The sequence below is a fragment of the Acinetobacter sp. XS-4 genome, assembly GCF_023920705.1.
Taxonomy (GTDB): Bacteria; Pseudomonadota; Gammaproteobacteria; order Pseudomonadales; family Moraxellaceae; genus Acinetobacter.
This window is the reverse complement of record NZ_CP094657.1, coordinates 2,133,268-2,248,610: the sequence shown is the minus strand read 5'-3', so window position 1 is coordinate 2,248,610 and position 115,343 is coordinate 2,133,268. Positions and strand designations below refer to the sequence as shown.

The following is a 115,343-nucleotide window of genomic DNA, read 5'->3' as shown; positions in this document are numbered from 1 at the left end:
TGTAGATTGCTTCATTATCAACATCGACATCAAAATCACGTAAAAGTTTTCGCTGTTTAAAACCTGTATAAATACGGGTAACTGGATCTCGAAAAACTTCAATGTCATTGGTTCGACCTTGGGTCGGAGAATGCTCAGCCATGCCACCGACGACTAACTTAACTTGGCCTAGCGTTGCTGAATGCTGTAAGTTAAGCCCATAGGACTGAAAACTATTGTATGTTGTTTGTCCGCTATATGTTCCTGTTGCAACTCCGTCTTTCTTGTCTGTTTTTATGTTATAGCTTGGGTTTTGCTCTGTCGTATTGTCTCGATAATATAAAGTAATTTGACTTTGTTGCTGATCATTCCAGTCATGGCTAAGCTGGGAAGATAGTCGAGTTGCATCTACTTCACGATAGGTAAATGTCTGATAGCTATAGCCAGGGCGTTGACTATAATCTTCAGCATTTAAACTACCTGTCATATCTGCATATAAGTGGTTATAACTAAAAATGTTTTTCAGTTTAGTTGTGTCTGAAATCTGCCAATCATGACGTAAGGTAACGCTTTGTTTATCTGATTCGGCATGATCTTGCCAGCTATCACCGCGATCACTGGCATAGGCAGAAATTCTTAAACCATGTGTTCCGTTGTTTGTATCAAAAGTATCAGATGCCCCCACATCTACACGGCGATAACCTTCGCTACTCGCACTCAGGCCAATATCAGCTGTTGGTGTTGTACTTGGCGCCTTTGTTAAAAAATTAATAGTTCCGCCAATGGCATTGCTCCCATAAACACTACTCGCAGGTCCACGCAAAATTTCAATATTGTCCACGCCAGCCATATTCATTTCGTATAGGGCATTGTGGTTAAACACGCCTACAGGACGAATTGAAAGACCATCTTCTAAATATTGATATACAGCTGCGGTTGTTATGGGTTGGCGTATAGACATCATGTGCTGCTCATTACCAAGGTCATTCATTAAAACCCCTGGTGTCTGATTCACAAGTTGTCCAATAAATGTGGCATGTTTATTTTCAATTTGGTCATTATTAATTTGGCTAATCGCTGCTGGTGTTTTATTGAGTGTTTCACCTTCACGGCTTGCTGTGACTACAATCGTTGTTAATGTTTTTGTGTCACTATTTGCTGGTGTTAAATCTTCAGCAAAAATAATAGGGCTGGCTGAGGCAGAAAAGCACGCCGCACTTAAAACAGATAAGCGGAATTTGAGGGATAACATATTTTGACCCTATAAAAAGCAATAAGTTTTGAGTCCTTGAAAATCAAGGATGGTAAAAGTTGCGTTCTTACAGAGCAGCAGGTGGGGCGTGTTTAATCGGTAAAATATAGAAGGTAGGGGGAAGTTCTAGCTGTATTGTCCACGTATGGCACAGGCATCGTACACGGGTAAACCAACGTAAAATTAAAACAAAAATCAAAGCAATTAAAGGAATTAAAATTGCTGCATCTAGACCATGCGTACAAAGCGGACAATGCTTCATGATTTGAGTAGCTAGAGCAAAGACTTCTTGAGCATGCGAACTATGAAATTTATCTTGAACAGATTCCATATGGTGATGGGCATGTGAAGAGTGATGCTGCTGAGTATTGAAATTTTGTTGGTGAAATGAATGCTCTAGCGTGACTGGCTGACAGTGACTAGGCATGGTGTATAACTCAGGTACGATGCCAATTTGCACTAAAGTAGGCAAAAAAATGTGCCATAGTAAACACAGCAAAGTGATAGCACTTAAAAGCGTGCGCCACTTCAGCAAATGTTGACGGAAACTCAGCACCATATTCTAGGCGGTCGTAGTGGAAAAGCTCGCCGAAGTATAATCAAAAAAGAAAAGTCATCATAGCTAAATTCCGACAAAGAAAAATAAAAAAAGCCCTCAAAAATGAGGGCTTAATTGATCTTCTTAAAAAGATGAATTAACGATTTGGTAAAACGTCTTTTAAAGATTCATGCATTTCAAGTAATGTTTTTTCAGTAGTTTCCCAGTCAATACAACCATCAGTTACTGATTTACCATATTCGAGATCACAAAGATTTTCAGGAATATCTTGGCGGCCGCCTTTTAAATGACTTTCAACCATAAGACCAACAATTGACTTATTACCATCTAATATTTGTTCAGTAATATTTTTAAGAACAAGAGGCTGTAAGTACGGGTCTTTATTTGAGTTCGCGTGGCTCGCATCAATCATGATTTTATTGCTAACTTTTGCTTTCGCTAAAGCATTTTCTGCTTCTTCAACAGAACCAGCATCATAGTTTGGCTTACCATTACCACCACGTAATACTACGTGTGCGTAAGGGTTACCGCTCGTATTAATAATCGAAACTTGTCCGTCTTCGTTAAGACCTAAGAAGCTATGACCATATTTAACAGACTGCATCGCATTGGTTGCAACAGTTAAACCGCCATCTGTACCATTTTTAAAACCTACTGGTGATGATAGACCAGAAGACATTTCGCGGTGAGTTTGACTTTCGGTTGTACGGGCACCAATTGCAGACCAAGAAATTAAGTCTTGGTAGTATTGCGGAGAGTTTGGGTCAAGTGCTTCAGTTGCACAAGGTAAACCTTTTTCATTTAATTCAAGTAAAAGCTTACGACCAATACGTAAACCTTTTTCAATATTAAAAGAATCGTTCATGTCCGGGTCATTGATTAGACCTTTCCAACCAATTGTTGTACGTGGTTTTTCAAAATAAACACGCATAACTAAATACAATGAATCTTTAACCTTTTCACTTAATGCTTTTAAACGCTCGGCATATTCGTGAGCAGCTTTAGGGTCATGAATAGAGCAAGGACCAATAACGACAAACAAACGCTTATCTGAACCATCTAAAATATTACGAATGGTGTCGCGGCCTTTTAGAACAGTTTGTGAAGCAACATCAGATAAAGGAAGTTCTGACTTAAGCTCAGCTGGTGTTACAAGAGTTTGAATGCTTTTAATATTAACGTCGTCGATATCTGGCTTTGAAACGGAATTTGAATGTGTAGTCATTGCTGTCACTGGTTCGATCATACTAAAGGTTGTTTTGTATACTGAATATACCATGAAATAATTATGAAAATCCTACATCTCATGGTATTTCAGTTTGGAAAAATCTTATTGATTTTGCTATCTTTCAGTTGAGTTGCTTGTTTTTTCGGCAACTACGACTTGTTGTTGTACCACAGGTGCTTTCGGTTTTGCTTTGACTGGGTTAACCATAAAGTTAACACCAAGGGCAAATAGGGTGATTCCTAAAATTTTTCGGATTAAACGTTCAGGCATGCGAGAACTAATTAGAGTGCCTACAATAATCGCTGGAATTGAACCCACCAATAACCACATAAGAAGCGTAAAGTCGACGTTACCAGCACTCATGTGTCCAAGGCCAGCCACTAAGGTAAGCAATACCGCATGTACCACATCTGAACCAATAATTCGAATCATTGGCAAGTTTGGGAACATGATTACAAGTGCCATAATACCAAATGCACCAGCACCCACAGATGAAAGGGTTACGAATACACCTAAGATGATACCCATAACTACGATAAAGCTACGTTTTTTATGGATAGCTAAATGTTCATTTTCAGTTTGAGTTACATCTTTACTTCTAAAACGATTAAAGAATTTTTCAATACGCGAGCGGAAAATGATAGAAACACCAGTCAAAGTCAGCATAAAGCCTAACACCATAGTTAACACAGACTTATAGTGTGTTGACTGACTTAAATAATGCTCAAGTACCCATGTGGTAGCGAAAGATGCAGGAATACTGCCTACTGCTAACCATAAAACAATTGGCCAGACAATATTGAGTTTTCTAGCGTGGACCATTGATCCACAGAACTTTGAAATTGCGGCATAAAGTAAATCGGTACCAATTGCGATATGCGGTTCAATTCTAAAAAGACTAATTAAAATTGGTGTCATTAATGAACCACCACCAACTCCTGTAATCCCTACACAGAAACCAACTAACATACCCGCTAAGATAAATTCAAAAGCACCAGACATCTTTATCGCCACATATCACGAAACGTCCATATCTTATTCCTTTTAGAGATAAACAGTTGTCATGAATAATGATTTACTTATGCAAAAAAAAGCTAAGCGATCATAATTTTGCTTAGCTTGAGCTATTTTTCATCAAATTATTAGGGGCTAATATTATTTAGATGATTTTAAAGGGTTAAGTAGAAGGATGAGACCAAAAGTTAACGGTGTTGCAAAGATCCACCAACTGACAAAACCAATTGAAAATTTATAGTGTTTAATCAGAATAAATGCACATAAAACAAATAATATGAATGCAGCTATTTTAAAGTGTCGGTAGTACTTTTGAGCTAATGATTTGAAATAGCCAGCTGACTTCGGCGATCGATATTTCTCGCTCGCCATAAATAACAAATACATTCCAAATAAAATGAAGATGAAAGCTATAAAGATCATGAGTTCACCTCAACCTTTAATTTATTCAGCTTTTTTTGAATCTTTTCTACAGCCTTATGCTGAATAGGTTGAATTTTGCAGAATATGAAAATTGCTAAAGCTGCAAATATCCATAAAAATACATCTACACGTGCAAACGTCCAATAATCTCTGAGACTTTGAACATAATCATATTTAAGCAAATAACTTAGATTTAAGATTGGAAGTGCGCTACATAGCATGATAAAAACGCAAAGTTGAGTTCGCCACAAATACTGTTTTTTAGTGATTAGTGCAATGATTAAGCTGATGAGCCAGACTAAGAAAAAGCTATAAATTTCATAATTGATTGTGGTTGGCGTAACTGTAAATAATCGATTCGCGCTTAAATAGGCGACAGTCGCACATGGCAGGCCAACAAATGCTGCAACATTTAAACGGTCAACTAAATAGTGTCCAAAGTGAAACTTACTATTCTTACTTTGAATTTGGCGTTTAAGGCTCCAGAGTAACAAACCGGAAGCAATCATTACACAACCTAGAATGCCTGAGAAAAAGAATCCTAAACGGAGTAAAGGTTGAGCAAATGTCGCCATATGTAGGCCATATACACCCGCATTTAAGGTTGCAATAGGACTATTATTACGTGTATCTGCCAAGACTTTGCCAGTTGATGCATTTAATGTAATTTGAGCCTGATTACGAGTGATAGACTGGTCTTCTTTTTGAATAAAAGTAATTTGAGCTTGATTGGTATTTGGATTTTTTACACTAATTGTTGATAAAGATTGATTCCCCCAACTTTGTTGAACTTGGCTTAATAACTTTTCGATTGATAGGTTCTGAGCTGGCTGAATCGATTGGTTCTCAGGCACAGTCTTTGTACGTATTTCGGTAAAATATTGATAAGGATTTTCAGGATAGAGCTTTTGCATTCCCCAAGGCAGATATAAATAGAAGAAAATGGCTAAACCTGTAAATGTAATGGTTAAAAAGAAAGGCAGGGCAATCACCGAAGAAATATTGTGAAAATCTAGCCATGAACGCTGAGACTTAAATGTACGCAAAGTAAAAAAGTCGGTGAATATTTTTTTATGGGTAATAATGCCTGAAACCAAAGCAATCATCATAATAAATGCGGCAAAACACACGACTAATCGCCCAACTATTATTGGAATGCCAAAAAGTTGGTAGTGGAAACGGTAAAAAAAATCGCCGCCTAGAGTTGCCGAAAGTTGAAGTTCTTTTCCCGTGTTAGCATCAAGTGTGGCATTGCCATAACCGCCGTCAGCTTTTTCCCAATACATAGTGTTGACTGGACTTTCAGGTGTAGCCACATTTAAATACCAAGATTTGGCATCTGGCGCGTTTTCTTGTAAATATTGATATGCTGTTTTAATCGCAATGTCTTGCTTTACTTCATACTGCGCAAGGGCAGGTTGCATCCATAAATTAATTTCGTGGCGGTAATAAGATAGGCTACCCATTAAGAAAATGGCAAATACGAGCCATCCAAATATTAAGCCAGTCCATGAGTGTAGCCATGCCATAGATTGACGTATACCCTTATGCATAACCCACCATACGCGCTGCAAAAAAGAAAAGGGCGCACAAAACAATTGATAGCCCAGTGAGTTTCAAAAGTGATTGAACGCAGAAACCTACGATCACAAAGATTACGTAAAATAGAATTGCTATAAATGCAGCGAGATATATAGCTTCAGCTTTGTCGAGGGTCAAAAGAAAAATTCCAATGAGTCCAAGACTTAAATATGCCATACAGGCAAAGCCCATACCGAAAACTAGCAAGAATCGATAGAAAACTTTTATACGATATGACACAGGGAGATTTACGGTTTTGGACATCTTTATTGACACATACACAAAGAATAATAAGTAAAGCCAATCCCTCATTGAGATTGGCTACGATATTAATATTTAAACTTTACAGCAACTGTATAGTTGGCAGAAGGGCCGTAAAAAGCTTGGCCATCTGGAAAACTATTTAAATATTTCTTGTCAAAAATATTATTACCATTTGCTTGAAGCGTAATATGATCGTTGACTTCATAGCTTGCCATTAAATTAACTAAAGCATATGCATCTTGTTTAATCGTACTGTTAACATTTGAATCATATAACTTTATCCCATCTTGCCATTGCAAGCCTGCGCCAACTTTTAGCTTCGGTAAAACTGGTGGTGTGTAGGTGGTTAGCACGTTAAGTGTCTGGTTTGGATTATAAGTTCTTGCCTCGCCGCCATTCTTAATATCTTTAATACTAAATTGAGCATAGCCGAAAGATAGATTCACATTATTTGTGATTTGACCTGATAAGCCGACTTCTACACCTTGTGACTCTAAATCACTGGTTGGTACTTTTCGATTAAGTGGATTTCCATCCGAGCTGCGTAAAGGGTAATTATTTTGCTCAGTTTTAAATACTGAAAGTGTTCCTGTTAAGCGATCATTTAGCCATGAACTTTTTACGCCCATTTCATAGCTTTTACCATCAATAGGTTTTAAAGCTTGATTGGTATCTTTATCAATACCAGTTTGAGGACGGAAAATTGAGGTGTAACTCATATAACCTGTATATTCAGGTGTAAAGTTATAAGTTAGTCCAACATATGGTGATACTTTACTTTCACTATATGACATTGGGGAGCCATAACTTTCACCTTTACTTTCAGCTTGGACATAGTTTGCACCAAGTAAAAGTTTTAAATCTTCATTAAGATGTAAGCGTGTCGCAGCATAGATGGAATTAATATTCTGTTTATAGTTTGCAGCTTCTGTGAAATCTGACCAAGTTACAGATTGTGGAGTCCAACTTGCCCAATTTGTCGTGAGCTGACGTAAATATCCCTGCGAGTAATCATTCAAAATATTAGCATCGTTAATAAAACCTGAAGATTGCTTATCTTGCTGATGACTACGTACATAGTTATAACCTAAAGTTGCTTCATGTTCTCGGTTGAAAAGCCTATAGGTTCCTTCGAGATTAAAATCGACAGCATGTTTTTCTTGATGTTCTTGTCCTCCCCAAGCGGTTAAAGCAACATCAGAACCATCAGCTTTTGGATAACCATAATAATAAAGAAGACGACTATTATGCTGGGTATCAAGATAGTTGTAGGTCAGCTTAGCGGTCCATTGATCATTAATTTTTTGCTTTAATTCAACAAAAGCATTTTGTGTTTCGTTATCCCAGTGTGCCCAGTCCGGATTTGGATTATATGAGCGCTCATATGAAATTTGTTTTCCATTGGCATCTAACAAAGGCAGAGCACCCCAGTTGTTTGCATTAGGTTTATTTTGTTCTTGGCTATAACCTGCGGTAAGTAAAGTACTATCTGTCAAATCAGCTTCAATAATACCTGCGAAACCATTTCTCTCTGACGAATATCGATCAAGGTAAGAATCACCAGTTTGCTCATAGCCCATAATACGGCCACGTACTTTTCCACTCGGTATGATTGCGCCAGAGACATCAGCTTCATAACGCTGAGTATCCCAAGAACCATAACTTACACCGCCACTTGCTTGGAATTCTTGAGTCGGGCGTTTTCTAATATTATTGATTGTTGCGCTCGGGTCACCGAAGGCGTTAGTTAAAGAATCAGCACCTTTAACGACTTCTACACGATCATAAAAATAAGTATCCGGATTCGTATTGTTGTAGTTATAACCTGAGAGGGGAAAACCCACGCCGTCAATCAATATATTTGAAATTTCAAAGCCGCGAGCCATATAAGTGGTTCGCTCAGTTTCTTGATTAGATACGGTTACACCTGGGGTATTTTTTAAAACATCTCGTGTACTGGTAAGTCCGAAATCTTCAATTTGCTGACGAGTAACGACATTAATGGTTTGAGGAGTTTCTTTAGCTTCAATATTAAGCTTAGTTGCACTACTGGAGTTTTTAACATTATATGCTTTGGTCTGTTCAGAAGACTGCTCAGCACTTGTGGCTTTAACTTGAATCGTCTGTAAAGCTTGTACCTCTGATTCTTGAGCATAAGAGAGGTTCGCATAACAAATCGCGCAGGCGATTACGGTAAGCTTAAATGGTCGAGGTGGGATATTCATAAGATTAAAGATAATGTAAATAATTCTCATTTATTTTATTGTTTGTAAATGTAAGCTACAATTCAAATTGCATTGTTAATTTAGATTAAAAGATAGTGAATGAATGTAATTTTAGATAGCTTGTGCTGTGGTTGCTTTGAATAAGTACGTATCGATCAAGTTCAAGATTGATAAACCTCTATGCTAGAATGCATTATTTCAAATTCTTGGGTAAATCGCCTTGGCAAACCGAAAACTTAAAATAGGCATTGTAGTTGGGGAAGTTTCTGGAGATACGCTTGGTGTGAAACTTATGCGTAGTTTTCGAGAACAAGGAATCGATGCCGAATTTGAGGGAATCGGTGGTCCTCAAATGATTGCGGAAGGTTTTAACAGTTATTATCCAATGGAAACTCTATCTGTAATGGGGATTGTTGAGGTCTTAAAAGACTTAAAAAAACTATTTGCCGTGCGGGATGATCTAATCAATCAATGGACTCAAAATCCAGTTGATATTTTTATTGGTATTGATGCACCAGACTTTAACCTCAGACTTTCGAAAAGTATTAAAGAAAAAAATCTTCCAATAAAAACAGTTCAATATGTCAGTCCTTCAGTCTGGGCGTGGCGCCAAGGACGTGTTCATGGCATTAAACAAAGTATAGATTTAGTTCTTTGCTTATTTCCTTTTGAAAAAGTTTTTTATGAACAATATGAAGTTCCAGCAGCATTTGTCGGTCACCCATTAGCTAAACAATTGCCACTTGAAAATCCAATTCAAATTGCCAAACAGCAATTAGGTCTTGATGAAGATCAAAAACATATTGCTTTGTTGCCAGGTAGTCGAAAAGGTGAGGTAGAGCGACTTTTACCTATGTTGCTTGGAACTGCCAATATTCTGCATAAGAAATATCCAGGCATTCAATTTTTAATTCCCGCGATTAACGATGCGCGTAAACAGCAGATTGAGCAGGGTGTTGAACAATTAGCACCTCATTTAAAAGCTGTAATTCATATTTTAGAAAATACAGATAGCGAGTCTAAAGTTGGTCGTATGGTCATGAATGCAAGCGACATCATCGCTTTAGCTTCTGGGACGGCAACATTAGAAGCAATGTTAATGCATAGACCAATGGTCACTTTTTATAAGTTGCATTGGTTAACTTATATAATTGCTAAGCTTTTGGTGAAAATTCCTTATTATTCTTTGCCGAATATTATTGCAGGTAAGAAAGTCATTGAAGAGCTGATTCAGGCAGATGCTACACCAGAAAATTTAGCCGCTGAAATAGAAAAACTAATGAATGTTGAGACAGCTCAAATTCAAGTGATGCAACATTTAACCATGCATAAACAACTTATTTCTGGAAATACAGAAGATCCAGTGCAGGCAATTTTGCAATGTTTAAATAGCTAATTTTTAAGATTTGCTTCGCTAATTGCTTTTAAGCCAGCTAATGAAAATTTCTTAAAATGCTCAACTAAATCATGTAATGGCATCTGGGCAATATTTTTAAGAGGCTCGGGTGCCTGAGCATTTGGTCCTGCAATAATGAGCATCATGCAAGGTGTCATCACGCTTAAAATACAAGGTAAAACAGCCGGATCATTTTCATCTAAACCAGCAACTTGACTAATGAGCTTACGAATAAGAAAAAATTTTCTCATACCTGCAAGCTCAATAAAATTTAGTAAATGCTCAGAAGGTGAAAACAGTTCACGAATAAAGACATTGCCATGCCAGACATCTTTTTCAGTTAATTTATGCAGCAACGTCTCAAGTAATAAGCTTAATTTATCTTCTGGTGAGTGGGTGCTTTCAACAAGTTCCAATAAATATTTTTCATCTAGATAGTGAGCGTGAGCTTCTATTAAGACTGCTTGATATAGCCCATCTCGACCATCAAAGTGATAATTAATCGCAGCTAAATCGACACTTGCAGCGTTGGCAATCGTTTTGTTCGCTATATTTGCAAAACCATATTGGGCAATTAAAGGTCCTGCTGCCTCAATAATTTTAGACTTGGTTAAGTCACCATCACTTCGCCTAGATCTGGACATGTTTAACCCTAACTTTCATTCACCATAAAAAGTATATCTTTTATTCAAAGATTGGAGTAATTTAAATTTAATTTAAATTTAAACTAAGAAAATTTGAATTTAATAAGAAGGCCAATAAGATGAATAAAAAAGTGATTGCCAGTGTTTTAGTTATTATAGCCGTAGCTTTAATTGGCTTTTTTGCGTGGAAATATCATAATAAAAAACAATCAGATAGTTTTTTAACTTTATATGGGAATGTTGATATTCGCCAAGTTTCACTTGCGTTTGAACAGTCTGGGCGTATTCAAAAACTTTTGGTTCAAGAGGGAGATAAAGTCCAAGCCGGCCAATTACTGGCTACGCTTAATACCAATTCATTACAGATTCAGGCAAAACAGGCACAAGCACAACTTAAAGCTCAACAAGAGGCAATTGTTAAACAAGAAGTGGGAGCTCGCCCCGAAGAAATTACCCAAGCAAAAGCACAACTTGCTTCTGCTCAAGCAGAGTTAGATAAAACAGATAAAAACTTACAGCGTTTACAAATATTAGTGAGTAGTACTGATGGTAGGGCAATTAGCCAACAAGAGCTAGACTATGCCAAAAGTAATAAAGATAGTGCTGAGGCAGCAGTTCGAGAAAGGCTAGCCAATTTAGAATTAATAATTAAGGGTGCTAGACAAGAAGATCGTGAAGCGACCAAGGCACAGTATGAAGTAACTAAGGCTAATTTAGATTTGATTAACTATAACCTCACTCAAGCTGAATTAAAGTCTCCTGTAAATGCAGTGGTACGAGCTCGGTTACAAGAAGTTGGTGATATGACAACAGCGCAAAAGGCTGTTTATACATTGGCTTTGACCGATCCAAAATGGGTTCGTGTGTATGTAAACGAACAAGATTTAAGCTCTATTAAAATGGGTGGCACGGCCCAAGTCATTCGTGATTCTTATCCGAATCAGCCTATTAATGGAAAAATTGGCTATATATCTTCAGTAGCTGAGTTCACGCCGAAAACCGTACAGACCGAAGAGATTAGAACAACACTGGTTTATGAGGTTAGGGTGTATGTAAACGATCCAAATGATCAATTGAAAATGGGTCAACCCGTGACTCTAAAAGTGCCACTTGCTTCGGGTGAGAATGCACATGACCAATGAAAATATGGTGGTTTATGTCCATGATTTAGTCATGAACTTTAAAGCTGAAAGTAAAAAGGCAGCAGATATTACTGCAATTGATCATTTGAACATGCAAATCAACAAAGGAGAACTTACTGCTTTAGTTGGTCCAGATGGCTCGGGGAAAACAACTTTATTAAGATTAATTGCAGGACTATATAAAGCCACCTCGGGTTCATTAAATGTACTCGGAATTGACGTGAGTAAAAATCCGCAAGCTGTACAAGACCGCATTAGCTATATGCCACAACGTTTTGGACTCTATGAAGATTTAAGCGTGCAAGAAAATTTAGATTTATATGCCGATTTACACGGTGTTCCAAAAAATATACGGAGTCAAAGATTTAAACGGTTATTGGAAATAACGGACCTTACTCAATTTACGCAACGTTTAGCTGGTCAACTTTCTGGTGGAATGAAACAAAAGTTAGGGCTAGCATGTACTTTAGTTCGCTCTCCAGAGTTACTACTACTTGATGAGCCTAGTGTTGGGGTAGACCCTTTATCAAGACGAGATTTATGGATCATTATTGAACAGTTTGTTCAGGAAGAAAACTTAAGTGTAATTATAAGTACTGCTTATATGGATGAAGCAGAAAAATGCGCTTATGTGTATGTCATGCATGAAGGCAAAATTTTAAAACAAGGTTCTCCAGAGCAGTTAAAAGAAATAGCACGTGGTCAAACATGGCTAGTAAAACCTCCTGAAAATATTAAGTCGCGGATTGTACAAGCCCAATTACTCAATAACCATGTAGAGATTATTGATGCTGTTCCCAAAGGCGAACAAGTACGTTTTATTAGTCGTCAAAAAGAATTATCTGCCAAAGTTTTGCCTCAGGGGTTAATAGCAAGTATACGAGAACCTGAGCTTGAAGATGCTTTTATGATGTTGTTACAGCAGGCTCAAAAGCAGCTAGAGCATGTATTAACTTCTAAGCAAACTTTTAATTCACTTAAAAATTATGAGTTGGAATCAGATCAACCTGTCATTGTAGTCAAAGATTTAGTCCGAACATTTGGAGATTTTACTGCCGTTGCCAATACATCATTTGATGTGCAGCGTGGTGAAATCTTTGGATTACTTGGGCCAAATGGCGCGGGTAAAACTACGACATTTCGAATGTTATGTGGATTACTACCAGCAAGTAGCGGGTATTTGGAAGTTGCCGGCAAAAATTTACGCACAGCTCGTGCTGAGGCAAGGGCTAAAGTGGGTTACGTCTCTCAGAAATTTGCACTTTATAGTAATTTAACTGTTTTAGAAAACTTGAAGTTTTTTGGGGGAGCCTATGGTTTATCGGGCGAAAAGCTAAAACAACAAATTGATAAAGCCTTACAGCAATACGATTTAAAGCCCCACGTTAAAAGCGGTGATTTACCGGGTGGTTATAAACAACGGTTATCTATGGCTGCTGCATTGTTACATGAACCAGAAATTTTATTTTTAGATGAGCCTACAAGCGGAATTGACCCGCTTGCACGGCGATCATTTTGGTACAGCATTGGCGAGCTGGCAAATCAGGGTATTACCATCATTATTACTACCCATTTTATGGAGGAAGCAGAATATTGTGACCGCATTGCCATACAAGATGCCGGAAAACTATTAGCCTTAGGGTCTCCCCAACAAGTCCGTAAACTGGCAAGTAAAGATAAACATGTTGGTGACATGAATGAGGCTTTTATAGCGATTGTGGAACAAGCACGTGTGCTAAGGCACGCTGTTTAGGAGGTCTACAATGAGCTTTGGATTTTGGAATCGATTGACAGCATTAGTTCGTAAAGAAACTAAGCAGCTCATACGTGATAAAAGTAGCCTCGGGATTGGTCTGGTTTTGCCTGTTATTTTAATTTTGCTATTTGGTTATGGACTTTCCTTTGACTTAAATCAGGCCCGAGTCGGCGTTGTCGTTGATCAGTCTTCACCGCAGATTAATCAGGCTTTAGCTGGTTTAAAGGGCTCACGATATTTAACAAGTCAAGATTTTCATAATTTGCCTGAAGCAGAGCAGGCCATTCGAGATGGAGAAATTGATGCCATTTTGCATTTTCCTTCAGATTTTGCCAGTCAGGCACAGCAAGGTAATGCCAAGGTTCAACTATTATTAAATGGTACATCCACTACCATAGCAACAGCCTTAGAAGGTTATGTTGCAGGTGCTTTGGCTACCGCACCGTCTATACAGTTTGACCGTAGTCCAATATTAGCAACGTCAAGCACCGTTAATATTGAACAAAGAATATGGTTTAACGAATCTGGTAACAGTACTTGGTTTTTAGTCCCTGGCTTAATGGTACTCATTTTAACTTTAATTGGCGCATTTTTAACTGGTTTACTTATTGCGCGTGAACGCGAACGGGGAACTCTAGAAGCTTTATTTGTTACACCTGTACGGCCATTTGAAATTGTATTAGCAAAACTCATTCCCTATGTAGTGGTTGGCATGATTGATATTGTGATCTGTATTGTTGCTGCATATTTTATTTTTGAAGTGCCCATGCGCGGTTCATTATTCTCAATTTTATCGGCTTCATTTTTATATTTAATCGTCTCGTTATTACTTGGTCTAACTATATCTGGCTTTGCTCAAAGTCAGTTTCAGGCAAGTCAAATTGCTTTATTGGCAAGCTTTATGCCCGCACTTATGCTTTCAGGATTTGTTTTCGATACACGTAACTTACCTTGGGTTGTGCAAATTATTAGTCAGTTACTTCCAGCTACACATTTTATGATTTTAATTAAAACCTTATTTATGGGAGGCGATGATTGGAAGTTATGGTTTAAAGAATGCGGTTTTTTATTAGGATATATCGTTGTTTTGATATGTGCTGTGAACTTTTCACTGAAAAAACGGTTGAGATAAAGTTATGTGGAGGCAACTAATCGTTTGGCTAAAACATTTAAGTTTTTTAGTCAAAAAAGAATTCTTAACCATTTTTAGTGATCCTGCAAATAGAGTCATTCTATTTGTACCAGCCCTCATGCAGGCACTTTTGTTTGGTTATGCTGCTACTTATGACGTTAACCATGTGGATTATGCAATTTTAGACCAGAGCAATGGACAGGTTTCACATGAACTAATCTCAAAACTAGATGGCTCTGGTATTTTTAAGCGTGTTGCATCACTTGAATATACCAATCAAATCAAACAGGTCATTGATAGCCGTCAGGTATTGGTCGTGATTACGATACCGTCAGACTTTGAAAACAAATTAAATAATAACCAAAGCTCTTCTATACAGGTCATTGTTGATGGCAGGAACTCATCAACTGCTGTTGTAGCTGGTTCATATCTAAATAAAATTGTTGGTCAGTTTAATCAGCAAAAATTTAACTTAGCTTTACCCATTAGCCTTGAAACAAGAACATGGTATAACCCAAATCAAGAGTCTCGATGGAGCCTAATGCCTTCATTAATTGCGGCCTTAAGTATGATGCAGACCTTGCTTTTATCTGCTTTATCAGTCGCGCGTGAACGTGAACAAGGTACATTTGATCAGTTATTAGTGACACCGTATACACCATTAAAAATTATGATTGGTAAAGCCTTGCCGCCAATTTTTGTAGGGCTGATGCAATCAACCATTATTTTATTGATCATTTTGTTCTGGTTTAAAATTCCTATGAATGGCTCTATTGGACTGCTTTATTTTGGTTTATTGAGTTTTAATGTGGCTGTAGTCGGTGTGGGTTTATCAATTTCGGCATTATCTTTAAATATGCAACAGGCTATGCTTTTTACGTTTTTATTGATTATGCCTTTGATGTTGCTTTCAGGGTTACTTACGCCTGTAGAAAATATGCCGGAAGCATTACAAATAGCAACATACACAAATCCCTTAAGGTTTGGAATTAACTTAGTACAACGGGTTTATTTAGAGGGGGCAAGCTTTGCACAAGTCAAATACAACTTTATTCCAATGATCATACTTGGACTAGTGACTTTACCTTTGGCAGCTTGGCTATTTAGAAAAAGATTATCTTAATTATATAAATTAAAAAGCCCCACTTTAGGGGCTTTAAAACTTACTTAGGCACGTAAGATGAGTTCGTAACCCGTGTATTTACGGATGTTAATAACACCAATATCAAAAATTAAATATTGGCCCTTAATACCTTGTAATACACCACGAATTTTTGGTGTTTTATCTAGGTTTAAAGACTTAATTTTTTCAGGATATTGTTCTACTGGGTAAACAAACTCACGTGGCAATTCATCTTCTAAGAATTCAACAGTTTCGTTAAATTCAAGATTCTGGCTAAATTCCTCACGAATAGTTTGAATTTTCGGTGCAAACTCTTCGATTAACTGATCACGTTGTTCTGTCAGTTTCAGAGGTTCAGCTTCACCCTTAAGGAGTTTGCGCCAATCAGTTTTGTCAGCAACTAAAGAACCAAACATAGTTTCAAGTTGACCAGATAAACGGCGTGATCCAACTTTTAAAATAGGTAAGGCTTGGGTTGCACCTTGATCTAACCAACGACCTGGCATATGGCTAACACGAGTAATACCCACTTTCAAAGCACTTGAGTTTGCCAAATACACAATATGAGGTTGGAAACACACATTATGGGCGAAGTCATCTTCACGACATGTACCTAAATGATAGTGACATGTTTCAGGTTTCATAATGCATAGGTCACATTCAGCTTTAGTTTTAAAACATTTAAAGCAGTGGCCTTGAGAATAAGACTTCGGTGTTTTAGTGCCACAAGAGGTGCAATAAATATTACCTGTCCATTCGATTTCTAGTTCTTGTCCTAAATTAAAAGGAAGATCAATTTCTGAACGGTCTAATACAAATTTGTATTCAACATTTGCCTTGGTTGTCTGTTGATCAGTTACACTAGCATCTTTTAGGCCTGCATGCATTTTATGGCAAATGCCTTGTAGTTCCATAAAGTTTAAACTCACATCTTTCAATTAAGGGTTGCAGTTATGGCTGAACAAAATGTCATCACTTCTATGCTAGACGATTTATCAAACGAACAGCCCATTCATACTGCACTTTGTATTGGCCAGAAAATTGACCAGAATAACGCAATTCAATGGCACTATTTTACCGTAACTGAGCTTTTAAGTCTGCCTTTTACTCAGCGTTATGACTTGGGTTTTGTATTGTTTGATACAGATGAAATGCAGAACATAACTGAAGTACAAAAATCACAATTATTAGTAAAACTACGTGACTTATTAGCAAAACGAATTGTTGTGGTGAGCAAACGGAGTGATGAACAGTTATTGCGTTCTTTAGGGTTCACCCAACTCATTGATAAGACTTCACATGATAGTGATTTTGCTTTATGGCAATTTAACATCTTGACCTATAAGCATGTTCCCGATTGGTTTAATTCAAAGTTCTGGGCAAACCCAGAGAACTGGAATAAATTCCGCTGGTAAAAGGCTCTAAATCTCTTTCAAAATTTAACAATTTGGCTTTTGCTGTCCTAACAAGAATCCGCGTATGCTCATGTATAAACCATACATAAGAGTTACACATGACAAATTTAAGCAACATTGTTGAAGTTCTGGCTCAGCAGGCTTTAGGTGGAAACCAACAAGCGTCAGGCCAAGGTGGTTTAGGTGGAATTTTAGGTTCAGTACTCGGGCAAATGGGGGGTAATACTTCTTCTGGCGCTCAAGGTGGTCTTGGAGGAGTACTAGGTTCTGTATTAGGTCAAGTGACTGGAAATAATAATGCACCTCAAGCAGGTGGTGGCGTACAAAGTTTATTAATTGCAGTTGTACCTTTAATTTTAGGTTGGGTTCAACAACAAGGTGGTTTGCAGGCTGCTCTTGAAAAGTTGAAAGGTGCGGGTTTAGGAAATCAGGTTCAAAGCTGGGTTGATCCGAATCAAAGCAATGGTGAGGTTCCTACTCAACAATTACAGAGTTTATTTAATCCAGCTGACATTGAGCAAGTTGCTGCGCAAGCTCAAGCTCCAAAAGAGCAAGTTTACGGTGCAATTGCTTCGGTCTTACCTCAAGTCATTGACTCATTAACACCTCAGGGTGACAGTACCGATCATCAAGAAGCAAACCAAGACATTCAAAACGTCATGAATCTTGTAAGTGGTTTCTTAAAGTAAGCTACAAAGTTAAAAAAGCCGATATAAAAATATCGGCTTTTTTAATCTGCAAAATAAAATAAAAGGGCATTAGCCCTTTTATTTTAGATCTGAATCAAAAATAACTAATTAGAAGTTATATTCGATACCAGTACCTACAACAGTTTGCTTGTCATCATCACTTAACCAGTCGCGTTTTTGTTGAGCAACGATACCGTAGAAGCGAGCTTGTTTGTTGATTTGGTAATCAAGACCTAAGCCGTACAAATCAATTTTACGATCTGCTTGACCACTTACTTGTGTTTCAGCAGAAGCATATTCTGCTTTCACTTTAAGTTTAGTGTTAGGAATTTTATAAGCAGCTGTTACTGCATATGCTTCTTCCTCTAAACCACGGTAAGCTTTACCAGCTTTATCGATTGAACCATCTGATTTATATGATTGACCATATGCAGTCAAGTCATCAGTAGGTTCAGCATGTTGCCATAAAGCACCTACAACAAAGCCTGATTTTGCGATGTCATAAGAACCAGTTACACGGTAAGCATCTGTATAAACATCTTTCAGACCGTAAGCAGCATATTTACCTTTAATACCAAAGTCACCAGCGGCAGCTACTGCTAAGCCAAGGTCTTTGTTCTCATAACCAAGCGCAGTAGACACAGAGTCAAAGCTATCATTCTTACTGTCTTTACCAGTTTCACCTTGTTTGCTGTCAGAGGTGCTTTCACCAGTTTGAGCCATGATGTTAAAAGTTAAACCAGCTAATAATTTAGGATCTAATTCAAAACCAACTACGTTATCTAAGCGGTTTTCACCGTACATGATATTAGTAATATCTAAACGTGTATCGTCATTAAAGATGTCTTGGTTACCACCAGCAGCAGTTTTAAAGTAAGAATCGTATTTACCTACTTTTAAAGTACCAACACCTTCAGTTTTTAAACCGATGAAACGGTTACGAGCGCTAAGGTCAGTATCAGAACCTGAACCATCAGTAGAAATTGCCCACTCAGCTAAATAAACAGCAGATAACTTGTCAGTTAATTTCTCTTCGCCTTTTACCCCAATGCGAGAAGAGTTTGAGTTAACTTCGGTAACATCACTTTTACCATCGAAATTTTTATTATCAACTTGGTTAATAGAAACATTTAGTTTGCCATACAAAGTTGGCGCTGCTTGCACCGCGTTTATGCTCAAAGTTGCAACTGCGGCAGCGAGTAGCAATTTCTTCATTGAGATTTCTCCAAAAGGTATTTAAAAATGGCGTATGCCTAGTTAACTATTTATTTTGTAGTTGACTTATGTACAAAAAGTTACAAAAGCTCACCAACTTGCTAAGCAGTATCGGCAAACTTTGTGACAGGGGCGTGAAAAATAAATGACAGTTTTATGACGGTTAAAGTTTAGAAATAAATTAATTATTTTAGTTTTTTATAGTTTTAAGACGAAAAAAAGCGGAGTCAAAACTCCGCTTTAATAGATTAGAAATCAAAGAGCTGCTTTTATTTTCTCAGCTAACGCTTTAATTTTTTCTTGATCTCCTAACTCTACAGCATGGCGTCCAAGTTGATGCACATTTGTAGGAATAAGGTGAAAATGAACATGCGGAACAGTTTGTCCTGCTGCCGCTCCAGAAAGTTGCATCAAGACAATACCTTCTAAATTGAAGGCTTTTTCCATTGCTTTCGCAATTTTCTGAACAATTTGGATGGTATATGCGGCTGCTTCTGGGGGTAAATCAAGCAGCGTTACAGCTGGTGTTTTTGGAATAACTAATGTATGGCCATCGGCTTGAGGCATAATATCCATAAAAGCTAGAACTTGATCATCTTCATAGACTTTTATCGCTGGAAGTTCATTGCGTAAAATTTTTGCGAAGATATTTTGATCATCGTATGCCATGTATTATTCCTTTAAAATTATTTACATTTCAATTCTTTCTGACGCTCTTTAATCGCATCAAGACGTTGTTGCTCTTTGTCAGAAAACTTTGGTTTTGTCGTATGACAGTTTTCATTACCATATTTTTCTTTAGCATCAGGATCTTTAAAACAAAAGCCTTTTGATGCATAAATCAAATTATAATCGTCTTGCAATTTCTGACATTCTTGCTCAGGCGTTGCAGCTTGAACGCTTAAACCAGCAATGCTCACCATGCCAGTAAAGACTGCAACCATAAATTTATTCATGAGCGTTTCCTCAGTTAAAGGTATGAACCTGTACTCAATATAAGGTTTATTACCAATATTTCAATGATTATTAATTACTCAAATGTCATTTTGGGTGATAATTTGTTCACAAAATAAATAAAAACATTAGATATCAATAATTTATAAAAATCAAATAAAAACATAAACTTAAGCGAAATTATATATATTTTTTTAGAATTTGATTCTTTTTAATTCACTTTTAGCTTTTATTAACGATATAAAAATATACTTCTGGTTGGGACGATCAGATATAAAAAATTTTAGTAAAAGGTGAGATCTTATAGTCTTTTCATTTGCTAAATAGACGAGCGAAGTTTGAAATTAGGTCAATGAAAAAGAAATATATCAATGACATTATGAAAATGTAAAGCGTGATAATTATCACACTTTTTATTTCAGGATTAAGTGGAATTCACTGGGCCCATTTTAATTTAGACGGAAATGGGCCTTTTCTTTTGATTTGTAAAATATAAATAAGTCAAGATTAAACTTAGTTTACAATTCAACTGAAAGATGTATTGATTTTACATGTTTTAGCTTCTATCATGTTGTCCTTAATTGCTGCGTTTGATAGTTTTTTGTTTTTGTAGCCCATTTCTAAAATTGAAATGGGTTTTTTTTATTAAAGTTATTTCGAAATATATTTATTCAATCCTATATATTGTGATGTAGTTATCCTTGTATTTAATTTGTGTGGCTGATTTTGCAGCTAACTTTCATGTTTACCGTTGCGGTTACTTTTTACTCTAATCAACTTACATATAGCAATGTTATATACATCATACTTCCTTAAAGGATCTGATTATTCATCGGAGACAAGATTAAAAGGAAATAGGGAATGTCACAGTTTTTACTCGTTGCTGAAAGCGTTTATCAAAAATCTGAAGAAGATAGGTTTTTCTCTAAAGATATTATTGAGCACTTGAATAGCTTGGTCAGTATGATTCGACAAGAGATAAAAGGAACTTCATACAGACTAAAATATAATTTTATTGATTTTGAAGAGTGCTTAAATAAGCCTACAGAAGAATGTACAGTTAAGCTTGATATTAGCTTAATGCCAGCATTTAAGAATAAGGGTGAGTACATTATGTGGTTGGCAAGTTTCATTGAAAAAATAACATTAGGAGGAAGAGAAAATTTTCCTCCACTTGCAAATACTTTGCTACCGAGCTGTATGCTTGCTAATCCTTATTTAAAAAAAATGGAACAGGCTAAGGTTGTGTCTGAAAAAAGCGCATAGATGATTGTAAATTACTTTAAATCACCTGATTACAAAAAAAATATCCAAGTACCGACATAGCATAAATCTTTCTAAAATTTCCCATTTTTAGTTTTTCAGGTTATAGAAAATTTCCGTAGCAATACACTTACTTTAAATAATTGAGTTCTCACGCCATTATTATTCACCTTATTAAAATAAGTATCTTGAATAAGTAGCGAACTAAAAGATTAAATTTACTCTAATGTAATTTTTGTCCATGCTTCATACATTTTAACTGCCGCAGAGAAATCACTATTGTCTTCAGCAGTTAAATGAGCAGCTTGAATTAAACTTTGTGTTAATGACAAAAGTGGGGCTGGAAGCTTAGCTTGATGGACTAAATCCAAAGCAATTCCTGTGTCTTTAGCAAGAAGAGGTAAGCCAAAAGTTACTGGGAATTCGCGACTCAATACACGCTGTGGGAATATAGTCTCTGTTACCAGACTTTTACCACTTGAAGCGTTAATACACTCTAAAGCTTCGTTTAAGCTTACCCCATGCGCTTTTAAAGCACTGAAACCTTCTGCAACAGACCAAAGGTTGACCGCGAGTAGCATATTATTAACGGCTTTTACTGCAAACCCTGCACCAGACTCACCGACATGTTTAATCAACTTTCCTACTGCTTGCAGAGCAGGCAATGCACGTTCAAAAGCTGAGGAATCACCGCCTACCATTACAGTCAAAGTGGCATTTTCAGCTCCTATTGTTTGACCGCTTACAGGTGCGTCCAGAAAATCAACATTTAACTGTTTTAATAAGCTTGCTAATGTGTGGGCAGAGTCAGGAACCCCACTTGTACAATCTATCCAGATTGCTCCAGATTTAATTTGTATACTCTTAATAAGTGCTTCTACATCTGAGCTTGTTGGTAAGCATGAAAAGATAATATCTGCTTGTGCTGCTTGCTCTAATGGGACAGCCTTTGTGCCATATTCTGCTGCATGTTGTTTGGCTTTTTCGAAATTTCGATTCCATACATAGACAGTATCGAAGTGTTTTGGTAAATGCGCTGCCATACGGTAGCCCATTGCACCCAAACCAATAAATGCAACAGATTGACTCATGGCCTTATCCTTAAATTTGTGTTGAACGTTCGGTCAGCCATGCCGCCAGTTTTGGCCAAAACTCCAGAGCACTTGCTTGGCTCGACATTAGGCCTAAATGACCACCGGGGATGAGAGTAAACGTGACATCCTGACTGCTTGTCAATTGACTTAATGGCGAAGCAGCGTCAGCAGTGACCAACTGATCACTACGACCCGCGCCAACTAAGAGGGAACAATCTATATTTTTTAATTCGATTTTCTTATCTTTTAACTGAATAAAGCCACGTTTTAATGGATTTTGTAGCCAGACATTAAACAACATGTCCTGATTAATCCCACCTGGATAATCAATCATGTTATTTAAAAAACTACTCAAGGTTGCATGCTCTTGTACAAACTGCAAATCATCAAGATTTTTTAGCAATTGCAGATGTCCATCAAACCATCCTTTAGGATCGAGAATTTTGAAACCTAACGAATTTAAAATTCCGGGACTGTGGATCAGACGTTTTGGCAATCCAGAATAAATACGTTCCTGAATTTTCTTATTGCGACCAATCAAATGGTTCATTGTCCGATAGAGCTTACCAATATGGCCAGATGCATAACTATCAATTGGACTACCCAGAACAATTAAATTTTTAATATGGTTGGGTTGGTTCAGAGCAGCATATAAAGTAACGAATATGCCAGCCATACTCCATCCATGGAGCGAGATTTGCTCAGTTCCTGCATGTGTTCGGATGAGTTCAATCGCTTTAGGAATAAAATCTTCAATAAATGATAAAAAGTTAAGGTGTCTATCTTTAAATTTTAAATTACCCCAATCGACCAAATAGACATCGAAGCCCGCATTTTGAAAGTATTTAATAAGAGAACGATAAGGATATAAATCATAAATCGCCATATTAATTGCGAGTGGCGCAACAAACACTAAAGGTTCTTTAAACTTTTTTTGTGTTGCTGCGTAATAGCGAATACGGGTTTGATTGAATTCGCCAATTACTTCATAGGGGGTGCTTTGGGATAGTACTAATGTTTTTGAATGAAATAGTCGGGCAGAAAGGTGCTTGATTTGACTTTGTTCAGAGACAAGGGACTTTAAGCGTTTCATCTTGCTTTACCAACTATTTACTAAAGATTGAATAAAGTCTAAGCGATAATTTTAATGTTTACCTTGACCTTAAATACCTTAGACACTCAAAATGATGATAGTTTTTTAGTACATGACCAGTAAAGGCGAACATTTAATGAACCAGTCTGATGATTTAGAATACCAACTTGATACTTTAGCCATTCGTACCGGACATACTCGTAGTTTTGAAGGTGAGCATGGCGAACCGATTTTTTTGACATCATCATTCGTATATGAAAATGCGGCTGAAGCTGCAGCAAAATTTTCTGGTCAGGTTCAAGGAAATATCTATTCTCGTTTTACCAATCCGACTGTATCGATGTTCGAAAAACGCTTAGCAGCTTTAGACGGCGCTGAACGTGCTGTTGCGACAAGCTCTGGAATGGGCGCGATTTTGTCAGTTACTATGGCATATCTCAAAGCGGGTGATCATGTTATTTGCTCAAGAGCAGTTTTTGGTTCAGTTGTTGCCTTGTTTGAAAAATATATTGCCAAGTTTGGTGTAGACATTACATTTGTTGATTTATGTGATTTGGATGCATGGAAAAATGCAGTACGTCCAGAAACTAAACTTTTATTTGTTGAGTCACCGTCTAATCCTCTAGCCGAGATCGCAGATATTCAAGCGCTTGCAGATATTGCTCATGCGCATGGTGCATTACTGGCGGTTGATAACAGTTTCTGTACACCTGTTTTACAGCAACCATTAAAGTTTGGGGCAGACCTCGTCATTTACTCTGCGACTAAATATTTAGATGGACAAGGACGCGCATTAGGCGGTGCTGTAGTCGGTAATGCTAAGTTATTAGAAGAAGTCTTTGGAGTTGTCCGTACACTTGGACCATCAATGAGTCCATTTAATGCATGGGTTTTCTTAAAAGGTTTAGAAACTTTGCGCTTACGTATGAAAGCACACTGTGAAAGTGCTCAGATTCTTGCAGAATGGTTAACTGCCCATGAAAAAGTAGAAAAAGTTTACTATGCTGGTTTACCAACTCAAGAAGGCCATGAACTTGCGGCAAAACAACAAAATGGTTTTGGCGGGATTGTTTCTTTCGTTGTTAAAGGCGAACGTGAAGGTGCTTGGAAGGTTATTGATAATACTAAGTTTATTTCGATTACCGGAAACCTTGGTGATGTGAAGTCAACAATTACCCATCCTGCAACAACTACACATGGCAAACTTTCTGCTGAAGCAAAAGCTACGGCAGGCATTCAAGAAGGTTTAATCCGTGTATCTGTGGGCTTAGAAGATATTAATGACATTATTCGTGATATCTCACGTGGTCTTGATCTGATCTAATCATTCCTATCGAAATAATTCTTTTGGGTTATTTTGTTTATGAAACCATCTCTTTAATCGAGATGGTTTTTATATTGAAATGTTACTCAAATTTCAGAACTACAATAAAAAAACTACATTTTTGTTTAAATGAGTGCTAAGAGCACAAGGTATAAAGACTCTAAATTTAATTAAAAGAAATGTGAGTTTTAAAATGCTTAAGCCTATTGCTATTGTCGTTGTAGTGGGGGTAATCGGGGTCGTTGGGTATAAATTACTGACCAAACCGAGTCAAAACCCAGTGAATGAAACAACTTTATTGATCAACAATGCAGAGAAGTCTGTGCAAGAAGCAGATAAATCTATTCAAGAAGCAAATACCTCCTTTAAGAAAGTTCCCTTAAGTGAATATAAAACAATTGATAAAGGTCTACAGGCATCTCAATAGCGCAATGAGGTTTTATAAGACTTTAATTTAGACCATCTAAGTATTTATGACGTATGCCTAAGTGTGGCGATGTTACTTATGGAGCTATGTGAAATAGAGCAAGAGATACTGATAGAAAACATTAGTCTATTGTGTCAGAATTACGGATTAATTTGAGTTCAATGCACCAGTCTGTATGTATTTTAATCGCATAGGTTGGTTCAATGAGATTAAGTTTTTATAAAGTATTACCAAATAACGAATAATACTTTAAAGATTTGATAGAGATACGGAGTAAAGTTATGAATATCAATATGCTCATGCAGCAAGCGCAGCGCATGCAAAAAGATATGGAAACAAATATAAAAAAGGCGAAAGAAGAGCTTGCCCAAACTGAAGTCCAAGCAGAAGCTGGTGGTGGTTTGGTTAAAGTAACCATGAATGGTCGCTATCTTGTAAAACGTATCGAAATTAACCCTGAGTTACTTCAAGATGAACCAGATATGATTGAAGACTTGATTGCTGCGGCGGTAAACGATGCTGTACGTCAAGCTGAAGTTATTTCAGAAGAAAAAATGCAAAAAGCAAATTCTGGTATGGGCTTGCCACCTGGCTTAGCGGGCATGTTCTAAGGAAATTCTGTGTTTAGCGATAGATTTGAACAACTTGTTCAAGCTTTACGTATATTGCCTAGCGTTGGTCCGAAGTCGGCTCAACGTATGGCATTACATCTTTTGATGAAAAATCGAGAAGGTGCGTTTGCATTAGCCCATGCTTTGCATGAAGCTTCAAGTTATATTCATGAGTGTAGCGTTTGTCATTCTCTAACTGAACATGAAATTTGTGATATTTGCGCCTCAACTGAGCGAGAAGATCAACTATTGTGTGTGGTTGAATCACCAGCTGATGTAATGGCGATTGAGCAAAGCGGAAGTTTTCGTGGTAAATACCATGTTTTAGGCGGACACCTGTCACCCTTAGATGGGATTGGCCCAGAAGAAATTGGTATTCCTTATCTGATTCAGCGTTTAAGTCAAGGCACTATTGAAGAAGTGATTTTGGCAACAAATGCGACGGTAGAGGGCCAGGCAACGGCTCATTATTTGGTAGAAGCGACTAAGCACTTACCTATACAAATGACACGTATTGCTCAAGGTGTACCGCAAGGTGGTGAACTTGAGTATGTAGATAGCCATACCTTAAGTCAGGCAGTTCATAACCGTATGAGAATGAAATAAGCATTTCGATGCTTGTTTCATTAATGCCATATAAAATTGAATTAAATTTATTAATTTGGCTATAAAAGGCAAATATTATTGTGTTTTTAATTACAAAAGATCTTTTAAATAAAATATGAATGCACATAAAAATGAAAAAGATCTTATAGATTTTAAACAATGAATATTTGGAGTTAACTTTAAAAGTATAAATAAAAGATCAAAAAATTATCTATTTTCGAAAAATTGTTCAAAAATAGAGTATTCATAAAGGTTTAAGTGGTAATTTCCTACTTCTATGTTATATATACCAGAGTTCTAAGCACTCTTTGCATTTACTTGAGAAAGCATGTTTCAGTTTATCCAACAGCAAACCGATTTGGTTGATGTTCTTCAAAAAATGGATCAATGTTCGATATATGGACTTGATACAGAATTTATTAAGGTTGACACCCTTTGGCCTAAACTTGGGGTATGCCAAGTCAATGTAAATGGCAATGTCTATCTGTTGGATGGTGTTTCATTAGATCTAAGTCAGTTTTGGAAAAGAATATTTCTCGCACAGCAAAATATTTTTCATGCATGTGGGGAAGACATCGATTTAATCTATCATTACGCTGATCAAGAAGATCTGCTTAATGTGTTTGATACTCAAGTGGGGCTTTCTTTCTTAGGCCATGGACTACAAGTAAGTTACCAAGGTGCTTTAAAGCTTTGTCTAGACATTGACATTGAAAAAGATCAAACAAGATCAGATTGGTTAGCTCGACCTTTATCGCCTCAGCAACTTTGTTATGCGGCAAATGATGTTCTATATATAATGAAGTTAGCTCATCATATTCAAGAACAGCTTAAGCAGAAAGGGCTTTATGACTACGTTCTTGAAGATTGTAGAAGTTTAACTAAAGAAATTATTAGTGAAACACCAACAGAGTTACTCTATAGCGATGTTGGTAATTACCGTCATTCGCGCCGTCAATTGATGCAACTGCAAAATTTAAGTGAATGGCGTGAATACATTGTTAAAGCGACCAATCAGCCACGCAGTTTTATTCTTAGAAACTCAACCATGATTGATATGGTTGAAAAGAATCCACGTAATAGTTTTCAACTCTCGCAAGTTAAAGATATTCGCCCAAATGTAGTTCGTGAATATGGAAAAACTATTTTAGAATTACTTAAAGATTTACCGAATGAAAGTGAATGGCCAACAAAAATTGCCAAACCTTTTAAAGTAACATCTAAAGAAACTCTACATAAAATGGATATGGTGCTTGCCCATGCAATAAGTGAAACTTCTATTCCTAAAGAAGTATTACTTAGAAAGAAATGGCTAAATGCAATTCATCAACATGTTCTTTCTCAAGGGAATGAACAAGACTTGCCTGATTATCTTTTGGGTTGGCGTTATGAGCTATTAACTCAACCACTAATTCAGTTATTTCAAGAAGAAAAACAAAGTCTATCCATTTAAAATGATGTGATCGTTAAAATTTAAAGCTCATCTTCGTGATGGGCTTTTTTAATTAAGAGTAGTGAATAATTTAAATTAAGTAGTTTTTATTCATAAATAATAGATATTGAATATTAATAGTTAATAAAGTAATCATTTATATTCAATAATTAACTTTTTAAAAAGCTAGTAAAGTGATGAATTGAAGCAATTTTAATTTGTAAAAGTGATAATGAATTAAATTAACTGATTTAGTGAGAAAAATTCAATTGATTAAACATACAGGTCTGTATATTCTTGGTTGTAAGAAAAACAATTTCTACATAAATAATATATAACTATAAGTTTGTTTCGGTGCAGAAATAAAAAAGCCAACCCAATTGGGTTGGCTTTTTATTCTATACGAAATGACTTTAAAATGATCAATATCTTAATATTGATGATCTTTTCTTTATGTTATAAATTGAATTGAATGAATAATTAGAGAGATAAATATGCTTAACAACTTTAGTGCTGAACAAGCGCGCCAAAATGCTAAAAATTTTAAAATCAATCAAGAGACCATGCTGGAAAAAATTTTAACTGGTACTGAAACTGAATCTAAAGCAGGGAAAAGAAAAGCAACTTTTCAGTTTCCTATTGATGCTGTAAGCCCTGATCATCTTACGTCAGTAGAAGAGGAACTTAAGGGGAGAGGCTTCAATATTTCAACCAATATTGAACACTCTGGTACTACAATAACGATAGAAATAAGCTTTTAAATATCGATTTTTATTAGGCTGCTCTTTTGTGAGCGGTCTTTTATATAGTGCTAAAGAAATATAAATTTATTTACAATTAAACTTATATTAATCATGATTTTATTTGACAGGTTTTATCATCTTCTGTAGCTTTACTTTTTGAGTGGAATATGGATATGAACTTCCAAAAAATACTTTTATCTTTCAAAAATCAATCTACTGGTACAGATGCATTTAAAGATTTAAAAAATGCTTGTGAACAGTCTCTTAAAGAATCTCAAAATACAAAAGAAAAAGCTGCCGTCTATCTAATTTATGGTTTTGCACGTAGTTACGTGATTTTATATGAAGATGAAGCAGTAACCTCTGAATTTGCCAACACTTCTAAGACTATGCTTATAGATTACATGGAATGTTTAAATGAAGCTCTGTTAAGTCAAAATGATAGCGCTATTTTGAGTGCCTTAAATCAAGTAAGCGATGACTATATAAAGAGCTCTCGAGTTTTCTAAACACCATTAATTTGTCTTTGATGAAAGTACTTCTTTAAACAAAGCTAAAGAAGTACTTAATGTTTGTTTTAGTGAGACTTTTTCTTACCGCCACCATCTTGTTTATTGACAGTAGACCATGCAATTCGTTCGGCTTCTTCTTGAGAGTGACCTCTATCTACTTCACTCTCAACAATATGTTTAGCCTGACGTTTTTGCTTTGCTGTGTAAGCTGTTTTATCACCGCGAGGCATAAGTTCATCCTCCACATCTATAATTAAGATATTTAATATTTAAACATGCTGATAATTTAAACCAGTTAAGTAATGTCTGCCAATGTGTATTAAGTGGTTAGAAGTTTTAGTTAAATGTGAATTTTAAAATGTAATAACTCACTTTAATGTCATAAATTTCATAGTATTAATGTGCGAAAGTATTAAAAATAGATCACAAAAAGTACTCAGTAACGAACATTTTTTCTTTTTTCCTAAAAATTGTTTTTATTTTATTGAAGTTAAAAACTATATTTAATGTTTAAAATCAAATGTTTGTCAATTTACTGTGGTACCCAGCTTTTATCTGGAACAAAGTTATTATCGACCTTAATCAATGTTGTAGGTTAATATTTCCCAAGAATTAAAAAAACGACTGATGCGTAAACAAACCTGCGTGTGTGAGTCGTTTTTTTTCATGTATGCTGTCCTTAGTTCAAGAGTTGATTTGAAATGCACTGTGATATTTATAGATCGAGCAAAAAAGATGAAATGTACATGTATATTGCTCGTCCAAACTATCCTGACGATACGGAACAAGCTGATCCGTTTGAAAATATTCCTGAAGCTGTTGTACAAGCGTTTGGTCGTGCAACGTTTGTCATGCATTTAGAATTAGCTCCAACACGTAAATTGGCGCGTGCTAATGTTTTACATGTTTTAGACTCATTACAAACAAAAGGTTTCTTTATTCAGATGCCGCCAGAAGGGTTAATTAACCCAAATGCGGTTGAACCAGAGGGCTTACGTGGTGCGTGAAGATCAAACTGGAATAATGAATCAATTATTCTCTTTTTTGGATGTTGTTCCTGAAGGTGTTATTGCTTTAACAGCTTATGGAATAGGCGCTATTATTGCTTTATGGTGTTGGTGGCGATTAATGCGTCGCCTTCCTACAACTTTTGGTGCAATTAGTTGGCTTATTGTCTTTGCTATTTTAGTTACACCAACAGTGTCTGAAGGACCGAATGCATCGGTAGCACCGGCTATTTTTGGACTACTATTTGGTGTTTTAACCAAAGATAGCCCTCTAATTTGGTCAAATTTATCTTTAATTCTGTTTGTAGTTGGTCTAGGTTTGGTGATTGGATATTGTTGGTCAAAATATTCAACGAACAAAAGCATGCGTTCCATCTAACCATTGAAATAGAAAAATAAGGTCTTTACATGTCTGCTGATACCCAACATTTTACTGGTACAGATCAATATATCGCGACTGATAGTCTTAAGCTCGCTGTAAAAGCAGCTCGTGCTTTACAAAAGCCTTTACTCATTAAGGGTGAACCTGGCACGGGTAAAACTTTACTTGCTGAACAGGTAGCACAAAGTTTAGGTTTAAAACTGATCACTTGGCATATCAAATCGACAACCAAAGCGCAGCAAGGGTTGTATGAATATGATGCGGTTTCTCGTTTAAGAGACAGCCAGTTAGGTGATGATCGAGTTTACGATATTAAGAACTATATTAAACCCGGTAAATTGTGGGAAGCTTTCACGAGTGAAGAGCGTTGTGTTTTGTTAATTGATGAAATTGACAAAGCCGATATTGAGTTTCCAAATGACTTGCTGCATGAACTCGATAAAATGTCTTTTTATGTTTATGAAACCAATGAAACCATTACGGCAACACAACGCCCAATTGTAATTATTACTTCGAATAATGAAAAAGAATTACCAGATGCTTTCTTGCGTCGTTGTTTCTTTCATTACATTGAGTTTCCAGATGAAACTACAATGCGAGAAATCATTGCGGTTCATTTCCCAAATATTTCTGCAACATTAGTAAACGAAGCTTTACAGGTTTTCTTTAAATTACGTGAAATTCCTAATTTGAAGAAACCACCATCAACCTCAGAGTTAATTGATTGGCTAAGCTTGCTCATGGCAGATGATATGCCAGAAGATGTATTACGCAATCGAGATACATCTAAAGCTATTCCACCTTTATATGGTGCGCTGATCAAAAACGAGCAGGATGTACAACTCCTCGAACGTTTGGCTTTCATGTCTCGACGTTAAAGGAGGGAATAACCCATGTTTGTGCGGTTATTTTACACCTTACGTAAATACGGTGTTCCAGTTACAACTCGTGAGCTTATTGACTTAAACCGTGCAGTAAGTGAAGGTTTAGTTTTTGCCGATCAAGAAGAGTTCTATCAACTTGCTAAAACAATTTTAGTTAAAGATGAGCGCTTTTTTGACAAGTTCGATCGTTCCATGAAAGACTACTTTGACGGCATTGAAACCTTTGATCTGGATGAGTTACTCAAACAAGTTCATAAGTTACCAAAAGACTGGTTTGATTTAGAACTTCTAGAGAAGCATTTAACTCCTGAACAACGAGCAGAACTCCAAAAAGCAGGTTCCTTAGAAGAACTGATGAAAATGTTGGAAGAGCGGTTACGCGAACAGCATAAAAAACATCAGGGTGGTAACCGCATGGTGGGTACTGGAGGCACTTCACCTTTTGGAGCCTTTGGAGATCATCCAGAAGGCGTCAGAATTGGTGGACCAGGGCGTAAACGTTCGGCAGTTAAAGTCTGGGAACAACGTAAATACCAAAATCTGGATGACGACCAAGTCCTTGGTACTCGTCAGATGCAAATTGCTTTGCGCCGTTTGCGAAAATTTGCGCGCCAAGGTGCAGCTGAAGAGTTGGATGTTGACGGTACAATCCGTGAAACAGCCAAGCAAGGTATTTTAGATGTTCAAATGGTACCTGAGCGTCGAAATCGAATAAAAGTACTGATGTTGTTTGATGTGGGTGGTTCGATGGATGCTCACATTGCTCAATGCGAAAAACTGTTTAGTGCTGCTAAAAGTGAGTTTAAGACACTCGAATACTTCTATTTCCATAATTGTCTCTATGATTATGTCTGGAAAGATAACTACCGAAGAACAGCAACCCGCATGAACACATGGGATCTGTTTCACACCTATGGACGCGACTATCGTGTAATTGTAGTGGGTGATGCCAGTATGGCACCGTATGAGCTGAAATCGGTGGGTGGCTCGGTTGAATACATGAATGATGAAACAGGTGAAGTTTGGTTACGTCGCCTACGTCAGCATTTTGATAAAACAGCATGGTTAAACCCTGAAACAGAAGGGTATTGGCATTACACTCAGACCATTGGTTGGATTAAAGAGATTTTTGAAAATCATATGTATCCAATGACGCTAAAAGGCATTGAGGATTTGACGCGTTACCTTTCTCGATAAGCTTAATAACTTTAATAATTTAAAAAAGAGGGATGATATGCAACATCAAATTAACGGTATTGCTTTGCCGAATGAACAAGGATTTTTTGGTGAATATGGTGGACAATTTATTCCTCCACATTTAAAAGAAGCAATGGATGAAATTAATGTTGCTTATGAAGAAATTCGCCATACAGCTGAATTTCAAAATGAATTATCAGACCTCTTTACAAATTATGTAGGCCGTCCAAGTCCTTTATTTTATGCGAAGCGTTTATCTGAACAGTTAGGTGGTGCACAAATTTATTTAAAGCGTGAAGATTTGAACCACACAGGTGCTCACAAAATTAATCACTGTTTAGGTGAAGCTTTACTTGCTAAATATATGGGGAAAAAGAAAGTTATTGCTGAAACAGGTGCTGGTCAGCATGGGGTCGCTTTGGCAACTGCTTGTGCATTAGTGGGAATTCCGTGTGAAATTCACATGGGGCAAGTCGATATTGAAAAAGAACATCCAAATGTAGTCAAAATGAAAATTTTGGGTGCTCATTTGGTGGCGGTAACACGTGGTACAGCAACATTAAAAGATGCTGTAGATAGTGCATTTGAAGAATATTTAAAAGACCCAAAAAACTTTATATATGCCATTGGTTCTGTTGTGGGACCACATCCATTTCCTAAAATGGTTCGCGATTTTCAATCTATTATTGGTAATGAAATTAAAGATCAAACGCATCAACGATTTGGAAAAAGCCCTGATTATGTAGTGGCATGTGTAGGTGGTGGTTCAAATGCAATAGGCGCATTTACTGCATTTTTAAATGATCCAGATGTAAAACTTGTTGGGGTTGAACCGGCTGGACATGGTTTAGACACTAATATGCATTCAGCGACGCTAACTTTAGGTAAGCCAAGTCAAATTCACGGTATGGCGTGTTATGTTCTTGAGAATGAGGCTGGTGAACCTTTACCTGTGCATTCTATTGCTTCAGGGCTAGACTATCCGGGTGTTGGGCCACAACATAGTTTCTTAAAAGATTTAGGACGTGTTGAATATAGCACTGCAACTGACCAAGAGTGTTTAGATGCTTTTATGACACTTTCTCGTGTTGAGGGTATTGTTCCTGCGCTTGAAAGCTCACACGCTGTCGCATGGGCAATTCGTGAAGCTCCCCAATTAGCAAAAGAAACCATGATTGTAGTGAATCTATCAGGTCGTGGAGATAAAGACTCTGATTATGTTGCCGAAAAGCTTAAGCTTTAAAACGAATTAAACTTTAAGAACAGCCCTCCATTTAAGGGCTGTTTTTTGTTTTGAACATCTAAATTAAATTTCATTATTTTATAATTAAAACAAAGTATTCTGATTTTAACGTGTGATTGTTCGAGATAGGCCTGTAAAACTCCGGTTCATAGGGCAAAGCGTTGCTTTGCTGTACCTCACTCAGTAGAATAGTCACTTTGCAAAATTTGCCTTTGGAGACGCCTAAGTGGAGCGACCGACGATTAGCCCTGAAAATTTACAGGAAGCGGCTGAAAATTTATCAACAATTCGAGATTTCATTCGTTTTGGGGTATCAGCATTACGTCAACATGATGCACATTTAGGACAAGGTACTGAAGATTATTTTGCAGAAAGCTCTGCATTAGTTTTACAAACCTTATCTCTTGAATGGTCAGCAGACGCAGAAATTCTAGATGCGAAGTTATTACCAAGTGAGAAAGCAGAATTTTTAAGCTTATTGGAACGTCGTATTAATGACCGTATTCCAACATCTTATTTATTAAACCTTGCTTATTTCTTTAATAAGCCATTCTATGTAGATGAGCGTGTACTCATTCCACGTTCACCAATTGCAGAATTAATTGAGCAACGTTTTGCACCATATTGTTTAGATGAAAATGGGCAAATGCGCGAAGCCCTCAATAATTTGCCAGAAAATGCAAAGCCTAAAACTCCACACCGTATTTTAGATATGTGTACAGGTTCTGGATGTATTGCGGTTGCTTTGGCTTATGCATATCCAGACGCTGAAATAGACGCAACTGACATCTCTAAAGAAGCGTTAGAAGTTGCTTCAATTAATACTGAACACCACAATAAGCAATATCAAGTTGCATTGCTTGAATCAGATCTATTTGCCAAGATTCCAGCTGAAAATCAGTATGATTTGATTGTAAGTAATCCGCCGTACGTTGATGCTGAAGATATGGCTGACTTACCAGAAGAATTTTTACATGAACCTGAACTTGCATTGGCAGCAGGCCAAGATGGTTTAGACTTAGTTCGTAAAATGCTTGCAGAAGCGGCAGATTATTTAACTGAAGATGGCCTAATTGTCATTGAAGTAGGTAATTCTGAATGGTCAATGCGTCAAAACTTTAATACGATTGATTTCAACTGGCTCACTTTCCAAAAAGGCGGTTCAGGTATTTTTGCTTTGACTGCTGAACAATGTCGCCGTTATAGAAAACTATTTGAAGAGCAAATATAAGGAGTTGGGTATATGGCAGGGAACACTATTGGGCAACTCTTTCGTGTAACCACTTGTGGTGAGTCTCATGGCGTTGGCTTAATGGCAATTGTGGATGGTGTGCCACCAGGCCTTGAGCTGTCTGAAGAAGACTTGCAAAAAGATCTTGACCGTCGTAAACCAGGTACTTCTAAGTTTGCGACTCAACGTAAAGAGCCTGATCAAGTTAAAATTATTTCAGGTGTTTTTGAAGGCAAAACGACAGGCACGCCAATTGGTTTATTGATTGAGAATACTGATCAGAAATCAAAAGATTACGGCAATATTGCCCAAACTTTTAGACCTGGCCATGCCGACTATACATATACGCAAAAATACGGTTTTCGTGACTATCGTGGCGGTGGCCGTTCAAGTGCTCGTGAAACTGCTATGCGTGTTGCAGCGGGTGCAATTGCTAAAAAATATTTAGCAGAAAAATTTGGCGTCTTGATTCGTGGACACGTTACTCAAATTGGCAATGAAGTTGCCGAAAAACTGGATTGGAATGAAGTTCCGAATAATCCATTTTTCTGTGGTGACGTAGATGCTGTTTCACGTTTTGAAGCTTTGGTGACTTCTTTACGTGAACAAGGAACAAGCTGCGGTGCTAAGCTAGAAATTGTAGCTGAAAAAGTTCCTGTAGGCTGGGGTGAACCTGTTTTTGATCGTTTAGATGCTGACATTGCTCATGCGATGATGAGCATTAATGCGGTTAAAGGTGTAGAAATTGGTGATGGTTTTGCAGTTGCTGGACAATTTGGTCATGAAACACGTGATGAATTGACCAGTAATGGCTTTTTAGCGAATCATGCTGGTGGGATTTTGGGCGGTATCTCAAGTGGTCAGTCTATTCGAGTTGCTATTGCACTAAAACCAACAGCAAGCATTACGACACCAGGTAAAACAATTAATTTAAATCGCGAAGATACCGATGTGTTGACTAAAGGCCGTCATGATCCATGTGTAGGTGTACGTGCAACACCGATTGCAGAAGCAATGCTAGCGATTGTTTTAATGGATCATTTTTTACGTCATCGTGCTCAAAATGCGGATGTTATTCCGCCATTTGCTCCAATTGAACCTTAATCATATTTTTGATTATAGTACTTAAAACCCCGTATTTAATTTAAATATGGGGTTTTAAGTTTTTATTATACTGAAGTTTGATTAAATTTTAAATTATTGTCTTGTCTTATAATATTTATATAAATATAATATTCTGCGATTTATTTTGAGTATATTCATCTGTAGATATTGGCAATTAAATATTGTTAATTTTACTGCACCCAAATATTTATATTTATCTGTTAAAGGTAATTTTACTCAAATTGCCTTTATATAAGTTTATTACATATTTAATTTTTTATTACTTTAAACAAATAATTTTTAAAGTCATCATTGAAATTGGGGAAATATCAATGAATCAGTGCACATATAGAGTTGGCTGTATGTCAAAGGATAGGCTGTTGCCTAAAAATCTAGAGGCAATGATAAAAGTTATTCATGATTTATCTTTGTCATCTCATCTTTTAGGGAATTGGACATATAGTGATGAAAATCCAGATATACATATTATTGATTTAGATAGCGGTTATACGAACATACTTATTCCTAAAAAAATTAAGATCGTATTAAGTAATAATCCTGAGCTTTTAAAAGGGTATCAGTATGGTTTGAAGAGGCCATTAAGATATCAGGAGCTTCTCAATATTTTACAAGATATTGAGAAGAACGAATATTTCAAAACAAGTCATCAGGAACGTATAATAAGTAACGAGAATAAAGTGTCTAAAGAAAATTTAGAGACAAAAATTATTTATAAGCTTGTTTGTTATCCAGACTTTAAAAATATTCATGCAGAGCAGATTGTTAATGTCACTAGAGTTTGTGCTTTATTGTCTATTGAGTCAAAAACAGCCCAAGAAATTAAGAGATTTTTAAATTTATCTATTGATGAAATCCAAAAAATTATAGAAATAATAAAAAAAGAAGCTTATCCAAATTATGAAACAATACATGAGAATATTGTTTCGATGTTACCATTTTCCGCTGAATCCATTTCTACTGTACCGCAAAGAATAGAACAAAATTCATTATTCTATTTTTTAATTAAATTTTGGAAGAAGCTGAAAGGTGGGTTCTAATAAAGTGGAATTTTTCTATATTATACTGACTAAATCCTGTAATTCTTATTATCTAAAAATAGGATATTAATGTGTGGAAGGTCGCTGAATTTATTAAGTTTATATAAGTTGTTTTTAACGATTGGTTTAAACTTAAATAAAATTGGTCTTTTATACTATTGCTTCTAAATTATATTTTAGCTTTACCACGGATGGAAAAGCTAATTGTATATGTCTATTCATTTTAATTGAAAAAGGAGCTATAAAAAGCTAAGAGAGATAATCGTTGGTCAAAATTCATTTTGAACAGAAGTCTGACTTTTAAGTTAAATCTACAATTTGTTCTTCGTTTACAGCAATCTTATATTGATTACGCCCATTCGTTTTTGCTTTATACAAAGCATGGTCAGCACGCGCTACAAAAGCCGAAATTGAATCGTTTAGACGTGGAATGGTGGTTGCGACTCCAACACTAATGGTGACATGTGGTGAAACATCACTACATGGGTGCTTAATTGCAATTTTATCAATCGCACTCATTAAACGTTCAACTTGGATCAAAGCTTGCTGTGCATTTGTCATTGGGAATAACAATAAAAATTCTTCGCCGCCATAACGAGCCACTAAATCACCACTACGAGCAGCAATAGAAGAAATAGCAATTGCGATTTCTTTTAAGCACTCATCACCTTTTAGATGCCCTAACGTGTCATTGTAAGATTTAAAGTAATCAATATCGACCATCATGATGGTCAGGGGCGTTTCGTGTCGTAAAGCACGTCGCCATTCATTATCTAGTGTTTCATCCAAATAGCGTCGATTGGCTAAGCCTGTAAGTGCATCTTGCTGGGAAAGTAAAGATAATTGCTGTGCTTGCTGCATCAGTTCAATACGATTCAGCTCAATCATACAGTTTTGTAAGTAGTTTTCTCGATGTTGGCGGTCAGTTGCATAGGCAAGGGTCATTCCCAAAAAACTACTGAAGGTATAAGTCCGGTTCAGGAAGGTCCAGTCGATCACTCCATTTAAGTAATTGGTTGCCAAAATTCCAACAAGTCCTCCGACCCATCCAGCAAATATGGCGGTATAAAAACGCATACCTACTGCACCATAGATAATCACAATCGCATACATCATCGCTGCATGAAAAAGAACATTATCTTGGCCATTTTCAATGACGTTAATTAAAATAAAAGTAATCGCCACAGCTAAAGCTGAACCGACACCTACATAATAATCAAAGTACTGATTTAATTTTTTAATAAACGATAAAATCCACGCAAGAAAAATAATTACACCAACCCAAGAATAATAACTAAACCAGGGTAAAACTTGTTCAGTTGGTAAAACTTGATATATACCAAAGCTTAAAAATATATATAATATTAAAATAATAGGCGCTCTATAGCGGAACTCATAGGCAGCACCGTTTTGGTATTGAAAACGATAAATCGTTTCAAGCTGCTTTGGAAACCATACGAAGTTTAATCCTCGTGTGGTTAATAAATCTATTTGTTCCTGTCCCAATATATTGGAACCCTGCAACTTCATAATTAATGCTCTCTATATTGGAAGTTGTCATAAAATGAGACTTATTTTTGGTAAAGTTCCATCTAAAAATACTGATTATATAATGTGTGATTTATTCAAAATAATAATACAGTTTTTTTAAAAAAGTAATGATTTTTATCTGAGTTAAATGTGATAAAAATCACGACATTTCAATGATTAGCGTAACAATTATCTAAAGAGTCACAATCCATCGAAAAAAGTTACAAATGGTCGATTAACGATTGTATCTTTATCATTTTCGGATAGACTTGTAACGTGAAATACAGATGATTGCTGTCATATAAATAGGAAAATTAGCAATGACTGCTCTAAATCAATATGGAATGCATTTAGAAATTACACCGCATAATGGATGGTCACAGCAGTTCTGGGATGATCTGCTACCAGCGAAAGAACGGGTGAGTAAACATCCGTTTTTTTCGGAAATGGCCAATGGGGGATTGAGCCTAAATAGTTTCCGTTATGCTTTACTTAATTTCTATCCATTAGTCGCGCATTTCCCGTCATATATGGCTGGGGCGTTGGGCAAAGCAACGGGTTTTTCTGAACCTGGTGTTACAGAAGCACGAGATTGGTTAATCCAAAATATTAAGGTAGAAGAGCGACACTTAAAATGGTATCGCGATTGGGCAGGAGGTTTTGGTTTAACTGTAGACCAGCTTGATAGCGTGCGGCCGCCAGCTGCGATGAATGCGGTGAACCATTTTTTATGGAATATGAGTCATCGCGGTAATTTGGCAGAATGCCTCGCTGCAACAAATCTGGCAATTGAATGGGCAACGGGAGATTGGTCCATTCAGGTCTATAAAGGTATTCATACTTATACTGATCATCCTGAAGTAATGATCGATAAGCGTTCTTTGGCTTGGTTACGTGCGCATGCTCACTATGATGATCTTCACCCTTATGAAGCCATGGAGCTGATTAAGCGCTTATGTAATGATCGTCCAGATTGGCAGCAAAAAGCATTTCATGCTGCTGAAGAAGGGCTGCGTTATTATGAATTAGCTTTAGACGATTGCTATAAGGTACAGCTTCAAGCCTCTGCTTGATCTCACTTTAGAAAAAGGGAGAATATTGTATAGATATTCTCCCTTTTATTTTATTCGAGTAGTTTTAAAAGTTTAGTTCGATAAGGCGTGTCTTCAGGTAATAATTCAAGCAAACGCTCAACAGCATCTACACGATCTGGTACACGACTGACCACTCGTAATAGTTGATCAACATCTTCAATCTGATAAATCACATGACTCAAGCGAGCATCAAAGCAATCTCTCCATGCACACAAAAATGGACTTTCTGATTTAGCTAAAAAATTTCCCCTATAGAGAGTAAGGGTAGTCGATGTGAAGCCTAGGTTTAATGCTTGCTCTGCCATTAAGAAATCACATTGAATTTCACAGTTAAGTCTATAAGGGCGAGACTCGATGACATCCGGTATTAGGTTTCTGAGTTGAGAAAGTTCCGCTTTTAAAGTTGTGGTACTTACTGGCCGATCGCCATATAAAGCATAGTGAAGCTCTTCAAGGTTAATTCCCTCAGGACAAAGTGTCAGAATGCATAAAATTTCAATCTGACGTTGAGTCAATGTCAGGCTGTGCTGGTTATATTGAACTTTAGGTGTGCCGAAGGCTTTAATATATAAAATATTTTTCTGATGAAGCTGAATTGCTTGCTTCACAATATCAGCACATCTTTCAACAGCTAAAAGACCAAGAGAATTATGCTTTTGATATTTAGTCGATAAATTCATAATCCCATAAAATTGGCCAGTGTGTGAATCGGTAATCGGTGCTGCATAACAGACCCAGTCTCTTACACTATTCATTTGGTTTTCGTGTGAGTAAACGCAGTTAGCTGAATGAGTATTTAATGCTAAACCAATTGCATTTTGTCCCACTGCCTGAGTAGACCACTGACCACCTTCAACAAAGTGGACTTGCTCTGCCGATGAACGCATAGGTGTACTACTCCATGTCCAAAGTAGAGTGCCATGTGGGTCGGTCACACCAATTGCCATATCGGCATCTTCGGCAATATGCATTAGATTCCGATGACACTCGTGAATCGAACGACCAAATAATGAATGTTCCCATTCTTCAGTTAGGTCAAATAACGGAGCCGCATCTAGGTCAACTGGAGGTTTTTTCCCTAATTGTTTCGAGTGAGATGATTTTTCTGGCCGGAATAATGGCGGTGTAGTATCTAAAAAAGGTGATGATAATTGTTTTGACATATCCATATCGAAATTCCTTTATCATTGAAATGGCGTATCCGTAGCCGCTCAACTGTTATAACTTTTTTATTTTGACTATTTCCTCGTTATCTCCTTACCTTAAATACTTTTATGAGTCTTGACCATTAGCCTATTGGATAAGTTTTGTTAATTACATGACCATTAAGATAAGACATCTTGTCGACTAAAAGGCTTGGGTACAGATTCTCCAAAATATTGTCGATCAGCAAAATAGCTAGAACGAACCATAGGTGCACTCCAAATATTTTTAAAACCTAATCGCTTACCATGTCGTGTGTATCTTTCAAATTCTTGTAAACTTACAAAACGATGAATAGGTGCATGTGATTTTGAAGGCTGTAAGTACTGTCCAATGGTAACAAGGTCTACTTGATAATCTTTTAAGTCATTGAGTAGGGCAAGCACTTCCGCTTCAATTTCTCCTAATCCAACCATTAAACCAGACTTGGTTTTGATATCAGGACAATATGCTTTAAAGCGTTTTAGTAACTCTAGTGAGTGTTGATAGTCTGAGCCTGGGCGCATCGCTTTATATAAACGAGGAACCGTCTCAATATTGTGATTAAAAACATCAGGTGGAGATAAGCTCAAAGTTGAAAGAGCTGTTTCTAAACGACCACGAAAATCTGGTACTAAAATCTCAATCAGTGTTTCTGGGCAGCGTTTTCTGATTTCTTCAATACACTTTACAAAATGTGCAGCACCACCATCGTGTAGATCATCACGGTCTACAGAGGTAATCACGACATATCTTAATTTTAGGTTTGCGACTGTTTCTGCCAGATGCGTAGGTTCATCTTCGTCTAGCGGTTTTGGGCGACCATGAGCGACATCACAAAAAGGGCAACGTCTAGTACAGATATCTCCCATAATCATAAATGTTGCCGTACCTCCACCAAAACATTCGGGTAGATTGGGGCATGCTGCCTCTTCACAAACACTATGTAATTTTTGTTGGCGCAGTAAATTTTTTATGCGTTTGATTTCTTCAAAATCGGTTATTTTTGCTCTAATCCAGTCTGGTTTAGTCGGCAACTCTTCTGTTGGTAAAATTTTAATAGGAATACGAGCGACTTTATCCGCTCCCCGTAATTTAATACCAGTTTTCACTTCTCTCTTAAAATCCATATTATTAATTCCATTTTATTTAAAACTTACTTAAAATCCTGTTTTTTTGAATTTTAGATTTATTTAAACCTTTTTAATAAATCAAAATTAATTCAAGCACAAGATGTGGCTAATATTCTAAAATAATAAAGGTTGGTTAAAGGTTTGTTTTGCAAACCAATGAAAATAATAAAATTTTTTTTAATTATTTTTTGCTGGTTAAGTTTTTGAAATTAGTGATTTAATCGGAATTATTTTAAATAAAAACTTTTTAGTCTAATAGATCAAATATTAAATTTGAGTTTAATTAATTATAGCGAATTAGATTTTCGCTTGAAACTTGGTTGAATTTTTAAAATCAAGATAATAAAGGAAAAGGATATGCAATTAACGGAAGAGCAATTACTCGCAGCATATAAAAGCATGCGTGATATTCGTGAATTTGAGGATCGACTTCACGAAGAAAATACCAATGGTGATATTCCAGGTTTTATTCACTTATATAGCGGCGAAGAGGCTGTAGCAGTCGGAATTTGTGAAAACCTAACCGACAAAGACTATATCACTTCAACACACCGTGGACATGGACACTGTATTGCAAAAGGTTGTGACATTCACGGCATGATGCTGGAAATTTTCGGTAAAGATGATGGGCTGTGCCGTGGAAAAGGCGGCTCTATGCATATTGCCGATTTAGATAAAGGCATGCTTGGTGCTAACGGGATTGTAGGTGGTGGGCCTCCTTTAGCAATTGGTGCAGCACTAACAGCAAAAACCTTAAAAACTGGCGGTGTCGGGCTGTCTTTTACAGGTGATGGTGGTTCAAACCAAGGCCTTACTTTTGAAGCAATGAACATGGCGGTTGTGCTTAAACTTCCTGTGATTTTTGTCTTTGAAAATAACGGCTTTGGCGAAGGTACTGGCCATGATTACGCAGTCGGAAGCAAAGATATTGCTGGTCGTGCAGCAGGTTTTGGTTTACCAGCCGTTAAAGTTGACGGTACCGATTTCTTTGCAGTTTATGAAGCGGCTCAAACTGCCATTGAACGTGCACGCCGTGGCGAAGGTCCAAGTGTTATTGAGACGATTACTAACCGTTTTTATGGACATTTTGAAGGTGACCCAGGCCTCATTCGTTCAAAAGAGGAAGTCGATTTCGTTAAAGAAAATAAAGACCCTTTGAAAATTTTCAGAGAAAAAGTTAAAGGCAAAATTGATGAAGCCAAATTAGATGAGATCGATGTTGTATCTAAGGCAAACGTTGATGATGCAGTTGCTAAAGCTCGCGCTGCGGCATATCCAAAACCAGAACAACTCCTTACCGACGTCTATGTCTCTTACTAAAGGAATAGTAAAGATGCCAAATAAAAGTTTTCGTAATGCAATTAAAGAAGCCATTGAATCAGAAATGCGCCGCGACCCAACAGTTTTTGTTGTTGGTGAAGATGTGCGCGGTGGACATGGTGGTAAAAATACCGAAGATAACGAGCTAGAAGGCTTCGGTGGTGTACTTGGTGTGACCAAAGGCTTATGGACTGAATTTGGTTCAGAACGTGTTATTGATACGCCAATTACCGAGTCTGCAATTATTGGTATGGCTGCTGGTGCTGCTGCAACAGGTTTACGTCCTGTTGCTGATTTAATGTTTATGGATTTCTACGGCGTGTGTCATGACATGCTCTATAACCAAGCTGCTAAATTCCGTTATATGTTCGGTGGAAAAGCAAAAGCGCCAATGGTTGTACGTGGAATGATTGGTGCAGGTTTCTCTGCGGCAGCTCAGCATTCGCAGTCGCCATATAACGTATTTGCTGCGGTTCCGGGCTTAAAAGTTGTGGTTCCATCTAGCCCATACGACGTAAAAGGGCTATTAATTCAGGCTATTCGAGATGACGACCCTGTGGTGTTCTGTGAGCATAAAATGCTCTATGACATTAAAGGTGAAGTTCCAGATGATGCCTATACCATTCCTTTTGGTGTAGCAAATTACACGCGTGAAGGGACAGATGTGACCATTATTGCTTTAGGACTAATGGTACATCGCGCTAATGAAGTAGCAGACAAACTGGCAAAAGATGGCATTTCGGTTGAAGTGGTAGACCCTCGAACAATTTCACCTCTTGATGAAGAAGGAATTTTAGAGTCTGTTGCATCGACTGGGCGTGTGGTTATTGTGGATGAATCAGCGGCACGCTGTGGCTTTGGGCATGATGTTGCTGCACTGGTCGCACAAAAAGGTTTCCACTATTTGAAAGCACCGGTTGAACTCGTCACGCCACCACATACGCCTGTTCCATTCTCTCCAGTTTTAGAAAAAGAATGGATTCCAAGTGTAGAGCGTATTGAGCAAGCTGTGCGAAAAACATTGGAGGCTTAGGATGAGCGAAATTAAAACGCTGGAGATCCCAAAATGGGGATTATCCATGGAAGAAGGCACGATTGCCCAATGGCTGATTAAAGAAGGCGATAGCTTTAATAAGGGCGATGAAATTTGTGAAATTGAAACCACAAAAATCGTCAATGTATTAGAAGCGCCTTTTGCTGGAAAGCTCCGTAAAATTTTAGCAAAAGATGGGGATACTTTACCTGTCGGCGGTCTTATTGCGGTATGTGCTGATAGTGAAATTTCTGATGCAGAAATTGAGCAGTTTATTGCCTCACTAGGTGGTTCAGCAGTTAAGGCCCCTGAAGCACCTTTGGAACAAAGCGCAGTGGCGACATCTGCACCTGTTGTTGAAAAAGCAGAACAACCACAGACTGCAGCAGCTAGTGCTCCAGCTCCTGTAAAGGTAGCTAAGGGTGACTATGCTGTACCAGAGTCATTACAAGGCCAAACATCTGATGAATTGTTTACAACACCGCATGCGTTAAAGCTTGCAGAAAAGCACAATGTGAACTTGGCAAAAGTCACAGGTACGGGGCGTGAAGGACGCATTAGTGTTCAAGACATCCAGAAAGCTGTGCAAGCTGCTGGAGGTCAATGGCCAGATATTAAGCAACAAACTCAAGCTAAAGTGGTTAAATCTACGGCTGATGATAGTCGAATTTCAGCGACACCTGTGGCACGCCGTTTAGCAAAACAATGGGGTATTAATCTAAATGACTGCCGTGTTTCAGGTACTCGTGGTCGTGTCTGTAAAGAAGATGTTGAGGCAGTTTACTATCGTAATAATCCTGCATCGGTAAATGAACAATCTGCTCAATGTGCTGCTCGACCACAATCGACAATCACTACTGTCGCAATGAATGGTATGCGTAAAGCGATTGCTTCACGGTTACAGGCTGCAAAACGTAATGCACCGCATTTCCGCTTAGTGGTCGATCTAAACGTAGAGGCTTTGCAAAATTTACGTAAACAGATTAATGAGACTGTTCCACAAGTCAAACTTTCTATTAATGACATGCTAATTAAAGCAGCGGCAGCAGCACTGATTAAAGTACCTGAGGTGAATGTTCAGTTTGATGAGACGACTCAATCAATTTTACAGTTCTCTCAAGCAGATATTTCGGTAGCTGTAGCGATTCCAAACGGCTTAATTACACCCATTGTAAAAGCCGCAAATCAAAAATCGTTAGCGCAGATTTCTGATGACATGCGTGATTTAGCAACCCGTGCCAAGACTGGCAAGTTACAACCTGATGAATTTCAGGGAGGCAGCTTTAGCATTTCAAATTTAGGAATGTTAGGCATTAAACAGTTCGATGCCATTATTAATCCACCGCAAGGCGCAATTATGGCATTAGGTGCTTCTGAATCTCGCGCTGTTGTCGAAAATGGTAATGTCGTGGTTCGTGAGATTGTTACAGCGACGTTGTCATGCGATCACCGAGTCATTGACGGTGCAGTTGGGGCGAAATTCTTGGCCAGCTTTAAGCAGTTTGTTGAAAACCCTGCTTTAATTTTGGTGTAGGAGAACTCGCATGTCAGAAGCTCAATTTGATTTAATTGTGATTGGCGCGGGACCGGGTGGGTATGTGGCTGCAATTCGTGCAGCCCAGCTCGGGTTAAAAACCGCAATTGTTGAAGAGCAACATTTAGGTGGAATTTGCCTAAATTGGGGCTGTATTCCAACTAAAGCTTTGCTTGCAGGGGCAGAGCTTGCAACCCAGTTTAAACATGCTGGACAGTTTGGTTTTCAGGTATCCCAACTCGATTTTGATATTCAAAAGCTTGTGCAGCATAGCCGACAAGTATCAGCTCAGTTAGTACAAGGCATCGATTACTTGCTGAAGAAGAATCAGGTAACTGTGTTTAATGGTCGTGCTCAGCTGACGGCTAAAGAAAAACTTGAAGTGACCGATGCTCAAGGTAACAGTCAGGCTTTGAGTGCGCCCTACATCATTTTGGCAACCGGAGCTAAAGCTCGACATGTTCCTCAGCTTCCTGTCGATGGAGCATATGTGTGGAGCTATAAAGAAGCGCTTGTTCCAGAGCAGTTACCAAAAAGTTTACTGGTTGTAGGCTCAGGTGCAATTGGTAGTGAGTTTGCCAGCCTTTATCAAGACTTGGGGTGTCAGGTCACACTTATTGATTTAGCCAAGCAGATTTTACCAACAGAAGATGCAGAAGTTGCTCAATTTGTCAGGAAACAGTTTGAACAAAGAGGAATGAAAGTCTTAACCGATGCTGTCGTTCAAAGTATTCAAATTGAAAATGGACAAGTTCACTGTGTAATTGAAACGGCAAATAACGTTCAAACGCTTGTTTTTGACCGTGTGCTTTCAGCAATTGGTGTACAGCCTAATACCGCAGGACTAGGACTAGAAGGTTTAGGTGTAGAACTGAATCCACAAGGTTTTGTGGCAATTGATGACTATTGTAAAACCAATGTAGCAGGGCTTTATGCCATTGGGGATGTTGCTGGAGCACCGTGTCTTGCCCATAAAGCAAGCCATGAAGCCATGATATGTGTCGAGAAAATTGCTGGTGTAGAAAACGTACATTCACTCGATCGTAGCCAGATTCCGGGTTGTATTTTTACACATCCACAAGTAGCGAGTATTGGTTTAACTGAAAACGCAGCAAAAGCTCAGAATCTACCTATACGAATTGGCAAGTTTTCTTTAACCGCAAATGGCAAAGCTTTGGCAATTGGAGATGCATCAGGTTTCGTTAAAACGGTGATACATGCAGAAACGGGTGAATTACTTGGAACACATATGGTCGGCCATGAAGTGACCGAACATATTCAAGGCTTTGCAATTGCTAAATATCTAGAAGCAACTGATGAAAGTTTAGCTCAAGTGATTTTCCCACATCCAACATTATCAGAAGCCATGCATGAATCCATTTTGGCCTCAATGCAACGAGCGATTCATATGTAGAAATTCTACATTTACAGGAGTTGAACATGGTTAAGGGATTAAAAAATAAAGTTGTTTTAGTGACTGGGGCAGCTCAAGGCATTGGCCGTGGGATTGCCCTGCGCTTAGCGCAAGAAGGGGCACACATTGCACTAATCGATATGAAACAAGATCGACTGAACGATGTACAGCAGGAAATTCAGGCTTTAGGTGTAAATGTGAGCACATTTATTGCTGACGTAAGTGACCGCGAGCAAGTGTACGCCGCTATAAATCATGCTGAACAGACCCTTGGTGGGTTTGATGTCATGATTAATAATGCTGGAATTGCACAAGTTCAAGCGATTGCTGATATCACACCAGATGAATTTCAAAAAATTGTTGATATCAATATTGGTGGCGTGCTGTGGGGCATTCAGGCTGCAGCTGCAAAATTTAAGCAACGCCAACATAAAGGTAAAATCATTAATGCTTGCTCAATTGCAGGCCATGATGGGTTTGCTTTACTCGGTATTTACTCGGCAACCAAATTTGCAGTACGTGCACTCACTCAAGCTGCGGCAAAAGAATATGCCAGTCACGGTATTACGGTAAATGGATATTGCCCCGGAATTGTCGGAACAGACATGTGGGTTGACATTGATAAACGTTTTGCTGAAATTACCGGTGCAGCAATCGGTGAAACTTATAAAAAATATGTGGAAGGCATTGCCTTAGGTAGAGCCCAAACACCAGATGATGTAGCGGCATTAGTTGCTTTTCTGGCAAGTGAAGATTCGGACTATATTACAGGTCAATCCATTTTAACGGACGGCGGAATTGTCTATCGCTAAAACAACATCCTGAATTGAGGGAGATAATAATGAAAGCAGCACGTTTTTATGACAGAGGCGATATTCGTATTGAAGATATCCCTGAACCAGAAATCACTCCCGGTACTGTAGGTATTAAGGTGGCTTGGTGTGGAATCTGTGGTACAGATTTGCATGAATTTATGGAAGGGCCAATTTTTATTCCACCATGTGGACATCCACATCCTATTTCAGGTGAATCTGCACCGATTACCATGGGACATGAATTTTCAGGTGTGGTCTATGCCGTAGGTGAAGGTGTTGATGATATTGAAATTGGTCAACATGTGGTGGTAGAACCTTATATTGTGGCGGATGATGTACCGACTGGACCGGGCGATAATTATCATCTTTCCAAAAATATGAACTTTATTGGTTTAGGTGGTCGTGGTGGTGGTTTATCGGAAAAAATTGCGGTTAAACGCCGTTGGGTGCATCCAATTTCCAATAAAATTCCATTAGATCAGGCAGCCTTAATTGAACCGTTATCGGTTGGTCATCATGCTTTTGTACGTAGTGGCGCTAAAGCAGGTAATATTGCTCTGGTTGGCGGTGCAGGACCAATCGGGTTATTGCTTTCAGCAATTTTAAAAGCGAAAGGGCTTAAGGTTATCATTACTGAGCTAAGTGCAAAACGTAAAGAAAAAGCCAAAGAGTCGGGAGTCGCAGATTATATTTTAGATCCGTCAGAAGTAGATGTTGTTTCTGAGGTCATGAAAATTACCAATGGCGATGGTGTCGATGTCGCATTTGAATGTAGTAGCGTTAATAAAGTATTAGATACCTTGGTTGCGGCAGTGAAACCAACAGGCGTTATAGTTATTGTTTCGATTTGGAGCCACCCAGCATCAATTAATGTGCACAGTGTGGTAATGAAAGAGCTTGATGTACGAGGCACCATTGCCTATGTAAATGACCATCAAGAAACCATTAAACTGGTCGAAGAAGGTAAAATAAATCTGGAACCTTTTATTACCCAGCGTATTCAACTTGATGATTTGATTTCACAAGGTTTTGAAACCTTAATTCATAACAATGAGTCAGCAGTTAAAATTATTGTACATCCATAAATAGACAGTTAAGCCTATAAAAAAGAGCGATGATTCGCTCTTTTTTATTAAAGTAAATTGTTATTTTGGGCTTCAATAATAGGGGGTAATGGCTGTCCTAAAGAGCTTAGAGACTCTCGTTCAATTAAACGCACAATAGAATCGAGCGGTAAATCATTTTCTTGCAACCCAAAAGGTTCTTCAATTTGAGCACTTAAGGCATCTAAACCTAAAAACATATAAGCGATTAAGCCGACAATAAGTGGTGTCCAGATGCCTAAAGCTGCTTCAAGGCTAAACGGTAATATGAAACAGAAACAGTAAACAGCACGGTGCAAAAGTACTGAATAAGAGTAGGGCAAAGGCGTACCAGCAATTCGGTCACAACCTGCTTGGATATTGCCTAGTTCAACAATATGGCGATTAAGAGTGCTATAGATAATGTCACTAATTTCACCATCTTTTAGTACTTTAACTAAATCTTTTTGAATATTTTCGAGTACAAACTGAGGCGCATTAATGTGCTCATTTAAATAATTAAGTGAAGAGTTATTTAAATAGGCATGCTCAAGAAATTTGGTTGGTTCAACTGTTTGTTGACGTAAACGATCACGCAATAAATTACTAAAAATTAATACCTGATGAATTAAATGTTCACGTTGTTCATTAGATAAAACATGGCTATCTCTGACGATATGTCTGGCATTGGCAATTAAAGCACCCCAAAGTTTGCGGCCTTCCCACCAACGGTCATAACACGCGTTATTTCTAAAACCTGTACAAATCGAAAGAATCACACCAAAGATAGTAAATCCGATCGCGGGTACAGTAGGAATTTGAATCCAATGATAATAAGAGAGCCAGACTACACATGCTGAAATAAGGACAACAAAACTCAGTGCAGGTAAAACCTTGGGTAAAATTGTTCCTTTCCATGCAAATAATAGTTTAAACACATTGCTTTTATCACGAACAATCATACGAAGCCTTTGAATTAACAGACACAACCAAGTGCAATATGATACGCCTGAGATGAACTAAATACCTCCCTAAAGCTTATGTTTTTGTCTATATCGCCAAAGAGTCGTGCGACTAATTCCAAAAATATTGGCGACCATATTCAAATTGTGATTATATTTTTCTAAAGCTGCTTGTACATTTTCCGGATTAAGTTCCGTATTTGTGTCGGGTAATTTAACGTAATCCTCAGCATTTAAGAGCTCATTCGGTAAGTCTTCAACTTCAATTTCAACCGTACCATTGGCCATGGTTAAAGCATAAAGCAATGTATTTTTAAGCTCACGAACATTCCCCGGCCAGTCATAGTTAAGCAAAATCTGCATAGCTTTTTGATTGACGTGTCGAGGCATTGTGTCGAGTTGGGTTGAGCTTTCTTTTAAAATCTGATCGACAATGAGAGGAATATCGACTTTCCGCTCTCTAAGTGGTGGTATAAAAATTGGAATTACGCGTAAACGATAGAGTAGATCGTGACGGAAACGCCCAGCCTTAGCTTCTTCGCGTAAAGCTTTATGTGTTGCAGTAATAATTCGGACATTGGCCTGAATCGGTTTTTCACCACCGACTGGAGTAAATTCACCTGTTTCTAAAACCCGTAATAATTTAGCTTGAAGCTCTAAGGGAATCTCTGCAATTTCATCCAGAAACAGTGTGCCGCCTGCGGCACGTTCAAACACGCCTTTATGGTCACGAATTGCTCCCGTGAAAGCACCTTTAACATGTCCAAAGAGTTCACTTTCTAAAATATTAGAATTTAGAGCTGCGCAGTTAATCGCTACAAAAATCTTATTTTTACGTTGGCTATAATCATGAATGGCTTGTGCTACAAGTTCTTTACCGCTACCAGATTCGCCACGGACAAGCACTGGAAACTCAGTAATAGCAACTCTTTGAATGATTGAAAACATACGAGCCATTTCTGGTGAGCAACTATTAAAAACCTTGGCTAAATCTTGGAGTTGTTCTGTTAGCTCTGTTTCAGCAAGGTCATTCTCTATGCTAACGGGCTGTAGAATATGCAATTTCCCGATAATGCGATGCTCGGCAATATAAATATCATTTTCCTGATAGATGAATCGCTTTCTCATTTTAGGAGTATTAACTTCGAGATATTGATTGTGATGGTCTTGAGTAAGTGCTGCCATGCTCTCAACAGAAATATCGTCTGTATTAAATTTATAATGAATTGCTTGAGTCGTTGTGTCTGCCAAAAACAGACTCGCATTTGGGAATAAAGCTTTTAATTGCTTAAATAAAATAAAAAAATCTTGTTCTGACTCAAAATTTAACTTTGCCATTTCATGTGTTTCATATTCGTTTCATTGAAACATACTTGAGTTTCAAAGGAACATCAAGCTGAGTTTGTTTTCTAACTCTAATTTTATTTATAATTTTAAGTATTTGATTTTTGTATTTATTATTTAATTTTAAATAATTGGCATCTTATTTGCAAAATATAGGAAAGAAATAAATTATTGGGGTATAAATCATGTTCTTTAAGCAGTTTTTTGAGCAGGAAAGTTCGACTTATACATATATGCTTGGGTGTGAAGAAACACGAGAGGCTGTTTTAATTGACCCAGTCGCATCAGATATGGAGATTTATACAAAAGAATTAGAGCAGCATCAATTTACGCTCATCTATACCTTAGATACACATGTTCATGCAGACCATATTACTGCTGCAAATTTACTTCGGGAACGTTTTCATTGCAAATCAGTTTTACACCGAAACTCTGATGTAAATTGCGGAGATATTTTAATTACAGATGGTTGCACGCTTAAACTGGGCAACCACAGTATTGAAGCACGTTATACCCCAGGCCATACCAATGCTTGTACGAGTTATTTGGTAGGAAAAATGGTTTTCACTGGTGATGCATTATTAATTGATGGCTGCGGTCGAACTGACTTCCAGCAAGGTAATGCAGGCACACTTTATGACAGTATTCATAAGCAACTTTTCAGCCTACCTGACGAAACTATTGTGTATCCGGGACACGATTATAAAGGTCGTTTGTCTTCAACGATTGGTTATGAACGTTTAAAAAATTCACGTTTAGGTCAGAATCGCTCACGAGAAGATTTTATTAAATTGATGAATAATTTAAATCTGCCATATCCAAAACAAATCGATAAAGCACTACCTGCCAATCAGGCCTGTGGTTCAATTTCACAATCATAAGGTGGCGATATGGAACTTAAACGAGTTAATCAAGAATTTTATGTTGCTGACCAGATTACTGCTAATGACGTCGCGAAAATTGCAGATCAGGGAGTAAAAACACTGATATGTAACCGTCCAGATGGGGAAGGTGCAGATCAACCCAATGTAATTGAAATTGAAGAAGCAGCTCAACAATATGGCCTAAAAGTGATTTATCAGCCTGTGACCAGCGGCAAAATTACTGACCAACAAGTTGCCGAGTTTAAGCAGCTTTATCAGAATGCCCAGAAACCTGTTTTAGCGTATTGCCGTTCTGGTATGCGTGCAATCAGTTTATGGGCTTTGGCCGAAGTTGCTCCAAAAGATGCAGCACTGTTAGTTGAGTTGGGTAATAAACTCGGTTTTAACTTAAAAGGCCTAGTTCCACGTATTTTAAAACGAGATCACGAACCAGCCACAATTCCTTGTTATAGCGTTGTGATTGTTGGTGCTGGAGCAGCTGGAATTTCTGTTGCGTCTAGTCTTTTATGCCGTGAACCTAACCTTGATATTGTCATTATTGATCCAGCAGATACGCATTATTATCAACCGGGCTGGACCATGGTCGGTGGTGGTATTTTTAAACCTCAAGTAACCGCGCGCTCAATGACAAGTGTGATTCCTTCAAAAGTAAAATGGATGAAAGCAGCAGTTGCCGGATTCGACCCTGAGCATAATCAAGTAATTTTGGAAGGATGCCAACCCATTCAATATAAAGCATTGGTCGTCTGTCCTGGTTTAAAACTCAATTGGCATGGAGTTGAAGGTCTAGTCGAAACCTTAGGTAAAAATGGTGTGACGTCTAACTATCGTTATGATTTAGCGCCGTATACATGGGAATTGGTGCAACAACTAAACGGTGGAAAGGCAATTTTTACCCAACCACCCATGCCGATTAAATGTGCGGGTGCTCCTCAAAAAGCAATGTATCTTTCAGCCGACTACTGGTTAAAGCAAGGCAAACTCAAAGATATCTCTATCCATTTTTATAACACCGGCGGTGTTTTATTTGGTGTAAAGGAATATGTACCTGCACTAATGCAATACGTCGAAAAATATGGTTCAGAACTGCACTTTAACCATCAACTTGTCAAAGTAGATGGACCTGCAAAAAAAGCATGGTTTAAGGTGGTGAATGATGAAAATGCAGCATTGGTCGAGACTGATTTCGATATGTTGCATGTTGTTCCACCGCAACAGGCTCCAGACTTTATTCGTGCAAGTACTCTCACTGATGAGGCTGGTTGGGTGAGTGTGAATCCTCAAACTTTACAACACACACAGCATGCCAATATTTTTGCTTTAGGTGATGTGATGAATGCGCCTAATGCCAAAACTGCTGCTGCGGCGCGAGCACAAGCCCCAATTGTTGCTGTGAATGTTATAGCGCAGCTCAAGGGTGAGCAGAACTTCTGTGAATACAATGGATATGGCTCATGCCCACTCACGGTAGAACGTGGAAAAATCGTTCTGGCTGAGTTTGGTTACGGCGGCAAATTACTCCCAAGTTTTCCGAAATGGATGATTGATGGGCAAAAACCATCTCGTTTGGCTTGGCTGCTTAAAGAGCAGATTTTACCGCCGATCTACTGGCAAGGCATGCTTAAAGGCCGTGAGTGGATGGTCAAACCTGAGCGAGGATAAACAAAGCAACGCTTTACCCGAGCGCAAGACGAGAGCTGTGCTCGAGTTAAGAGGATAAACAAAGCAACGCTTTACCCGAGCGCAAGACGAGAGCTGTGCTCGAGTTAAGAGGATAAACAAAGCAACGCTTTGTCCGAGCGTAAGACGAGAGCTGTGCTCGAGTTAAGAGGATAAACAAAGCAACGCTTTGTCCTGAGAAGCGGTTGAAGCTTCGCAAGAAGACGAGAACTATTCACTCATTAACCAGCAGTCTACTGCAAATGATGTATATGCAATTTTAGGCTTTTGATATGTTATTACTTGTCGTTGAAGGCATCGTGATTGGTTTTTTACTTGGTCTGACTGGTGCAGGTGGTGGTATTCTTGCTGTACCTGCGCTAATGACTAGTCAAGGCTGGAACGTGGCTCAAGCTGTACCGATTGGGTTATTGGCAGTTGCGCTGTCTACACTCATTGGAACCATTGAAGGCTTATTTAAAAAGATTGTTCGTTATCGTGCTGCTATTTGGATCGCCCTAATTGGTGCCCCTATGGCCCATATCGGCATCCTAATAGCTAACACGATTTCGCCTGTCTGGCTCATGTTAATGTTTAGCTTAGTCATGTTTACAGTGGGTTATCGGCTCATTAGTAATCGAGTATCAGACTTTCATAACCCGCCGTGTCAGGTCAATCCAAGTACGGGGCGCTTTATCTGGAATTTTAAAACAGGAAGCGTTCTTGCGAGTATTGGGATTATTGCTGGGCTTTTAACGGGGATGTTAGGAGTTGGTGGCGGCTTTGTAATTGTGCCTGCGCTTAGAAAAGTCACAAATTTGGATATGCATAGTATTGTTGCAACCTCACTTATGATTATTTTTCTCATTAGTGGAATGAGTATTGTGATGCATATTGCAGAGGGTTTTCACTATCCAGTAGCAATCACTAGTGCGTTCGCGCTCGCAAGCGCATTCGGTATGTTATTAGGACGTAGAGCCATACGTTTTATTCCGTCTGCAATTGTACAAAAAGTCTTTGCTTTAATGGTTTTTGCTGTCGCAATTTATATGGTCATTAAGATTGTTAACCTAACAAATATCTAAGAGATATAGTATTTTAACCATCTATATAAATAGCAATTTTCTAAAGACAGATGTTAAAATTATCTTAGGAAAATTGATTTAAACCATTTAAATTTTTGAGAAAGCGAAATGAAGCGAGTTAACGTGGCAATTTGTGGTTTTGGACGTATTGGGCAACAAATTGCAGAGCTTCTTTCAAATCGATCGGCATATTATCAACAAAAATATCAAATTGATGTCCGTTTAGTGGGTGTCTGTAACTCATCATCAGGTTTAATTGATCAAGAAGGTTTACAAGCTGATAAATGGTTAGATAAAACACAATATCAACTAGGCCTAACAGAGCAAAAGTTTTTAGAGCACGTTCAAGCAGATGTCATTATTGAGACAGGACCAAGTGATTATGTGACAGGTGGAAAAGGCCTATTTTATTTAAATTATGCTTTAACACATAACATGAATGCGATTGCAGTATCTAAAGGTGCTTTAGTTGTAGAGGGTAAAAAATTAATTAACTTGGCGCATCAACACAATAAAAAATTATTTTTTAGCGGTGCAACGGCTGCGGCTTTACCGACAGTTGATTTGTTTGAATATAACTTGGCTGGTTGTCAGATTTCAGAGATAGAAGGTGTTTTTACTGGCACCACAAATTTTATTCTAAATGATATGTTGCAATATGAATGTGCATTTGCAGAATCTCTTGAAAAAGCTAAAGCAAAAGGTATTGCAGAGCCTGACAGTTCTTTCGATGTAGATGGATGGGATACCGCTGCTAAAATTACAATCCTGGCAAATACTGTTTTGGGATCTGATATAAAAATTCAAGATATTCCAAGACAAGGCATTAGTCATGTGACTGCTGATCATATACGTGATTGGAAAAAAGAAGATCTAATTCCTCGTTTGGTCGGTTTTATTCATATTAAAAATCAGCAAATTCAAACAGGTGTTGAATTAAGATTAGTTCCAGTAAATCATCCTTTTGCTCATCTTCAAGGTTCAAATAAATGCATTCGGGTGTTAACTCAGGAAATGGGTGAACTTGTTGTAAGTGGAGGGGCATCTGCACCTTTAGCCACAGCAGCCGCGGCTTTAAAAGATTTTGAGCTGATGCTAAAAACGGATTGCTAGAGGTGAATCTTTACTTATAAAAAGCAGGCTCTTAAGCCTGCTTCTCACAACTTTTTTGACTATTGAATAGCTTCTTTCCAATTTCAAATTTACTAAACATTAAGTAGTTGCCAAGTAAAATTAAAAGAATTCCAAATAATGCATTTAAGGTCCACTCATATCCTTCAAAGAAGGTAGAAACTGTTAGAGCGACTAAAGGGAAGAGTAAAGTACTATATGCTGCTTTTGAAGCACCAATTCGCCCAACAAGAGAAAAATAAGCAGAGAACCCAATAACCGTACCAAATATAGCCAAGTAAAGTACCGAACTTAAAAATGGGAAATTCATCGGAGGCATTAAATCTTGTCCAGTAAATAAAGCTAGACTTAACATCACCAAAGATCCATAGGTCATGGCATAACAGTTTGTTGAAAAGATATTTAGACCACGTTTTTGGTGTCTAACACTAATCATATTCCCTAAAGAAAAACCATAAGTGCCTATTGCACACAATCCAATACCCATTAATAACTGTGCATTAAACTGGCTATTAATGAGGTCATGCCAAAAAAGCAAAACAATACCACCTAGTCCTAAAAGTGCAGCTGGCGCAAAGTTTGGTGAAGGCTTCTGCTTAAAAAAGATAAGCGCATTAATGGCATTAAAGAAAACAGCCATCGAAAAAATAACGGACTCTAAACCACTATTTACATATTTAACTGCAGTATAAAAACAAATAAAGTTTAGGCCGAAAACACAGAGGCCTTGCAGCATACAGAACAAGTGATCTTTAAATGCAATCCGCTGTAGTTTTCCTGAAAAGAGTAAAACAACCCAAAGTAATAAGGCTGAAATAGCAAAACGCCATAAAATTGCGACAATAGGTGTTGCATAATGGCTCTGAATGGAAATTCCAATCCATGTTGTTCCCCAAATCAAAACTACCGCAACATAGAGTAAAATATTCATAAATTCATCCTCGATTACCAAGCTTAAGTATCTACGAATGTTTTATTTTTCACGTATATATTCTTGCTTTGTACATGCAAGATCTTGTGTTTTTTATAGAACTCAACTAGCTCAATTTTGCTGAATATGGTTAACTTAAGCTCAATGATATTCGTTTTAATTTTGCATGACCTATCAAACTTTAGAACAGCTACAGCAATCTAAAGCCAAGCTTCACGAAACTGTGGTGCTTGATGAAAATATGCAACTTGCATTTTGGTCTAATCAGCAAGATCGTGTAAGTGTCTGTAGCGATCACCACACTTTAAGTCTTTATATTCAAGATGGCTATGAAAGCTATCAAAAAACACCGGCGGGCTGGAAAAATGGCGGCGGGCCGGGTCGTTTTTGTTTGTTGCCCGAACATCAAGAGTCGACTTGGGATATAAGAGGCGGGCTTAAATTCGTTCACTTATATTATACCGACCAGCATTTGCGTGATGTCGCCGAAAAAATATGGGACAAAGAGCCTAATCAGATTGAACTAAATGAAGTTGCATTTAGTGATGACGAAAAGATTCGATCGCTATATCAGTTTTTCTTGCTAGATTGTGACTGGCAAGATTCTTCAAATCATTTGCAAATGAGTACCACTGCCAGTTTATTACTGAATCACTTAATTCGAAAATATAGCAATGTTCAATGGCAACAGCCTGCCATTAAGGGAGGGCTGGCGCCCCATAAACTCAAATATATTCAAGACTGGATTGAAGATCATTTAGATCAAGCGCTGACTTTGTCAGACTTGGCCAATGTAGTGAATTTAAGTGAATACCATTTTGCCCATATGTTTAAACAGTCTATGAATATGGCGCCTCACCAATATGTCATGCAAAGACGCTTAACTAAGGCAAAAGGGCTCATTCAGTCATCTCAGCTTTCTTTACAAGATATTGCTCTAGTATGTGGTTTTAGTTCAGCGAGTCATTTAAGTCATCGCTTTAAGCAGTTTTATGGCATGAGTCCTTCACAGTTACGTTAAGCATCTGGTGATGTAATTGGTTTATCTTGAGCTGCATCAAATAAAGCTCTTGCTGCATCAATATCCGCAATATGCTGCTGAGCCCATTGGCCTAAAGCAATTACAGGCTCTGTAAGTGAATGGCCCAGTGGAGTCAATTCATATTCAACATGAGGTGGAATTACGGGATAAACTGTACGCTTAACCAATCCATCTCTTTCTAAACCGCGCAAGCATAAAGTAAGCATACGCTGTGATATTCCATTGATATTTCTCTTTATTTCAGAGAAACGATGAGAGCGTGATGCAAGTGTCATTACAATAAGAATGCTCCATTTTTCGCCAACTCTAGCCAAAACTTGACTGACTCTTTGACAATCTGAGCTTTGGATATCATGAGGTATAGTTACAGTCATATTACTTGGTTCCCTAAATGTGCCTTCTTGTGCATAAGAATAATAGTAGTAACATAATTAGCTCAAGTAACAATTTTATACTGTGGGTATAAACGATGAAACTACTTCAAATTGACACAAGTATTTTAGGCGAACAGTCTGTTAGCCGCCAACTCACCTCATCTGTTATTCGTCAGCTCAGTGCAACGTATCCAGATGCAGAAATTATTCATCACGATTTTGCTTTAGAGCCAATTCCGCATTTGTCTGATGCTGAGTTTTTGGCATGGCAAGGGGTTGAACCTAATAATGAAACTGCACAACAACGTGTTGCACAAAACACCCAATATTTGGATGAGTTTTTATCATCAGATATCGTTGTGATTGGCGCGCCTATGTACAACTTTAGCTTCCCATCACAGTTAAAAGCATGGCTTGATCGACTATCTATTGCTGGAAAAACATTCCGTTATACGGAAAATGGCCCACAAGGTTTAGTAGAGGGAAAACGTGTCATTATTGCTTCTTCACGTGGCGGGGTGTATTCAGAAGGTTCAGCAGCCGAAGTTTTAGACTATCAAGAAACTTATATCAAAGCGTTTTTCAATTTTATTGGTGTGACTGATATTACTTTTGTACGTGCGGAAGGTATTGCTTTCGGCCCAGAAGCACGTCAAGCTGCGTTGGATAATGCAGCAGCGCAAATTGCACAATTTGCGGGTTAAAAATATAAACAGCCGAACAGTCATATTACTGTTCGGCTGTATTTATGAATAATTAAAACAAATTAAATCAACAAATAACTAAAAGAAAGTGACAGCTAGTCCAATCAGTGCCGATGCAAAAATGACATACAGCACGTTAATGTTAAAGCGGAATAAGGCAATGAATGCTGCAATAGTAATTAAGGCCGCAACAATATCAAAGTGACCAGAAAAACCGTGTGGCCATAGCACGTGATAACTAAAAAATAATGCTAAATTTAAAATGACACCGACTACAGCCGCGGTAATTGCAGTGAGTGGCGCCGTAAATTTTATTTCATTATGTGTAGATTCAATAATGGGAGCACCAGCAAAAATAAATAAAAATGAGAAAAGGAAAGTAAACCAAGTCACAATAACTGCACCAAGTGCTCCAGCAAAAAATAGATGCTCGGGCCCAAGTAATGAATGATTGACACCTCCTAAAAAACCAACAAAGGCAACAACCATAATGAGTGGACCGGGTGTAGTTTCCCCAAGCGCTAACCCATCGATCATTTGTGTAGGGGAAAGCCATCCAAAATGATTTACAGCCCCTTGATAGACATAAGGTAAAACCGCGTAAGCCCCACCAAAAGTGAGTAACGCAGCTTTAGTAAAAAACCACGCCATTTGAGTATAAGAATGATGCCACCCAAAATACCAACTTAAAGCAAAAATTGGCAATAGCCATAACCCAACAGCAATTAAAATGAGTTTTAATAAGCCTAACCAATGAAATCTAGCATGCTCTGGTGTCGGGGTATTATCATCAATAAATGCTGGGCCATAATCCTTTTGGCTGGCTTTATGTTCAGCGACTGAGGAAAATAGTTCTGGGTACTTTTTACTTGCTAAATAACCAGCAATACCAGCGAATAAAACAATAATTGGAAAAGGAAGTTTTAATACAAAGATTGCAAAAAAAGCTGCAATTGCAACTCCCCATAAAAATTTATTTTTAAGCGAACGGCTACCTATACGGTAAGTTGCATGAAAGACAATTGCAGTAACGGCAGGCTTGATCCCATAGAAAATGCCTGCGATAACAGGAACATCTCCAAATTTTATATAAACCCAAGACAGCCCAATTAAAATAAATAAGGAGGGTAATACAAATAGAATACCTGCAACCAATCCTCCAGCAGTTCTATGCATAAGCCAACCAATGTAGGTTGCTAATTGCTGTGCTTCAGGACCGGGTAACAACATGCAGTAGTTCAGGGCATGCAAAAATCTTTTTTCAGATATCCAGCGCTTTTGTTCAACGAGTTCTTGATGCATGACAGCGATTTGTCCAGCCGGCCCTCCAAAACTAATAAAGCCAAGCTTCAGCCAAAATAAAAAGGCTTGCCAAAAGGTGACTTGTTCCCCTGAATCATCAGGGGTATTTTGTTGTTTTTGTTGCATATTATCCCCTAAAAAATAATAGTAATTGTTACGTTTATGGCATAACGGAGTATGTTTTGTAGCATACCAAACACAAATGTATTTTTTATGATAATAATTCAACTTTTATAGATAATCATTCATTAATTTATTGATATTCATTGAAATTATTTTTTTGACTAAAGTTATCGCTTTAAATTATTTCCAAAGCTGAAACATTTTAAACATTATTTGCTCAAGTTGTTATAACAGGTTGTGAGCCGTGAGCCAGCTACCCCAAGATCCCAAAAATCATAAGCCTCTTTATGATCAGTTAAGGGAACTCATCCTTAACAAAATTGTAAATGGTGAATATGCCGTGTTGAGTCAAATTCCATCTGAAAATGAATTTGCTGAACAGTTTGGTGTAAGCCGAATCACAGTTCGCCAAGCACTCAACCAATTACAGTTGGAAGGCTATATTTTTAAGGTGCCAGGTAAAGGGACCTTTGTAAGTAAGCCAAAAACATTCCAGAACATTTCAAGTTTGCAGGGTTTTGCAGAAGCAATGTCATCTGCTGGTCACGAAATTTTAAACCGTGTCATCTCGGCCGAGCTTAAGCAAATCCCAATGCACGTAGTACCCAAATTAAAGTTACCTGTTAAAGCCAATGTATATGAAATTCAACGTGTTCGTTTACTCAACCGTCAGCCAGTGTCTTATGAGTTGACTTATTTGCCAGAACATATTGGTTTGAAACTTAAAGAAAAAGCGATTGATTTACGTACAACCGATATTTTCAAGGCATTAGAACAAGAGTGCGACATCCCTTTAGGACATGCGGATTTAAGCATTGATGCCACGGTGGCGGATGAAGAATTAGAAGCTTTATTACAAGTCGAAATCGGAACTCCGGTATTACGGGTTGAGCGTTTGACTCATGACGCAAATGGCCAACCGATTGACTATGAATATCTCTATTTCTCGGGCGATACCTTCCAGTACCGTTTACGTATTCATCGTTAATAACTCAGATAAAAATAAGGATTTTACAATGGAAACTAAATATCTTGAGTTCGATATTGTGGTTATTGGTGGTGGAACTGCTGGACCAATGGCTGCGATTAAAGCAAAACAAGAAAACCCCAATTTAAAAGTTTTGCTCATTGAAAAAGCGAATGTAAAACGTAGTGGGGCGATTTCAATGGGAATGGATGGGCTGAATAATGCTGTCATTCCGGGCTACGCAACACCTGAGCAATACACCAAAGAAATTACCATAGCCAATGATGGGGTAGTTAACCAAACCACTGTATATGCATATGCAAAGCATAGTTTCAAAACCATTCAACAGCTCGATCAATGGGGCATTAAGTTTGAAAAAGATGAGACTGGCGAATTCGCAGTAAAAAAAGTACATCACATGGGGGCATATGTTTTACCGATGCCCGAAGGCCATGACGTTAAAAAAGTTTTATATCGTCAATTAAAGCGTGCTCAAGTCAAAATTAATAATCGCATTGTTACCACAAAGCTTTTAAAAAATGAGCAAGGTGCAATCAATGGTGTACTTGGTTTTGACTGTCGTAGTGGTGACTTTTATGTCATTAAAACGAAAGCTGCCATTTTATGTTGTGGCGCCGCAGGGCGTTTAGGTTTACCAGCTTCTGGCTATTTGATGGGTACTTATGAAAACCCAACCAATGCAGGTGATGGCTATGCAATGGCATACCATGCAGGTGCTGAACTTGCCAACTTAGAATGCTTCCAGATTAATCCATTGATTAAAGACTATAACGGCCCAGCTTGTGCCTATGTGACAGGTCCTTTAGGAGGTTATACGGCCAATAGTAAAGGTGAACGTTTCATTGAATGTGACTATTGGAGTGGTCAAATGATGTGGGAGTTTTACCAAGAACTGGAAAGTGGTAATGGTCCTGTTTATTTAAAAGTAGATCATCTGGCCGAAGAAACGATTCAAACTATTGAAGAGATTCTACATACCAATGAGCGCCCAAGCCGTGGTCGTTTCCATGAGGGCCGAGGAACCAATTACCGTCAAGATATGGTGGAAATGCATATTTCAGAAATTGGTTTCTGTAGCGGACACAGTGCTTCTGGCGTATGGGTCAATGAAAAAGCCGAGACTTCGGTTAAGGGATTATATAGCGCTGGCGATATGGCAGCTGTACCTCATAACTATATGCTTGGTGCATTTACCTATGGTTGGTTTGCGGGTGTAAATGCCGCGCAATATGTGAATGTAATTGAAGATAGCGAATTAAACCAAAGCGAAATAGAAGCAGAAAAAGCTCGAATATTTGCGCCACTGGATTGTTCTGAAGGTTTACCAGCCGAACAAGTGGAATATAAGCTGCGCCGTTTTGTAAATGACTATTTGCAACCACCTAAAACACACCAAAAAATGGAAATTGGGCTCAAGCGTTTTGAAGAAATCAAACAGGATATTAAGCGAATCTCTGCAAGAAACCCGCATGAACTGATGCGTGCTGCTGAAGTTTCTTTTATTCGAGACTGTGCGGAAATGGCAGCCAGAGCCTCATTGTTTAGGGAAGAAAGCCGTTGGGGACTGTACCACTATAGAGCAGATTTCCCTCAAAAAAATAACTTGGATTGGTTCTGTCACGCGCATTTAAAAAAAGATGAACAGGGCAACATGGTCAGTTTCAAAAAAACAATCGAGCCTTATGTCGTTTCGATTAACCAAGATGAAGCTGTGTCATATGACCGTTTACGCATTCAAAAAGATGTTGCGCTTACAGACTAAATAAATCAGGAATTCAAATCATGGCTTTTATTTTTAAAGAAGTTCAACACCGTACTGTCGCACCCGTCATTATCGATGAAGATAAATGTATTGCTGATAAAGGGTGCACAGTCTGTGTCGATGTTTGTCCAATGGACTTATTAGCAATCGATCCAATAACTCAAAAAGCTTTCATGCAGTTTGATGAATGTTGGTACTGCATGCCTTGTGAAAAAGACTGCCCAACGGATGCAGTCAAAGTAAATATCCCATATCTACTCAAATAATTAATTTGGAATACTCAACATGAGACAAAATAAATTGACCAATAAAAAACGATTACTCAGTAGCTTAATTGGTGCCATTGTACTTGGCACTTTGGGGTGCGGCAGTAAAACAGAAACTGTTCGTGTAGCCATTGGCACGCAAGACACCACCATTAACTGTGCAACAGGTGGGTTGCTCATTCGTGAATTGAATTTATTACCAAAATATTTACCCAAAGATGGTGAATACAAGAATGTTAAATATGATATTCAATGGAAAAACTTTACCTCTGGTGCACCACTTACTAGTGAGATGGTGGCAGGGCGTCTAGATTTGGGAGCAATGGCTGACTTTCCTGCTGTTAATAATTTAGCGGCATTTAAAAAAGCTGGAAAAGAAAGCATATTTTTAACACCTTTGTCAGGCAGTATTAATGGTAGCGGCAATGCGATTGTTGTTCCAATTGATTCAAAAGTAACTTCACTTAAAGAGCTAAAGGGGCAGACTATTTCTGTACCTTTTGCCTCAACTGCTCACGGACTATTATTGCGAGCAATTCAAGCTGAAGGTTGGCAACTTGATAAAGATATTAAAGTGATTGCTCAGGCGCCAGAAGTGGCGGGGCCTGCATTAAAAAGTCATAAGATTGCTGCGCATGCTGATTTCGTACCATTTGGAGAGTTATTTGCTTACCAAGGCTTTGCTAAAAAAATCTATGATGGTTCACAAGCAAAATCACCTACATTTCATGGTTCGCTTGCCAGCAAAGATTATGCACAGCAGCATCCAGAAGTTATAAAGGCTTATTTACAAGCAACCATTGAAGCAAATCGTTTGATTCGCGAACAACCTGAAAAATATAGTGAATTTATTGCTGAAAAAACCGGTATTCCTGCCGAAGTTGTCTATCTCTTCCATGGTCCATTAGGTTTGCAAACTCGTGACTTAACTTGGAAACCTGAATATCGAAAAGCGACTCAAATTGCGATAGACACCTTAAAAGTTTTAGGCAAAAACGACGGTACGCTTGATGTAAATAAATTTATTGATGACCAATATATTAAGGATGCATTTCAGGCATCTGGACTTAATTACAGCCAGCAACTGGCTGACTATGCAAAATCACCTTTGGTTGCCAATGACGCTTTAACGGGCCAACCCATCAAAACATTTGATCGGGTGACTCAAATTTGGGTAAAGGGTGAAGAAAAAGTGCGTAGCTATGAAACACCTGAGCATGCATTTTCTGATTTAAAGAAAGTTCAAGCAGTTGGAAAAACGGTGCGTGTGGTTTATAGCCAAGATCATCAGTCCGACATTAAGTTACTTGCCAATCTGGCATGGTATGCCACAGATAAAGCAGGACAAATTCAGGCCTTTTTATTAAAAGATGATGCTGAAAAATGGGCTAAACAACAAGGCGGAAAAGTATATGACTTTAAAGCTATTCAGCTTGTAACACAGAGCTGATGTGTTGTCTTAACTAATGAGCAGGTGGTGACGAATGAGTAGTTTAGTCCAAACAAAATCTAAAAACCAAAGTACATTTTTGATTAAATTTTTCCAACAATTGAGGTTATATCCGGCGCATTTAAAAAGCTATGCCATTGCTTTTACATCTATAGCTTTCTGGATAGTCATTTGGCAAGGGCTTGCTCAGTTTAAAATAAATTTAGGTATTGTGAACTTTAGCAATGTCCCGACACCTTTAGATGTCATTCATGCGCTGTGGGCTTTCTTTCAACTCAGCACTGCATTTGAACATGTTGAATCTAGTGTCTTTCGCGTAGTGGTTGGTTTTGTGCTAGCGGCTTTAATTGGTGTAGGTATTGGTTTGTTAGCAGGACATTATCAAAAACTTGCTGCATTTCTAATGCCGCCATTAGAAGTACTACGTCCAATTCCAGCAGTTGCATGGATTCCTTTAGCGATTCTGATTTTTCCATCATCGGAAGCTTCCATGATTTTTATTACCTTTATTGGGGCCTTATTTCCAATTTTATTAAACACCGTACATGGTGTTGGTGCAGTTGACCCAAGGCTCGTTGCGTCAGCGAAAAGTCTAGGTGCTTCTGATCTAGCTATCATTTATGAAGTCATTATTCCGGGGGCATTACCTAACATTATTACGGGTTTATCCATTGGAATGGGCACTTGTTGGTTCTGTTTAGTGACTGCCGAAATGATTTCAGGCCAACATGGAATTGGATACTTCACATGGGAGTCTTTCACCTTGCAAAACTATAGCAATATCGTGGTTGGCATGGTGCTGATAGGAGCGTTAGGTATGTTTAGCAGCACCTTGGTGCGTGTGATTGGAAACCAATTTACCCCATGGTACCAACTGAGGAAATCATAAAATGTCAATTACACAAGGCCATGTGCGTATTCAAAATCTATCGCTACATTTAGGGCAAGCTAAAAATCGTTTTCAGGCATTAGATCGGGTTAATTTCGAAATACAACCGGGCGAGTTTATATGTCTACTTGGCCCATCTGGTTGCGGTAAATCCACATTATTAGGTGCTTTGGCAGGACATTTACCGATTAGTTCTGGGACCTTAACGGTCGATAATGAATCTATCCTTGAACCACACCCAGACAGAGGTTTGGTGTTCCAGCAACATACCTTATTTCCATGGAAAAGCGTGCTTGAAAATATTGCCTTTGGTTTAAAAATGAAAGGCATCGCCAAACAAAAGCGTATTGAACAAGCTAAGAAAATGATTGATCTGGTCGGGCTTAAAGGTTTTGAACATAAATTTCCAGCTGAACTTTCTGGTGGCATGCAGCAACGAGTTGAAATTGCGAGAGTACTGATTAATCAACCCCGTATTTTATTAATGGATGAGCCTTTTGGTGCTTTAGATGCTCAAACTCGTTTAAAAATGCAAATGCTATTACTCGAAATTTGGCAAGAAATCCAAACGTCGGTTTTATTTATTACCCACGATATTGATGAGGCACTTTTTTTAGCTGACCGAGTCTTGATTATGAGTCATAGACCAGGGCGAATTATTGAAGAAATTCCGCTTAAGTTTGAACGTCCAAGAGACGTTGAGCTTGTAACAAGTAGTGAATTTACAGCTATTAAAAAACATTGCATCCAGACTTTAAAAGAAGCCACTCAACAAGAAGAGTTAAGCCGCTTAAATCCTCTAGGGCTTGGAAAGAAATCACAAATTAAGGAATACGAATGAGTTTTTATTATCAAGCTTTAGATGACCTCGATGAATATAATCAGGAATTTCTTGCACAGCTTAATCACACAGATGAAAAGATTCGCTTTGTCGCTTTAATGAATATTGGCGATGAAGAAAATCCAGATTTACTCCCGTGGTTACATGCTGCATTGCAACATGACTCTTCAGCTTTAGTTCGTGAAGAGGCGGCAAAAAAGTTAGAAAGTTGGGAGGATCCAACCAGTTTACAAGTATTGGCTCAAGCTTTATTTGATACAGATGTGAATGTGAAACAAGCTGCCAGTCAAAGTTTAAGTGAAGTAAAAAATGCGGCATCAGCTCAAATACTGGCCCCTTATTTAAAGCATACGGATACTTTTGCTCTTGGTGCAATTTTACGTGCTTTAAAACCTTTACGACCACAGCAATTATTCACAGAGATATCTGCTTTGGTACATCATGAAGATGCTCTTGTGCGCCGTGAGGCAGTCAGCGCATTAAGTTGGTTACAACAAGACCAAGCGATTAGGATATTGGCGAAAACTGCTGAAACAGATGTAGATGATGAGGTTCGCCGCATTGCAACAGGTGGTTTGGCCTATAGTCAGAGCATATCAGCTGGGGTTATCCAAGCACTTCAACATTCTTTGACTTCGGAAAGTTGGCAACTAAGAGTCGAAGCTGCACTTACGATTGGAAAATTACATATCGTTCAGCTCGAAGCTCCCTTAATTCATGCTTTATCTGACTTATATTGGCAAGTACGTATTGCCGCAGTTCGAAGCTTAGGGTTACTCAAGTCGCGTCTGGCAGTTGCTCATTTGTCTGATAACTTTAATCATGAAATTAGCAATTTACGTAAAGAGGTTGCTTTAGCACTCGGTGAAATTGGCACATCAGAAGCTCAGAATCTATTAGAACAACATCAAAATGACTCCGACCCAGAAGTACGAAAAGCGATTCGTATTGGATTAAATCAAATTGGTGAGGTGAAGTATGCAAGTCAGACCTGATATTCGTGTCGATACTACAAATAAGCAGGTGCACTTTATCTGGACCGATGGTTTAAGCGTATCTCTGGGTTATCAAAATTTAAGAGAAATTTGCCCATGTGGCTTTTGCCGAGCGAAGCGAATTAAGCAAATTAAAATTGAAGATCAAAATGTTGAAGTGACAGCTATGTTCGACCAAGGATATGGGGCCCAAATTTGTTTTAGTGATGGGCATGATAAAGGGATTTTTCCGTGGGCTTTTTTAAAAGAATTTGCTAAGTGCTAATAGATGCCTTCTGCTTGGGACAGAAGGCATCTCATTTAATTAATGATCATGTTCTAAATAGTCTGGTTTTTTCGGAAGCGCAAGGCTACACAAGAAACAGATAATCAGCATGACAATGACATAAATAAAGAAGGTATTTTCAATTCCAGCAGCTTTGAATTGCAAAGCAACCGAAGGTGCAGAACCGCCAAAAATAGCATTACCCACCGCATATGAAAATCCTACCCCGAGTGCACGTACGTGAGGTGGGAACATTTCAGCTTTTACTAAGCCACTAATAGATGTATAGAAACTCAAAATCATCATCATAAAAATCAGTAGCAAGGCAATGATGATCGGTGAATCTATATAATTAGGCATTCCAATTGCCATCACTGGATAGATAAAAATCGCAGATAATAAGCTAAATGCCAGCATTGAAGAACGTCGCCCAATACGATCAGAAATCGAACCAAATACAGGTTGAGCACACATATAGACAAATAGTGCGAAGGTCATAATATAACCAACGGTTTTTCCATCCATCCCTAAATTAGTTAAATAGGTTTTTGAATAAACAGTTTCAACATAAAAAGTTAATGAACCCGCAGAAGTATAACCAACCACCAATAAAAAGGTTTTCCAATGCTTTTTAAAGAGTTCTCTTAAGCTACCAGACTCTTTGCGCTCACTGTCTTGATGAGAAAGCGTTTCCTCTAAGCGGCTCCGTGCGAGTAAAGATACAATTGCAGCAATACCACCAATAATAAATGGAATACGCCAACCGCCATTAAGTAATTGTTCCTCACTCAAAAACGTTAATAAAATTACACCGAGTAAGCTGGCGAGTAACTGGCCACCAGAAAGGGTGACGTATTGGAAAGAGGAGTAAAAACCACGTTGACCCTTTAAGCCTAATTCACTCATGTATGTTGCTACTGCACCATATTCACCACCCACCGATAGACCTTGAAGTAAGCGCACTACCAGTAAAAGAAAAGGGGCAAATAAGCCAACTTGGTCATAAGTTGGTAAGGCTGCAAATAAAAATGAACTCAAAGCCATTAAGCAAATAGAGACAATCATTGATTTTTTTCGACCATGTCGGTCTGCAATGCGCCCAAATATCCAGCTACCAATAGGACGCATAAAAAAGCTTGCTGCAAATACACCCCAAACATAAATTGATTTGGTTGTGCTATCCATGTCTGGTGCAGTCAGAGCTTGAGTAAAATAAGCAGCAAATACTGCATAGATATAAAAGTCGAACCATTCGACCAAATTACCTGAAGCTGCGCCTACAATCCCTCGTATTCTGCTGCTCTTTTCTTCCTTAGTATATGTCATAGATATTCCATCAGTTAGAAGAAAAAAAATAGAAATTTTCAGATGTACTGACCAGAAAATAGAATGAATCTTTAGATATCACTCAATCCTGAGTACTTTCTTAGAATTCCTCTCCATTTATTTTTTATAATTTTAAATTTCCATTCTAGTGATTCTATGATCTTTTGTTCGATTTAAAGATATTTTTACCGATAATCGAACAATTCCTTAATTTAGTGAGTTGATCAAGACACCATAAACTTTATTTAAAATCAAAGATCTAATTTATTAACCATCTTCTTTATTGTATTCCTCTTTGGTCTAGGCCTATTTCTGAGCTTAGTTTTATTTTGACTATTTGGTAATACTTAAAAAGTTATAGCCGCAATTTCAAAGAAAATAAATGAAATTCATATAATGATGACGCTTTATTACACAAAATTTACTTGATCTAAATCTTATATAATTTGTTGTCTCTCGATATTTGTCACTGTATTCTTGCGTGGCTAAAAATATGGAATACCTCCGATTTTTAACACACTTATATTATGCACGGTATGGGCAGGTAATTATTCAATGGACAGACACACGCTAAATCTTCACTTCATCACATGCTCTAAAACAGCATTAGCTTCATCTATTGCACTAATGACATCTTTAGTCTACGCAAATGAAGCGGAGGTTTCGCAGCTCCCAACGATTACTGTTAACGCTACACAAAATAGTGATGCCCTATATACATCTAAAAAAGTTAATTTATCTGGTTTTCAAACAGGCAATGTAAAGAAAGTTCCTGCATCTATTACAACCATTACCTCTGAGCGCATCGCAGATCAACATGCAAAAACGCTAACTGATGTTATTAAAAATGATTCATCATTAGGAGATGGCTACGCGGCTATTGGCTACTATCCAAACTTTGTAGCACGGGGTTTTGCACTCGATTTAGGCTCTAGTTATCTCATTAACGGTCACACCATACGTGGCGAGCAAAATGTAGCTTTAGAAAATAAAGAGCAAGTTGAAATCCTAAAAGGTATTTCTGCGATTCAAAGTGGCATGTCGACGCCAGGCGGTGTTGTAAATTATGTAACTAAAAGACCTGCAGATGTTAGAACTGTTACGGTTGATGCAAATTCAGAAGGTGGTTATACACTGGCAACAGATGTAGGTGGCTTTGTTAATGATAATTTTGGCTATCGAGTCAATTTAGCGCATGAAAGTATTCACCCAAATGTCGATCATGCAAATGGTAAACGTGAGTTTGGTTCAGTTGCTTTAGACTGGAAAATTAATGATCGCTCTAAATTACTGTTTGATATTGAAGCTCAGCATCAAAGTCAACGTTCAGTTCCGGGTTATCAACTGCTTGATGGGCAAGAAGTACCAACAAATGTAGATCAAGACCGTTTATTGGGGTATCAGTCTTGGAGTAAACCGGTTGTAAATAACAGTGTAAATGCGAGTTTAAAATATCAATATGCATTTAACGATCATTGGAATGGTAGCTTAAGTGCATCACAAAGCCGTGTTGTGATTGATGATAATAGTGCTTTCCCATGGGGATGTTATAACGATAATTGTGAAGTTACTGGTTTAGGCAATACTTTTGATAAACACGGTAATTATGATATTTACGATTTCCGTAGCCCAGATGATACACGTATTACTAACCAGTTTTCTGCTGGTTTAAATGGTCAATTCAACACTGGCAACATTCAGCATCAAGTAGCTTTCGAATTACAACGTACATATAAAACCTTAAAGCATCATACACCTCTGAATGTAGCGGTAGGAACAGGCAATATTTATGAAGATACGGTCGACTACAATCCTTCATTGGGAAGTCCAGGCGATCGTTACAAAGCTCTAAAGAGTGATCAAACGGCATTTACTGTATCTGACCGAGTTCAATTTAATGATCAATGGTCAACTTTACTGGGTGGAAAACTTATTCATCTTGATGAGCAAGCCTATAAGCCAGATGGCCAGCAAAGCCGAGATACAGATTTAAATAAGTTTTTACCGCAAATAGCTCTCATGTATAGCCCAACTGATACGACTAATCTTTATGCTTCATATGCCAAAGGATTATCGGATGGTGGAGAAGCTCCATGGTTTGCTAATAATCCTCTAGAAGTTTTATCACCTAGAAATTCTGAACAATTTGAACTTGGTGTGAAGCAACAAGTACAAAACTTCTTGGTAACAGCAGCTATTTTTGATTTAAAACAAGACAATCAATATAGCAAAGTAAATGCAGATGGAACTTTCGATTTTGTTGAACAAGGTGAACAGCACAATCAAGGTGTTGAGTTAGGTTTAACAGGTGCTTTAACTGATACAGTTGATGTAAGCTCTGGCATTACCTACACGAAATCTCGTCTTGTTGATATTGATAGTGACAGCTACAAAGGTCATCAAACTCAAAATGTACCGAAAGTACGCGCAACTGCGCAGTTATCTTATAAAGTACCTTCAGTTGAAGGGTTAAGATTACTCAGTGGTATGCAATACAGTAGTAGTAAATATGCAAATAAAGAGGGAACTGCAAAAGTAGGCGGGTACAGTGTCTTTAATATTGGTGCTGCCTATAAAACAAATTTTGCTGGGCATGACACTACTTTTAGATTCAATATTGATAACTTATTTAATAAGAAATATTGGCGTGATGTAGGAGCATTTATGGGGGATGACTATTTATTCTTAGGTAATCCGCGTACAGCTCAGTTCTCTACAACTTTCAGTTTTTAAAGTATAGAACAAATAAAAAGGAGCTTATAAAAGCTCCTTTTTTATTTTTAGGAATTAAGCCGACATTTTTGGTTTAACCATATTATTAATCGACAAGATATCATCAAGCACTTGTGCTGATAATAAGCCTTCGTTCTGAACGAGTGCCAATACACTTTGTCCAGTTTCGTTTGCAGTTTTAGCAATACGAGTTGTAGTTTCATAACCTAAATATGGGTTAAGTGCAGTCACAATACCAATTGAGTTTTCAACTAACGCTTTACAGTGCTCAGGGTTCGCAGTAATCGTATCAATACATTTACTTTGGAACATTGCCATCGCGTTACCAAGCAAATCCATAGATTCAAATAGTTTGAATGCAATAAGTGGTTCCATTGCATTCAACTGTAATTGACCAGCTTCAGCAGCTAAAGTTACAGCCAAATCATTTGCAATAATCTGGAAGCAAGCAAGGTTCATCGCTTCAGGAATAACTGGGTTTACTTTACCTGGCATGATCGAACTACCCGGTTGACGTGCTTCTAAGTTAATTTCATTGATACCAGTACGTGGACCACTTGAAAGTAAACGCAAGTCGTTAGCAATTTTTGAAAGTTTAGTTGCTGTACGCTTTAATAAACCAGATAAAAGAACAAAGTCACCCATATCTGAAGTTGCTTCGATTAGATCAGGAGCAGACTTAATTTTCTTACCAGAAATTTTTGCAAGTGCTTGAATCGCAAGTTCACGGTAACTATATTCAGTGGTAATTCCCGTACCAATCGCCGTACCACCAAGGTTCATATAAGCTAAAACATTTGGAATAAGCGTATTAATTTGTTCAAGATCTTTTTGTAAAGTTACCGCAAAAGCGCCAAACTCTTGACCTAACGTCATAGGTACAGCATCTTGTAACTGAGTACGACCCATTTTTAAGATGTGAGCAAACTCTTGAGATTTATTACGGAAACTTAAAATTAAGTTATTAAAAGGAAGATTTAGCTCATCTAAGTTTAATAACAAACCTAAGCGAATCGCAGTAGGGTACACGTCATTTGTTGACTGCGACATGTTGATGTCGTTATTTGGATGTAGATATTGATATTGACCTTTAGAATGTCCCATATATTCTAAAGCAACATTCGCCAATACTTCATTTGCATTCATATTGGTTGAAGTACCAGCACCACCTTGCATCATATCAATCGGGAACTGGTCGTGAAAATTACCACGAATAAGTTGATTACAACTGTATTCAATCGCTTCAAATTTAGTTTGATCTAAGCTTTTTAGATTATAGTTAGCTTCGGCACAAGCAAGCTTTACCATTGCTAATGCTTTAATTAAATGAGGGAAATTTCCAACTTTGCTTTGGGTTAAGTTAAAGTTTTCTAAAGCACGTAATGTTTGAACTCCGTAATAATCATTATTATTGATTTCTCTATAACCAATAAGATCCTTCTCAATACGGGTGGTAATTTCAGCGTTCATCATTAAACTTCGAATTAGTAGAGTAGATAATTCATATTAGATTTCGAAATGCTTCACTTCTAATGCATTTATTAAGTTAATTATGCATTTTTTGCATATCAATTTTCTTATTTTTTAAACCTAAAAATAAAATAGAATTTTTCTTCATGAATTAAATCTAAATTTTATTTTGTAAATTAATAGCTTACTGTTTAGATAAATTTAATATAAAAATTTTTACGATGAAGTAAATGATGATCCAATTTAAAAAAGAACTGCATGAGAAAATCTAGATTCGTTAATTTAAATGAAATATCAACTAAATTAACGAGAACAATGAAACTTGAAGTGTAGCTTATCTAACAAATTTATATAAAAATGTGATGCATTTCACATAAAAGGCACTATAATACGAAAAAATCTTAGTTTTTAAGTTTATGTTAAAAGTCACAGCCGCATTAATCATTTTGGGTAGTTTTACATACTATGTACTTTTTCATGGTGAAGAAAAAAGTGAGTCTAAAACTTCTCGTTTACTTAAAGACGCCGAGCAATCTATCGCTTCTGCTGAAACCTCTGTAAACAAGGCAAATAGTATTGTACCAATATCTTATAAGTAGCCTTAGTTTTTAGATTAACCATTTTATATTATCCATCAAAATATTGTTTTATCTAAATTTTATTTAAATTTAGATAAAAGACTGTATGTATAGAGACAAAATTCATGAGAATGAAGTTTATCGCCTATGATCCCAATTCTGGGGAAAAAGTAAGCTTAAAAGAGCATATCCATCACATGGATAAATACACCACTTATATCTTTTTTAGTGATGAAAAAGATAATATGGTATTTAATCCACAGAAAAAGCAAGTTTTTGAAATTACTCAATATACAGCGAATATGATGGTTGAAATTTCAAGAAAGCTATATTATCTGATTGGTGAATATTAGAAATTTAGTTCAGTTCGATCTCGAATAGATACTTTAGTAGAATAGTCAGGTTTATTTAGTTGAACTATACTGCAAATATATCTTCTGATTTGAACAAGTTCATTAGGTCAGAAAGCTTAAATCCTGAAATGATCAAATTAGCAACATTTTAGTTTTACAGTCCGTATTCTTCCCCAAGGTGCGGACTTTTTTTATCAAAAAAAAAGCACAATGAAAGCCTAGGAATATTTTTATTTTTTATTAAAGATAAAATGTACATTTACCTAGGTTATATTAGATTTAATTATTGATTTAAAATAGTTTTTACTACAAGAATTTTATATTTGTATGAGTTGTTGAGTTAAATCAAAGTCTTTTATTCTCTTACACTCTTTTCTATGTCAGAATTATTAAATACATACTTTTATTGTTTGGCTTTGCCATTCTTCCATCGCATTTTTGCAGGTACTCCCATGTTTTATATTTTCCATTCATCTATTCAGTTATTTATTCAGCTTCCCAACCAGACAAATTAAGGACATAACTATAAAAAGGGAATGCATAAAATGAATTTAGAAGTACGTTGGGTCGAGGACCTTTTGACATTAGAGCGAGAACGTTCTATTTCAAAAGCAGCAGAAAAACGATTTATTAGCCAATCTGCTTTTACGCGTAGAATTCAGCAAATAGAAGAGATGATTGGAGCTGAAGTTATTATTAGAAATAATAAAAATAATATTGAATTTACAGACATCGGGCGAATTATGCTGGTGATGTCTAAAAATATTGAGAAGCAGGTGGAAGAGACCGCCAAGCTGATTAAAAATATTAAAAATGAAACCGAATCTACGATTCGTTTCTGTGTAGTTCACTCATTAGCTTCTGGTTTTTTAACGACTTTTTTAAAAAAATTTCCAACGTTTATGCGTGATTTAAAAATCGAAATTGTCGCGACCAATAGTGGTGAAGGCTTATCCCTTTTAAAAGAAGGTGCCTGCGATTTTATGATTTGTTATGCAGATCGCTCAAATATTAATCGTGTTGGTGATGATATTTTAAGCGGGATTAAGATTGCTGAAACTGAGATTGTTCCTGTGTCAGCTACGGAAGCCGACCATACGCCTAAGCATACAATTCAGACTAATTTTTCTTTGCTTGCTTATAGTAAACATGCTTATTTGCGAAAATTGGTAGATCAGCTGATTGAAGGTAAATTGATTTATAAAACCTTATATGAGACTGACAATGCTACCAATTTGAAAGAGCTGGTATTACAAGGTTTAGGGGTTGCATGGATTCCAAAAATCAATGTAGAAGAAGATCTCGCTAACGGAAAATTGGTCATGTTAGATCATCATGAGTATTGTCTTCCTCAAGATATTTATATTTTTAAAAATAATTTGAGTGATAACAAAGCAGTTCAGCAAATCTGGAAAGGTTTTCAAATTCAGCATGATTAAAATTTATAACCATATGAGCTGTATTCACTAGATTTATATACAAAGTGACCCAATAAAGAGGCTATGCTTTTGTCTTTATGATGAAAGGCTTTATAAAGCATTGCCGATGGTCTAAATTCTTTGTTAATTTAGACGATACATCAATAATTTAAAAACAGGTTTAGCATTTTTATCTAAGCTAAATCTGTTTTTAGTCCTTTTTGAATGGATTATTTGATCCAGACGGAGACAATTTTGTTCGATCTAGATAGTAGATTACTAAATATTTTTTATCATATTTATCGGTTTAAAAGCGTTTCAATGGCTGCCGATGCTATTGGCCTTACACAACCGAGTGTTAGTAATGGACTGAACAAAATCCGTCAGCATTTTAATGATCCACTTTTTATTCGTGTTGGAAATGAAATGATTCCAACCGAATTGGCTAAAGAAATCTTTCCGCTCATTAGTGAAGTGATTGATAAAGTTGAAAGCATTAATAACTTTAGTGTGAACTTTGACCCACTTACCTCGGATCAACTTTTTACAATTGCGATGACAGATGTGTCCCATCTGGTTCTATTGCCGCAATTAACCAACTATTTAAAAGAGAAAGCGCCTTTAATTCGGTTGAATATTCGGCCCATTACACCAGAAACTAGCTATCAAATGGCAAATGGTGAAATTGACCTTGCAATTGGCTTTTTACCCCAATTAGAAGAAGGCTTTTACCAGCAGAAGTTTTTCAAACAACATTATGTTGTGATTAGCTCTAAGAGCCACCCTCGTTTAGACCCAAATAATTTTACTTTAGATGATTATATGCGTGAATATCATATTGATATTGATGCAGGTATTGGCCATTACCATATTAAAAATGAATTACAGAACAAAGGATTAGATAGAAATATTCTAATTCGGTTACCAAGTTATCTAGGGGTAGGATTAGTTGTTCAAGAAACAGATGCGATTGCAACGGTGCCGTATTATTTAAGCCAAGTCTTATTAGTTCGAGAAAATTTACAGATTTTACCAGCACCTCTAGACTTCCCAACGTATGATGTTAAACAACATTGGCATATGTCTTGCCATCATAAAAGTAGTCATAAATGGTTCCGTCAAACCTGTTATGAACTTTTTAAAGTCTAAAAAAGAAGATGTAAGGAAAAAGCTTACATCTTCTATGCGATTTGATTTTTAGATTTCAATTGCGACAGCTGTAGCTTCACCGCCACCAATACATAACGCAGCAACACCTTTCTTTTTACCGAGGCGTTTTAAAGCATAGATAAGAGAAAGAATAATTCTTGAGCCAGTTGCTCCAATTGGGTGTCCTAAAGCACAAGCACCACCATGTACGTTGACTTTTGCTTCATCGATACCTAAATCATGAATTGGTGCCATTGCCACCATTGCAAAAGCTTCATTAATTTCCCAAGCATCTACCTCGTCAACAGACCAGCCGGCGCGCTCAAGCACTTTTTGAATCGCAGTAATCGGAGCAATGGTAAATTCACTTGGATGCTGTGAGTGAGTAGAAGTTGCAACAATTTTTGCCAAAGTATTTAAGCCATGGCTTTGAGCATATTCTTCAGTGGTGAGTACTAACGCAGCAGCACCGTCAGAAATTGAGCTTGAGTTTGCAGCTGTAATTGTTCCATCTTTACTAAAAGCTGGGCGCAATGTTGGAATCTTCTCAAGATTAGCTTTTAATGGTTGCTCATCTTGATCAATAACTTCGACACCTTTACGTGTTTTTACTTCAACAGGAACAATCTCTTCTTTGAAGTAACCTTGGGTAATGGCAGTTTGCGCTTTTTTCAAAGAAGAAATTGCAAAATTATCCATTTGCTCACGTGTAAAACCTTTGGTATTTGCCATGTCTTGAGCAAAAGAACCCATTAAACGGCCTGTTTCTGCATCTTCAAGGCCATCTAAAAACATATGGTCTTTAATTTCACCGTGTCCCATACGGTAACCACCGCGAGCTTTCGGCAAAATATAAGGCGCATTGGTCATAGACTCCATACCACCTGCAACAATAATGTTAGCACTACCAGCTTTTAAGGTGTCTGATGCCATTAATACAGCTTTCATTGCAGAACCACACAATTTATTAATGGTGACTGCACCCACATGATCTGGTACACCAGCTTTACGCATCGCCTGACGAGCGGGGCCTTGGCCAATACCTGCACTCAATACGCAACCAAAAATAACTTCATCTACTTGGTCTGGTGCAACACCTGCACGTTGAATAGATTCGCGAATTACAGCAGCGCCAAGTTCTGGTGCGGTTAAAGCGGATAGACTGCCTTGAAAACCGCCCATTGCAGTACGGCTACCTGAAACTATAACAATTGAACTCATCTTAATATCTCTTATTGGTGTATTTGCTAAATTTGCCCTTAGCCGAAACTAGAGGCTCCAGTAAATTAAAAAGTGGGTGGGGTGTAGCTAAGCGTTCTTCCAAAGAACCACAATAAAAATAAAACTAACGGAAAATGAACAACGAGCTGAGTGACTGTAAAACCAATCACATCTTTTGCTTTTAGTTTTAAAATACCTAACATTGGAAGCATGAAGAATGGATTGATTAAGTTCGGTAAAGCTTCGGCTGCATTATAAATTTGTACAGACCACCCTAAATGAACTTTTAAATCATTTGCTGCTTGCATGACATATGGCGCTTCTATAATCCATTTTCCACCACCTGAAGGTACAAAGAACCCCAGGATGGCAGAGTAAACTCCCATCACAATTGCAAAGGTTTCTTTTGAGGCGATAGAAACAAAAAACTCGGCAACATAGTGCGACAGCGATAAATCTTGGCTGTTTAAAGCTTGCGTCATAATAAAGGCGATGCTTCCGTAAAGTGGAAACTGAATCAAGATTCCTGATACGGCTGGAACTGCCTTTGCAACTGCATTTAAGAAGTTTCGTGGTGTTCCATGTAATGCTAGACCAAGCATTAAAAACACAAAGTTGTATGTGTTTAAGCTTGAAATGGCAATAATTGGATTACTTTTAGAAAATTCAAAAAACATCCAGATTACACCTAAAGCCACCACAATAATCGTTAAAATAGGCGAGTTTTCTAACCAATCACCTGGACGGGTAGACTTTTCCTCATGTGACTTTTCTTCTTCAAACTGAATGTCAAAACTTTCAATCGTTTTAACATTATTACCTTTTGGAGCCGACCAATACGCGATTGCGATTGAAACAATCACCAAAATAATCGTCATCGCAATTGATTGCCAAAGAAAGATCGTTTCGGTAAATGGAATAACACCAGTCAGATTATAAATTGACTCTGGCAGACTGCTTTTATTTGCTTGAAGCTGTGCTGCTGAAGAACTGATTCCAAGTGCCCAAGTCGCACCCATACCAATAATTGCAGCTGCCGCAGCAGCGCGATAATCCATGTTCAATTCTTTACGTTTAGCTAATGCGATCACTAAAAGAGCTGTAAGAATCGTGCTTACTGCCCAATTGACTAGTGAAATTAACAAACTGACAGTTGCAACCAAAACAATAGCACCACGTCCAGAATTTGGAATACGCGCCATTTTTTGAATCAGAAACTTTACGGGCTTAGAAACAGAAACGACATAACCTACAATAATGAGCATAGTCATTTGCAGGGTAAAGGGAATAAGACTCCAGAAACCATTACCGAAAGAAGTCGCTACATCGTGAATTGGCGCACCAATACCTAAAGCGGCAATCGATACGATAATGACGCCGAGTAGTGCAAAAATATATGAATCAGGAAACCATTTTTCAGACCAGTCACTAATCCGAAGAGCAAATCTTTCAAAAATTCCTTGCTGTTTTTCCATAGCTGAAAAATCCTTCTCATTCTTATTTGTTGACAGCACATCCGGTGCTTAAAAGGGCTAAGACTTAAGCTCACTTTGTAACTTAAGTCTTATATTTCTTACTAAAAATTTAATTTTATGCGACTAAGGTTTTGTAAAATTCGACGCCTGTAACAGCTTGAATCTGTTCAAGCGAGACATCTTTAGCAAGTTCAATTAGCTCTACACCTTGAGGGGTAATATCCATTACACCTAGGTCAGTAATTACGCGATGAACCACGCCTTTACCTGTTAAAGGTAAACTACAGTTTTTCACAATTTTTGGCGTACCATCTTTAGCGCAGTGTTCCATAAGCACTACAACTTTTTGGACACCAACAACCAAGTCCATTGCGCCGCCCATACCTTTAACTTTCTTACCTGGGATCATCCAGTTCGCTAAGTCACCATTTTCAGAAACTTCCATTGCTCCTAAAATTGCAATGTTGACGTGACCACCACGAATCATGGCGAAAGATTCTGAGCTTGAGAAAAAAGCAGCGCCAGAGCGAGCAGTAACTGTTTGTTTACCAGCATTAATTAAATCAGCATCAACCGTTTCTTCTGTTGGAAACTCGCCAATACCTAATAGGCCATTTTCAGATTGAAGCCAAACATTAATATTTTCAGGAATATAGTTAGCAACTAGGGTAGGTAAGCCAATACCTAAATTCACATAAAAACCATCTTCAAGTTCTTTTGCAGCACGTTGTGCCATTTCATTACGTGACCAAGCCATTTTATACTGCCTCCGTGCTTAAAGTTTTATGCTCAATACGTTTTTCAGGTGATGCATTAAGTACAATACGGTTTACATAAATACCCGCTAAATGGATTTCATCCGGATCCAATTCGCCAATTTCAACAACCTGTTCAACTTCTGCGATTGTAATCTTTCCAGCCATCGCACATTCAGGGTTAAAATTCTGAGCAGTTTTACGGAATACTAAATTACCCGCCTTGTCTGCCTTATACGCTTTAACAAGAGCAACATCTGCTGTTAAAGATTCTTCTAAAATGTAGTTTTTGCCCTTAAAAGTGCGTTCTTCTTTACCTTCAGCAATGAGTGTACCTACGCCAGTTTGAGTATAAAACGCGGGAATTCCAGCACCACCAGCACGTAACTTTTCAGCCAAAGTACCTTGTGGTGTAAGTTCTACATCAAGTTCACCATTTAAATATTGGCGCTCAAACTCTTTATTTTCACCGACATATGAAGAAATCATTTTTTTGATCTGTTTGGTTTGAAGCAAAATACCTAAACCAAAATCATCTACACCAGCGTTATTTGAAATACAAGTAAGACCAGTCACGCCACTTTGCTTAACTGCAACAATCAGTTTTTCAGGAATCCCGCATAAGCCAAAACCGCCAACGGCAAGTGTTTGATTATCTGCAATAACGTCTTTCAGTGCTGCCTCTGCATTGGCATAAACTTTATTCATTCTATTGTTATCCTATATCCCTTAGTAATCTTAGTTTTAGCATCTCAATTCGTGTTATAGAAGTTAATTTTTTTAAAGGATTAATGAGTATATTCAATGAATTCTATTAAATTAACAACAAAAAATTAGACGTATGTAATGTTTAAACCTTTAAAAAATTAAACTAAGATATTGAAAATTATAATAATTAATAAATTTAGATTAAGCGTCTGCTTAGCTGCATCCTAAAATGCGGTCTTTAATTTTTTAAAATTTATATTGAACTAAAGCCTCAATAAATTGAGTCGAAATATTTGAAATTTCAAAGTTCTTTTTATAAACAATTCCTACAGTCTTATGAATAGATTCATCCTTTAATTCAATCAACACATTATGTTCTTTATCAATATGTTTAGCGAAGTGCCTTGGAATCGCACTTACTCCAATTCCGTAAGCAACGAAACTTGAAAGTGATGAAATTTGATGACATTCAACTTTTAAATCGAGCGTTATATTATTTCGCAAACAATTTTGCTCGACTAAGTATCGAACAATTGAAGGTTTTTGTAAGGTCACGAATGGGTTTGAACAAAGCTCATGCCATGTAATAGAAGGTGATTGAGCGAGTGGGTGAGTCTTAGGTAATAAAGCTAAGAAATCTTCTTCGAATAGTGGCTTAAACTCTAAGCCTTCGGTGAGATCTGGTTCAAAGCAAATACCAAGTTCAAAAATACCGTCTTGTACCTTTTCTATAATGGTCTCATTTGGAATATCTTGAATTGAAAAGTTTAGGTTGGGATGAAGTTCTAAAAATTGATGAATTACCTCAGGTAAAATTGCATGAGTCACAAAGGGCATTGAGGCGATACTTAAGGTTCCACGATTAAGCTTAAAACGTTGTTTGACATCATTTTCCATTTCATCCCAATTGGCGAGTAATTTTTTAGCATAGGGAATGAGAGATTTACCTTCTTGGGTAAGCTCAACACGACGTGTATTACGGTTAAACAATTTACCGCCTAACTCTTCTTCTAAACTCTTGATGGTGAGGCTTAAAGCAGACTGGCTTAGATGTAGCTCTAAAGATGCATTGGCATAGTTAAGTGTACGCGCAAGTGCTAAAAAAGCTTTTAATTGTTTAAGCGTCATTTCATTCCTTTAGATTGCTCAGCTCGCCTAGAAGGGTAATTTATACGAAAATTTGTCTAATATGATGTTTTTTGACAAAAATTATGAAAAAGAAAGTAGAGAACAATGTGCTGAATTATTTTAGTAAATTTTCCCAGCAGAATTCATCAGTGTTGTTTGCAAAATATAGAGCCATTCCAACCACATGGAAAAATAAATAACCTAGCCAAATTGCTTGAGGGGCAACTTTAAAGCCTTCTAATAAAATAGTTGTTGAATAAATTGCTACTAAAAAAGTGAATAAGATGATGTATGTAATACTCGCTACAAACTTATATTTTGGTGCTAATTGAGGAATTTTATAACCAATCAAAATTTGCATACCGCAATTTATGATCAGTGCAATTATAGCTACAAGTATTTGTGGCGCATTTAAAAATTCTAAAGAAAGTTGTTCGATGATGAAAATGATTTGCCACAGCACAAACATGCCCAGAGGGTACAATATAAATTTAATCCACATCATATTTTGTTTTCTTATCAAGATTTTACATTGGCATTCTATTGAATAACCATGATTAAATAAATGATGTCTATCAAAAAAACTATATCTCAATATAAAGATAGTATTAATTCAATTAAAATATTTGTGAATTTTAAATTCTTAAAAACTTAATTTAAAAGATAAATGAAATTGTGTAAGGGTAAAATTAATGAATAAAACTATGCTTGGCTTAGTGGTAATACCACTTATATTAAGTGGCTGTGTGAAAAAAGCTGAGGAAAAACCTGTAGAAAAAGCAGAAAAAACTTCCAATATAAAAGCGAATGAAAACTCTCAAAAAGAAGAAAATCAAATTCCTGCAATGATCGCGAGTAGTTTTCTTGTGAAGTTTGAACAACCCAAAATTTGCGGACCTAATCCAGATGTTGAGGGTGTCGTGTGTACTTCTAAAGAAGCTATTGCAATTAAAAGTAATATTGGTTGGATTGATCAAGTCATTGATAAAGAAATCCGTAAAGATTATGCAGATGCACTTAGTCCTGCATCAGAAAAGCAAAAGCAATTAAATCAAACTCAAGCTGAGGGGCTTAACAATTGGTCAGATAGTGTGGTTTATCGCTTTAATGGACAGTTTGGTCAGTATGTTCAAATTTCGAAAGTTAGCTCAGAATATTCTGGAGGAGCACATGGTATATCAACTTTTGAAGATTATATTTTTGACTTAAAAAGCAAAAAGCGCATTGGGCTAAAAGATATTGTAGTCAATGGAAAAATGAATGCACTTAAGGATGCTTTATGGAAACAGTACGAATATTGGTGCCAAGAAAATGATATGGAACCCTCTATTAGCAAAGAAGACTTTAAAGTAAGTGATAATTTCTATATCAATCAATCGGGAGGAGTTACTTTCGATTATCAGCTTTACGAATTGGCTCCATATGCCGCAGGTCCTGTGAGTTTGGAACTATACGATACAGATCAACTGATAAAATCAGTTTTTTTACCGCCAATGCCTACTTTAAAAACTGAAATGTAAGATTAATAAATAACTTAAACCACCTTTGGGTGGTTTTTTATTTTCTGAACTGTTAAATTTTACTCATAATTAAAATGGATAATTATCATGCAAAAGATAATTGCATTAAGCTTAATTTTTTTATTAAGTGGGTGTGTAAGCCCAATTAATCAAATGACTAATAATAATTTTAGCGAAGTGCAGCCCTCAACACCTTCAGTATCAGGTATATGGACGATTTCAATCGGTCCAAGCATATCAACCATAAAACTTGACTCAGATGGCAATGGAGTATTTTGTGATGATACGAGTGGGCATGTTGTATTCAATAAAGTTAAGTATGCAAATAATATGATCTATATTCAAAATGGTATGACTCTAGAAGTGAAGCATCTAAACAAAGATATACTCGAAGCTAGAACAACTTTAAGTGCTTCTAGTTCAAATATGATCTACAAAGCTGATAATGACTTAGAGGCAGCTTCGTTAAAGTGTGCTAAAGAAATATAGACAATGAACTTCATAAACCTGAAAGAGTTTTTTATTGCCTTGAGGAAAATAAAGTTGGCATAAGGATCCTGTCTGGCCATTGTTGTTGTATTTCCATTAAGAGATCTAGAAAAGGTAATTTAAATATTACAAACGGCTTTTGTAATAAATTGTGGTAGATTCTTAACAATTAAGGTTTTTATACTATTTTCATGTACCATAGCAGGATTAAAAAAATAAAATATCAAAGGTAAAATGAAATGAATAAGATAACTCTAATTTTGTTAGGCGCTCTTCTTTTTTGTATTTTAGCTAACTATGAAAGTTTCAACTTATTAAAACTTCATGAAACTGCTAGCAGTGAAATTAACAAAACTCTTCCTAAAAATTAATCCACCTAAGGATTAATTTTTTATATCTTAAGCTCTTAAATTTTAATTATTAATAATAAAGGGTAATTTCATGAGGAAAACTTTAATTGGAGCTTTATTCTTAACATTTGGAGCTTCGGTAAATGCAGCATCAAAAATTGAAAAAGAGGAAACAAAAAAATTTTCAACAATGAAACAATGTATTGAATGGTTAGATTCTAAATATCCAAATAGCAAATGGCATAAAGACAAAGGTACCTCTTGGAGTTTAGAAAATGATAATTCAAATTTTTTATCTGGGATTACTCATATTCCCAGTGAGAAAATAGAAAATTGACACATCCGATTGCGATTTATTGCAAATTAAAAGAAACAGGTAGCGAAGGCGTATTCTATGAAGGAAAATATATCGTCATAGAAGCTATTTAATCTCAAAATTTAATTGAAAAATCCACTCAATGGGTGGATTTTTATTGCCTTAAGGAAAATAAAGTTGGTATAAGGATCCTGTCTGTTTATTGTTATTGGTTGAAGAATACAATTTCAAACTTTTACCAGACGAAATGTCGGAATTTACGGATCAGGCTGACTCTGTATCACAAACTACAAAAGACTTAAGCAAATAGTTTTTAATTACTAACAATATGATTCAGAACTGTAAATAATTATAATTCTGTAGTAGATAAAACTGCTGAGATAACAAAGTAGGGAGCTCAAGAAAACTAAAAAACCATTACCAAGAACAATTTTTATATGGTTGGTAAGTGGGTGTATCTTTGTATTTATGCTCGTTTGGTTAGAGTGGAAAGTGCTTCGAAGGTGACTATGGTAGAGTCCCTTACTCTATTCACTAACTAAAACCCTTTAAATATTAATATTCTAAACATGGTTTTAGTATGAGCAAAATCATGAGTTTTAATTAAAAAATTAGAAGATATTTCTATTTTCACAATATTTATAGTAAAAATTTGAAAGTTATTTCCAGCAGTTTAAGCATATCCTTGTATTCGCTTTCATATATTGGAACTTATAGAGGTATTCATGCAATCCATCACCTTAAATACTTTAAAAGCAATGAAAGAACAGAAGCAGAAAATTGCAGTGTTAACTTGTTATGATGCTACATTTGCCAATGCTTCAAATAAAGCTGGCGTTGATGTATTGCTAGTTGGCGATACTTTAGGAATGGTATTGCAAGGCCATGAGACCACCTTACCTGTCACAGTAGAGCAAATGGTTTATCACACTGAATGTGTTAAAAAAGGAAATACAAGAGTATTTCTTATAGCTGATTTACCATTTATGAGCTATGCCTGTGAAGGGGATGCTTTGAAAAATGCAGGTTTGTTAATGCAAGCTGGAGCGCATATGGTAAAGTTAGAAGGGGACCTATGGCTCGTTAACTCAATTAAAAGATTAAAGGAAAGTGGCATTCCAGTTTGTGCACATATCGGTCTAACACCTCAAAGCGTAAATGTTCTAGGAGGATATAAGGTACAAGGTAAATCGGATGAGCAAGCTAGAAAATTATTAGAAACAGCAAAAAAACTAGAAGAGTCTGGAGCTGCAATGCTTTTACTTGAATGTGTTCCTACAAACTTAGCATCTAAAATTTCTGAAGCAGTTGCTATACCTGTAATTGGGATTGGTGCAGGTGGTGGTACTGATGCGCAAGTTTTAGTATTACATGATATGTTGGGTTTAAATGAAAGACCTGCAAAATTCGTGAAGAATTTTATGGAAGGGCAAAATAATATATGTTCGGCTATTAAAGCATATGTGGATGCTGTAAAAGATGGTTCTTTCCCAGATGAAAGTCATGGATATAATTATTAAAATAGCACTCGAACTAACTCTACTTCATTCATCACAGTATTGGGCATTCTACTTTTGAGGATGCTCAGCTCATATGATCAATCATAAGATAACGCTTGGAATCTGTGTAAATACACAAAAAATATCATTGTTAAGGTTTTCAAAATATGAATAGAGAGTCTCTTTCGGTTGTTTTAATACCTGGCTTTATGCTTGATGAGTCTCTCTGGGACGAATTGATAAATACACTACCTAGAGAATGGAAAATATTTCGAGCGACTTTAAAAAAAGGGCAGACAATAAAGGAAATTGCTCAAAATATTGTTGACAATACACCAGAAAACTTTGTGCTGATAGGTTTCTCACTTGGAGGCTATGTTGCCAGATCTATAGTGGAACAATTTCCTGAAAAGGTTAAGGCGCTAATTTTAATAGCCTCTTCACTACGATCGGATACTGAAGAACAAAAAAGTCAAAAATTAACTGCAATTAGACTTAACTCTGAGAAAACCTTTCGAGGGCTAAGCTCGATATCTATTGAAAAAACCCTTCATCCTTCAAATGCTCAGAATCGTAATCTTATAAAAAAAATCCAAGAAATGGGTAAAGCTTTAGGGTATGCCGAGTTCGTTAAACAATCTATGTTAGATAGAAGCTCATATGATATGAGTAAAATAACATGCCCAACCCTAATTATTTCGGGTGCTAATGATCAATTGCGTTCGAATGATGAGGCAATCGAATTATTAGACCAGTTGCCACATGCAACGCTTGAGACAATTAATAATACTGGGCATATGATTCCAATTGAACAGCCTAAAGTATTGGCCCAAGTGATTTCAGTTTGGTTAAGTGAAAAGAGGTTATGGCAAATTTTATAATGCATGGTACGTGGTTACACATTTATTTATCATGACGGCCTGACTTTAGTTTTCTTTGTCAAAATCTTGATAATTTTAAAATCTTGATTATCGAGCTTTATCTTTTGATGAACAGTTGCATTGTCGAGCTGATCCCACAATTCAAATGGGAAAAACTCTGAGCTATGGTCAAATACCCATAACCATTGATAACTATTGTTAAGCGTATTTACATCAAAACGTACATCCTGAACTTTGACAATCTTAAGTTGTTTATGATGTTCGTCTTGAAGAATAATTTCATGGTTCTCCATTAGACATCCACAAATTAAAGATAATTCTTAATTTTACTGAAATTACGACTTTCTAGTGAGTTTGTTAGTTGACTTTAATTTACAAAAGATTTCTAGTTGTTAAAGTTTGTCATTTTCAAAATGATAATAATCTTTACTCTTGAAATACAAGGTTTTAAATAGGTCAGGTTGTAAGCATAGTGTGTAGCTGTCAGAATGCCCAACTGACATCTATCTTCGAGTTATCGCTATGAGTTTAATAGGCTTTATGTATGCAAGTAAAACCAATAGTGAACATAGTCAAGTAAAACAAGATTTAATTGATATCCTCACAGAAGCAGTCAAATTTAACTCTTATAATGATATTACGGGAGTACTTTACTATGGTAATGGGTATTTCTTGCAGTACTTAGAGGGTGAGAAAGAACAGGTTGAATCACTGTTTTATAATTCAATTTTGAAAGATTCGCGGCATCAGAACTGTGAAATTATCTTTTCGGAACCGTCCGAACAGCGGTTATTTAAGCATTGGAGTATGAAATTTGCGCCTATAAATACGAAAATAAAAGATTTCTTTTTTCATCATCATGTCGATGAATTTAACCCGTATTTACTTAACACTACATCAATTCCATCTTTTATTGAACTGCTTGTAGATCAACCAAATCTTAAAGCTGATCAATATCAAGTTTAATCAACGATAGGATCTGAATCAGATTAGTTTTTTTCTACTTAAATAGCCCTTTGAAGAGGGCTTTTTAAGTTATATTGATTCTTCTATTTATTAAATGGTTGTATAAAAAATGACCAGAAAAACAAATAAAAAATCTAAAAATGGAGTTAAAGAAAATTACTCAGATTGTTTAATTCTATTTTGCTCATACAATCAATATAAAATCTAAACTATTTGGAGCTTGGCCATAGATAAAAAAAGTAACTGTGCTGCAGAATGAATTGACTATAATTCCAAAACTTGATGATGAGTGGATAACTTCCTTAGGTTCTTTTCGGGTCATTCATATTCAGTAGGATCCTGCCTCTACTATTTGGAAATGCCAATTGAGGAAGGTTTAGGTTGCCAATTATTATTAATCTAATAAAATCTGATTTTTTATTTTCTAATAATATTATGTCTTATACAACAGTACATATGCGGCATACGAGTAGTGGGTCCAGTAGTTCTAGAGATGCTAAAGATGTCTTTATATCTGGTTGTCGTAATGATTTTGATTTTAGTCAAATTACTTCTGAAAAAATTACTAAATTAAGTAAAGAAAAACAGACGTATTTTTATAAATGTGATGATGCGATCAATAACAAATTTTCAGTAGACTCATTGATTTATTACTCATCATTTATTTTGCCTATTATTTGTATTCTTATATTTATAAGAATGGGTAAAAAGCATTATCGAATTGCTGAAGAGAAAATTAAGAATGCAAAATATCCTGCGATTTTTGCTAGAAAACCAGAAAACAATCCTTCTAATTCTATGGAGATAGCTCTAGTAATCGGTGGTGTATTAGCAGTGCTAATGTACCTATTAATCTATATCATTCATATTATTGTAGTAGAAATTAAATATTGAAATTTCATAATAGAAAATTATAAAGAAGTAAAATTACCACTTGTCAGTTTTTAATCAATCTTTTTACATAGCTTGGCTATACTATTTTCTCAAATAAAAAAGGAAGATTACATGAATAAAATTATTTTGAGTTTATTAATCAGCAGTGGAATTTCAGTAAATACTTATGCTGCCTGCACTTATAGTTTTGATGCAACTCGGGCTCAAGTCGATGCAGTAAATGCAGCAGGAGGAAGGCCGATTAAATTAATGTCTCCAATTAGTATTGCTGAGCAAAAAGGTACGGCAACAATTGGTTATATAGGAAGTACACCAGCTGACCAAATTGTAAATTCTGGTAAAATGATAAGTCTACCTTCTATTCAGACTACTTTAGTTGATAAATCAGTAATTGGAACAAATATTATAGCAGCAGAGTTTATATTTGATGTTTTAAATATTAAAAACATCGCATTAGCAGATAGCCATGAAATTCAACAGCTAGCCTTCAATATATTAGGAGCTTCTAATTTAAAAAATGAAATTAGTTTAGATCTTGGTTATGGGTTAATTAATAAAGATGCAAATTATGCTGATGGAAGTTATGTGACACTCACGGGAGCAAGTACTAAAAGAGATAGTTCTGGTTCAGTAGTTGCAAAGGAGCTTGATCGAAAGGTAATTCCTGTTACGGTGCCAACAGATGGCAAAGTTAGAGTAGGTCTTTATTTTAATCAGGTTAGCAAACAAATGGGGTATATCATCAATGGTACAAATTATGGATACCTTAACTTACTTACTGAAAACTCTTTAAAAAGTATTGGATTTAAAGGGGCGGGTATACAATCACCAAATCCTAATTCTAAATTTTTAGGTAAAACTGTTTCAGTACAGTTAATTACTAATAAAGCAAATATGCAGTTTACATACCCAACAGGTACCACTGATATTTGTGGAAGTGCTAATTAAGAACTTTTTGAAAAGAAAAAACCACTCTCATTTGAGTGGTTTTTTATGGAGAAATTTATGGGATGGAATGGTAAAAAGCCGACTGACTTTAGTATTGATATGGCTAAAACAGCAGAGGATAAGGTAAAAAATTACCATGAAGCTCGAGCAGTCTTTGATGAATTCAAGTTTAGATGATAGGAAAACTTTAGTAGTGAGAGTAAAAACTTAGTTAGTGTTAAATTAAACTTAAATACAGTGCAGTAGAAAACCTACAATGCTTGCTCTGATTAGCATTTATTTCTGCTCTACGTACAGCAGAATCAGCAGATCCAACAGAAAAAATATGTGAAGCTCTAAAATATCATTAAGTTTTAAGCTACCTTTGGGTGGTTTTTCTTTTTCTGAACTGTTAAATTTTACTCGTTATTAAAATGGGTAATGTCATGAAAAAAATACTTTTATTGGGTTTTGTCGTTTCTTTGGTTGGGTGTGCCACAACGCCTATTTCGACAACTATGGCAAAGCAATCACCCAAAGAACGTTTATTAGCTTATCAAGAAAATAAAGATGGTTATGCTGAAGTTGAAATCACTAGAGATACTGGCTTTCTAGGTAGCGCTTGTTATTTAAGTGTTCTCTTTCGTAATGAAACTATTGGACGTTTTGATACAGGTGAGAAAGCAACATTTTATTTACCAGTAGGACAATGGAGTATGGCAGTGGCACCTGATCCTGAAGGAAAAGGACTGTGTACTGGATCAAGCTTTAACCCTGCCTTTGAGAAACAAAATATCAAACCAAATGTTAAAAATATTTTTCGTATAAGTTCTGGTCCATATCGTAGACCTAGATTGTTACCATTATAAATCAGATATAAGTATTTAATTTTATTGGATTACATTTATGCAGAGTCAAAATAACCCAATTGTTAATAATATAGACTGATAAGTGTAAATCTGAACGTTCAATACTAGCTGACTTCCCTACTGTAAATCTCTTAAGTGAAATGCTTTACAATTAATAAAACTAATATTTTGATAAAAGCCCTTATTAGGGGGCTTTTGTTTTTTATTTGATAAAGAATATTTAAAAAACATATTATTTAATTGTCTTTATTAAATAATATAGAGATATTAATTTACTCAACAATTAATAAGTTTTATAAAACAATAATAATTTTTAAATAGTCAAATTATACCGATCGAATAACATAAACATTTGTATTTTATTGTTATTTTAAAATTTAAATTAAATTACATTGTTTTTAAATATTTTAGTGATATTTTATTTTTAAGCTCATTTTCCTATTACCATTCATAGATATTGTGATTTTTATCATTTTAGGTTTGGGATAACCTAAATATCTTTTGGTAATTTTATTGAACCTAATATCTATTCTTTAGGGAGAAAGAATATATGTGGGAATTATTTGTAATTCTACTTTCGCTTGGGCTGTTAATGTATACAGCTTACAAGGGCTTTTCAGTCATTCTCATGGCACCAATTTGTGCCTTACTTGCTGTTTTACTCATTAACCCAGCCAATGTTTTACCGTTTTATTCGGGTGTATTTATGCCCAAAATGGTGAACTTTATTAAAGATTACTTTTTGGTATTTTTGCTTGGGGCAATTTTCGGTAAAGTCGTTGAAATGTCAGGAATTGCTGAGTCTATTGCTCGAACTATTGTAAGATGGATTGGGGCAAAAAAAGCAATTTTAACGGTTGTATTACTAGGTGCAATTTTAACCTATAGCGGCGTGAGTCTTTTTGTTGCTGTATTTGCCATTTATCCTTTTGCCAATCAGTTGTTTAGACAAGCTAATATTCCAAAACGTTTAATTCCGGGAACCATCGCGCTGGGTGCATTTACATTTACCATGGATGCATTGCCAGGTACCCCACAAATTCAAAACGTAATTCCAACCACATTCTTTGGCACCAATATTTATGCCGCACCATTTCTAGGAATTATTGGCGCTATTTTTGTTTTATGTATGGGTTTGAGCTACTTAGAATGGCGTCGTCGTGCTGCTGCAAAAGTTGGAGAAGGTTTCTCTGGGTTTGGTGTAGACGATACGCCATCTCAAGAAATTGAAGCCGATATGAACTTGCAAACCAATGGAAGTACGGCTCGTCAGTTTTTAGCGTTTGTACCTCTTATTCTTGTTGCAGTAATGAACAAATATTTGTCTAAAGCAATCAAAGAGTGGTACCCAAATGGCTTTGATTTTGCCACCGTCGGTTTAGCTGACTACACCGTAGATGTAGCAAAAACTGGTGCGATCTGGGCGGTTGGTCTTGCGCTCATTGTCGGGATTATTTCTGCAATTTTATTTGATTATCAGCGTGTAGTGACGAATTTTAAAGAGGGCATTAATGCCAGTATTGGCGGCTCACTTTTAGCAGTAATGAATACGGCTTCTGAGTATGGCTTTGGTGCAATTATTGCGTCATTACCGGGCTTTGCCATGATTAGTCATGCAATGAGCAGTACCTTCACAAATCCTTTAGTGAATGGGCCGGTGACGACAACCGTTTTAGCAGGTATTACCGGTTCAGCTTCTGGTGGTATGAGTATCGCTTTAAGTGCGATGGCTGAACACTATAACGCTGCGATTTTAGCCGTAGGTATTCCGCCAGAAGTCATGCACCGTGTGGTTGCGATGGCATCGGGTGGTATGGATACACTTCCGCATAATGGTGCTGTTATTACTTTACTCGCTGTTACAGGTTTAACCCATAAACAATCGTATAAAGATATTTTTGCAGTCACAGTAATAAAAACGTTAGCGGTATTTGTGGTCATTACGGTCTTTACCGTAACAGGTATTGTTTAAATCAGCACGTTATAAGTATTAAGGAGTAAATAGATGACTAAACTTTTAGACGGTAAAGTCGCTTTTATTACAGGTTCTGCAAGCGGTATCGGTCTAGAGATTGCCAAGAAATTTGCTCAAGAAGGTGCCAAAGTTGTCATTTCTGATATGAATGCCGAAAAGTGCCAAGAAACAGCGAATTTACTCAAAGAGCAAGGTTTTGATGCATTATCTGCACCATGTGATGTAACTGATGAAGGTGCTTATAAACAAGCAATTGAGCTGACTCAAAAGACCTTCGGTACGGTTGATATCTTAATTAACAATGCTGGTTTCCAACATGTTGCATCTATTGAAGAGTTTCCAACGGCTGTTTTTCAAAAGCTACTTCAGGTCATGTTAACGGGGGCATTTATTGGTATTAAACACGTTTTTCCAATCATGAAAGCTCAAAAATATGGCCGTATTATTAATATGGCTTCAATTAATGGTTTGATTGGTTTTGCTGGAAAGGCGGGTTACAACAGCGCGAAACATGGTTTAATTGGCCTAACAAAAGTTGCGGCATTGGAATGTGCACGTGACGGTATTACGGTAAATGCCTTATGCCCAGGTTATGTAGATACACCATTGGTTCGTGGTCAAATTGCAGATTTGGCTAAAACTCGTAATGTGAGTTTAGACAGCGCACTTGAAGATGTAATTTTGGCAATGGTTCCTCAAAAACGTTTGTTGTCTGTTGAAGAAATCGCTGACTATGCAATTTTCCTTGCGAGTGGTAAAGCTAGTGGGGTAACAGGCCAAGCTGTCGTTATGGATGGTGGCTACACAGCACAATAATTTAAGTGTTTTATAAAAGCCGCTTATTTAAAATAGGCGGTTTTTTTATTCGTTAAAATTTACGATATTCTAATGTTCAAAATAATGATTTATCTCTACTCTATTTGTTTATAAAAAGTCTAATAAAATAAGTTTGTTAAAGTATGAAATTATACTTTAAAGGTATTTAACTTATTTCCATTTTTAAAATCTAATAGAGTATGAGAAAGTAATCTTTACTCTCTTTCTTGATTCGATATTTTTCAGGAAAACTCGTCAATTAAAGGATATTAATTGGCATACAAGTTGCTTTTAAAGCAATAAGTTATTTAGCTAGGTGAAAAGGATATGATATCACTCAGCCAACAGACGGAACTCAATCATTATTCTCGCAAAGCTGAATTTGCGCAGAATTTGATGTCCACAATTTGTGGTGAACACCGTCTAGACACAATTTACAAAGACACTCTCGATTTTCACTATGACGGAATGCGTTTGCCTAATAAAAAAATGGCGATTGGTACAATCAGTTATGGTGCAAACGTTGCCATCAACATCTCAAATTTAAAAGCGTATAGCATTAGTTTGCCTATACAAGGTCGACAAGCTCTCAACATTCGTGGCGCTCATTATCAATCTGATGAAAACAGGGGCCTCATTGTTTCAAATAACGATCAGCAAGATTTGATTATCGATAAAGATTGCAGAAAATTTCAGGTGGTTATTCCTGAGCGGAGTATGCAGATTGTTCTTGCAGATCTACTGAATAAACCTATAGAAGCTCCCATTATTTTTAACCCCGAAATGCACTTAAACTCTGAGCAATTGATTGGTGCATGGTGGAAGAACATTCAAAATTTTGTACAGTTAAAATCTCAATATAGCAATTTTTATGGTTTGCAGATGTTGTCTGAAGACTATGAAAATTTTGTAATTAAAGCATTATTGTTGTCTCAAGAAAATAACTACTCTGAAGCCTTAAAGTTACTCTCACATCAGGATGAGCCAGCTTATATCCGTAAGGTTCGTAATTTTATTATTGAACATGCTCACGAAGAAATCTGTGCAGAAGACTTGCAACGTCTGGCTGGGGTTTCAAAATCAAAACTGTATGACGAATTTCAACAGTACTACGGTACCAGTCCAATGTCGTATTTAAAAAAATATCGCCTTCAACAAATTTATAAAATCTTGAGCACCACAGGAGCAGATAGAAAGGTTTCTATTTCAAAGCTTGCCTATGACTGGGGCTTTAACCATTTAAGTCGTTTTTCTCAAGAATATCGTGAAGAGTTCGGAGAAAATCCAAGTGAGACTAAGGGCAAAATTTTCTGATATTTAATTTTCCCATTAAAAAAACTGATTTAGGCAACTAAATCAGTTTTTTATTTATCGCTTAATATTTATAGACTTTCTTCTAGCTTTAACACTTGTTTGTTTTTAGATTTCTCATAAAGCACTTTCAGGCTAAGTGCAATAAATGAGATGAAGGTTGGTAGTGCAAGAATAAAGAAAATACCGCTTAAGCTTAGGTTGAAAGTGAAAATGAGCGAGCCAAAGAAAGCACCTAAAATTGCACCGATACGACCAATACCATGCATCCATGAAACGCCAACTGCACGGCACACTGCTGGATAGAACATAGCTGCAAGTGGCAGTAATGAAGACTGAGCACCTGCGAGTAAAGCTCCAATTAAGAAGATAGTAAGACCTAACAAGAAAATATTTGAGCTCACTAGACCTGCAACAATGAATAGGGCGAAAGCAATCAGATATGAATATTTGATGACTGTAGTTGGATTCAGTTTATCCATGTACCATCCCATAATGGTTGCACCAATCACACCACCAAAAGGGAAAATCGCTGCAATTAAACTAAACTGTTGCGTACTAAAACCTGCTGTTTTTAAAATCGTTGGCATCCAGCTTGTCAAAAGATAAAACACCAATAGACTGGTAAAGCAGCAGAGCCAAAGCATGCTTGAACCCCAAAGGTATTTACCTAAAACGATTTTAACTGGATTTTCATCAGAGGCATTTTCTGCTTGAGTTAAAACAAGTTTTACAGGCTCTTGAAAAGAATGACCTTGAATATCTTCTAAAATACGCTGAGCTTTATCTTGTTGATGACGTGTAATTAAGTATTGCGTTGATTCAGGTAATTTAAGTAATAAAGCAACCACTAAAATGAGGGGAATACTTCCGCCAATAATAATCACTTTAGCCCAACCATAGCTTTCTAATAGATAAGCTGACAACACACCGCCGCAAGAAATACCGAGCATGAAACCACAACCAGCAAGGCCTGTTAGGAATGCTTTACGTTTTACAGGCATATATTCAGAGACAATGGTACTGATGTTTGGCATGGCTGCGCCTAAACCAACACCTGTAATAAAGCGATAAATCATCAAGTCTTGAGTTGAATTAGCAAAGCCACACAAAATTGTAAATATTGAAAATAAAAGGCTTGTAAAAACAATGACACCTTTACGTCCAAACTTATCGGATAGAGGCCCCGAAATGATTGCACCGATCGACATACCGACTAAAGCAGCACTTAAAACTGGAGCAAGTTGCGGCTTGGTAATTCCCCAATCATCTAATAATGCAGGAGCAATAAAACCAATAATCCCTGTATCTAGACCATCGCAGAAGAAGACAAAAAAGCCTAGGATAAAAACCATCCGCTGTAATGGAGACAGTTTTTCGCGGTTGATAATCGTGTTTGCATCTATCGTTTTCATACGTATTCCTTATTCATTAAAATTTTTTGCTGTAATTGACGAAGAAACGGTTTTCAGAGAAATCGTTTCCATGCTTAATGTCGTAATTGATGAAGATGTACTGAAGAGCTAAACCTTTGAGGAATGGCTGTTGAAGGGCATAATTGACAATAACGTTTGCTTCACTTTCTTTATTTTTTAAGCCATCTGCTGTCTTAAAGTGATCGCCGTATACATATTTGAAAGTCGTATTTAAACCCGGCACATAATCTTTAAAGTCATAGCCATAGATGAAGTGATAAGACTTTTCATCTTGTTTGAAGAAACCTGTGGTGTTCCAGTTAATGAAGTAAGTTTCAGGCAAGAAACCATCTGGTAACGGGTAAGCAGACTCACCAATAATTTGCTGATAACCCACACCAAAACTGTGATTTTTTACTTTAAGTGTTTCTAATAACCCTACATTTTGTGCGTCGATGTCAAAAAGATTTCCATTATCTTTAGCATTGAAATATTTGAATTTTGAATTAACTGAAAAATTAGAATTTTTCCATATATGGTCAACGCCGACATAGTGTTTGTTATATAAATCCTCCATATTTCCAAAGTAATATTCGCCCTTTAACGTAGGCGTAAATTGATAGCGAAGATCTAAGTAGTTAAGTCCATCTGAATAGGCAGTCACACCTTTTGAAGTAAAAGAAAATCGATGAAAATCTTCTTCGTTTCGCGGTGATACTTTTTCAATACGGCCAATTTCAGCAAAAAGCTTATCGTTTAGCTGACTCTTAAGATTAGTTCCCCAATAAGACGTCAGGAGTTGTCGGCTTGCATCTACAGTGGTTACGGGTAAATCCAGCCATAATTCACCAATGCTTAGTAGCGTCTTGTTATAGCCTAACTTTAAGGTCGCACCATATTTTAGATAATCAGGTGCTTGAGACTGCGTCGCTTTATCAAAAGGTAATACCGTATCTGCAACATGTTTATCTTGGCTTAAACGAACCGCATATTGTGCTGAAGCATTTGCGCCAATTTGAATCGGGGTTCCTCCAATTTCTAACGGCGTATCATGCATATTTGAGTTGTAAAATAGAGAAGCTGATTGTGACCAACTACCGGTGTCTTTTACATCTGGATTGTCATAATTTCTGTCTATATATGCATTTTTTAATGTAAATTTCCATTCTTCATCCGCTGAATAAGCCTGAGTAGAAAATGCACTACAACATAAAATATTGATGAGCATTAACGTTTTTTGTTGTCCATAAAGTGGCCATGGTCGATGCATAAATAAAACGCCTTAATTTAGAAAATGACTGGGCTTTTTTTTATGTAATCAAACTAATTACATGACTTGATTGAACTATTTTTAGCCAATAGCCACTATCCAATAAGTCCTAATCTTCATCCATTTTTTCCAAATTAGATAAAAAGTATTAATTTTATTTTTAATTTAAAGTTATGAAATTTATTAGTTTTCTAATTTTTAGTGTTTTATCCATTTTTATTGATTTTGATAATTGCGCAGAGATTGGATAGTGCTTGCAGCTTTTGGACAGCCTAAAAAAATATTCGGATAGAAGATAAAGCCATAACAATGTCAGGAGTTGACACTATGGCTGGTCAAACCGTTCAAATTAAAACAGCATCTGGAAAGCAGTTCAGTGCATATCTAGCAACACCAGAAACGGGAAAAGGACCTGGAGTGGTGCTTTGTCAGGAAATCTTTGGGGTGAATGCAGCCATGCGAGAAAAAGCAGAATTTCTTGCAGAAGAGGGCTATACCGTTTTAGTTCCTGATTTATTTTGGCGTGTAGCATCTAATATCGAACTGGGTTACACACCAGAAGATTTTCAAAAGGCTTTCGAGCTTTATCAGCAATATGATGAAAATCTTGGGGTTGAAGATATTCAGGACAGCTTATCTTTTTTAAAGACTCGACCAGAATGCGACACCTCTACAGGACTTGGTGTGGTGGGCTATTGTTTAGGTGGAAAGCTTGCGTATCTGGCTGGCTGTCGGCTTTCGGAAGTGGCATGTGCTGTAGGTTATTACGGTGTAGGCATTGAAAAAGCGTTAGATGAGTTAGCCAACGTAAAAGGCCGTTTGGTTTTACATATTGCAGAACTGGACCAATTTACACCGCCAGATGCGAGACAAGCGATTGTCAATGCAACTAACCAATATTCAAATGTACAAGCTTATGTTTATGAAGGTGTTGATCATGCTTTTGCACGCCCAAAAAGCAATCATTATCACAAACCTTCAGCACGCTTTGCCCACGAGCGTACAGTAACAGCTCTACATAACACGATTGGACCGAAATATGACTTAGTTGCGCTATGGGAAGAGCATATTCGTCATGAGTTTGATACGCGTGATGTGCCTGCAACCATGGCAACGATGGTTGCGGAGCCTTATGTCAACCATATTCCAACCTTAACTGGTGGTGTAGGCCAAAGTCAGCTTGCTCGTTTTTATCAGTATCACTTTGTGCACCAAAACCCGAAAGATATGAAGATTACTTCAATCTCTCGTACGGTTGGCTCAACGCAAGTGGTAGACGAGTTCATTATGAGTTTTACCCACGATGCTGAAATTGACTGGTTATTACCGGGTGTAAAACCGACTGGTAAATATGTCGAAATACCAATGTTGGGTGTAATTCAGTTTAGAGGTTCAAAGCTGTGTCATGAACATATTTATTGGGACCAAGCATCGGTGCTCGTTCAAATTGGTTTATTAGACCCAGCAGGCTTGCCAGTTGCAGGTGTAGAGACCGCGCGAAAACTTCTTGATGAAGATCTTCCTTCAAATACTTTGATGCCATCTTGGTCAAGTAGTGAAGGCAAGCCAGTCAATTAAGGAGGATGCGCAATGAATATAGATTTAAAAGGAAAAGTTGCTGTGGTGAGTGGCGGAGCAACACTTATTGGTAAAGCTGTTGTACAAGCTTTGGTGAGTGCGGGTGCTCATGTCGCTATTTTAGATATTGATGCTAAAGGCAAAGCAATTGCAGAAAGCTTTAACCATGATGTGATGTTTATTCAAACCGATTTAACCAGCGATGCGGCTATTCAACAAGCTGTGGCAGATATTCACCAACATTTAGGTCAAGTGAGTTACTTGGTCAATCTGGCATGTACATATTTAGATGACGGTTTTAAATCTTCACGTCAGGACTGGTTACAAGCACTCGATATTAATTTGGTCTCTACAGTTGAGCTGAGCCGTGCTTTATACAATGACCTAAAAAAGCAGCAAGGTTCAATCGTTAATTTTACTTCAATCTCGGCCAAAGTGGCACAAACAGGGCGCTGGTTATATCCAGTGTCTAAAGCCGCAATACGTCAACTCACACAAAGCATGGCAATGGATTTTGCTGCCGATGGTATTCGCATCAACTCCGTTTCACCGGGTTGGACATGGTCTCGTGTTATTGCAGAAGTCAGTGGTAATAACCGTGAAAAGGCCGATAGCGTGGCGGCCGATTATCACTTGCTAGGTCGATTGGGTCATCCCGAAGAAGTTGCCAATGTTGTTTTGTTTTTATTGTCACCCGCTGCGAGTTTTGTCACCGGAGCAGATTATGCGGTCGATGGCGGATATTCAGTGATGGGCCCTGAAGGATCACAGCCCGCTATTCCACGTTTAGCCGAATAGCACAGCATTTTAAAAGCACATTTAGAAAATTATGGAGAATATTATGCGCCGTATTGCAATTGTTGGAGCAGGACAGTCTGGTTTACAGCTTGGTTTAGGCTTATTAGATACAGGCTATGACGTGACAATGATCACCAACCGAACTGCCGATGAAATCCGCCAAGGCAAAGTCATGTCAAGCCAGTGTATGTTTCATACCGCTTTACAAACTGAACGTGACTTGGGACTGAATTTTTGGGAAGAAGAATGTCCAGCGGTAGAGGGCATTGGGCTAGCTTTAGTCAATCCTGAAAATGGTGGTAAAGCATTTGAATGGAGTGCTCGTCTTGAGCGCTACGCTCAATCGGTCGATCAACGCGTCAAAATGCCATATTGGATGGAAGAATTTGAACGCCGTGGCGGTCGATTAGTAATTCAGGATGTGGGAATAGAAGAGTTAGAACAACTCGCAAACGACTACGAGCTTGTATTACTCGCGGCTGGTAAAGGTGAAGTCGTTAAACAATTTGAGCGTGATGATGCACGCAGTGTGTTTGATAAACCACAGCGTACTTTGGCATTGACCTATGTCAAAAACATGAAGCCAATTTCACCTTATTCACGTGTGACTTTTAATATTATTCCTGAAGTCGGTGAGTACTTTTCTTTTCCTGCACTTACTGTGAATGGTCCTTGCGACATCATGGTGTTTGAAGGTATTCCAAATGGTCCAATGGACTGCTGGCAAGACGTCAAAGCACCGGAACAGCATTTGCAGTGTAGTTTGGACTTGCTCAAAAAATTTGTGCCTTGGGAATATGAACGCTGCACAAATGTTGAGTTGACGGATGCTGGCGGTTATTTAGCAGGACGTTTCCCACCGACAGTACGCAAACCAATTTTAACATTACCTTCTGGCAAGCAAATTTTTGGTATGGCAGATGCCTTGGTAGTCAATGACCCGATTACTGGTCAAGGCTCAAACAACGCTGCTAAGTGTAGCAAAATTTATTTCGATGCCATTTTAGCCAATGATAATCAAGGTTTTAGCGAACAATGGATGGTTCAAACCTTTGAACGTTATTGGGCTTATGCAGAAAAAGTCGTGGCTTGGACCAATAGCCTGTTAGTACCACCGCAGCCACATGTTGTTGAACTATTAGCAGCCGCAAGCCAAAACCAAAGCATTGCTTCAATTATGGCCAATAACTTTGATGACCCGCGCTCTTTTGCCCCGTGGTGGTTTGATGCAGATCAAGCTCAGGCATTCATGGCCTCAAAAACCGCAGCAAAAGTGGCTTAAGGTCAAAATATCAAAGGGAGAGTTAAAAATGGACACAATTGAAACTCAAGGTTTACAAAGCATTAATGCTGAAAACCCAAGAGAAATTCGTAATTTACTTGGTCAGTTTGCAACTGGCGTTACAGTGATTACAACCCGTGGTAAAGATGGTCGGAAAATAGGTATGACAGCCAATTCATTTTCGTCGCTGTCTTTAGACCCACCATTAATTTTGTGGAGCCTTTCAAAAACAGCGCCAAGTTTGTCTGATTTTGTTGAAGCTGAATATTTTGCCATTCACATGTTGGCGCAGGAGCATCATCAGCTTTCTGGACATTTCGCTCGAGGTGCTGAAGATAAATTTGCAGGCGTTGCACATCAACAATGCAATGCAGGCGTTCCAATTTTGTCCGATGCACTCGCAACCTTGGTTTGCCGCAATGTAAATCAGTATGAAGGGGGAGATCACCTGATTTTTATTGGTCAAATTGAACAATACCAACAACGCCAAGGTGAACCATTGGTATTCCACGCAGGAAAGTATCGGATTGCTGCTGAGCATCCAGAATTAGCACATTAATTCACCACAATCACGATCAATCTGGTCGTGATTTTTTTTATAGGAAATAAGAAGATGAAAAGCACTTTAATTAAACATGGATTTTTAGCAGGGACATTGTTGGGTTTGCCATTGGTTACACATGCCTATGATTTACCGACCGTAAACTTAGGTATGACCAGCTTTCTCGATGGCGGGTTACCCGCAGGGCCTGGCTGGTATGCTCAAACCTATTTTCAAAATTACGATAGCAATAAACTGGTCGATGCCAATGGACAAAAATTAGGTTTACCTAAAACAGATTTAAATTATCAAGTACTGGTTGAGCAGATTAGTTATTTATCGAATGTCCGAGTAAAAGATAAAGCCAGCCTAGGTATGAATTTTTTAATTCCTTTTGTCAGCAAAATGGACATGGATGATGGCTTGAATAATGCTGCTATTAAGGCCCAAAGTGGCTTTGGGGACATTATGATTGGACCTTTTATTCAGTTCGATCCAGTCATGGGTGCACAAGGGCCTAAGTTTGTACATCGTTTTGAGTTTCAGGTGAATTTACCTACTGGTGAATACGATCAACAAAAAGATATTAACCCAAGTAATAATGCTGTTTCATTTGATCCTTATTGGGCTGCAACGTATTGGTTTAATCCAAAGTGGACAGCTTCAACGCGTATCCATTATCTCTATAACTTTAAAAATGATGACCCAAGTTATGCATTTGCTGGAGCAAATGATATGCAAGCTGGGCAAGCGATTCATGCAAACTTCGCAACAGACTATGCCATTACTGAACAGTTCCGTTTAGGACTAAATGGCTATTGGCTAAAACAAGTGACAGATACTGAAGTGGATGGTGAAAAAGTCAAAGGCCGACGTGAACAAGTTTGGGCTGTTGGCCCAGGTGCAATGTATAGCTTTTCTAAAAATGATCATTTGGTCGCAAATGCTTATTTTGAGCAAGATGCTGAAAATCGTCCAGAGGGAACACGATTGCAAGTTCGCTATGTTCACCATTTCTAATCTATAAACAATTTATAAAAAAGCCTTTTATATCTAAAATATAAAAGGCTTTTATCTATTTTTAGTTTACGAAAAAATTGAAGTAATTAAGCCCGAGCCATCGACTTGCCCTGAACGGCGTGTAGAAGAGGGTAACTCACCATAACGGCGTTTGTACTCTTGAGAAAAACGGCCTAAATGTGTAAATCCCCACTTAAATGCAACGTCTGTGACTGATAGATTTTCATTGTGCATGAGCTCTAAATGAGCTTGTTCAAAGCGTAATTCTTTAAGATAAGACATTGGGGTAGTCCCCAAATAATTTTTAAAGCCAGTAAATAGTGTTCTCACACTCACGCCCGCATGTTCAGCTAAAATTTCGACATTAAGTGGCTCATGTAAATGTTCTTTAATATAGGCTTCTGTACGTTTCACGAAATAAGGAGATACGGTTTTTTCTTTATAATGATCAATTCTATGTAATGCATTATTGGGTTGACCATAAATGAGGGCATTAAACAAATTTGACTCAAATTGTTTAAAGGCTAAAGGATGATGGAGTGGATGTTGATCACATGCTAAAGCATCCATCAGTGTTCTAACGAGCTGTAAAAAGTAGCCTCCACTTTGTGTGGCAAAGTCTAATTTAGGATCAAAAACGAGTAAATTATTGTCTGAATCAGCAATGTGTTGACGGCAATGGTAAGTAAAATCATCCTTTGAAACTTTTAAAATAAGCTGTGGCGAGTTCGCATGCCAGCGCATACGTAAAGATTGCTGAGGAGAAATAAGAGAAGCAACTTGAGAATAAGAAATAAACTTTTGTGAACCAAACTCAATTTCTGCGTAGCCTTGAGTTGGAATTTGAATTAGGTAAAAGTTATCAAGGTGATCTGGTTCAATAATGACATCCGCACCATATTCCAAGCGACTAATAGACAATGCACCTGTTTTAACATGGTGCATGGTTGCACTGAAATCTCGCTTCTGATGAGAGACTTTAAGATCATGCGGTTTAAAAATTTGACCTACATTTCGGCAGGTTTCGCTTAAATCGTGGTGATCAAACACCAGATTATGATTGGTAAAGATAGACTCATTTTGAAAATGACGCCCACTGAGTTCGGGGGAGTTGGCTTGGTTCATATTTATCCCTTTTGGCTCACTCCTGTATTTACTTGTGTTGTAAAAGCTTTAAAACTTCGCTGCACAGCAAGTAAATACGGCACTTAAAAAAATTAAGTTACTCGCAAATTACAATGAGATATAAGCAAAATACAGACCAATTTATCTGCTAATTAATGTGATTTTCTCAAATTTTTAGTTCGGATCTAGTCCATCAATTTAATAAATTCGAGAAATAGAATAGAGGGATATAAACGGTGCTATTACTTAATCTCATCATGATCTTATTCCTTAAGATCTATCAAAATTTATAGCAAATCCGAGCGAACTGGTCAATTTATTTTGTCGGAATTTATAATTTTATATTATTGAATATAAAAGACTTTTAATTTTTGAAAATAAAAAAACAATATACCCTTTACAGAGTATATTGAATGAGTTGGCTTATAGTGGTTTAGTAAACAATCTTAAGGCTTTTAGCGTGATGTATTGCTTTGTAAAAACTTTTCGCTGTAAATACGATAGTTTTGCAGAGATTGTTCATCTAACCAATTTTTAACAGCTTCAATCATTGGCGGTGGGCCACATAAATACATATCAAAAGCCTGCTCAGCCAGTTGATCTTTATTTAAATGCTCATGAATATAACCCGCTTTGCCTTGCCAAGCTTCTGTTGCTTTAGTCACAATTGGGTGATAACTAAAGTTTGGAAGCTGTTCTGCGTAGGCATGTAAACGCTGTTGTTCGCACAAGTCGGTTTCATTATTTACGCCGTAATACAACTGAACGGCAGGTGAGTTAGGCTGCTCAACTAAGTTATCTAACATTCCCAAGAAAGCCGATAACCCTGTTCCCCCAGCTACAAAAACGAGTGGTCGCTGTACTTCACGTAAATAGAAACTACCCAGAGGCGCTTCAATGAGTAGGGTTTGTCCAACTTTACAACGATCACGCAAGTAATTGCTCATCACACCGTCTGGTAAAAGACGAATTAGAAATTGCAATTGATTGGTTGCATTTGGTCTATTTGCAAAAGAATAAGAACGCCAATCTTCAGTATCTGGAATTTGCAAACGAGCATATTGACCCGGTAAAAACTGAAGTTGTTCAGCATGACTGCTCGCATCAAGATGCAAAATTGCTGTCGTTTCAGAAACCAGCTCAACCGCAGTCACTTTGGTTTCAATTTTTAAAGTATCACCAGCGTTACATATAGCAGAATCATGGTCGAAATAAAAAGCTGCATCTGATTTCACACGCGTCTGGCAAGCTAACATTTTGCGCTCAGCCAAATCACGCTCACTTAATGCATCTTCATCAACATATTCTTGTTCATAAAGACCAGTTTCACATTGTCCCTGACAGGTACCACAAACACCTTCACGGCAGTCTAGCGGTAGGTTAATTCCTTGGCGAACTGCTGCATCAAGCAGCAATTCGTCGTTATTTACCGAAATGAAAAAGGTTTTACCATCGGCAAAGTTAAGTGCAACTGAATGTCCCATTTTCATTCCCCTTAAACGTGATAGAAGTCTAAAACGGAATCAATTTTGTCATTGAGCAAAATGCTGTGTTGACGACGAATACGGAAACCATCTGCTGTTTGGCGTAAAAGATAAGTAGCGTGTCCGTAAAAACAGCCTTCTAAGCCTTGACGGTTATAAAGCGTTTGCCATACGACTTTTGCTTCAATTAATCCATCATCCAGTGTTTTTACACGAATGTTATTCATGCTGTGTAATGTACGTGGTAACGGCGTTGCAGACGCAGCTTTACCTGTACGAATACGGAATACACGGTCTTCGAGTCCAGTACGGTCCGCATAATAAATATAAGACAAACCCTGATTTGGATCTTGAACATAGTTATGGTCATCAATCCACTGTGGAATATGATATTCACTATCTTCATCGTAAAGCTCTAGATAGGCATCCCAGTCATAAGCATCACAAAGTTCTGCTTTTTTGTACAAAAACTGAGATACAGCAAAATTTAGTTCTTGTGACATGGTTACACCTCATCCATTAGGGCATTGTTTTCGAAAGTAATATCTTGCATTTTCAATGCTTTCTTATTTAAGCCATCGAGCATTAGACGTTGCCAATGCCCATGCTGGTTTACATAGAGTCCTTCATGGGTAAACTCTCGGCCAGTAATGACTGGTTGAATGCCTAAATCTTGTGAGTTTTTGGTCGCGCCATATTCCCAAGACTGACAGCCACGAGAAATATCGCTCCAACGCTCAAGTCGTGCCTGAAAACCTTTTTGCTGTTCACGGAATTCAACTAAATCGTCTGGTGTACCAAGGCCTGATACGTTAAAGAAATCTTCGAACTGACGGATACGGTTACGGCGTGCTTCAACAGATTCACCTTTAACACCAATACATTGACTGATGACTTCAGTTTTATTCCATGCCACAGGGCGAACAATACGAAGCTGAGAGCTAATTTGGTCCATAAAAAATAGGCTAGGGTACAAGTTCAAGTTTCTTAAACGATGCATTGCCCACTCAGCATATTTGTCGCCATATTTTTCTACTAAATAAGGCATAACTGTGCTGTAACCCGGACGAACTGTTGGATTCGGCATGTCACTGAATAAAACACTATGGCCATTTTTGAAGCTGAACCAGCCATCGTCAGTTTCTGAGTCACCCGCACCTAACTTGCTATAGTCAAGCGTATCGAGTTCTGCACCTTTTGATGCATTCACTTGTTGACGGTGTTGGACTGTAGATACATAGTTATAGTGAACAGTACTTACATGGTAACCATCTAAGCCATTTTCATTTTGTAGTTTCCAGTTGCCTGCAAAGGTATAAGATGATTTGCCTTGAAGTACTTCTAGTTCACCTGTTGGGGACTGGTTAACCATTAAATCAAGGAATAGTTTTGCATCGCCCAAAAAGTCTTCTAGAGAATCTGTTGCTTGTGTATCGAGGCTTACAAATACGAAACCACGGTAACTGGCAATGCGGCCTTGTTTTAAGCCACGGCTTGATTTATCAAAATCTTCACAATATTCGCCTGGGGCTTTGACTTTAACCAGACGGCCATCTGACTTATAGCACCATGCGTGGAATGGACAAGTAAATGTAGATTGGTTGCCTTTAGCAACGCGTGTTAAAGTCGCACCACGATGCTCACAAGCATTAACCATGGCGTGTAGTTCGCCTTTACCATCACGACTCACAATAATCGGTTGACGACCAATTTGAACTGTTAGGAAATCATGATTGTTTGGAATTTCACTTTCATGGCATGCATAAATCCAAACCTTTTCAAAAATGAATTCCATTTCCAAGTCAAACAGCTCAGGCTCGGTAAACATGTTTCGTGCAATACGAAACACGCCATCTTTAGGACGGAAGTCGATACATCCATCTACAAAATCATTCCATTGTTTTAAATTAGATGAGGTCATTTGCTCAATCCTATTCATTCAGCTTTTAACTGATTGAACCGCGATTAGGCTTTGGCCTCTATCCGTTTTTTCCAGATCTTTATCCACTTTGTGCAGTTTTGATTTTTTAATAAGACGATCTTTAAGATGTAATCGCATTTTAAAAATGTATATGTCCTATCTTTTTAAATTTCCATATAATCTTAACCAGAATAAAGTCAAATCTTGTGAATTAAGCCGATGAAAGAACAAAACTTAAAATTACAGATTAGAATTCTTTTAGAGCAGAACATCGCATTCGGCCCTGGAAAGGCAGACTTACTTGAGGCAATTGAGAGAACAGGTTCGATCTCACAAGCCGCAAAATCTATGAATATGAGCTATCGCCGTGCATGGCAATTGGTAGACACCATGAATCAATGCTTCGAAACAGCTCTAGTCGAAACTCAAACGGGTGGAACACATGGTGGTGGGGCAGCCATTACAGCTTTGGGCCAGAAAGTCTTGCATCACTATCGCCAAATGGAAGTTAATGCTCGACAGGCCTTAGAACGTGATTATCAAATCATGAGTAGCTATTTAAAAAACTAAATTAAAAGCTTTTATAGCGACTGAATCTTTTAATTTGGTATAACTTTTGCTTAATACAAAGTGCACGCTGAAAAAGCACTGCTGCAATTTTCAGTTACACAGACAATGGCGTCTATTCTGCACTATCGAAAAAGGTAGTCTGGGATAGGCGTTTTTATTGCGTATCTAAAAAAGTGGCTGGCATAAACGACTGATCTTTCTATAGATCTTTATGGTCATCGCTATGTGGTTTTTGGCATGGTGATGACCATAAAACTAATGAAATTATTCACTAATATTTAAAGAAAATGAGTTTTATATAGTGCTCTTAAATGGTTAACGCCGCTACAGAGTGCACCAAAATGAAGATCAAAATACGAATTGCACTATTTACCTTCATTCCGGTCATCTATATTTAACGAATTATGCTTTTCATAATCTTTGTGTGGCGCTATATTCTTGGGTATATATCGCTGCAAAAAAAGACAAAAAAGGTAAAACATAATGGTAAGTAATACGAAGATAAAAAAATTGGCTTTAGCTTGTTCGGTCCTCAGCATAGGATTGGTTTTTAATATTCCAGCCAAGGCTGAATCGGTTACTGTTTATGCAGCAGCGAGCTTAACGAATGCGATTGGTGATTTAGAAAAAATTTACGAAAAACAAAATAATATAGAAGTCAAAACTTCATATGCAGGTTCATCGACTTTAGCTAAACAAATTGAAGCTGGGGCACCAGCCGATGTATTTATCTCTGCTGATACACAGTGGATGGATTATCTACAAAACAAAAAATTAGTTGCAACAAATGACCGTATAAATTTACTAGGCAACCGTTTGGTTCTAATTACTCCAAAAGGGCAGTCACTAAACGTAAAACTAGATAAAACAACCGATCCAAATAAAGTGTTTACAGGAAAGATTTGTACAGGGGATACCAAAAGTGTGCCTGTAGGCAAATATGCTAAAGAAGCTTTTACCAATTTAGGTTGGTGGAGCCGTATTGAGCCAAAGTTAGTTGAAACAGAAGATGTTCGAGCAGCACTAAACTTTGTTGCGCGTGGTGAATGTCAGGTTGGCATTGTCTATGCAACCGATGCAGCGATTAGTAAAGATGTAACGGTAGTTGGGGTATTTCCAGAAAATACGCATTCGCCAATTACTTATCCTGTAGGGATGGTTAAAAAGAATCCTGACTCAGCAAAGTTTTATCAATTTTTACAAAGCAACCAAGCCAAATCAGTCTTTAAAAAATATGGCTTTAGTGTGCTAGCTCCAGTTAAACCATGATGTTTTCTTTAACCCCAGAAGAACTCAGCGTTCTGCAACTTTCTTGTAAGGTTGCAGCAAGTTGTCTTGTAATCAGTATTATTCCTGCAATTTGTGTGGGATGGTTTTTGGCACGTAAAGAGTTCTGGGGTAAGTCATTCATTGAAACATTGGTGTTTTTACCTTTGGTGTTACCGCCAGTTGTACCTGGTTATTTGCTTTTACAAGTTTTTGGGAGCCGCGGTATTATTGGACAATATTTGGCACCGCTTGGAATTGATTTTGCATTTAACTGGAAAGGCGCCGTTCTTGCATCAGCAGTGATGGGTTTCCCGCTATTGGTACAATCTATTCGGCTAGCGATTGAACTGGTCGATCAGCGTTTAGAAATGGCAGCAAAGACATTAGGTGCTTCATCTTTAGGGGCATTTCTTCATGTCACGATGCCTCTTGCCAGCAGTGGTATTCTAATTGGTGCTATTTTATGTTTTTGCCGCAGTTTAGGTGAGTTTGGCGCGACCATTACCTTTGTGGGTAATATTTCAAATGAAACACGTACTTTACCTTTGGCCATGTATAGCCTAATGCAACAACCCGATACAGAGGCCGCTATTCAACGGCTTATCGTTTTATCGTTAAGCGTGGCTTTTTTAGCCCTATGGTTTGCACAGTGGTTTCATCGTTATCAAAAAAAGCGCTTAGGACGATAAGGTTATGTTAATTGAATGCCGTTTTCAGCTACACATGGGTCAATTTCATAGTGAACCTAGTTTCGAGTCAGATGCTGCTGTTATTGGATTATTTGGTGCCTCTGGGTCAGGTAAAACATCAATTTTACACGCCATTGCAGGACTGAACACTCCGCGTAGTGGGCTCATTAAAATACAGGATCAAACATGGTTTAATTCAGATCAAAACATTAACTTGAGTACCCAAAAGCGGCATGTTGGATTGGTTTTTCAAGATGCTCAGCTTTTTCCGCATAAAACGGTAAAGCAAAACTTATTATTTGGTCTTAAGCATCTTTCCCAACAAGAACGTCACTTCGAAGCAGATTATATTATTGAGTTATTAAAGTTAGGGCACTTATTACAACGTATGCCCATCAAACTCTCAGGAGGTGAAAAACAGCGCGTGGCACTGGGTCGAGCATTGTTATATTCACCTAAGCTGTTATTACTTGATGAGCCATTATCTGCACTAGATGCGAATCATAAAGCTGAAATTATTCCTTTTTTTCAAAAGGTAAAAGAGGAAATAAAAATTCCAATGATTTATGTGAGTCATGATATTCAAGAAATTAAACAACTGACCGAAACAATGTGGATTTTATAATTTTTCATATTTCACACATTATTTCAGCCATATTGATTTATGGTTGTTAGCTAGCCCATAAACTGCCCGTTGGAGCAGATTTTCGACGATCTTGGGCTTGTTGATAAAAACGCCAGAAAGCGAAAGCAAAAATGATAGCTAAGAAATCAACCACTAAGATTTCTCCACCATGTACCCATAAGCCACTTTGAGGAATGAAGTAAGCTAAAAGGGATGTAAGCGGAATCGCAAAGAAAACTAAAACCAAAGTTAACAGCAGTTGTGGTAAAGCTTTTGCATAGCCAATCACAAAGGTATAAATCAAACTCAGTAGGAAAATCGCATAATAACCATACATAAAGAGGTGATTCATGCTTTCAATATTGAGTGTAGCGAAAAGCCAACGACTGGCCAACATTGTACCTACGACAGCTAAAACACACCCTAAACATGCACCTATAGTTAAATTCGCAAGGAACACTACATCTTTACGTTGAACAGGAACAGGGTCTTCAGCACGCTTTTGCTTACGTGCACGAGTTTCAACCCAAAGGATGTTACCTGTATAAAACAAGAAAGCGCCACCGACACCTAACACAAAATAAATCCAACGTACGCCCGTACCACCAAAACTTCCAAAATGTAGGCTAAACATGGCGTTGATTAACTTATTCCCAGCATCAGTCTGTGTGTTAATGCCTTTATGGTTAAAGTGCTCAACTGCATATGGGTTCATACGCATAAAGTCATGATTTGCACCACGCAACATCTGATCTGAGCTATAGAGAGCAATACGTGCATTGGCTTTTTCAGGTTTATCTAGGCCACTGAACTGGATATAGTCAACTGAATATTCAGGTGCTGCTTTTTTAGCTTGAGCTAGTATTTGCTGCACATCAATCTGTGTTTGTTTAGGCTGAATAAGTGCAGGGGGAGAACGCTGAAAAACAGGCTGTCCTTTGAGTGCAAGTTGTCCAATCGCATCATAAAAAAAGTCATGAAAAGCAAAGACAATAACGCTAATACTAATAATGATGTGGAAAGGTAAGCTCGTAATTCCAATCACGTTATGCGCATCTAGCCAAAAGCGCTTTTTATTTTTGCCAGGCCGAATAACAAAGTAATCCTTTACCAAGGTTGGTAAAAGTATGATCACTCCTGAAAGCAGGGCAAGAAAATATAAAATTGAAACCACGCCCATCACATAGAGACCTAATCCGTGATGGCCTGCCATGCCCGGTATGCCTGCTGTTTCATGTAACTGTTCGATTAGCCAGCCAGCTTTAGATAGGTTTTCTTGGGCAACGATTAACTGACCTTTATCATCTAAGCTTGCCATCCACGTAGACTGAGCCGCATTAAAGCCATCTCCACGTTCATGTTCACTCCAAGTAATGGGTGCATAGTGAAATTCATTGGACGATAAATTTAGTGTGAAGTTCTTTTGCGCAGCAGGATAGGCGGTCTGTACTTTTTGAATAAGCTCATTATATTGATCGGGTGAGACTTTCGGTAAAACTTGCTGTGTTGGCGTAGCCCACTTACTAATATGGTGCTGAAACATGCTGAGCCCACCAGCAAAGAAACAGATAAAAAGCAAAATCCCAGCACATACACCCACCCAAGTATGCATGCTTTTTGCTAATTTCATGATGTCTGAACGTACTTTCATGTTTAACCCCGTAAGACAAAAATACAGCTATACGCTAGGGCATTCGCAATGAATAAATAGATAAGCGCTTTTCGTCCAGTCGTAAAAAAATAACTGCCAAACATAATCGGCATCCAAACCCAAGGAACACTCCACATACCCACTTGCACCAATAAATCCATGGCGACATAAGGTTGGCCTAATAAAACAATCAAATTACCAATAGCGATAGAAAGACTTAGACCAAAAACACCACCAGCAAAAGTTTTACTCCACCAGTCTGGCTGGATAGGAGACTGAATTTTAGCTTTCATGAAATCAGTTTCCGTTTAAAAAGCGCCATAAAAGGGAGGAAAGACCATGCAAAAATGATGAGCATGAACCAGAAAAAAGTGGCAACCACTTTCGGTAAGCTTGCAAAGAGCGCAATAAATCCAATGCCTAATAGCACTAAACCCAAATACTTAAAGAAAGTAGGAAGATGTTGAGACAACAGATTTTGGTTGCTATGACTACAATAGATACTGACCGCTCCCAACAGGGTCAAAAAAAGTCCTATAAGTTTCATAATCGATGTTTATAAGTAAATTAAAGTCAAAATTCACCCAACAGTATAAGTAAATAATAATTATTATCAAATGATAAATATAATTATTTATAGATTTGTAGTAAGTAAGTTAAGATAGGAGATAACTCATTAAAAATATTTATTTTGAAGTCGAATACAGTGAGTCATTATCTATACATTCCTGAACAAATCAGTAAATCAATTTATGAAATTTCGAGTCCTATTTTTCTTACATCAGAGCTATTTTGTTATGGGCTCGATTTATCACAAACAACGCATTTGCATATAGACCAACGATTAGACCATCCCCTAAAAATTGCTCAAGCGCGTGTCGAACGTAAAAATGAGTACTTATGCGGCAGAGTATTAGCTCAGGCAGTTTTAAATCATCATTTCGGTTTAGACCAGCCAATAACCTCGATGTACGAACCTTTGCCTATTTGGCCATCCCATGTTTTGGGGAGTATTAGTCATTCACAAAATAATTTAATTGTTGCGTTATCTTGCCATGCGGTTTATTTGGGAATTGATATTGAGCATTGGGTGACCTCAGAATTTGCTCAAGATAGTGCACATCTTGTTTTAACGCTATCTGAGTTTGATTTATGGAAAAATAAAGCGGCTGAGTTTTTTGATTTTGCCCGTTATGTAAGCTTAATTTTTTCTATAAAAGAAAGTCTATATAAAGCGGTTTATCCCACTGCAAAGCAATATATCGATTTCTTAGAAGCATCTATAGTTGATATTAATTTTGAAAATCAAAAATTAACACTAACTTTTTTGCCAGAAATTCAACAGCGCTATCAACTCTTAGAACAATATCAAGGTGGCTGGGCTGTAGAACAAGACTATATTATGACTTGGGTTTTTCAAGCACGGATTTTTGCTTAAAATAAAAAGAAGGCAACGAATTGCCTTCTTTTATTTAGGGTTTAATTTTCTTGTAATTTAGGATCTTGGAATCCAGTTTCACGCATATCTTGAGAGTTGAATAAGAACATAAACCCTACTGCAAAGCTTAATATGCCAAAGAAGAGGATACTTCCTGATATTGGTAAAAACCGAGTTAAAAGACCTAAAGTTGTGGTTGCAATCGAGTCGCCTAACGCATCTTGTGCGAGCCAGATTGCATTAATACGGCCTAGATATTCATCAGGTGTATGTCCTTGCACAATACTGTATTGAAGTAAGTTGGCAATCGACATCAAATATCCAAACACACATAAAATTGGTAAAGTCACGATGAGCCAAGGTGAAAGTCCAATCATAATTATGCAGCTAAAAACACCTAAGCATGTATAGAGCATAACTAAGCCGGGTCGAAGTAACCTTGTTGTCCATCCACTCAATAAGGCGCCTAAAGTCGAGCCTAACGGAACGGCTGAATACATAAGTCCGAGTTCAAATGCGCCACCGTGAAAAATTTCATCTGCCATTTGCGGAAAAATAATACGAATAGCACTGCTAAAACTGAGCAGTGTTCCAATTAAAATGGTGCTACCAACCACTTTATTTTTAAAAACAAATTTAAACCCTTGAGCTAATTGGCGAAGAGGACTCTCACCATTTGATGCATGTTGTGGTTTAAGTGCAGGCAGCCCCATTAATAAAAACACAGTGAGTAAAGTACCCACGGTTGAGACCCAATACACAGTTGCTACACCACTAACCGCAATTAAAATACCGCCGATTGCTGGTGAAATAACAGTTGCAAGACGTACGGATACCATACTGATCGCACGGGCTTGTACAATATTTTCGCGCCCTACAATCACAGGCATGATCGCCATCATTGCGGTTACACCCAGTGCACCAAAGAAACCATCCCATGCCGATAAAAAATAAATAGCATAGAGCGAAGGGTGCTCAAACATGGCGTTGATGGCGAGGCCAGCAAAGCCTAAACCACACACACCACGTGCCAATAAAATCAGCCATTTTCGATCTTTGCGATCTGACAGCAAACCACCAAGTAACAAGCCAATAAACATGGCAATGCCTTCAAAAGCCATTGCAACTGCAACATTTAACGAACTACCCGTAATGTCGTAGACTTGTTTTGGAATAGCCACGACCAACATGCCAATTGTTAACA

At 37.4% G+C, this 115,343-nt stretch carries 112 protein-coding genes and 2 pseudogenes (2 of these 114 only partly in view); 72 read left to right on the top strand and 42 right to left on the bottom strand.

The features are described 5' to 3' along the window. The 8 genes from MMY79_RS10470 to MMY79_RS10435 all read right to left on the bottom strand — a co-directional run. On the bottom strand, nt 1–1,231 hold the 5' portion of the coding sequence (locus MMY79_RS10470; RefSeq protein WP_252608280.1) for a TonB-dependent receptor. Its footprint begins 890 nt before the window's first position; the window shows 1,231 of its 2,121 coding nt (coding positions 1–1,231); its start codon is at nt 1,229–1,231; the stop codon falls past the left edge of the window. 67 nt (nt 1,232–1,298) lie between these two features. Then, entirely contained in the window at nt 1,299–1,790 is a 492-nt protein-coding gene (locus tag MMY79_RS10465; RefSeq protein ID WP_198307949.1) for a hypothetical protein, read from the bottom strand. A gap of 136 nt (nt 1,791–1,926) precedes the next feature. Continuing rightward, the gene (locus MMY79_RS10460; RefSeq protein WP_289781478.1) at nt 1,927–3,036 is read right to left on the bottom strand and encodes a 3-deoxy-7-phosphoheptulonate synthase; all 1,110 of its coding nucleotides are present in this window, start codon (nt 3,034–3,036) and stop codon (nt 1,927–1,929) included. A 96-nt stretch (nt 3,037–3,132) separates the two neighbouring features. After that, nucleotides 3,133–4,020, bottom strand: a complete 888-nt coding sequence (locus MMY79_RS10455; RefSeq protein WP_252608278.1) for a sulfite exporter TauE/SafE family protein — start codon at nt 4,018–4,020, stop codon at nt 3,133–3,135. Between the two features lie 153 nt (nt 4,021–4,173). Further along, nucleotides 4,174–4,455, bottom strand: coding sequence for a DUF1634 domain-containing protein (locus MMY79_RS10450; RefSeq protein WP_252608277.1), 282 nt, complete (start codon nt 4,453–4,455; stop codon nt 4,174–4,176). Further along, a complete protein-coding gene (locus MMY79_RS10445) occupies nt 4,452–6,008 on the bottom strand; it encodes a PepSY-associated TM helix domain-containing protein (RefSeq protein WP_252608275.1) in 1,557 nt (518 codons plus the stop codon). Before MMY79_RS10445 ends, MMY79_RS10450 begins: the two co-directional genes overlap by 4 nt. Continuing rightward, nucleotides 6,001–6,300, bottom strand: a complete 300-nt coding sequence (locus MMY79_RS10440; RefSeq protein WP_252608266.1) for a hypothetical protein — start codon at nt 6,298–6,300, stop codon at nt 6,001–6,003. The genes MMY79_RS10445 and MMY79_RS10440 overlap by 8 nt, the downstream gene beginning before the upstream one ends. Nucleotides 6,301–6,365: 65 nt before the next feature. Beyond that, entirely contained in the window at nt 6,366–8,525 is a 2,160-nt protein-coding gene (locus tag MMY79_RS10435) for a TonB-dependent siderophore receptor (RefSeq protein ID WP_252608263.1), read from the bottom strand. Between the two features lie 220 nt (nt 8,526–8,745). Here MMY79_RS10435 and lpxB point away from each other — a divergent pair, with 220 nt between their 5' ends. Next, nucleotides 8,746–9,921 carry a lipid-A-disaccharide synthase gene (gene lpxB, locus MMY79_RS10430; RefSeq protein ID WP_252608261.1) on the top strand — a complete coding sequence of 392 codons (1,176 nt, stop codon included), beginning with the start codon at nt 8,746–8,748 and terminating at the stop codon, nt 9,919–9,921. Here lpxB and MMY79_RS10425 read toward each other — a convergent pair. Further along, entirely contained in the window at nt 9,918–10,565 is a 648-nt protein-coding gene (locus MMY79_RS10425; protein WP_252608258.1) for a CerR family C-terminal domain-containing protein, read from the bottom strand. The genes lpxB and MMY79_RS10425 overlap by 4 nt on opposite strands. 119 nt (nt 10,566–10,684) lie before the next feature. On the opposite strand from MMY79_RS10425, the gene MMY79_RS10420 reads away from it, so the two are divergent. The 4 genes from MMY79_RS10420 to MMY79_RS10405 are packed head-to-tail and all read left to right on the top strand — an operon-like array spanning nt 10,685 to nt 15,718. Next, on the top strand, nt 10,685–11,707 hold the full coding sequence (locus MMY79_RS10420; RefSeq protein ID WP_252608256.1) for an HlyD family efflux transporter periplasmic adaptor subunit: 1,023 nt from the start codon (nt 10,685–10,687) through the stop codon (nt 11,705–11,707). Further along, nucleotides 11,697–13,460: an ATP-binding cassette domain-containing protein gene (locus MMY79_RS10415; protein WP_252608254.1), complete on the top strand. Its 1,764-nt coding sequence runs from the start codon at nt 11,697–11,699 to the stop codon at nt 13,458–13,460. Before MMY79_RS10420 ends, MMY79_RS10415 begins: the two co-directional genes overlap by 11 nt. A gap of 10 nt (nt 13,461–13,470) precedes the next feature. Beyond that, complete coding sequence (locus MMY79_RS10410) at nt 13,471–14,595, top strand: ABC transporter permease (protein ID WP_252608246.1); 1,125 nt, start codon at nt 13,471–13,473, stop codon at nt 14,593–14,595. A 4-nt stretch (nt 14,596–14,599) separates the two neighbouring features. Beyond that, nucleotides 14,600–15,718: an ABC transporter permease gene (locus tag MMY79_RS10405; protein WP_252608244.1), complete on the top strand. Its 1,119-nt coding sequence runs from the start codon at nt 14,600–14,602 to the stop codon at nt 15,716–15,718. 44 nt (nt 15,719–15,762) lie between these two features. Here the strand turns inward: MMY79_RS10405 and MMY79_RS10400 are convergent, their stop codons facing one another. Further along, nucleotides 15,763–16,632, bottom strand: coding sequence for a DUF2797 domain-containing protein (locus tag MMY79_RS10400; protein WP_252608242.1), 870 nt, complete (start codon nt 16,630–16,632; stop codon nt 15,763–15,765). 39 nt (nt 16,633–16,671) lie between these two features. Here MMY79_RS10400 and MMY79_RS10395 point away from each other — a divergent pair, with 39 nt between their 5' ends. After that, nucleotides 16,672–17,133 (top strand): DUF6231 family protein, encoded by a 462-nt coding sequence (locus MMY79_RS10395; protein ID WP_016138231.1) that lies wholly within the window; start codon nt 16,672–16,674, stop codon nt 17,131–17,133. Nucleotides 17,134–17,231: 98 nt separating this feature from the next. Further along, a complete protein-coding gene (locus MMY79_RS10390; protein ID WP_252608240.1) occupies nt 17,232–17,822 on the top strand; it encodes a YidB family protein in 591 nt (196 codons plus the stop codon). Nucleotides 17,823–17,930: 108 nt separating this feature from the next. Here MMY79_RS10390 and MMY79_RS10385 read toward each other — a convergent pair whose 3' ends face one another. The 3 genes from MMY79_RS10385 to MMY79_RS10375 form a co-directional block, all read right to left on the bottom strand. Further along, nucleotides 17,931–19,037 (bottom strand): porin, encoded by a 1,107-nt coding sequence (locus MMY79_RS10385; RefSeq protein ID WP_252608238.1) that lies wholly within the window; start codon nt 19,035–19,037, stop codon nt 17,931–17,933. Nucleotides 19,038–19,292: 255 nt separating this feature from the next. Continuing rightward, complete coding sequence (locus tag MMY79_RS10380; protein ID WP_252608236.1) at nt 19,293–19,706, bottom strand: HIT family protein; 414 nt, start codon at nt 19,704–19,706, stop codon at nt 19,293–19,295. Nucleotides 19,707–19,723: 17 nt separating this feature from the next. Then, complete coding sequence (locus MMY79_RS10375; protein WP_004792570.1) at nt 19,724–19,993, bottom strand: YARHG domain-containing protein; 270 nt, start codon at nt 19,991–19,993, stop codon at nt 19,724–19,726. An 859-nt stretch (nt 19,994–20,852) separates the two neighbouring features. Between MMY79_RS10375 and MMY79_RS10370 the strand changes: the two genes are divergently transcribed. Then, the gene (locus MMY79_RS10370; RefSeq protein WP_252608234.1) at nt 20,853–21,257 is read left to right on the top strand and encodes a hypothetical protein; all 405 of its coding nucleotides are present in this window, start codon (nt 20,853–20,855) and stop codon (nt 21,255–21,257) included. A gap of 215 nt (nt 21,258–21,472) precedes the next feature. Here MMY79_RS10370 and MMY79_RS10365 read toward each other — a convergent pair whose 3' ends face one another. Both MMY79_RS10365 and MMY79_RS10360 read right to left on the bottom strand, forming a co-directional pair. After that, nucleotides 21,473–22,345, bottom strand: a complete 873-nt coding sequence (locus tag MMY79_RS10365) for an NAD(P)-dependent oxidoreductase (RefSeq protein ID WP_252608232.1) — start codon at nt 22,343–22,345, stop codon at nt 21,473–21,475. Nucleotides 22,346–22,355: 10 nt separating this feature from the next. Further along, nucleotides 22,356–23,441, bottom strand: coding sequence for an alpha/beta fold hydrolase (locus MMY79_RS10360; protein WP_252608230.1), 1,086 nt, complete (start codon nt 23,439–23,441; stop codon nt 22,356–22,358). Between the two features lie 136 nt (nt 23,442–23,577). On the opposite strand from MMY79_RS10360, the gene MMY79_RS10355 reads away from it, so the two are divergent. From MMY79_RS10355 to MMY79_RS10325, 7 genes are all read left to right on the top strand, one after another. Further along, complete coding sequence (locus MMY79_RS10355) at nt 23,578–24,765, top strand: O-succinylhomoserine sulfhydrylase (RefSeq protein ID WP_252608228.1); 1,188 nt, start codon at nt 23,578–23,580, stop codon at nt 24,763–24,765. A gap of 193 nt (nt 24,766–24,958) precedes the next feature. Beyond that, nucleotides 24,959–25,192: a hypothetical protein gene (locus MMY79_RS10350; RefSeq protein ID WP_005304936.1), complete on the top strand. Its 234-nt coding sequence runs from the start codon at nt 24,959–24,961 to the stop codon at nt 25,190–25,192. A 281-nt stretch (nt 25,193–25,473) separates the two neighbouring features. Then, the gene (locus tag MMY79_RS10345; protein WP_004642711.1) at nt 25,474–25,803 is read left to right on the top strand and encodes a YbaB/EbfC family nucleoid-associated protein; all 330 of its coding nucleotides are present in this window, start codon (nt 25,474–25,476) and stop codon (nt 25,801–25,803) included. Nucleotides 25,804–25,812: 9 nt separating this feature from the next. Beyond that, nucleotides 25,813–26,409 (top strand): recombination mediator RecR, encoded by a 597-nt coding sequence (gene recR, locus MMY79_RS10340; RefSeq protein ID WP_107973218.1) that lies wholly within the window; start codon nt 25,813–25,815, stop codon nt 26,407–26,409. A gap of 328 nt (nt 26,410–26,737) precedes the next feature. After that, nucleotides 26,738–27,862, top strand: a complete 1,125-nt coding sequence (locus MMY79_RS10335) for an HRDC domain-containing protein (RefSeq protein WP_252608226.1) — start codon at nt 26,738–26,740, stop codon at nt 27,860–27,862. 473 nt (nt 27,863–28,335) lie between these two features. Continuing rightward, nucleotides 28,336–28,602 carry a hypothetical protein gene (locus MMY79_RS10330; RefSeq protein ID WP_252608224.1) on the top strand — a complete coding sequence of 89 codons (267 nt, stop codon included), beginning with the start codon at nt 28,336–28,338 and terminating at the stop codon, nt 28,600–28,602. Between the two features lie 155 nt (nt 28,603–28,757). Next, nucleotides 28,758–29,093, top strand: a complete 336-nt coding sequence (locus MMY79_RS10325; protein ID WP_252608222.1) for a hypothetical protein — start codon at nt 28,758–28,760, stop codon at nt 29,091–29,093. 68 nt (nt 29,094–29,161) lie between these two features. On the opposite strand, the gene MMY79_RS10320 is transcribed toward MMY79_RS10325, so the two are convergent. Beyond that, nucleotides 29,162–29,326, bottom strand: coding sequence for a hypothetical protein (locus MMY79_RS10320; protein ID WP_002113596.1), 165 nt, complete (start codon nt 29,324–29,326; stop codon nt 29,162–29,164). A 471-nt stretch (nt 29,327–29,797) separates the two neighbouring features. Here MMY79_RS10320 and MMY79_RS10315 point away from each other — a divergent pair, with 471 nt between their 5' ends. The 8 genes from MMY79_RS10315 (at nt 29,798) to MMY79_RS10280 (ending at nt 37,202) form a co-directional block, all read left to right on the top strand. Next, on the top strand, nt 29,798–30,103 hold the full coding sequence (locus MMY79_RS10315) for a YcgL domain-containing protein (RefSeq protein WP_289781475.1): 306 nt from the start codon (nt 29,798–29,800) through the stop codon (nt 30,101–30,103). Further along, complete coding sequence (locus tag MMY79_RS10310) at nt 30,096–30,482, top strand: hypothetical protein (protein ID WP_252608218.1); 387 nt, start codon at nt 30,096–30,098, stop codon at nt 30,480–30,482. Before MMY79_RS10315 ends, MMY79_RS10310 begins: the two co-directional genes overlap by 8 nt. Nucleotides 30,483–30,511: 29 nt before the next feature. After that, nucleotides 30,512–31,363 (top strand): MoxR family ATPase, encoded by an 852-nt coding sequence (locus MMY79_RS10305; protein ID WP_252608216.1) that lies wholly within the window; start codon nt 30,512–30,514, stop codon nt 31,361–31,363. 15 nt (nt 31,364–31,378) lie between these two features. Further along, nucleotides 31,379–32,566: a VWA domain-containing protein gene (locus tag MMY79_RS10300; RefSeq protein WP_252608214.1), complete on the top strand. Its 1,188-nt coding sequence runs from the start codon at nt 31,379–31,381 to the stop codon at nt 32,564–32,566. A 37-nt stretch (nt 32,567–32,603) separates the two neighbouring features. Further along, nucleotides 32,604–33,809, top strand: coding sequence for a tryptophan synthase subunit beta (gene trpB, locus MMY79_RS10295; RefSeq protein WP_252608212.1), 1,206 nt, complete (start codon nt 32,604–32,606; stop codon nt 33,807–33,809). 226 nt (nt 33,810–34,035) lie between these two features. Then, nucleotides 34,036–35,040: a 50S ribosomal protein L3 N(5)-glutamine methyltransferase gene (prmB, locus tag MMY79_RS10290; RefSeq protein ID WP_252608210.1), complete on the top strand. Its 1,005-nt coding sequence runs from the start codon at nt 34,036–34,038 to the stop codon at nt 35,038–35,040. A 12-nt stretch (nt 35,041–35,052) separates the two neighbouring features. Further along, on the top strand, nt 35,053–36,144 hold the full coding sequence (aroC, locus tag MMY79_RS10285; RefSeq protein ID WP_252608209.1) for a chorismate synthase: 1,092 nt from the start codon (nt 35,053–35,055) through the stop codon (nt 36,142–36,144). Nucleotides 36,145–36,476: 332 nt separating this feature from the next. Beyond that, entirely contained in the window at nt 36,477–37,202 is a 726-nt protein-coding gene (locus tag MMY79_RS10280; protein ID WP_252608207.1) for a hypothetical protein, read from the top strand. A gap of 300 nt (nt 37,203–37,502) precedes the next feature. Here the strand turns inward: MMY79_RS10280 and MMY79_RS10275 are convergent, their stop codons facing one another. Next, nucleotides 37,503–38,732: a GGDEF domain-containing protein gene (locus MMY79_RS10275; protein ID WP_252608205.1), complete on the bottom strand. Its 1,230-nt coding sequence runs from the start codon at nt 38,730–38,732 to the stop codon at nt 37,503–37,505. A 320-nt stretch (nt 38,733–39,052) separates the two neighbouring features. On the opposite strand from MMY79_RS10275, the gene MMY79_RS10270 reads away from it, so the two are divergent. Further along, the gene (locus tag MMY79_RS10270; protein WP_252608203.1) at nt 39,053–39,805 is read left to right on the top strand and encodes an iron-containing redox enzyme family protein; all 753 of its coding nucleotides are present in this window, start codon (nt 39,053–39,055) and stop codon (nt 39,803–39,805) included. A gap of 50 nt (nt 39,806–39,855) precedes the next feature. Here the strand turns inward: MMY79_RS10270 and MMY79_RS10265 are convergent, their stop codons facing one another. Together MMY79_RS10265 and lipA are read right to left on the bottom strand one after the other, a co-directional pair. Further along, a complete protein-coding gene (locus MMY79_RS10265) occupies nt 39,856–40,995 on the bottom strand; it encodes a transcriptional regulator (RefSeq protein ID WP_252608201.1) in 1,140 nt (379 codons plus the stop codon). 156 nt (nt 40,996–41,151) lie between these two features. Then, nucleotides 41,152–42,138 (bottom strand): lipoyl synthase, encoded by a 987-nt coding sequence (lipA, locus tag MMY79_RS10260; RefSeq protein WP_252608199.1) that lies wholly within the window; start codon nt 42,136–42,138, stop codon nt 41,152–41,154. Between the two features lie 360 nt (nt 42,139–42,498). On the opposite strand from lipA, the gene MMY79_RS10255 reads away from it, so the two are divergent. From MMY79_RS10255 to MMY79_RS10230, 6 genes are read left to right on the top strand one after another with little or no spacing between them, the layout of a single operon-like run. Next, a complete protein-coding gene (locus MMY79_RS10255; protein WP_252608197.1) occupies nt 42,499–43,461 on the top strand; it encodes a thiamine pyrophosphate-dependent dehydrogenase E1 component subunit alpha in 963 nt (320 codons plus the stop codon). A 13-nt stretch (nt 43,462–43,474) separates the two neighbouring features. Beyond that, nucleotides 43,475–44,494 carry an alpha-ketoacid dehydrogenase subunit beta gene (locus tag MMY79_RS10250; RefSeq protein ID WP_005304999.1) on the top strand — a complete coding sequence of 340 codons (1,020 nt, stop codon included), beginning with the start codon at nt 43,475–43,477 and terminating at the stop codon, nt 44,492–44,494. Between the two features lies 1 nt (nt 44,495). After that, nucleotides 44,496–46,028: a 2-oxo acid dehydrogenase subunit E2 gene (locus tag MMY79_RS10245; RefSeq protein ID WP_252608194.1), complete on the top strand. Its 1,533-nt coding sequence runs from the start codon at nt 44,496–44,498 to the stop codon at nt 46,026–46,028. Nucleotides 46,029–46,038: 10 nt separating this feature from the next. After that, nucleotides 46,039–47,442 (top strand): dihydrolipoyl dehydrogenase, encoded by a 1,404-nt coding sequence (gene lpdA, locus MMY79_RS10240; RefSeq protein ID WP_252608192.1) that lies wholly within the window; start codon nt 46,039–46,041, stop codon nt 47,440–47,442. Between the two features lie 26 nt (nt 47,443–47,468). Continuing rightward, on the top strand, nt 47,469–48,254 hold the full coding sequence (locus tag MMY79_RS10235) for an acetoin reductase (RefSeq protein ID WP_252608190.1): 786 nt from the start codon (nt 47,469–47,471) through the stop codon (nt 48,252–48,254). A 29-nt stretch (nt 48,255–48,283) separates the two neighbouring features. Continuing rightward, complete coding sequence (locus MMY79_RS10230; protein WP_252608188.1) at nt 48,284–49,342, top strand: 2,3-butanediol dehydrogenase; 1,059 nt, start codon at nt 48,284–48,286, stop codon at nt 49,340–49,342. A gap of 47 nt (nt 49,343–49,389) precedes the next feature. On the opposite strand, the gene MMY79_RS10225 is transcribed toward MMY79_RS10230, so the two are convergent. Then, a complete protein-coding gene (locus MMY79_RS10225; RefSeq protein ID WP_126646254.1) occupies nt 49,390–50,301 on the bottom strand; it encodes a bestrophin family protein in 912 nt (303 codons plus the stop codon). A gap of 69 nt (nt 50,302–50,370) precedes the next feature. Beyond that, nucleotides 50,371–51,639: a sigma-54 dependent transcriptional regulator gene (locus MMY79_RS10220; protein WP_252608186.1), complete on the bottom strand. Its 1,269-nt coding sequence runs from the start codon at nt 51,637–51,639 to the stop codon at nt 50,371–50,373. Nucleotides 51,640–51,830: 191 nt separating this feature from the next. Between MMY79_RS10220 and MMY79_RS10215 the strand changes: the two genes are divergently transcribed. From MMY79_RS10215 to MMY79_RS10195, 4 genes are all read left to right on the top strand, one after another. Further along, the gene (locus tag MMY79_RS10215; RefSeq protein WP_252608184.1) at nt 51,831–52,526 is read left to right on the top strand and encodes an MBL fold metallo-hydrolase; all 696 of its coding nucleotides are present in this window, start codon (nt 51,831–51,833) and stop codon (nt 52,524–52,526) included. Nucleotides 52,527–52,535: 9 nt separating this feature from the next. Continuing rightward, the gene (locus MMY79_RS10205) at nt 52,536–54,191 is read left to right on the top strand and encodes a TIGR01244 family sulfur transferase (protein WP_354669031.1); all 1,656 of its coding nucleotides are present in this window, start codon (nt 52,536–52,538) and stop codon (nt 54,189–54,191) included. A 290-nt stretch (nt 54,192–54,481) separates the two neighbouring features. Further along, entirely contained in the window at nt 54,482–55,273 is a 792-nt protein-coding gene (locus MMY79_RS10200) for a sulfite exporter TauE/SafE family protein (RefSeq protein ID WP_252608182.1), read from the top strand. A 108-nt stretch (nt 55,274–55,381) separates the two neighbouring features. Beyond that, entirely contained in the window at nt 55,382–56,386 is a 1,005-nt protein-coding gene (locus MMY79_RS10195; protein ID WP_252608180.1) for a homoserine dehydrogenase, read from the top strand. Between the two features lie 31 nt (nt 56,387–56,417). Here the strand turns inward: MMY79_RS10195 and MMY79_RS10190 are convergent, their stop codons facing one another. After that, entirely contained in the window at nt 56,418–57,335 is a 918-nt protein-coding gene (locus tag MMY79_RS10190) for a DMT family transporter (protein WP_252608179.1), read from the bottom strand. Nucleotides 57,336–57,501: 166 nt separating this feature from the next. On the opposite strand from MMY79_RS10190, the gene MMY79_RS10185 reads away from it, so the two are divergent. After that, nucleotides 57,502–58,356: a helix-turn-helix domain-containing protein gene (locus MMY79_RS10185; protein ID WP_252608176.1), complete on the top strand. Its 855-nt coding sequence runs from the start codon at nt 57,502–57,504 to the stop codon at nt 58,354–58,356. On the opposite strand, the gene MMY79_RS10180 is transcribed toward MMY79_RS10185, so the two are convergent. Next, a complete protein-coding gene (locus MMY79_RS10180) occupies nt 58,353–58,751 on the bottom strand; it encodes a helix-turn-helix domain-containing protein (protein WP_252608174.1) in 399 nt (132 codons plus the stop codon). The two genes, MMY79_RS10185 and MMY79_RS10180, sit on opposite strands and share 4 nt — an antisense overlap. Before the next feature lie 95 nt (nt 58,752–58,846). Between MMY79_RS10180 and MMY79_RS10175 the strand changes: the two genes are divergently transcribed. Further along, nucleotides 58,847–59,455, top strand: coding sequence for an FMN-dependent NADH-azoreductase (locus MMY79_RS10175; protein WP_252608172.1), 609 nt, complete (start codon nt 58,847–58,849; stop codon nt 59,453–59,455). Between the two features lie 78 nt (nt 59,456–59,533). Here the strand turns inward: MMY79_RS10175 and chrA are convergent, their stop codons facing one another. Then, nucleotides 59,534–60,883 carry a chromate efflux transporter gene (gene chrA / locus MMY79_RS10170; RefSeq protein WP_252608170.1) on the bottom strand — a complete coding sequence of 450 codons (1,350 nt, stop codon included), beginning with the start codon at nt 60,881–60,883 and terminating at the stop codon, nt 59,534–59,536. Nucleotides 60,884–61,124: 241 nt separating this feature from the next. Between chrA and MMY79_RS10165 the strand changes: the two genes are divergently transcribed. From MMY79_RS10165 to MMY79_RS10130, 8 genes are read left to right on the top strand one after another with little or no spacing between them, the layout of a single operon-like run. Further along, complete coding sequence (locus MMY79_RS10165; protein ID WP_252608168.1) at nt 61,125–61,868, top strand: GntR family transcriptional regulator; 744 nt, start codon at nt 61,125–61,127, stop codon at nt 61,866–61,868. A gap of 28 nt (nt 61,869–61,896) precedes the next feature. Then, nucleotides 61,897–63,630 carry a fumarate reductase/succinate dehydrogenase flavoprotein subunit gene (locus MMY79_RS10160; protein WP_252608166.1) on the top strand — a complete coding sequence of 578 codons (1,734 nt, stop codon included), beginning with the start codon at nt 61,897–61,899 and terminating at the stop codon, nt 63,628–63,630. A gap of 20 nt (nt 63,631–63,650) precedes the next feature. Beyond that, nucleotides 63,651–63,896, top strand: a complete 246-nt coding sequence (locus MMY79_RS10155; protein WP_002049790.1) for a ferredoxin family protein — start codon at nt 63,651–63,653, stop codon at nt 63,894–63,896. A gap of 19 nt (nt 63,897–63,915) precedes the next feature. Beyond that, on the top strand, nt 63,916–65,346 hold the full coding sequence (locus tag MMY79_RS10150; RefSeq protein ID WP_252608165.1) for an ABC transporter substrate-binding protein: 1,431 nt from the start codon (nt 63,916–63,918) through the stop codon (nt 65,344–65,346). 34 nt (nt 65,347–65,380) lie between these two features. After that, complete coding sequence (locus MMY79_RS10145; RefSeq protein ID WP_252608155.1) at nt 65,381–66,235, top strand: ABC transporter permease; 855 nt, start codon at nt 65,381–65,383, stop codon at nt 66,233–66,235. Between the two features lies 1 nt (nt 66,236). Beyond that, nucleotides 66,237–67,076: an ABC transporter ATP-binding protein gene (locus MMY79_RS10140; RefSeq protein ID WP_005305043.1), complete on the top strand. Its 840-nt coding sequence runs from the start codon at nt 66,237–66,239 to the stop codon at nt 67,074–67,076. Then, the gene (locus MMY79_RS10135; protein WP_252608153.1) at nt 67,073–68,071 is read left to right on the top strand and encodes a HEAT repeat domain-containing protein; all 999 of its coding nucleotides are present in this window, start codon (nt 67,073–67,075) and stop codon (nt 68,069–68,071) included. Before MMY79_RS10140 ends, MMY79_RS10135 begins: the two co-directional genes overlap by 4 nt. Next, nucleotides 68,055–68,336, top strand: coding sequence for a gamma-butyrobetaine hydroxylase-like domain-containing protein (locus MMY79_RS10130; RefSeq protein ID WP_252608151.1), 282 nt, complete (start codon nt 68,055–68,057; stop codon nt 68,334–68,336). Before MMY79_RS10135 ends, MMY79_RS10130 begins: the two co-directional genes overlap by 17 nt. 39 nt (nt 68,337–68,375) lie before the next feature. Here MMY79_RS10130 and MMY79_RS10125 read toward each other — a convergent pair whose 3' ends face one another. Further along, nucleotides 68,376–69,662 (bottom strand): MFS transporter, encoded by a 1,287-nt coding sequence (locus MMY79_RS10125; protein WP_252608149.1) that lies wholly within the window; start codon nt 69,660–69,662, stop codon nt 68,376–68,378. Between the two features lie 527 nt (nt 69,663–70,189). Here MMY79_RS10125 and MMY79_RS10120 point away from each other — a divergent pair. Further along, nucleotides 70,190–72,395: pseudogene (locus tag MMY79_RS10120) on the top strand (TonB-dependent siderophore receptor). Nucleotides 72,396–72,449: 54 nt separating this feature from the next. Here the strand turns inward: MMY79_RS10120 and MMY79_RS10115 are convergent. Next, nucleotides 72,450–73,868, bottom strand: a complete 1,419-nt coding sequence (locus MMY79_RS10115) for an aspartate ammonia-lyase (protein WP_252608147.1) — start codon at nt 73,866–73,868, stop codon at nt 72,450–72,452. Nucleotides 73,869–74,281: 413 nt separating this feature from the next. Between MMY79_RS10115 and MMY79_RS10110 the strand changes: the two genes are divergently transcribed. From MMY79_RS10110 to MMY79_RS10095, 4 genes are all read left to right on the top strand, one after another. Next, on the top strand, nt 74,282–74,464 hold the full coding sequence (locus MMY79_RS10110; RefSeq protein ID WP_107879999.1) for a hypothetical protein: 183 nt from the start codon (nt 74,282–74,284) through the stop codon (nt 74,462–74,464). Between the two features lie 110 nt (nt 74,465–74,574). Next, on the top strand, nt 74,575–74,796 hold the full coding sequence (locus MMY79_RS10105; protein ID WP_080645707.1) for a hypothetical protein: 222 nt from the start codon (nt 74,575–74,577) through the stop codon (nt 74,794–74,796). Nucleotides 74,797–75,341: 545 nt separating this feature from the next. Continuing rightward, nucleotides 75,342–76,235 carry a LysR substrate-binding domain-containing protein gene (locus MMY79_RS10100; RefSeq protein WP_252608145.1) on the top strand — a complete coding sequence of 298 codons (894 nt, stop codon included), beginning with the start codon at nt 75,342–75,344 and terminating at the stop codon, nt 76,233–76,235. 234 nt (nt 76,236–76,469) lie between these two features. Beyond that, entirely contained in the window at nt 76,470–77,363 is an 894-nt protein-coding gene (locus MMY79_RS10095; protein WP_003651675.1) for a LysR family transcriptional regulator, read from the top strand. 48 nt (nt 77,364–77,411) lie between these two features. On the opposite strand, the gene MMY79_RS10090 is transcribed toward MMY79_RS10095, so the two are convergent. The 6 genes from MMY79_RS10090 to MMY79_RS10065 form a co-directional block, all read right to left on the bottom strand. Beyond that, entirely contained in the window at nt 77,412–78,584 is a 1,173-nt protein-coding gene (locus MMY79_RS10090; protein ID WP_252608143.1) for a thiolase family protein, read from the bottom strand. 65 nt (nt 78,585–78,649) lie between these two features. Beyond that, the gene (locus MMY79_RS10085) at nt 78,650–80,059 is read right to left on the bottom strand and encodes a TIGR00366 family protein (RefSeq protein ID WP_252608140.1); all 1,410 of its coding nucleotides are present in this window, start codon (nt 80,057–80,059) and stop codon (nt 78,650–78,652) included. Nucleotides 80,060–80,174: 115 nt separating this feature from the next. Beyond that, nucleotides 80,175–80,816: a 3-oxoacid CoA-transferase subunit B gene (locus MMY79_RS10080; protein WP_252608138.1), complete on the bottom strand. Its 642-nt coding sequence runs from the start codon at nt 80,814–80,816 to the stop codon at nt 80,175–80,177. 1 nt (nt 80,817) lies between these two features. Next, on the bottom strand, nt 80,818–81,522 hold the full coding sequence (locus MMY79_RS10075; protein ID WP_017389585.1) for a CoA transferase subunit A: 705 nt from the start codon (nt 81,520–81,522) through the stop codon (nt 80,818–80,820). Nucleotides 81,523–81,768: 246 nt separating this feature from the next. After that, nucleotides 81,769–82,650, bottom strand: coding sequence for a LysR family transcriptional regulator (locus tag MMY79_RS10070; protein WP_252608136.1), 882 nt, complete (start codon nt 82,648–82,650; stop codon nt 81,769–81,771). Between the two features lie 115 nt (nt 82,651–82,765). Further along, the gene (locus MMY79_RS10065; RefSeq protein ID WP_252608134.1) at nt 82,766–83,155 is read right to left on the bottom strand and encodes a hypothetical protein; all 390 of its coding nucleotides are present in this window, start codon (nt 83,153–83,155) and stop codon (nt 82,766–82,768) included. Nucleotides 83,156–83,342: 187 nt separating this feature from the next. On the opposite strand from MMY79_RS10065, the gene MMY79_RS10060 reads away from it, so the two are divergent. From MMY79_RS10060 to MMY79_RS10040, 5 genes are all read left to right on the top strand, one after another. Further along, entirely contained in the window at nt 83,343–84,170 is an 828-nt protein-coding gene (locus MMY79_RS10060) for an RsiV family protein (protein WP_252608127.1), read from the top strand. Nucleotides 84,171–84,257: 87 nt separating this feature from the next. Further along, a complete protein-coding gene (locus MMY79_RS10055; protein WP_252608126.1) occupies nt 84,258–84,659 on the top strand; it encodes a J517_1871 family lipoprotein in 402 nt (133 codons plus the stop codon). Nucleotides 84,660–85,100: 441 nt separating this feature from the next. Beyond that, on the top strand, nt 85,101–85,346 hold the full coding sequence (locus MMY79_RS10050; protein ID WP_252608125.1) for a hypothetical protein: 246 nt from the start codon (nt 85,101–85,103) through the stop codon (nt 85,344–85,346). Nucleotides 85,347–86,050: 704 nt separating this feature from the next. Next, complete coding sequence (panB, locus tag MMY79_RS10045) at nt 86,051–86,845, top strand: 3-methyl-2-oxobutanoate hydroxymethyltransferase (RefSeq protein ID WP_252608124.1); 795 nt, start codon at nt 86,051–86,053, stop codon at nt 86,843–86,845. Between the two features lie 146 nt (nt 86,846–86,991). Continuing rightward, nucleotides 86,992–87,705, top strand: coding sequence for an alpha/beta hydrolase (locus MMY79_RS10040; RefSeq protein WP_252608123.1), 714 nt, complete (start codon nt 86,992–86,994; stop codon nt 87,703–87,705). Nucleotides 87,706–87,734: 29 nt separating this feature from the next. Here MMY79_RS10040 and MMY79_RS10035 read toward each other — a convergent pair whose 3' ends face one another. Beyond that, nucleotides 87,735–87,998: a hypothetical protein gene (locus MMY79_RS10035; protein ID WP_252608122.1), complete on the bottom strand. Its 264-nt coding sequence runs from the start codon at nt 87,996–87,998 to the stop codon at nt 87,735–87,737. Between the two features lie 229 nt (nt 87,999–88,227). On the opposite strand from MMY79_RS10035, the gene MMY79_RS10030 reads away from it, so the two are divergent. From MMY79_RS10030 to MMY79_RS09995, 8 genes and pseudogenes are all read left to right on the top strand, one after another. Next, the gene (locus MMY79_RS10030; protein ID WP_252608121.1) at nt 88,228–88,671 is read left to right on the top strand and encodes a BLUF domain-containing protein; all 444 of its coding nucleotides are present in this window, start codon (nt 88,228–88,230) and stop codon (nt 88,669–88,671) included. A gap of 145 nt (nt 88,672–88,816) precedes the next feature. Then, nucleotides 88,817–89,006 (top strand): annotated as a pseudogene (locus tag MMY79_RS10025) (glutamate 5-kinase); the annotation flags it as partial. Between the two features lie 46 nt (nt 89,007–89,052). Beyond that, the gene (locus tag MMY79_RS10020; RefSeq protein ID WP_252608119.1) at nt 89,053–89,565 is read left to right on the top strand and encodes a hypothetical protein; all 513 of its coding nucleotides are present in this window, start codon (nt 89,053–89,055) and stop codon (nt 89,563–89,565) included. A gap of 111 nt (nt 89,566–89,676) precedes the next feature. Further along, the gene (locus MMY79_RS10015) at nt 89,677–90,513 is read left to right on the top strand and encodes a DUF4882 family protein (protein ID WP_252608117.1); all 837 of its coding nucleotides are present in this window, start codon (nt 89,677–89,679) and stop codon (nt 90,511–90,513) included. A gap of 425 nt (nt 90,514–90,938) precedes the next feature. Continuing rightward, complete coding sequence (locus MMY79_RS10010) at nt 90,939–91,361, top strand: hypothetical protein (RefSeq protein ID WP_224971947.1); 423 nt, start codon at nt 90,939–90,941, stop codon at nt 91,359–91,361. 550 nt (nt 91,362–91,911) lie between these two features. After that, the gene (locus tag MMY79_RS10005) at nt 91,912–93,333 is read left to right on the top strand and encodes a GntP family permease (protein ID WP_252608115.1); all 1,422 of its coding nucleotides are present in this window, start codon (nt 91,912–91,914) and stop codon (nt 93,331–93,333) included. Nucleotides 93,334–93,366: 33 nt separating this feature from the next. Further along, a complete protein-coding gene (locus MMY79_RS10000) occupies nt 93,367–94,152 on the top strand; it encodes a 3-hydroxybutyrate dehydrogenase (protein WP_252608114.1) in 786 nt (261 codons plus the stop codon). A 327-nt stretch (nt 94,153–94,479) separates the two neighbouring features. Beyond that, complete coding sequence (locus tag MMY79_RS09995; RefSeq protein ID WP_252608113.1) at nt 94,480–95,466, top strand: AraC family transcriptional regulator; 987 nt, start codon at nt 94,480–94,482, stop codon at nt 95,464–95,466. Between the two features lie 68 nt (nt 95,467–95,534). Here the strand turns inward: MMY79_RS09995 and MMY79_RS09990 are convergent, their stop codons facing one another. Both MMY79_RS09990 and MMY79_RS09985 read right to left on the bottom strand, forming a co-directional pair. Next, nucleotides 95,535–96,878, bottom strand: coding sequence for an aromatic acid/H+ symport family MFS transporter (locus tag MMY79_RS09990; RefSeq protein WP_252608112.1), 1,344 nt, complete (start codon nt 96,876–96,878; stop codon nt 95,535–95,537). Nucleotides 96,879–96,894: 16 nt separating this feature from the next. Continuing rightward, entirely contained in the window at nt 96,895–98,148 is a 1,254-nt protein-coding gene (locus MMY79_RS09985) for an OprD family outer membrane porin (RefSeq protein WP_252608111.1), read from the bottom strand. 327 nt (nt 98,149–98,475) lie between these two features. Between MMY79_RS09985 and MMY79_RS09980 the strand changes: the two genes are divergently transcribed. The 5 genes from MMY79_RS09980 to MMY79_RS09960 are packed head-to-tail and all read left to right on the top strand — an operon-like array spanning nt 98,476 to nt 103,367. Then, complete coding sequence (locus MMY79_RS09980; protein WP_252608110.1) at nt 98,476–99,726, top strand: dienelactone hydrolase family protein; 1,251 nt, start codon at nt 98,476–98,478, stop codon at nt 99,724–99,726. Between the two features lie 12 nt (nt 99,727–99,738). After that, nucleotides 99,739–100,524 (top strand): SDR family oxidoreductase, encoded by a 786-nt coding sequence (locus tag MMY79_RS09975; protein ID WP_252608108.1) that lies wholly within the window; start codon nt 99,739–99,741, stop codon nt 100,522–100,524. A gap of 43 nt (nt 100,525–100,567) precedes the next feature. Then, nucleotides 100,568–101,806, top strand: a complete 1,239-nt coding sequence (locus MMY79_RS09970) for a styrene monooxygenase/indole monooxygenase family protein (RefSeq protein WP_252608106.1) — start codon at nt 100,568–100,570, stop codon at nt 101,804–101,806. 28 nt (nt 101,807–101,834) lie between these two features. Continuing rightward, nucleotides 101,835–102,365 carry a flavin reductase family protein gene (locus tag MMY79_RS09965; RefSeq protein ID WP_016138157.1) on the top strand — a complete coding sequence of 177 codons (531 nt, stop codon included), beginning with the start codon at nt 101,835–101,837 and terminating at the stop codon, nt 102,363–102,365. A 54-nt stretch (nt 102,366–102,419) separates the two neighbouring features. Further along, nucleotides 102,420–103,367 (top strand): transporter, encoded by a 948-nt coding sequence (locus tag MMY79_RS09960; RefSeq protein WP_252608104.1) that lies wholly within the window; start codon nt 102,420–102,422, stop codon nt 103,365–103,367. A gap of 66 nt (nt 103,368–103,433) precedes the next feature. Here the strand turns inward: MMY79_RS09960 and MMY79_RS09955 are convergent, their stop codons facing one another. The 4 genes from MMY79_RS09955 to antA form a co-directional block, all read right to left on the bottom strand. Then, nucleotides 103,434–104,492 carry an AraC family transcriptional regulator gene (locus tag MMY79_RS09955; protein WP_252608102.1) on the bottom strand — a complete coding sequence of 353 codons (1,059 nt, stop codon included), beginning with the start codon at nt 104,490–104,492 and terminating at the stop codon, nt 103,434–103,436. A gap of 455 nt (nt 104,493–104,947) precedes the next feature. Then, the gene (gene antC / locus MMY79_RS09950; RefSeq protein ID WP_252608099.1) at nt 104,948–105,982 is read right to left on the bottom strand and encodes an anthranilate 1,2-dioxygenase electron transfer component AntC; all 1,035 of its coding nucleotides are present in this window, start codon (nt 105,980–105,982) and stop codon (nt 104,948–104,950) included. 5 nt (nt 105,983–105,987) lie between these two features. Next, entirely contained in the window at nt 105,988–106,479 is a 492-nt protein-coding gene (gene antB, locus MMY79_RS09945) for an anthranilate 1,2-dioxygenase small subunit (RefSeq protein WP_107879977.1), read from the bottom strand. A 2-nt stretch (nt 106,480–106,481) separates the two neighbouring features. Then, nucleotides 106,482–107,897, bottom strand: a complete 1,416-nt coding sequence (gene antA, locus MMY79_RS09940) for an anthranilate 1,2-dioxygenase large subunit (RefSeq protein WP_174765853.1) — start codon at nt 107,895–107,897, stop codon at nt 106,482–106,484. Nucleotides 107,898–108,116: 219 nt separating this feature from the next. Here antA and MMY79_RS09935 point away from each other — a divergent pair, with 219 nt between their 5' ends. The 4 genes from MMY79_RS09935 to MMY79_RS09920 all read left to right on the top strand — a co-directional run bounded on the left by MMY79_RS09935 (nt 108,117) and on the right by MMY79_RS09920 (nt 111,050). After that, nucleotides 108,117–108,467, top strand: coding sequence for a LysR family transcriptional regulator (locus MMY79_RS09935; protein WP_174765852.1), 351 nt, complete (start codon nt 108,117–108,119; stop codon nt 108,465–108,467). A gap of 483 nt (nt 108,468–108,950) precedes the next feature. Continuing rightward, on the top strand, nt 108,951–109,736 hold the full coding sequence (gene modA / locus MMY79_RS09930) for a molybdate ABC transporter substrate-binding protein (protein WP_252608097.1): 786 nt from the start codon (nt 108,951–108,953) through the stop codon (nt 109,734–109,736). Then, nucleotides 109,733–110,425 (top strand): molybdate ABC transporter permease subunit, encoded by a 693-nt coding sequence (gene modB / locus MMY79_RS09925; protein WP_252608095.1) that lies wholly within the window; start codon nt 109,733–109,735, stop codon nt 110,423–110,425. Before modA ends, modB begins: the two co-directional genes overlap by 4 nt. A 4-nt stretch (nt 110,426–110,429) precedes the next feature. Further along, the gene (locus MMY79_RS09920; RefSeq protein ID WP_252608093.1) at nt 110,430–111,050 is read left to right on the top strand and encodes an ATP-binding cassette domain-containing protein; all 621 of its coding nucleotides are present in this window, start codon (nt 110,430–110,432) and stop codon (nt 111,048–111,050) included. A 46-nt stretch (nt 111,051–111,096) separates the two neighbouring features. Here the strand turns inward: MMY79_RS09920 and MMY79_RS09915 are convergent, their stop codons facing one another. Together MMY79_RS09915 and MMY79_RS09910 are read right to left on the bottom strand one after the other, a co-directional pair. Continuing rightward, a complete protein-coding gene (locus MMY79_RS09915; protein ID WP_252608091.1) occupies nt 111,097–112,701 on the bottom strand; it encodes a PepSY-associated TM helix domain-containing protein in 1,605 nt (534 codons plus the stop codon). Nucleotides 112,702–112,703: 2 nt separating this feature from the next. Continuing rightward, nucleotides 112,704–112,994, bottom strand: coding sequence for a hypothetical protein (locus tag MMY79_RS09910; protein ID WP_013197946.1), 291 nt, complete (start codon nt 112,992–112,994; stop codon nt 112,704–112,706). A gap of 413 nt (nt 112,995–113,407) precedes the next feature. Here MMY79_RS09910 and MMY79_RS09905 point away from each other — a divergent pair, with 413 nt between their 5' ends. Continuing rightward, nucleotides 113,408–114,139 (top strand): 4'-phosphopantetheinyl transferase superfamily protein, encoded by a 732-nt coding sequence (locus MMY79_RS09905; RefSeq protein WP_252608089.1) that lies wholly within the window; start codon nt 113,408–113,410, stop codon nt 114,137–114,139. 41 nt (nt 114,140–114,180) lie between these two features. Here the strand turns inward: MMY79_RS09905 and entS are convergent, their stop codons facing one another. Next, nucleotides 114,181–115,343, bottom strand: partial view of an enterobactin transporter EntS gene (entS, locus tag MMY79_RS09900; RefSeq protein ID WP_252608087.1) — the 3' portion only. It continues 88 nt past the right edge of the window; only the last 1,163 of its 1,251 coding nucleotides appear in the window; its start codon lies beyond the right edge, outside the window; the stop codon is at nt 114,181–114,183.

What these genes read in the sequence shown, in the direction of transcription:
- MMY79_RS10140 (WP_005305043.1), top strand. Translation starts at nt 66,237, where the DNA reads ATGTCAATTACACAAGGCCATGTGCGTATTCAAAATCTATCGCTACAT.
- MMY79_RS10065 (WP_252608134.1), bottom strand. Translation starts at nt 83,155, where the DNA reads ATGATGTGGATTAAATTTATATTGTACCCTCTGGGCATGTTTGTGCTG.
- MMY79_RS10365 (WP_252608232.1), bottom strand. Translation starts at nt 22,345, where the DNA reads ATGAGTCAATCTGTTGCATTTATTGGTTTGGGTGCAATGGGCTACCGT.
- MMY79_RS10265 (WP_252608201.1), bottom strand. Translation starts at nt 40,995, where the DNA reads ATGGATATGTCAAAACAATTATCATCACCTTTTTTAGATACTACACCG.
- chrA (WP_252608170.1), bottom strand. Translation starts at nt 60,883, where the DNA reads ATGCAACAAAAACAACAAAATACCCCTGATGATTCAGGGGAACAAGTC.
- MMY79_RS10230 (WP_252608188.1), top strand. Translation starts at nt 48,284, where the DNA reads ATGAAAGCAGCACGTTTTTATGACAGAGGCGATATTCGTATTGAAGAT.
- MMY79_RS10130 (WP_252608151.1), top strand. Translation starts at nt 68,055, where the DNA reads ATGCAAGTCAGACCTGATATTCGTGTCGATACTACAAATAAGCAGGTG.
- MMY79_RS10115 (WP_252608147.1), bottom strand. Translation starts at nt 73,868, where the DNA reads ATGATGAACGCTGAAATTACCACCCGTATTGAGAAGGATCTTATTGGT.
- MMY79_RS10195 (WP_252608180.1), top strand. Translation starts at nt 55,382, where the DNA reads ATGAAGCGAGTTAACGTGGCAATTTGTGGTTTTGGACGTATTGGGCAA.
- MMY79_RS10145 (WP_252608155.1), top strand. Translation starts at nt 65,381, where the DNA reads ATGAGTAGTTTAGTCCAAACAAAATCTAAAAACCAAAGTACATTTTTG.
- MMY79_RS10355 (WP_252608228.1), top strand. Translation starts at nt 23,578, where the DNA reads ATGAACCAGTCTGATGATTTAGAATACCAACTTGATACTTTAGCCATT.
- MMY79_RS10040 (WP_252608123.1), top strand. Translation starts at nt 86,992, where the DNA reads ATGAATAGAGAGTCTCTTTCGGTTGTTTTAATACCTGGCTTTATGCTT.
- MMY79_RS10425 (WP_252608258.1), bottom strand. Translation starts at nt 10,565, where the DNA reads ATGTCCAGATCTAGGCGAAGTGATGGTGACTTAACCAAGTCTAAAATT.
- modB (WP_252608095.1), top strand. Translation starts at nt 109,733, where the DNA reads ATGATGTTTTCTTTAACCCCAGAAGAACTCAGCGTTCTGCAACTTTCT.
- MMY79_RS10410 (WP_252608246.1), top strand. Translation starts at nt 13,471, where the DNA reads ATGAGCTTTGGATTTTGGAATCGATTGACAGCATTAGTTCGTAAAGAA.
- MMY79_RS10250 (WP_005304999.1), top strand. Translation starts at nt 43,475, where the DNA reads ATGCCAAATAAAAGTTTTCGTAATGCAATTAAAGAAGCCATTGAATCA.
- MMY79_RS10360 (WP_252608230.1), bottom strand. Translation starts at nt 23,441, where the DNA reads ATGAAACGCTTAAAGTCCCTTGTCTCTGAACAAAGTCAAATCAAGCAC.
- MMY79_RS10435 (WP_252608263.1), bottom strand. Translation starts at nt 8,525, where the DNA reads ATGAATATCCCACCTCGACCATTTAAGCTTACCGTAATCGCCTGCGCG.
- antC (WP_252608099.1), bottom strand. Translation starts at nt 105,982, where the DNA reads ATGAAAATGGGACATTCAGTTGCACTTAACTTTGCCGATGGTAAAACC.
- MMY79_RS10235 (WP_252608190.1), top strand. Translation starts at nt 47,469, where the DNA reads ATGGTTAAGGGATTAAAAAATAAAGTTGTTTTAGTGACTGGGGCAGCT.
- MMY79_RS10255 (WP_252608197.1), top strand. Translation starts at nt 42,499, where the DNA reads ATGCAATTAACGGAAGAGCAATTACTCGCAGCATATAAAAGCATGCGT.
- antB (WP_107879977.1), bottom strand. Translation starts at nt 106,479, where the DNA reads ATGTCACAAGAACTAAATTTTGCTGTATCTCAGTTTTTGTACAAAAAA.
- lpdA (WP_252608192.1), top strand. Translation starts at nt 46,039, where the DNA reads ATGTCAGAAGCTCAATTTGATTTAATTGTGATTGGCGCGGGACCGGGT.
- MMY79_RS10060 (WP_252608127.1), top strand. Translation starts at nt 83,343, where the DNA reads ATGAATAAAACTATGCTTGGCTTAGTGGTAATACCACTTATATTAAGT.
- MMY79_RS10440 (WP_252608266.1), bottom strand. Translation starts at nt 6,300, where the DNA reads ATGTCCAAAACCGTAAATCTCCCTGTGTCATATCGTATAAAAGTTTTC.
- MMY79_RS10010 (WP_224971947.1), top strand. Translation starts at nt 90,939, where the DNA reads ATGAAAAAAATACTTTTATTGGGTTTTGTCGTTTCTTTGGTTGGGTGT.
- MMY79_RS10305 (WP_252608216.1), top strand. Translation starts at nt 30,512, where the DNA reads ATGTCTGCTGATACCCAACATTTTACTGGTACAGATCAATATATCGCG.
- MMY79_RS09935 (WP_174765852.1), top strand. Translation starts at nt 108,117, where the DNA reads ATGAAAGAACAAAACTTAAAATTACAGATTAGAATTCTTTTAGAGCAG.
- lipA (WP_252608199.1), bottom strand. Translation starts at nt 42,138, where the DNA reads ATGGATTTTAAGAGAGAAGTGAAAACTGGTATTAAATTACGGGGAGCG.
- MMY79_RS09985 (WP_252608111.1), bottom strand. Translation starts at nt 98,148, where the DNA reads ATGCATCGACCATGGCCACTTTATGGACAACAAAAAACGTTAATGCTC.
- MMY79_RS10280 (WP_252608207.1), top strand. Translation starts at nt 36,477, where the DNA reads ATGAATCAGTGCACATATAGAGTTGGCTGTATGTCAAAGGATAGGCTG.
- MMY79_RS10270 (WP_252608203.1), top strand. Translation starts at nt 39,053, where the DNA reads ATGACTGCTCTAAATCAATATGGAATGCATTTAGAAATTACACCGCAT.
- MMY79_RS10190 (WP_252608179.1), bottom strand. Translation starts at nt 57,335, where the DNA reads ATGAATATTTTACTCTATGTTGCGGTAGTTTTGATTTGGGGAACAACA.
- MMY79_RS10015 (WP_252608117.1), top strand. Translation starts at nt 89,677, where the DNA reads ATGAATAAAATTATTTTGAGTTTATTAATCAGCAGTGGAATTTCAGTA.
- MMY79_RS09965 (WP_016138157.1), top strand. Translation starts at nt 101,835, where the DNA reads ATGGACACAATTGAAACTCAAGGTTTACAAAGCATTAATGCTGAAAAC.
- MMY79_RS10300 (WP_252608214.1), top strand. Translation starts at nt 31,379, where the DNA reads ATGTTTGTGCGGTTATTTTACACCTTACGTAAATACGGTGTTCCAGTT.
- MMY79_RS09910 (WP_013197946.1), bottom strand. Translation starts at nt 112,994, where the DNA reads ATGAAAGCTAAAATTCAGTCTCCTATCCAGCCAGACTGGTGGAGTAAA.
- MMY79_RS09915 (WP_252608091.1), bottom strand. Translation starts at nt 112,701, where the DNA reads ATGAAAGTACGTTCAGACATCATGAAATTAGCAAAAAGCATGCATACT.
- MMY79_RS10090 (WP_252608143.1), bottom strand. Translation starts at nt 78,584, where the DNA reads ATGAGTTCAATTGTTATAGTTTCAGGTAGCCGTACTGCAATGGGCGGT.
- MMY79_RS10320 (WP_002113596.1), bottom strand. Translation starts at nt 29,326, where the DNA reads ATGCCTCGCGGTGATAAAACAGCTTACACAGCAAAGCAAAAACGTCAG.
- trpB (WP_252608212.1), top strand. Translation starts at nt 32,604, where the DNA reads ATGCAACATCAAATTAACGGTATTGCTTTGCCGAATGAACAAGGATTT.
- MMY79_RS10415 (WP_252608254.1), top strand. Translation starts at nt 11,697, where the DNA reads ATGACCAATGAAAATATGGTGGTTTATGTCCATGATTTAGTCATGAAC.
- MMY79_RS10455 (WP_252608278.1), bottom strand. Translation starts at nt 4,020, where the DNA reads ATGTCTGGTGCTTTTGAATTTATCTTAGCGGGTATGTTAGTTGGTTTC.
- MMY79_RS09995 (WP_252608113.1), top strand. Translation starts at nt 94,480, where the DNA reads ATGATATCACTCAGCCAACAGACGGAACTCAATCATTATTCTCGCAAA.
- MMY79_RS10380 (WP_252608236.1), bottom strand. Translation starts at nt 19,706, where the DNA reads ATGGCATACGATGATCAAAATATCTTCGCAAAAATTTTACGCAATGAA.
- panB (WP_252608124.1), top strand. Translation starts at nt 86,051, where the DNA reads ATGCAATCCATCACCTTAAATACTTTAAAAGCAATGAAAGAACAGAAG.
- MMY79_RS10390 (WP_252608240.1), top strand. Translation starts at nt 17,232, where the DNA reads ATGACAAATTTAAGCAACATTGTTGAAGTTCTGGCTCAGCAGGCTTTA.
- MMY79_RS09960 (WP_252608104.1), top strand. Translation starts at nt 102,420, where the DNA reads ATGAAAAGCACTTTAATTAAACATGGATTTTTAGCAGGGACATTGTTG.
- MMY79_RS10450 (WP_252608277.1), bottom strand. Translation starts at nt 4,455, where the DNA reads ATGATCTTTATAGCTTTCATCTTCATTTTATTTGGAATGTATTTGTTA.
- MMY79_RS10385 (WP_252608238.1), bottom strand. Translation starts at nt 19,037, where the DNA reads ATGAAGAAATTGCTACTCGCTGCCGCAGTTGCAACTTTGAGCATAAAC.
- MMY79_RS10400 (WP_252608242.1), bottom strand. Translation starts at nt 16,632, where the DNA reads ATGGAACTACAAGGCATTTGCCATAAAATGCATGCAGGCCTAAAAGAT.
- MMY79_RS10110 (WP_107879999.1), top strand. Translation starts at nt 74,282, where the DNA reads ATGTTAAAAGTCACAGCCGCATTAATCATTTTGGGTAGTTTTACATAC.
- MMY79_RS10460 (WP_289781478.1), bottom strand. Translation starts at nt 3,036, where the DNA reads ATGATCGAACCAGTGACAGCAATGACTACACATTCAAATTCCGTTTCA.
- antA (WP_174765853.1), bottom strand. Translation starts at nt 107,897, where the DNA reads ATGACCTCATCTAATTTAAAACAATGGAATGATTTTGTAGATGGATGT.
- MMY79_RS10375 (WP_004792570.1), bottom strand. Translation starts at nt 19,993, where the DNA reads ATGAATAAATTTATGGTTGCAGTCTTTACTGGCATGGTGAGCATTGCT.
- MMY79_RS10150 (WP_252608165.1), top strand. Translation starts at nt 63,916, where the DNA reads ATGAGACAAAATAAATTGACCAATAAAAAACGATTACTCAGTAGCTTA.
- MMY79_RS10100 (WP_252608145.1), top strand. Translation starts at nt 75,342, where the DNA reads ATGAATTTAGAAGTACGTTGGGTCGAGGACCTTTTGACATTAGAGCGA.
- MMY79_RS10325 (WP_252608222.1), top strand. Translation starts at nt 28,758, where the DNA reads ATGAACTTCCAAAAAATACTTTTATCTTTCAAAAATCAATCTACTGGT.
- MMY79_RS10055 (WP_252608126.1), top strand. Translation starts at nt 84,258, where the DNA reads ATGCAAAAGATAATTGCATTAAGCTTAATTTTTTTATTAAGTGGGTGT.
- MMY79_RS10370 (WP_252608234.1), top strand. Translation starts at nt 20,853, where the DNA reads ATGTCACAGTTTTTACTCGTTGCTGAAAGCGTTTATCAAAAATCTGAA.
- MMY79_RS10465 (WP_198307949.1), bottom strand. Translation starts at nt 1,790, where the DNA reads ATGGTGCTGAGTTTCCGTCAACATTTGCTGAAGTGGCGCACGCTTTTA.
- MMY79_RS10200 (WP_252608182.1), top strand. Translation starts at nt 54,482, where the DNA reads ATGTTATTACTTGTCGTTGAAGGCATCGTGATTGGTTTTTTACTTGGT.
- MMY79_RS10205 (WP_354669031.1), top strand. Translation starts at nt 52,536, where the DNA reads ATGGAACTTAAACGAGTTAATCAAGAATTTTATGTTGCTGACCAGATT.
- MMY79_RS10215 (WP_252608184.1), top strand. Translation starts at nt 51,831, where the DNA reads ATGTTCTTTAAGCAGTTTTTTGAGCAGGAAAGTTCGACTTATACATAT.
- MMY79_RS10420 (WP_252608256.1), top strand. Translation starts at nt 10,685, where the DNA reads ATGAATAAAAAAGTGATTGCCAGTGTTTTAGTTATTATAGCCGTAGCT.
- modA (WP_252608097.1), top strand. Translation starts at nt 108,951, where the DNA reads ATGGTAAGTAATACGAAGATAAAAAAATTGGCTTTAGCTTGTTCGGTC.
- MMY79_RS10335 (WP_252608226.1), top strand. Translation starts at nt 26,738, where the DNA reads ATGTTTCAGTTTATCCAACAGCAAACCGATTTGGTTGATGTTCTTCAA.
- MMY79_RS10345 (WP_004642711.1), top strand. Translation starts at nt 25,474, where the DNA reads ATGAATATCAATATGCTCATGCAGCAAGCGCAGCGCATGCAAAAAGAT.
- MMY79_RS09920 (WP_252608093.1), top strand. Translation starts at nt 110,430, where the DNA reads ATGTTAATTGAATGCCGTTTTCAGCTACACATGGGTCAATTTCATAGT.
- MMY79_RS09970 (WP_252608106.1), top strand. Translation starts at nt 100,568, where the DNA reads ATGCGCCGTATTGCAATTGTTGGAGCAGGACAGTCTGGTTTACAGCTT.
- MMY79_RS10105 (WP_080645707.1), top strand. Translation starts at nt 74,575, where the DNA reads ATGAAGTTTATCGCCTATGATCCCAATTCTGGGGAAAAAGTAAGCTTA.
- MMY79_RS10075 (WP_017389585.1), bottom strand. Translation starts at nt 81,522, where the DNA reads ATGAATAAAGTTTATGCCAATGCAGAGGCAGCACTGAAAGACGTTATT.
- MMY79_RS10080 (WP_252608138.1), bottom strand. Translation starts at nt 80,816, where the DNA reads ATGGCTTGGTCACGTAATGAAATGGCACAACGTGCTGCAAAAGAACTT.
- MMY79_RS10030 (WP_252608121.1), top strand. Translation starts at nt 88,228, where the DNA reads ATGAGTTTAATAGGCTTTATGTATGCAAGTAAAACCAATAGTGAACAT.
- MMY79_RS10225 (WP_126646254.1), bottom strand. Translation starts at nt 50,301, where the DNA reads ATGATTGTTCGTGATAAAAGCAATGTGTTTAAACTATTATTTGCATGG.
- MMY79_RS10405 (WP_252608244.1), top strand. Translation starts at nt 14,600, where the DNA reads ATGTGGAGGCAACTAATCGTTTGGCTAAAACATTTAAGTTTTTTAGTC.
- MMY79_RS10155 (WP_002049790.1), top strand. Translation starts at nt 63,651, where the DNA reads ATGGCTTTTATTTTTAAAGAAGTTCAACACCGTACTGTCGCACCCGTC.
- MMY79_RS10085 (WP_252608140.1), bottom strand. Translation starts at nt 80,059, where the DNA reads ATGGAAAAACAGCAAGGAATTTTTGAAAGATTTGCTCTTCGGATTAGT.
- MMY79_RS10220 (WP_252608186.1), bottom strand. Translation starts at nt 51,639, where the DNA reads ATGGCAAAGTTAAATTTTGAGTCAGAACAAGATTTTTTTATTTTATTT.
- MMY79_RS10160 (WP_252608166.1), top strand. Translation starts at nt 61,897, where the DNA reads ATGGAAACTAAATATCTTGAGTTCGATATTGTGGTTATTGGTGGTGGA.
- MMY79_RS10315 (WP_289781475.1), top strand. Translation starts at nt 29,798, where the DNA reads ATGCACTGTGATATTTATAGATCGAGCAAAAAAGATGAAATGTACATG.
- MMY79_RS10000 (WP_252608114.1), top strand. Translation starts at nt 93,367, where the DNA reads ATGACTAAACTTTTAGACGGTAAAGTCGCTTTTATTACAGGTTCTGCA.
- MMY79_RS10070 (WP_252608136.1), bottom strand. Translation starts at nt 82,650, where the DNA reads ATGACGCTTAAACAATTAAAAGCTTTTTTAGCACTTGCGCGTACACTT.
- MMY79_RS10185 (WP_252608176.1), top strand. Translation starts at nt 57,502, where the DNA reads ATGACCTATCAAACTTTAGAACAGCTACAGCAATCTAAAGCCAAGCTT.
- MMY79_RS10175 (WP_252608172.1), top strand. Translation starts at nt 58,847, where the DNA reads ATGAAACTACTTCAAATTGACACAAGTATTTTAGGCGAACAGTCTGTT.
- MMY79_RS10050 (WP_252608125.1), top strand. Translation starts at nt 85,101, where the DNA reads ATGAGGAAAACTTTAATTGGAGCTTTATTCTTAACATTTGGAGCTTCG.
- MMY79_RS10445 (WP_252608275.1), bottom strand. Translation starts at nt 6,008, where the DNA reads ATGCATAAGGGTATACGTCAATCTATGGCATGGCTACACTCATGGACT.
- MMY79_RS10135 (WP_252608153.1), top strand. Translation starts at nt 67,073, where the DNA reads ATGAGTTTTTATTATCAAGCTTTAGATGACCTCGATGAATATAATCAG.
- MMY79_RS09975 (WP_252608108.1), top strand. Translation starts at nt 99,739, where the DNA reads ATGAATATAGATTTAAAAGGAAAAGTTGCTGTGGTGAGTGGCGGAGCA.
- MMY79_RS10005 (WP_252608115.1), top strand. Translation starts at nt 91,912, where the DNA reads ATGTGGGAATTATTTGTAATTCTACTTTCGCTTGGGCTGTTAATGTAT.
- MMY79_RS09980 (WP_252608110.1), top strand. Translation starts at nt 98,476, where the DNA reads ATGGCTGGTCAAACCGTTCAAATTAAAACAGCATCTGGAAAGCAGTTC.
- MMY79_RS10350 (WP_005304936.1), top strand. Translation starts at nt 24,959, where the DNA reads ATGCTTAAGCCTATTGCTATTGTCGTTGTAGTGGGGGTAATCGGGGTC.
- MMY79_RS10275 (WP_252608205.1), bottom strand. Translation starts at nt 38,732, where the DNA reads ATGAAGTTGCAGGGTTCCAATATATTGGGACAGGAACAAATAGATTTA.
- aroC (WP_252608209.1), top strand. Translation starts at nt 35,053, where the DNA reads ATGGCAGGGAACACTATTGGGCAACTCTTTCGTGTAACCACTTGTGGT.
- MMY79_RS09990 (WP_252608112.1), bottom strand. Translation starts at nt 96,878, where the DNA reads ATGAAAACGATAGATGCAAACACGATTATCAACCGCGAAAAACTGTCT.
- MMY79_RS09955 (WP_252608102.1), bottom strand. Translation starts at nt 104,492, where the DNA reads ATGAACCAAGCCAACTCCCCCGAACTCAGTGGGCGTCATTTTCAAAAT.
- MMY79_RS10180 (WP_252608174.1), bottom strand. Translation starts at nt 58,751, where the DNA reads ATGACTGTAACTATACCTCATGATATCCAAAGCTCAGATTGTCAAAGA.
- MMY79_RS10125 (WP_252608149.1), bottom strand. Translation starts at nt 69,662, where the DNA reads ATGACATATACTAAGGAAGAAAAGAGCAGCAGAATACGAGGGATTGTA.
- MMY79_RS10395 (WP_016138231.1), top strand. Translation starts at nt 16,672, where the DNA reads ATGGCTGAACAAAATGTCATCACTTCTATGCTAGACGATTTATCAAAC.
- MMY79_RS10245 (WP_252608194.1), top strand. Translation starts at nt 44,496, where the DNA reads ATGAGCGAAATTAAAACGCTGGAGATCCCAAAATGGGGATTATCCATG.
- MMY79_RS10330 (WP_252608224.1), top strand. Translation starts at nt 28,336, where the DNA reads ATGCTTAACAACTTTAGTGCTGAACAAGCGCGCCAAAATGCTAAAAAT.
- MMY79_RS10035 (WP_252608122.1), bottom strand. Translation starts at nt 87,998, where the DNA reads ATGGAGAACCATGAAATTATTCTTCAAGACGAACATCATAAACAACTT.